This is a genomic window from Rhodoligotrophos defluvii, from assembly GCF_005281615.1.
In the GTDB taxonomy this organism is placed as follows: domain Bacteria; phylum Pseudomonadota; class Alphaproteobacteria; order Rhizobiales; family Im1; genus Rhodoligotrophos; species Rhodoligotrophos defluvii.
Map to the genome: position 1 here is coordinate 338812 of NZ_SZZM01000004.1, position 85222 is coordinate 424033.

Here is an 85222-nt window from a genome sequence, read left to right on the forward strand (position 1 = left end):
CTGTAGATGCGGATGCGGCTGGTGGCCGGATCGATGCTGGTGCGCAGCAGCACCGTGTCATCTGCGCCGAGCGACAGCGCCTCCAGGAAGCGGATGTCGCGGATTTCCACCGGCCCCGGCCCGTGCAGCTCGCGCAGGGCCGCCACCATCATCTCCACATAGGCCACCGCCGGCACCAGGCAGTCGCCGCTGACGCGGTGATCGCCGAAATATTTGTGGCTCTTGAGGCTGATCTCGTTGGACCAGGCGGGCTCGGGTCCGGCTTCCCGCTGCCCGAGCAGCGGATGGGCACTGCCGGCAAACAGAATCTGACGCGCCTCGAGCGGCAGATAGTCGAAGCGCTCCTTGGCCCAAGGGTAGGCCGGGAAGGGCTTGCCCTCCTCGCCCTGCTGCGGGGCAAGCACCGACCAGTTCATGGGCACGCCCACCACATGCAAATTGGCCGCGGCCTTGCTCATGGTCATGAAATCATCGTCGCCGCGCATGAGCGAGCCGACGGCCGCAACGCTCTTGCCCCGCTCCTGGGAAATGCCGCGGATGAGCGGCGTCAGGGTGTGGTGCGGCCCGATTTCGAGGAAGGTGTCAATGCCGAGGTCGAGGCAGAAGTCGATGGCCTTCTTGAAGGCGACCGGCTCGCGAAGATTGCGCCACCAATAATCCAGGTCGAACTTGCTGTGCAGCCGGCCGGTCACCGTCGAGACCACCGGATGGGAGGGCGCCTGCCACTCGATGCTGCCCACAGCCGCGCGGAACGCTGCCTCGCAATCGTCGAGGTGCTCGCTGTGCCAGCCGAAATCCATGGTCAGCCTGCGCGCCAGCGCGTCGGGATAGAGGCGGTTAACCTCCTTCAGCACCGCGATGACGCTTGGCTCCATGCCGGAGATGGTCTGCGCGGTTGGTCCGTTGAAGGCGGCGATCACAGCCGATCCATCCGCCGGCAGCAGCGGTTCGAGCTGCTCCAGGGTGAGGCCGATGACGGCCATCGCGCCGCGCCGCTCGCTATTGTGGGGAATCTGGCCGCGCGCATGGATGATGCGCGCCGCCGTCTCCATGGAGATGGCCCCGGTGATATAGGAGGTCGCCACCTCGCCGAAGCTGTGGCCAATGAACAGCTCCGGCACCAGCCCACGGGCCATCCACAAGTCGGCCAGGGCGATCTGATTGGCAAAGATCGAGGCCTGCGTCACATCCGCATCATTGATGCGCGTCTTGTCCTCGTCGCGCAGCATCTCCTCGATCACCGACCAGCCGGCAATCGGACGCAGCACCGCGTCAAAGGCCTCGACCGTCTGCCGATAGCGCGGCTCCTTCTCTAGGAGGTCGCGGCTCATGGCCCACCATTGTCCGCCCTGGCCGGAGAAGGCGAAGGCCAGGCGCCGGGTGGTCTTGGCTTGTCCGGTGATGATCGCCGTGCTGGCGGAAGAGGCGGTGCTGATGGCATCGCCTCCGCGTGACAAGGCCAGCAAGCCGTCCCTCATCTGGCTCTTGTCGTCCTGGTTGATGAGCACGGCGCGCTCGGCCAGATGATCCCGATGGCGCGCCAGGTGGCCGGCCATCGCGCCAACCGGCCACTCGGCCAGCACCCCGTTGTCGACCGACCGGGCAAGCTCGTTGGCCCATGCGGAGAGCATTGGTTTCGATGCCGCGGACACCGGCACCATCAGCGGCCAGGGACTTGCCGGCTTTGCCGCCGCCGTCACGTGCAGCATGGCCTGCCGGGCCGCATCGCCCCAGCTTTCGATCATGACCGAGGCGTTGGTGCCGCCGAACCCGAAGGAGTTGATGGCGGCCAGTCGCTTCCCGTGTGCCTCCGGGAAGGGCAGCGCCTCCTGCGGCACGCGAATGCCCAGCGCATCGAAGGGGATCTGCGGGTTGGGCTTTTCGAAATTGCGGTTGGGGAGGACGATGCCGTTGCGGACCGACAGAAGCACCTTGATCAGGCTGGCAATGCCTGAGGCGGATTCCAGATGGCCGAGATTGGGCTTCACCGACCCCACGAAAATCGGATCATCGATCCGCTCCCGGCCGAAAACCTTGCCGATCGAATGGGCTTCGATCGGATCGCCTACCGGCGTGCCCGTGCCATGGGCCTCGATATAGCCCACGTCTCGTGGATCCGTCCCGGACCGTTCGACCAGGTCAAAGAGCATGGCGGTCTGGGCGGCCTGGCTTGGCGCCGTCAGGGTGGGCGTGCGGCCGTCCTGGTTCACGCTTGACCCGCGGATGACGCCATAGATACGGTCCTGGTCGGCCAGAGCGCGCGCCAGCGGCTTCAGCAGCACCATGCCGCAGCCTTCGCCGCGCACGAAGCCATTGGCCCGCGCATCGAAGGTGTAGATCTCGCCGGTCAGCGACAGCATGTTCGCCTTGGTGAAGGCAATGAACACACCGGGATCGAGCATGCAGTTCACGCCGCCGGCGAGCGCCAGGTCGCAGGTGCCCATGCTCAGGTGCCGGACGGCCTGGTCGACCGCCACGAGCGCGGAGGAGCAGGCCGTGTCGACGGCCATGCTCGGCCCGGTCAGGTCGAAGCGGTGGGAGATGCGGTTGGCGGCGATGGACATGGCCGCGCCGGTGCCGGCAAAAATGTCGGAGTGGTTGCGCCGGTATTTCTGGCTGTAGCCGAAGTCGGTCGTCGAGATGCCGACGAACACGCCGGTGCGTAGCCGCTGCGCATCGCGTATGGTGGTCCCGCCATCCTGCAGAGCCTCATAGGCAACCTGCAGCAGCAACCGCTGCTGGGGATCCATGGCCGCGGTCTCGCGTGGCGACAGGTCGAAAAATGTCGGGTCGAAACTGAAGACGTCGTCGAGAAAACCGCCCCAACGGGAACGGGTTTTTCCGATCGCATCAGGATTTTCATCGTAAAACGCATCGATGTTCCAGCGATCGCGCGGGATTTCGACAACACCAGTTCTTTTTTCAAGTAAAAAGGGCCAGTAGTTGTCCGCGTTGTTCACTGATCCAGGAAACCGGCAGCCAACGCCAATTACAGCAACTGGAACAGTCCTCCCCTCGATTTCAGAACGCGAAATCTGATGATCGAGCTGGTCGATCTTGTTCATCGGAGCCACCCCGCTCTTTTACTTACCCCTCTTACTCGACCATATCGCACTCCTACGGTACGCGCGAATCGATTCCTCTGTACCGGCATCATCTGAATACGAAAGGAAAATAAGAACGGCCAAGGCCGTCGCTCAAGCTAAGCAGTACCGGTCTGCCGAGGTGCCGGTTCGTGCACTGAGCGAGGCGGCTCCGATCTTCCGCGAGAATGATTGCAGCGCGACGACGCCGCGGGATTGCGCACCGCGCCCGCGGCTTGCTTCGGCCACCGTGCTCCTAATCGGGCCGACAGTTTCGCTTTGCGCGATCGATCTCCTCGGCCATGCTGTAGTATTCACACGGACGGGCGGCGGGGAGCCGACGCGGCCTGCGCTCCACCCATGCCAAAGGGGAAGCTGCTATGCGCATAACGGTAGATCGCCTGCGCGGCATTTATGAAAGCTTTGCGCGCGGCCATGGCGCCGGTGCCGAGGAAGCGGCCATTTTTGCGGAGGGCCTGTTGCGGGCGGACCTTCGCGGCCACCACACCCAGGGTATTGGGCTGCTTCCCTATTTCGACCAGCTGTTCAGCGCCGAGGTCATGCGCTTCGGCCAGCCCCTGACGGTCGAGCGTGAATCGCCGGCCACCGTATTGCTCGATGGACATGGGGGCGTCGGCCATGTCATCGGCGTGCGCGCCATGGACATGGCGATCGACAAGGCCGCAAGCTCGGGCATCGGCTTGGCAACCGTCCGTCGCTCCGGCGATTGCGGCATGGCCTCGAACTACGCCATTCGCGCGATGGAGCGCGGAATGATCGGCATTTCCATGAGCACCGGTCCGCTGCTTGTCGCGCCGTGGGGCGGCCGCGATGCCTATTTCTGCACCAATCCCCTGGCAATCGCGGTGCCGGCCGGCAAGCATGATCCGATCGTGATCGACATGGCGACCAGCGCCTATTCCATGGGCAAGGTCGTGCTGACCGCCCGCGACGGCCAGCACCTCGGCGAGAAGGGGGTCGTCGACCAGAATGGGATCTACACGGACGACCCCGCCCGGGTGATCCTCGACGTCATGGACCGGGAATCCCGCATGTCCGGCGCTCTCATTCCGGCCGGACCGAAGGGCTTCGGCATGCTGCTGCTGGTCGACATTCTGTCCGCGCTTCTGAGTGGCGAGCGTGACTGGCAGGAGGAGCGCCCGGCGGATCCGAGCGGCCGTGCGGCCTATTACGCCCAGACCTTCATCGCCATTTCCATCGAGCATTTCCAGGACCCTGACGCCTTTGCCGCGGCCGCCGACCGGATGATCGAGACCCTCATTCGGTCGCGGCCGGCGCAGGGGTTCAGCGCCGTTCGCCTGCCCGGCGGTGGCGCCGCCGACACCGAACGGGAATACCGCGCCAACGGGATCAATCTGCGCGACGAGGAATGGGCGATGGTCGAGCAGCTCGCAAGCCGGCGCGGGATCGCTCTCGATGTCTAGAGCGCTTTCGCTTTTCCCTGAACCCGCGAAACCGCTCTAACTCTTCGCTTGGTTCCCCAAAATTCCAGCCAAAGGCCGCCCCTATGCCCAACAATCCCAGCCTTGATGCTCTTTTCGGATCGAAGGATGCGAACACGTTCCTCGGCATCGAGGCCTGCGCCGATCTGAACGCCCTGAGCGCGCCCATCGCGATCATCGGCGCGCCCTGCGCGAGCCCATATGCGGCGGTCGGAGCCTATTGCCGAAATGGGCCCGACGCGCTTCGGGCTGCGGCAGCGCCCCTTGCGGCAAACCGGTCGCATTACGACTTCGACAGCGGCGGGCCGTTGTTTCCAAGCGGTGCGGTTGCGGCGGTCGATTGCGGAAACCTGCCGTTCGATGAGAAGGATGCCGCGGGGAATCGCGAGATCATCCGCAATGCGATCTCCACCATCCGTCGACGCGGCGCGGTGCCGATCGTGCTGGGTGGGGACGACTCCATCCCCATTCCCGTTTTGGAGGCGCTGGGCGACGGCAAGACCTACACCATCCTCCAGATCGATGCCCATATCGACTGGCGCGACGAACATATGGGCGAGCGGCACGGGCTGTCGTCGACCATGCGGCGGGCGTCGGAGATGCCGCACATCGAAAGGATCATACAGGTCGGCGCGCGGGGCATCGGCTCGGCGCGGGCCCAGGACGTACAAGACGCGCTGGACTGGGGCGTGCACTTCGTCACCGCCTATCAGCTTCACCAGCAAGGTCCTGAAGCAGCGCTTGCGCAGATCCCGGCGGGTGCCGACATCGTCATCTCGATTGATGCCGACGCCATGGATCCCGCCATCGTGCCCAGCGTCATCGGCCGTTCCCCGGGCGGGCTCAGCTATTACCAGATGGTCGAGCTCATCAAAGGGGCCGGCGAGCGCGGCCGCATCGCAGCGGTGAACTTCGTCGAGTTCATGCCGGAGCGCGACATAGATGGCCTCGGTGCGCTCAATTGCGCGCGGGTGATCATGACCATCATGGGCGTTCTCGCCCGGCAGATCTCGCGATAGCGCGAAGCCTGGATCGCCCGGGCGCCCGCAAACGTCACGCCCACTCGCCCTGCCGGAACACGGGCACGCGGCTGCCGTCGGCACGAATACCGTCGATATCGATGGCGTTCGAGCCGATCATCCAGTCGATATGGATGAGGCTCTTGTTGCCGCCCTGCGCGGTAATCTCCCCCGGCTGCAGCTTGTCGCCGCCGACGAAACACTTGGAATAGCACTGGCCGAGCGCCACGTGGCACGAGGCGTTCTCGTCGAACAGCGTGTTGAAGAAGAGGATGCCGCTCTTCGAGATCGGCGAGGAATGCGGCACCAGGGCCACCTCGCCGAGACGGCGTGCGCCTTCGTCCGTGTCCAGCACCTTGTTCAGCACCTCCTCGCCGCGTGCCGCCCTGGCCTCGACAATGCGGCCCGCTTCGAACCGCACCGCGATCTGGTCGATCAGCGTGCCCTGGTAGGAGAGGGGCTTTGTACTCGCCACATACCCGTCCACCCTCAACGCGTGTGGGGTCGTGAACACCTCCTCGGTCGGAATATTCGGATTGCAGACGATGCCGTTGTTCGCGGTGGAGGCGCCGCCCTGCCACTGATGCCCGTCGGCCAGGCCGACGGTCAGGTCTGTACCCGGCCCGGTGAAGTGAAGCGCCTGGAAGCGCTCCCCGTTGAGCCATTCCGTGCGGCGGTGCAGCGCCGCGTTGTGGGCGGCCCATGCCGAGATCGGGTCTTCCCCATCCACCCGCGACGCCGAGAAGATCGCGTCCGCCAGCTTGGCCACCGCCACGCTCTCCTCATCGTCCGGAAAAACTTGCCTTGCCCAGGACGCACCGGGATAAGCCACGATGTTCCAGTTGATGTCGAACCCGGCAATTTTTTCGAGGGCCGGCTGGTAGGCGACCGAGTTGGCCTTGTTGGCGCGCGAGACCTTCGCCGGGTCCTCGCCGGAGAGAAGCATCGGGTTGTCGCCGACAACGGCCAGCCGAGCTGTGTTTGCCGAAAACGCCTTGGCCATGCCCTCATAGAGCCAAGCCGGCGCGCGGTCGAAGCTTACGTCCCCGGCTAAGCGGAACCGGCTGAGGGTAATCTCCTCGTCCGACAGAATCGGGGTGACGAGCCCCGCGCCCGCCTCATAGGCGTGCCTGGCGATGCGGCGCACCAAAGGCAGTGCCACAACCGGTGCCGTAAGCAGCAGGTCCTGGCCCGGCTGCAACCTCAGTCCGACCTTGATGGCCACCTCGGCGAGCCGGTCGAGCTTCACCGGATCGATGATAGCTGCGGTGTTCTGGGGATAGCTGGTCATTGCGTGCAAACCCGCGAATGCTGTTTCCTCGACCTGGTGTTTGCGCGGCCGAGGACAAAGCGGCAAGTCACAAATTGCGCGGCGCCTGTTCAGGCCTCAGCGGATGACCGGCATTTCGCGCGGCGCCCGCTTGGTCAGCAGCCGCGCGCCATCCTTGGTTATGGCAACGTTCTCCTCGTGCACGATCATCTTGCCGGGCGCATATTCCATTCCCGGCTCGATGGTCAGCACCATGTTCTCCACGATCACGGTGCCGTCGCCGGGGCGGTGCGAGGGTGGCTCGGTGAGCTGAAGCCCGAGCCCATGGCCGAGGCGGCCCACATTGTTGCCGATGGGGCCAGCCTCCTCGATGATCTTGCCCATGGCGCGCCAGACATCGTCCGTGGTTGCGCCCGGAACGGCCGCGCCGATACCCGCCTCGGTCGCCAGCCACATGGCCTCGTGAGCGCGTGCCGCCTCGCTCGAAATCCTGCCGATCGCGTAGTTGCGGTCGAAATCGCAGAAATAGCCGTCGAAGGTCGAGCCGGTATCGATGAACAGGATGTCGCCTTCTTCCGGTATGCGGTCATGGGGGCCGCAGACGATCTGCGGAACGCCACCGGGCCCCGATATGGCCGGCATGAACGGGGTCGAATCCGCCCCCCGGCGCGCGATGTCGATGCGCAGCTTCCTCGTGGCCTCCCGCTCGCTCTCGCCGATGGAGAGCTGGCTGGGCAGCGCCTCGTAGGCCTCGCTGGCGATGGTGCAGATGAAATGGATGTGCTCGATCTCGGCCGCGGTCTTGACCATGCGGATTTCCCAGAGCGCCGGGGAGCCGTCAGCGATCTCCAGGCGCATGCTGTCGCGCAGGCGGAGGAAGTCGACAACCGGCATTCTGAGCGACATTTCGCGACCCAGCTCGGCGCCGACCCGGCCGAACCGTCTGGGCAGCCCTTCGAGTGCCGATCGCAAGAGCGAAAGGCCGTCATCCTCAGGCACCGGGGCTGGCCAGGTGCGAATGTCGTCCACCCAGGTCAATGCCATCTCCGGCGCGCCGATTTCCGGAATGACCGCAATAGGCTTGCCCTCGCGCGGAACCACCACGAACCACGGCCGGGTCGGGCTTTCCCAGAATTGTGAGTCGAAACCGGTGAAATAGCGGATGTTGGGAGGGGCCGTCACAAAGAGCGCATCGAGCTCATGCCGGTGCATGATCTGTTGGGCACGGGCGAGGCGCTGCTCGAACTCCGCAGGTGTGAATCCGCGCTTCGGCATCCGGCTGGCTGCAATCATGACTGCTCCTCTGCCCGTTCGATGATTCCTTGTCACGAGGCCGCGAAGCGGCGGCGCGCGGCGATCTCCTCCGGCGGCCGGCCAACGATGCGAGCATAAGACGCTGGATCGCTTGCCGTCTCGGTATTGATCAGCAGCACACGGCTGTCGGGGCCGAGCACGAGGGCAGCGCGCAACGCGGGATCGGCGGCCGCAGCGAGAAACCCAGCGAGGCCGGCCGCTCCGCTCTCGCCGGCAACGATGGGCTCGCCATCGCTGCGAAAGGCCAACCGCCGCACCGCATCCTTCGCATGGTCCTCGCTCACTGTCATGAAGCCGTGGGCAACCTTCTCGAGGATGCGCCAGGCAATCAGCGAAGGGGTATAACATTCGAGCATGGCCATCACCGTTGGCTCGGTGGCCGGAATGCTCGTGAGCCGTCCAAGCCCCGCGCTGCGATAGAGGCAGGCGGCGCGCTCCGGCTCCACGATGACGGCTTTGCAGCGGCCGGGTCCGAGCCGATCCGCGAGATAGCCGGCGACGCCGCTGGCAAAACCTCCGACGCCCGCCTGCAGGAAAACATGCGTCGGCGGGCCAAAGCCCATGTCGGCGCTCTGCTCGAGCACTTCTTCGGCCAGCACCGTATAGCCTTGGCAGACCAGCCCCGGGATCTCCTCATAGCCCGGCCAGGACGTGTCGGAGACCAGGAGCCACCCGCGCTCGCGGCTGACGCGTTCAGCCTCGTTGACCGAGTCATCATACGTCCCGTCGACGCGGACGATCTCGTCGGCGCCGATGGAGTCGGCGCGCGCTTGCGTCACGCCGGCATGAACGAAGATCACCGATCTGCAGCCCACGAGGCGTGCCCCGGCGGCCACCGACTTCCCGTGATTGCCGTCGGTCGCGCAGCACACGGTCACCGTGCGCGCGAAGGCGCGCGCCGCAGGGGAGAGCAGCTCGGCAATACCGACCTCCCGCCCGAGCTGCTGCTGCAGCATCTGCCTGACCAGGGTCATCACCGCATAGGCGCCACCCAGAGCCTTGAAGCTTCCGAGTCCAAGCCGCCGCCCTTCGTCCTTGATGAGGACGCTGTCCACACCGGCCTCTGCCGCGATGTCTGGCAGCGGAACGAGCGGCGTGGGGGTCACCTCACCCCATAACGCCAGAAAGGGGCGCACTCTCTGGGGCGCCGCCTCGCCGACCCACGCTCTCTCCGCATCGGACAGAGTCTGCTTGAACCGCGGCAGTGCGTTCGAAACGAAAGCCATGCATTCCCTCGCTGTTGGGCGAGAGACTATTTCGGTTATGGCTTTATTTGTATGCTCTTTCTGCCCCTTGGCCGCACTAAACTTGCAACACTGGACAGCCGAAGGAGAAAACCGTTCGCCATGCCGCGGCAGCCTGACGTCCCGCCCGATGAATTCGATCTGAAAATCCTGCGATTGATGCAGCTGGACAATCTCACGCCGCAGCGGGAAATCGCCGAGCGTGTCGGCCTCTCGGCCCCGGCCGTCGCGAGGCGCCTGCAGCGGCTGCGCAAGACCGGCATCATCAAGAGCGACGTTTCGGTCATAGACCAGGCTGCGGTCGGCCGGCCGCTCACCATCATCGTCCAAATTGCCGCCGAGAGCGAACGGCTCGACCTGATCGACGAGATGAAGGCCAGGTTCGCGCGCTGCCCCCAGGTCCAGCAGTGCTATTATGTCACCGGCGAGACCGACTTCATCCTGATCATGAATGTCAGGGACATGGCGGAATACACCGAGCTCACGCGCGTCCTGTTCTTCGAGGGCGGCAACGTGAAGAGCTTTCGCACATGCGTGGCCATGCAAAGCGTGAAGGCCAACGGACCGGTGCCGCTGCCGCCGGTCGGGAGCTGAACGGCTATATTGCGACGCCCGGCTGCGTCGCTAAAGCATTTTCGAGCGAAGTGGATACCGGTTCGCGTGAAGAAAATGCGACCAGGCAAAAAACTAGAGCATTTTCGAGCGAAGTGGATACCGGTTCGCGTGAAGAAAATGCGACCAGGCAAAAAACTAGAATGCTTCCGCGATTCGAAGAAGAGCGGAAGCGTTCTAGACGCCTTATTGGCGGTGGATGTCGACGGCGCCGCAGGATCGGAATGTCTGCTCGACCGGCCCCACAAGCTTCTCCTGATCGAGCTCGGTCGCGATCCGGATCAAGCCTCTGAGCGCCGTGGCGCGATCCTTGTCCGGGTCGGGGCCGCCCCGCTCGGCTTCGATGATGTTGAAATCCTCCCCGGCGGTGTTCTCTCGGTCGGCCGCGGTCACGGCGACATCGCGCCGGTTGATCCCGTGCTCTTGCACCAGGTGCTCGACCGCCAGCTCCGCGTCCTCGCGCGTCCGAAATGTTCCGATGATCGTTCTGCCCATGGCCAACTCCGTCGCTACGGAGAGGTAATGACCGTGCGCGGCTCAGGTTCCGGAGCTTGGCGGTTATCGTCAGCGGGCGTGCGCCTGGCCCTGGGCGGCATGAAACAGGAACTCGCGCATGCACGACGCCGCCAGGAAGGCGGTCATGCCGGTCGGGTCGTGCGGCGGGCTCACCGTATTGACGTCATAGGCGACGATCTTGAGGCCCTTCAGCGCACGGATGAGTGACAGGCCCTCGTAAGCCGTGAGGCCGCCCCAGGTCGGCGTGCACACGCCGGGCGCGCAGCTCGGGTCGAAAATGTCCATGTCGAAGCAGAGATAGACCGGCCGTCCGGCGAGGGTATCGTGGATTTCGGCCAGCACGTCCTCCATGCCACGCTTGCGCATGAGGTGGTCGGGAATGACCCGGTAGCCCAGCGCGCTGGCATGGGACCAGGCATTCTGCAGATAGGTCGGCCCGCGCGTGCCCACGTGGAAGGAATGGGCTGTCTGCACCAAGCCTTCCTCGGCGGCGCGGGCGAACGTGGTGGCCGTGCTGTAGCGAATGCGGTCGATGCCGTCCTCCGGATAGGTGTCCGTGTGCGCATCGATATGCAGCACCACCAGATCCGGATAGCGCCGGTGCAGAGCCCGCAGCTGCGGCAGGGTCACGGCGCCGTCGCCGCCCATGGTCACGGGGATGACGCCGTGGCCGACGATCTCCCCCACCATCTGCTCGATCGCCTCGAACGACTCCCGCACTGACGACGGAAACACCTGCACATTGCCGTAATCCACCGCGCCGAGCGTGGCGATCGGGTCGAAGTCCTGATCCGGCAGCTCGTAGGCGCGCACCAGCGCCGACTGCTCGCGAATGGCAGAAGGCCCGAAGCGCGAGCCGATCCGGGCCGGATGCGTGCCGCTGTCATAGGGGATGCCGAGAATGGCCACCTTGGCACGGCTCAGGTCGCGCGACAGGGGCGCGCCCATGAAGCTCTGCAGGCCGAACCGCGTCGCACTGTCCTGGCTTACGCTCATGGCATTTTCCTCCCCTTCGGCCGGTCAGGCGAGCCGGAGCACCTTGGCCTTCTGCCTGATCAGACCCAGAATGACATCGATCGACGGCGTCGCCATCCCGACATCGCGGGCGAGCGCCGCCACCGCACCGATAATGGCATCGATCTCCAGCCGCCGGCCAGCCTCTAGATCCTGCAGCATGGAGGTGCGGAACGCGCCCGCCAGCGCCGCCTTGGCCAGCCGCTCTTCGACGGTCATATCGAAGCGCACGCCGGTCTGCTCCGCCACCGCCCGCGCCTCGGACATCATGGCGATGACCAGCGGCCGCGTTTCGGGGCTGAGAATGATCTCGTCCATCGCCGCACCGGTCAGGGCGCTGATCGGGTTGAACGCCAGGTTGCCCCACAGCTTGGTCCAGACCTCCTTGCGGATGTCGGCCGTGACGCGTGCATCAATACCCGCATCGGCCATGGCGGCAGCAAGCCGCTTGAGCGCAGCGTCCTGCCGGCCGTCGGGCCGGCCCAGGATGAAGGTGCTGTCGCTCACGTGATGGGCTTCACCAAGGCCGGTATTGCGCACATTGGCATAGGTCACGCAGCCGATGGTGTTATCCCGCGGCACCGCGACGGCCAGCCGCCCGCCCGGATCGAGCATTTCGCCGACCGACGAACCCTCTCCGGCGAAATACCACCAGGGCAGCCCGTTCTGCACGAACACCACCTGGGTGCCGGCTCGTACCAAAAGCTCGAGTATTTCGGCCGTTTCCGGCACCGAATAGCCCTTCACCGTCACCAGCACATAGTCCTGTAGCCCAAGCGCCTCCGTGCGCTCGGCCACACCGGGCCGCTGATGGATCGGGTGGCCATCGGCGCTGGAGAGCACGATGCCCTTGTCGCGAATGGCGGCTGCCCGTTCGCCGCGCGCCACCACCGCGATCTCGTGCCCGAGCCGCCCAAGCCGGGCGGCCAGGAACACGCCGATCGCGCCCGCGCCGATGATGCAGATCTTCATGCTGACAACGCTTCAGCCGGCCTATTGCTGCGGCAGGTAGTCATTGGTGAAGATCGCCTCTGGCTTCACCTTCGGGTCAAGGGCGCCACCCTTCTGCATCACATCCTGCATGCCCGCCCAATCCTCCGCCACCATCACGCCCATGGGCTTGTCCTTGGTGTTCTTGGTGGTGAGGCCGGGCAAGGAAGCCTGCCACTGCACCAGCAGCACATCGCGGTTGCGGTCCTGCTGCGGCATGCGCTTGATGATCGCGTCGACCGCTTCCTCCGGGTTGGCCTTGGCCATTTCCAGCGCCTTGATGGTCGCCCGCAGGAAGCCGCGCACCGCCTCCGGCTTCTCCTTCAGGAAGACATTGTTGGCCACGATTCCCTGCGCCATGAGGCTCACGCCAAAATCCGAATACAGAAAATGGGTGGTCTTCATGCCGAGCTTTTCGATCTGCGCCGGCTGCACGTTGATATTGCCGGGAATCGCGTCAGCCCGCCGCTGCAGCAGCAGCGTGTTCTTCGCGCCGGTCGCCGGGCTCAGGATGTTCACCTTCTTGATGTCGCCGCCATCGGCCGCCATGAGCGATGGGAAGGCGATGCCGCTCGACTCCGATGGCGCATAGGCGATGATCTTGCCTTCCAGCTCCCTCGGCCGGTTGATCGGCGCATCCGCCGGCGAGATCACGCCCAGCATGTCGCTGACGATGCGCATGACCGCCGTGACCGGCAGTCCCTGCTCGACGCTGAACAGCAAGGTGGAAAAGTCGATGAGCGCCAGCTGGTCCTGGCCTTGCGCCAGCTGCTGCACCACCGTGGCAGAGCCCTGGCCCTCGCTGATGGTGACGTCCAGCCCCTCGTCCTTGTAGAGGCCCTTCTCCAGCGCCAGAAAGAACGGGGCGTGTACGCCGTAAATGGTCCAGTCAAGCCTGAAGCTGATTTTCTCGTCTGCCCGGGCCGCGCCCGAAGCCACCATGGCCAACAGACAGGCCAGGGATGTGAGACGCATCAGTCTGCGTAACATGGTCACCGCTCCCCAATTGCTCACCCTCGAGATTTTCATCACCTTCGGGGCTAGCCCCGTCCCGCAGCTGCCCTGTGCCGCTTCTGTCTGCCTGGCACGCGATGCGATTTCTTGTTCTGCACGCAACTGTTCTATGGCGGCTGCGAAACGATTATTGAATCTGGGTACTGTGACGTCCAATGACTTTGATTACCGAATCCATGAGTTCCAGGTTATGGCTTCACGATGAGATCTCATCATGATCGAGCTGCAGCTGGGCTGCGAAGCCGTTCATGGTGAGCCGGAACTCCTCCAGGAAGCGATGCGCCAGCTGCGACGCCGGCCGGTAGATCGACTGTATACAGAAGATGCGCAGCGGAATCCGTGGACGGAACGTCCGCATGACCAGTCCCTGCTCCGGATCGCCCAGCATGATGGTGGGATCGATCAGCGCCACGCCGATGCCCCTGGCGGCCATGGCCTTGGCCACCGACGAGGTATTGGTCTCGAACCGGTCCCTCGGCACCAGTCCCTCCCGCAGGAAGGCCTCGCGCACGAGCTGGCTCGGCGGCGTATTCTGCTCCCAGAGGATGACGGGATGGCTTTCGAGAAGCTGGGGCGTCAGCACCGCATTCTCCGCCAGCGGATGGTCTTTATGCAGCACGCCCACCACTTCGAGCTCGGCCACCAGCTCCGCGGTGAGTGATTTGTCCGGGCCGGGATGGTTGTACATGAAGCCGAGATCCACCTGGTGCAGCCCCACCTGGTTGATCATGTTGGCCGAGTTCTCCGACATCAGCAGCGTGCGGATATGAGGCCTTTCCCGCGCGAAATCGGCCAGGCAGCTGGCCACCACCGAGCTTGCCAGCGATGGAATGGCCGAGATGGCCACCGTCCCGGCCTGGCTCGAGCGCAGGCCGTCCATCCCGTCATTCAGCGCTTCCAGCTGCACGAACAGGCGCTCGACCTCGATCAGCAGCCGCGAGGCGTCTCCGCTTGGATAGAGCCGGCCGCGCACTCGCCGGAACAGGCGCACGCCCAAGCTGCTCTCCAGGCTCGCGATCATCTTGCTCACCGCCGGCTGCGTCACGTTCAGCTGGCGGGCCGCCTCCGTCACGTTCTGCGTCTGCATCAGAATGCGGAACATGTGCAGCTGGCGAAGGTTGGGAAGGCGCATGGGCTGGGTGCTCCTGCCGGAAACCGTGCCGCGCCAGAGTGTCATGGCCGCAAGTTTAGTCAAACGGCCTTGATCACGCCCCGGCGCGCCGGGCCGGCATCAGCACCAGAGCCGCGCCGAGCAGATAAACCGCGCCGATGCTCAGGAAGATGGCCGCGAACTGCCCATGGTCGTAGAGCAGGCCGAACACCAGCGGGGCGATGATGCCGCCGATGCTGAGCCCGGTGCTGACGATGGCGAAGGCGCGTCCATAGGTGCCCGGCGCGGTCACCGACCGCACGATGAGATCGCGCGAGGGCAGCACCACGCCGTTGAGCAGGCCGGCCGCTGCGGCCAAACCCAGCACCATGATCGGCCCAAGCGGAACCACGCCGCCGGCCAGCAGCAACACCCCGGCACCGATCAGTCCGAGCGCCGCGACCAGGTTATGGCGAGGGGTGCGCCCCGCGATCATGCCGCCGAGGAGAATGCCCACCGCCATAGCCAGGAGGTAGGCGGAGAGGGCGAGATTGACAAAATCCAGGCTCAGATCGTGCAGCGCGTGCCATGTCAGCGCGCCATAGGTTTGCACGCCCGTTCCGGCCAGCGCCAGCAGCACCCAGATCAGGGTATTGCGCAGGATCTCCGGCGAGGCCAGCAGGGCAAGGGACGATTTCTGCTCCCCCTTGTCCCGCCCGCCGGCCGGCTGGCTCGCCACGCCGGGATGGGAAGCAGGCGACTTCAGCCAGCGCTGCTGCACCAGCAGGAGCAGGGCGACCGCATAGCCAAGCGCTGCGGACACCCACATGGCCGCCTGCCAGCCATAGCCATAGGCGATGAAGGCCAGGCTGGCCGGCGCCGCGGCCGAGCCGATGAAGCCTGAAAAGGTGTGTATGGAAAAGGCCGTGCTGACCCGCCGCGGCGAGACCCTTTCCGAAAGAATGGCATAATCCGCCGGGTGGTAGATGGCATTCGCGGCGCCGGCTGCCGCAAAAGCCAGGACGAACACCCCGTAGACCGGCACCAGGGCCGTCAGCGCGAATCCGGTCGCGCCCAAGATAAGGGCGCCGATCAGCAGCTTCACCCGGTCCATCCGGTCGGCCAGCACGCCCGCCGGCGTCTGCAGAACGGTGGTGACCAGGTTGAGCACCGAAACCAGCAGCGCGAGCTCCGTATAGCCGATGCCCAGGTCTCTGTTGATGAAGGGCATCAGCGGCGGCAGCACCAGCAGGTAGAAATGGCTGATGAAATGGGCGGCGCTGACATTCGCGGTGACGCGCCAGTCAGCGGCGCTTCGGCCGGGCAGGCGGCTGGTGGCTTGGTCCATATTGGTCCTTCGGCTTACACCGCCACGGCATAGCACTCCCGGCGCGGATCGGCACCCCCCATGAGCAGCCCGTCAGCCATGCGCCTTATGGCATTGACACCGCCCATCAGCCGCGACCAGCCATCCACCCGCTGCACGGTCCAGCCCGCATTCTCCAGCAGCGGGGTCCACGCCTCGGGGCAGCGGGCCTCCAGCAGCACCACCTTGCCCTGGTCGTGGCGGATGCGCGGCCATTCGACTGCGGACTGAATGTCGAGCCCCTGCTCGAAGTGCCGCCGCATCACCTGCAACAGCGACTGCGGCTGGCCGTGGTCGCCCGGCGTCGCGATCGCCAGCTCCAGCCCGTAGGGGCCGGTGACCAGCGCCGGGCTCAATGTATGGAACGGCCGATAGCCACCCTTCAGGCCGCGCACCGGATCATCGTCCAGCCGCTCCAATATGGCGCGGTTGTGCAGCACCATGCCGTGCTGCACGCAGGCAATGCACGATCCGAACGCCTCGAACAGCGACTGCACCCAGGAGACGGCATTCCCCGCGCTGTCCACCGCCACCAGGGTGGAGGTGTCGCCGCCGCCCGAGATCGCCACCGGCTCCAGCGCGCTCTTGCGCAGCGCGGTCAGGAATCGCGGCTTCAGCACGTCCGGCGGCAGGGTCACGCGCCGCGGGTCGGCGCAATAGGCATCGCGGATGCGGAAGGCGGTGCATTTGCGCGCAAGGTGGGCCGCGGGATCAAGCAGCGGATCCTCGTCCCCGCTCGGCTGGTCGTCCTCCAGCTCCGCAAGGCCGAGCATGGCCAAGAGCGCGATACCTTGCGAATTGGGCGGCGCCACATGCACCCGGCGGCCGCGCCAGTCGATCGCAAGCGGCGCATCGAACAGGGTCTCGTGCTCTGCAAGGTCCGATGCATCGAGAAGCACGCCTTGTGCCCGCGCTTCCGCCAGCCAGGCATTGGCGAGCGGGCCTTCATAGAAGGCGCGCCAGCCGTGCTGGGCGATGCACCGCAGCATTTCCGCCACCGCGGGCTGCTTCAGCCGGGCGCCGAGCTCGGCCGTTCCCGGCCGGCCATAGAGGGTCACCAGGTTGGGAAAGGCGGCCGCCAGCTCCGCGTAATCCGGACCGTTGAAGAAGCCGGCACCTGTCCTGTCCAGCGGCACGCCGTCTTCGGCAAGCGCAATCGCCGGCGCCAGCACCTCGGCCAGCGACCTGGTGCCGAACCGTTCGAGCGATTCCGCCCAGGCGGCCACCACGCCCGGCACCGACACGCCCAAGGGTCCGCGCCGCGGCAGGGCGGAAAGCCCGCGCGCCCGCATGGCCTCGGCCGTGGCCGCCTTGGCGGTCTTGCCCGAGCCGTTGATGGCGGTCACCCCCGCCTTGGCATCGAACCACAGGGCGATCGCGTCGCCGCCGAGCCCGTTCATGAACGGGATGGCCACCGCCAGAGTTGCCGCCGCTGCGACAGCGGCATCCATGGCATTCCCGCCGGCCCGCAACATGGCCGCGCCGGCCTCCGCCGCCCGCGGGTGGCCCGCCACCACCATGCCGCGCTCGCTCATCACGATCGGCCGGTGGGCCTGAAGCGATGCCTTGGGCTCATTTGCATGCATGACCTACTCCACGAAGCTCGCCGCGTTCATCAGGCTGCGCACCCGTTCGGACGCACGGTAGAACACCGGATCGCGCATCACCGAAAAGTCGCGCGGCCGCGGCAGGGGAACCGGCACGATCTCCTGTATCCGCCCCGGTCGTGGCGTCATCACCACCACCCGGTCGGCCAGCAGCACCGCCTCGGTGATGCTGTGGGTGATCAGCAGCACCGTCTTGGGCGATTGCATCCAGATGCGCTGCAGCTCGAGGTTCATCTGCTCGCGGGTGAGCGCATCCAGCGCGCCGAACGGCTCGTCCATCAGCAAGAGCGAGGGCGAGGTCACCAGGGCCCGGCAAAGCGCTACCCGCTGCTGCATGCCACCTGAAAGCTCGTAGGGCTTCTTGTCCTCGAACCCGCTGAGGCCCACCAGGGTGAGCAGCTCGTCCACATGGGCGCGCTGCTCGGCCGATCCGGTCTGGATGTCCAGCGGCAGCTCCACGTTCCGCCGCACGCTGCGCCACGGCAGCAGCACCGGCGTCTGGAACGCGATTCCGGTGCCGGGCCCGGGTCCCTTCACCGGTTCGCCGCCCACCAGGATCTCGCCGGACGTGGCGGGCAGCAGCCCCGCCACCAGCCGCAGCAAGGTGGACTTGCCGCAGCCGGATGCGCCGACCACCGCCACGAACTCGCCGGGCGCGATGTCGAGGCTGATGCCGGACAGGGCCTCGATAGTGCCGGTCCGCGTTTCGAAGCGCTTGCCCACGTCACGCAGGCTGATGGATTGCGACGGATCGAAGCTCGCGTCTCGGCTCGGCTGCGGGCTCAGCATCTCAGGATGCCCCCGCGCCGCTATGCAGCCGCACCACGCTGTGCCAGGGGATGACCGCCTTCTCCAACAGCTCGATCGCGTAATAGACCACCACGCCGATCACCATCAGAGCCGCCAGCACCGCGAACAGCAGCGTCGTGTCCAGGCTGGCATTCGCCTGGAGCAGCAGATAGCCGAGCCCCGCGGATGCCCCCACCCATTCGGCGATGACTGCGCCGACCACGGCGAAGGCCACCGAGACCTTCATGCCGGCAAAGATGTTGGGCAGCGACAGCGGCAGCCGGAAATACCAGAAGGTCTGCAGCCGGCTCGCCCGCAGCGCCTGGGCCAGCTCCAGCACCTCCCGCTCCACCGAGCGCAGTCCCACCGTGGTGGAAATCACGATGGGAAAGAACGCCACCAGGAAGGTCACCACCAGCTTGGGGAACAGCCCCAGCCCGAACCACACCACGATGAGCGGCGCCAGCGCCACCTTCGGGAAGGTCTGGCTCAGGATCAGCCACGGCATCACCGCTTGCTCCAGCGTGCGCCAGGCCACCAGCATGATCGACAGGGGAATGCCGATCGCCACCGAAAGCAGGAAGCCGCCGAGGGTGACATAGGTCGTGATCCAGCTGTGATGCAGCAGGAAGGAGAAATCCTCGACGATCCGTTGCAGGACCGCGCCGGGCAGGGGCAGGAGATAGGGCGGAATGTCGAAGATCTCGACCGCCGCATACCAGGCGGCGATCATGATCACGAGCGCGAGGCCGGGGTAGAGCCCTGGAATCTGCCGCTTCATCTCAGGTCAGCCCGGAAAAGGGGCGTCGGGCGCAGGCGTCGTGCACCATCGTCACCAGATGGGTGAAATCGAACACGGGGAGGCCGGTCGCGTCCTGCACCGCCGCCGCGTAGGGCGGCAGCAGCGAGCATTCCAGCAGGATGGCGCCCACCTCGGGATTGCGCTCCACCATGTGCCGCGCCACTACGACCACCTCCGCCTCGGCCAGCTCGAAATCCAGCCACGGCCGGTCGTCCCAGGCGGTGGCCGCGAATTCCGGACAGTTCTCGACCCCCACGATCACCACCGGGTCGGTAATGCCCGCCGCACGCAGGTGATTGTCGGTGAGGCTTGCCGCTTCCGCCGTGACGATGCCCAGGCGCTGCGAACGCTTCAGCATGCGGGAGATCATCGGCGCCAGCATCAGCGACGACGCGAACACCGGCACATCCACCGCCTCGCAGAGATGTTTCTGGAACAGCGCGGCAAACCCGCAGGAGGTGGTGATCGCCCGGCAGCCTTGCGCCACCAGGCTGCGCGCCCCATCGAGCCAGGGGCCGATCGCCTCGCGGAATTCCGCGCTGTCCGGGTCCATGGCCCCGAGCTCGCGAACCGTGCGGCTGCCGGAGAAGCCTTTCACCACGTGGTGAAGCACGGGGAACGGGAAGCTGGCGGCATTGCCGATAGCCCCCGGCGGCCGCGGAAAGTGGCCTTCGATCAGCAATATGCCGATCCTGTGTCCGTAGATGTTATGGCCGCCGCGCAGCACGCGGCGGAGCGCCGGTGCGGTCATGGCTCATCACGCCTTGTATGTCAGCACTCTGGGATAGTCCGCAAAGCACTCGGCTCCGTTCTCGGTGACGGCGAAACTCTCCGAGATCACCAGTCCATAGTTTTCCATCCATATGGCCGGGATGCAATGGAAGGTCATGTTTTGCTCCAGCACCGTGCGGTCGCCGGCCCGCAGGCTTGCGGTGAGTTCGCCCCAGGTCGGCGGGTAGCCGATGCCCACGGGATAGCCGATGCGGCTGTCCTTCTCGATGCCATGGCGCGCGGTCACCGCCTTCCACGCGGCCGCAAGCTCCTCGCACGCGACGCCGGGCTTCACCTTGTCCAGCACCGCCTGCAGGCCCTCGGCGATCACCTTGGCCACCTCCTGCATCTCCTGGGTGGGCGTGCCGAGATAGATGCAGCGCGACAGGGGCGAGTGATAGCGGTGCCTGATGCCGCCCAGCTCGATATAGAAGATCTCGCCCTTGGCCAGCGGCGCGTCCGTCCAGGAAAGGTGGGGCGCCGCGCAGTACTCGCCCACCATGGCGTTTGGCGGCTTGCAGGGAAACGTGCCGCCGAACTCCGGCAGGCCGGCGGTGGTGACCCGGTAGACCTCGGCCATCACGTCGCACTGGCGCACACCCGGCTCGGCCTTGTCATAGGCGGCCTGCTGGGCGGCAGCGGCGATCTTGCCGGCCTGGCGCATGAACTCGAGCTCGCGCTCCGACTTCACCATCCGGCACCAATTGACCAGCAGGAACGCATCCACGAAGCGCGCATTGGGCAGGTCGCGCTTCAGGATCGCGTCCCACTTGGCCGTATAGTAGTAGTCGTCGGTCTCCACCCCGATCGTGCCCTTGTCCCAGCCGCGCCGCTTGAGCTCTTCGGCCACGAACTCGATCGGGTGCCGCTCGGTCGAGGCGACATAGTAATCGGGATAGGGAACGACGTTCTCTTCCGCGAGGAAGGCGGTGAACTTCGCGCCCACCGCGTCCATCTTGCGGCCGATCCACACCGGCTCTTCCTGTTTGAGGCTCACCGCCACCATTTGCGGCGTATAGAACGACCACCCGTCATAGCCGGTGAGCCAGAATTGGTTGGCGGGCGATGCCACCAGCAGCAGGTCGATACCGCGCTTGGTCATCTCCGCTTTTGCGCGCGCAATGCGCGCCAGGAACTCGCTGCGCTCGAACAGAATCATGCAGGACCTCTTCCCCAGCCTTGTCGGCTTTTGCACAGCAGCATCGCCCGGGCCGGGCCAGAAGTCTAATGACATGTAGACCGCAAACCCATAACGCAAAGGTTATGGCAGTGAGCGGGCCATCCCGCATTCTCGCCATGGACGCGGGCCTCTGGGTGAGGCATCGTGACGGCCTGATTGAGAGCGCGACAACGGAATGGGCAATATCCGCTACGACTATACAGGCGATGGCCGGCTGCTCGAGGGCGCAGACTGGATCGGTCTCCGCCCCCATGGCCTCGAGCCGCATTATCACGCGGAGGTGCAGGCCTCCATCGTCTGGCGTGGCGAACGTGAGTACCGCATCGGCGATCGGAGGCTGCGGCTGCGCCCGGGCCAGGTGCTGGTCGTACCGCCCTGGCGAGCGCACCACGCCCTGCCATCCATGCGCGGCGATATACGGTCGACCGAATTCTACATAGCGGGTTCCACGCTGTCGGCCGAGACCGCCGGGTGGCTCAACCAATTCGGCTATGTGGTCCTGGAGCGGCCCGATCTCGTTGACCTGTCGCCGGTCGAGGCCGCCGGTCTCCTCACCGAGCACCTGGCTGCGGCGCCTGATGCCGTGATCTTCGATGCCGCGCCGGCTCAGCTGCCGAACGGCACCGGCCGGCTGTCCCAAGCAGTGGCCCGGCACGACCAGATTGCCGATGCCGCGCAGGCGCTGGGGTTCAGCCGCGAAGGCTTCATCCGTGCTTTCGCCAGGAGCTTCGGCCTGACCCCCCATGCCTACAAGGTCAATCTCAGGCTGAACGAAGCCCGCCAGCTGCTCAGGCAGGGCGAGGCGATCGCGGACGTCGCCTACGCCACCGGCTTCAGTGATCAGAGCCATTTCGGCCGCATGTTCCTGCGCTTCTTCGGGGCCACGCCTGGCCAATTCCGCGCCGCTCATGCGGCCGCCTGCTGACAAGTCACTTTCCTTCTAGAGCGGGGCGCCCCGTCCGTGGTTGAAGGCCACGGGAGGTGCCCATGACGCTCTTGGAAATGGCTCTGCTGGCTGTCGCTGGCTTCGCTGCCGGCATACTGAACGCGGTGGCCGGCGGTGGAACCATCTTCACCTTCTCCGCTCTCCTCGCCGTCGGGATGCCGCCGGTTGCGGCCAATGCGACCAGCGCCACCGCGGTCGTGCTCGGCTCGGTGGCGTCGGCTGTGGCTTACCGCCGCGAGATCATCCTGGCCCTGCGGCGGCTGCTTCCGCTCTGTGCCGTCTCGATCCTCGGCGGCGGCACCGGCGCTGCGCTCCTGCTCTGGTCCGGTGACCAGGTGTTTCGCGCGCTGGTGCCGTGGCTGCTGCTGTTCGCGACCCTGCTGTTCGCGGCGGCACCCTATATCCAGCGCGCGTTGAAGCCTGCAGCCCCTTCGCGGCATCGCCGGGGCGACCTGCCGCTCGCCATGCTCGTGCAAGGGCTGGTGGCGATCTATGGCGGCTATTTCGGGGCCGGCATGGGCGTCATGATGCTGGCCTCCCTGGCCCTGACCGAAACCGGTGGCTATCACGCCGCCAACGCCGCGAAGAACCTGCTGGCCATCGTGCTGCAGGTCATGGCCGTGGTGGTGTTCCTGTTCTCCGGCGTGGTCGATCTGGAGCTCAGCCTGATCATTGCCATTTCCAGCATCATCGGCGGCTGGGTGGGTGTTGTCGCGGCGCGACGCATACCCCAGGCCGTGATGCGCCACCTGGTCATCGTCTGCGGTCTTGCTCTCGCCCTGTGGTATTTTGTGCGTTGATGCCGGGTTGCGGGCCGGCTCGCGCATCAGCGGATCACCACGAACATCGGGAGAAACACATGCGGCCAAGTGTCAAAGTCATCACGCTGGCGGTCGATGACCTCGAGCGCTCGCTGCGCTTCTACAGGGACGGACTGGGCCTGCCCACCCAAGGAATCATCGGCCAGGAATATGACCATGGCTCCGTCGTGTTCTTCAACCTGCAGGGCGGCCTCATCCTGGCCCTCTATCCCGCGGCGTTTCTGGCCGAGGATGCCAAGGTGACACCCACCAGGTCTCGCGTGGGCGCCGTATCGATCGGCCATATCGTCCGCTCCAAAGCCGAGGTCGGCGCGATCATCGAGGCCGCCAGCCGCGCGGGCGCCATCATCACCGATTTGCCGAAGGACCGGTTCTGGGGCGGCTATTCCGGCTATTTCCAGGACCCGGACGGGCACCTCTGGGAGATCACGTGGCACCCGGAGCTGAGCGCGCAGGAATAGCGCCGCCCGGCCGTCAAAGCCTATTGCTCTGACAGGTCGGCCGTGTTACGCGTTAAAGAACAAATCATGAACCAAGGGGCTCGCCATGACGGAAAATCCCAGCATCATGTCGCACGTTTCCATCGGCACCAATGACTTCGAGAAGGCAGTGGCCTTTTATGACGCGGTGCTGGCAACAGTGGGCGCGCGCCGGGTTATGGAGCATGACGGCGCGGTGGCATACGGGAAGCATTTCCCGGAATTCTGGGTGCAGCGGCCAATCGACGGCCGGCCGGCCGTCGTCGGCAATGGCACCCATTTCGGCTTCTTCGCCAAGTCGAAAGCAGAGGTGGACGCCTTCTATGCAGCGGCAATCGGCGCCGGAGCGGCCCCCGACGGCGCGCCGGGCCCCCGGCCTGATTACGGCGAGCCCTATTACGGCTGCTTCGTGCGGGACCTTGATGGCCACAAGATCGAGGCGGCGTTCTGGGACCAGGAGCTGGCGGCGGCGCGGTGAAGACCGGCCGCTAGCGGCTTGCTCGATGCTGGGAGCAAGAGCCGGCGGCGCTTAGCGCAGGTTGAGCTGCCATGACACGCCGTAGCGATCGTTGACCCACGTGAACTGGCGGCTGAACCCGTAATCGGCCAGGGGCATGAGCACCGCTCCCCCTTCGCCGAGGCTCGATGACAGCCGGCTGATCTCGTCCTCGGAGTCACACTCGATGAACAGTGAAAAGGCCGGGGTGAAGCTGAAAGCGTGCTTAACGGGGCTGTCGATGCACATGATGCTCTGGTCCGCTATCGAGAATACGGCAGTCATGATCGAGCCCTCGGGACCGGCCTCGCCAGGTCCATAACGCACGATATCGACAATGTGAGCGTTCGGGAAAAGCGAGACATAGAAATTCATCGCGGCTTCGGCATCGCCTTGAAACATCAGAAAGGGTCGAACGCTCGCAACCATAACGAAGGTCTCCATTCGTGAAGAAAGATGCCAGGCACGGTCCGTGCGGGCAAATGCGCGGCCGGTGAAAGTCATTGTTCCGAGCTGCCGCCGGCCCAGGTGCCGACATTGCGCAGCACGCAACCTCTCACCACCCTATCCACCGCTTAAATTTGCCGGTCAAGTATCCCCTGGTATTGCCTTGTGAGTTCATCACGGTCATCTTATGGTACTTCCGCTTGGAAGCAGCGAAAGCATAGCTCCAATGAGCAACAATACTGCCGTGCGCAAAGCGGCCGTGGACCTCGACCGCGACCTTTTTCTTCGCGCCTTGTTGCGGGAACTCTCGGGAACCCTGCAAGACGTGGTCGGCCTCGATGAGGCCTCGGGCTATGTCAGCGTGGTTGGCGGCGCCATCGGCGAGCAAATTGACACGTCCTATCGCCACGCATTGCAGGTCGAAAAGCTGAGCCGCAAGCAGGTTGCCGAGGTGCTGGTCGATCTCAAGCGGCGCATTGAAGGCGATTTCTACATCATCGAGGAGCGCGAGGACCGCATTGTCCTCGGCAACAGGGCCTGTCCGTTCGGCAAGTTCGTCGAGGGCCGCCCCTCTCTCTGCATGATGACCTCGAACGTGTTCGGCTCCATCGCCGCCCGCAATCTCGGCTATGCCCGGGTCGAGATCGAGGAGTCGATCGCCCAGGGTCATCCCGGGTGCCGCATCGTCGTCCACCTCAAGCCTGTGCAGGATCCCGAACCGGATGCTCGCGAGTATTTCGGGCCGACAGCTTGATGGTCTCGGACGACGCTCTCGCGATCCTGAATGCCTTGAGCGAGCCGGCTCTGCTCCTTGATCCGCAGGGGGTGATCCTGGGGGCGAACCGGGCGGCCAGGCGTCTGCTCGGCAATCAGCTCATGGGATTGCCACTCGCGGATCTCATCACCAGCCCTCCGGATGCGTTCGAGCAGTATCTGCGAAGATGCTCCGCGACGAGCGGCGCGCTGCCTGGCGCCCTGTCGGCCCGCCGGAGCGACGGAACCGACCTTCGGCTGCGTGCCTATGGCGCCCGGCTCGCGGCTTTCCCGAGCGCCCGCCCGGTCGTCATGCTGCGCCTGCTGCCCGCCGATACCGATGCGTTCTCCGTATTGGCCCGCAAGATCCGCGACCTCAATCTCGAGATCAGCCGGCACCGCCAAACCCAGGCAGCCCTCGAAGAAGCCCTGCACCAGAACGAGACGCTGCTGCGGGAGCTTCAGCATCGGGTGAAGAACAACATGCAGATGCTGCTGGGCCTGTTCGCCGCAGCCCAGCGCGAGACGGATTACGAGGAGGTGAGGGACTTTCTCGAAGACGTGGCCCATCGGCTGATGGCGGTGGTCACCGCGCAGCAGCTCATGTACCGGTCTCACCATCTGCATGCGATCGAGGCGGCGGCCTTCGTGCGCGATCTGTGCGGGGCGATCGGCAAGACGCTCCCGCGGCAGGTGCGCATGGAGGTCACCGCGTTCGACGGCCTGCTGCCCAACGATGTCGTCTTTCCGTTGGCGCTCATCCTGAATGAGCTCTTGACCAACGCGCACAAGCATGGTTGGCAGAATGCCGACAGCCGAATTCAAGTCGATCTGCAGCGGAACGGGGCCGATTGCACGCTCATTGTACAGGACGACGGACCGGGGATCCCTCCACAAGCCAAGGAGCGGCGCTCGTCAGGCCTGGGCCTGGTGCGGGGACTCTGCAGGCAGATCGGTGGCTCGTTCACGATTGAGAACGCGGGAGGTACGCGCTGCCTCGTGCGCTTTTCAGCAGCAGGAGGCGTGAACCCAGAGAAAGGCTGATCGACAATGCAGATCGTGTCATCAGACGAGGGCAAGCGAAGTCCCCCGGGGCCGGCGGCTCAGGTTCCGTTCAGCCAGCTGAACGTCCCTCACGACGTCCGGGTGCTGATCGTCGAGGACGAGTGGCTCGTGTCGCTCGACCTGGAAGCGGCGTTCCAGCAGGCAGGCTACCAGGTGGTCGGCATCGCCACCAGCTGTGACGAGGCGATCGAGATCGCGGCCAGGGTGCGGCCGCATGTGGCCACCATGGACATTCGCTTGCGTGGCGCGCGCGACGGCGTCGACGCCGCCAACGAGCTCTACCGGCGCTTCGGCATAAGATGCCTGTTCGCTTCGGCCTATTCTGAAGCGGCCACGATGCAGCGCGTGGCGGCGCGACCGCTTGGCTGGCTGCAGAAGCCGTTCATGGCGGCCCAGGTTGTCTCCACCCTGACCGCGGCTTTGCGCCGGCTCCAGGGTCATTGATCCGCGGATGCTCGTCGTGCGCCCCTGCCGATGCAGTCATGAGCGGATCACGGCGAGGGCCACGCCCGCGAGGGTGAGGATCAGCGCGATTATCTCGCGCGCGCCCAGAGGTTCGCCGATCAGCAACGCGGCCGAGATGATCCCGATGATGGGCACCAGCAGCGTGCCGGTGGCGGCGGCGCCCGGCGGCAAGGCCCGCAAGGTGGCGAACCAGCTCAGGTAGCAAAGCCCCATCGGAACCAGCGCCATGTAGCCGACCGCCAGCCACGTCGAGAGGCTGGCCCCGGTGAGATCGGGCTGCTCGATGAGCAAGCCCAGCAGGGTCATCGGCACGCAGGCGAGCCCCACCTGCCAAGCCGTGAGCGCGATAGGCGGCAGACGAATGGGCCGCTTGGCCGTGACCGCCCCCAGGGCGAAGGAAATTGCGGCCGCCAGCGCCCACGAGATGCCGCCCACCTTGCCGGCACCCAAGGAGATGCCCTTGTCCGAGAAGAGCACGACAATGCCGGCCATGGCCATCGCCAGCGCAACGAACCCGCGCATGCTCGGCAAGGTGCCGAGCAGTGGCCAGGCGAGCAGCGTCGCCCAGATGGGCACGGTATAGACGATCAGCGCAGATTCGGCGACGGTCAGCGACATCATCGAGAGTGTGGCAAAGCCCATCCAGCCGAACACGTTGAGCGCGGAGGCTATGCCCAAGCGCCGCCAGTCGCCAGGCGGAACCTTGAGGCTTTCGCCGCGGCCAACCGCGATGAGCGCGAGGAGAACGGCCGCCGCGAGGCCGCTGCTGCCGCGCGCGAACAGCGGTGGCAGCTCCCGCAGGATCACCTTGATCAGCGGCCAGTTGAGTCCCCACCCCACCGCGGTGACAAGCAGATAGGCGAGGCCGAGACGGGAACGGGGCGAGTGGGGCATGCGCCTGCATGGATTGACAGCCTGGCCGGGTCAATCCCGTGCGGCCGCGGAGGGCCTATGCGAAAACCGCAGAGCTTGTGATCTAGCTTCTGACCTGCGCCGGCAGCCACAGCGCGATCTCGGGAAACGCCAGCAGCAGCCCGATCAGCGCGAACATGCTGAGAACGAACACGAGGGAGCCGGCCATGACGTCTTGAATGCTGCCCTGCTTGCGGATCGCCTGCACCACATAGAGGTTGATGCCGACCGGCGGTGTGATCAGCGCCACCTCCAGGAGCAGGATCATCACGATGCCGAACCATAGCGGGTCATAGCCGAGGCTCACCACGATCGGCACCACCAGCGGGGTCATGGTCACCAGCATTGAGAGCGTCTCGAGGAAGCAGCCGAGCAGCACGAAGAACCCGATGATCACCAGCATGGTCGCGGCCGGCGACAAGCCCAACCCCGTAACGAACCCCGTCAGCTGCTGCGAGAGCCCGATCGCCGAGAGCACGAAATTGAGGAAATAGGAGGCGAGCACGATCAGCATGATCATGGCCGTGGCCTTCATCGCCCCGAGAAAGGCGTCATGCAGCAGCGCCATGCTCAGCCTGCCGTTCCACCAGGCAAGGACAACGGCGAAGACCAGCCCCAGGGAAGCCGCCTCGGTCGGCGTGGCGATGCCGGCGTAAATGGAGCCGACCACCACCAGGAACAGCAATAGCACCGGCACCAGGTCGATCAGGCTGGCAAATCTCTGTCGCCACGTGGCGGTGACGGGCTTGCCGTCATAGCCGGGCCTGATCGCGCAGACGATTACCACGATCAGCGAGAACAGCAGCGCCAGCACCAGCCCCGGCACCATCCCCGCGAGATAGAGCTTGGGGATCGAGGTGTTGGTGATCATCCCATAGATGATGAGATGGATCGATGGGGGAATGAGAATGCCCAGCGTGCCGCCGGCCGCGAGGCTGCCCAGGAACAGCCGCTCGTTATAGCCGCGCTTGAGGATTTCCGGCAGCGCCACGGTGCCGATGGTCGCCGCGGTCGCCACGCTGGAGCCGGATGTCGCCGAGAACAAGGCGCTCGCGCCGATATTGGCATGCAGCAGCCCGCCCGGCAGGCGGTTGAGCCACAGGGCAACCGCGCCATACATTCGTTCCGCGACGCCGGCACGCAGCAGGATCTCGCCCAGCAGCACGAAGAGCGGCACGCTGGTCAGGGTGAATTCGTTCGAGACCTTCCACAGGATTTCCGAGGCCGCATAATAGAGGGGCAGCGGCGAGTAGGCATAGCCGAGCGTGAGCGCCGCCATCATCAGCGCCGCCGCGATGGGAATGCTCAAGCCGATGAGCACGGCCAGCAGCAGCGAGGCATTGCCCAGCATGTCAGGTCGCCCCGCTGGACGGCTTCACCGCATCTTCCGCTTCCTCGGTGGGGGTGAGCACGCCCAGCTGCCGGTTCACCTGCCCGAAGTCCGCGCGTCCGAGCTCGAGCAGCGCGCGCAGGCCGGACAGCGCCAGCGCGATCAGGAACACCAGGAAGCCGGCCAGCCAGGCAAGTTGCGGGATGATCAGCGGCACGTGCAGTGACGACGCCGAGCGCGAGGCGCGCGCCCATGAGCCCGACACCACGATCCACCCGCTGAAGATCAGGAAGGCCGCCAGCAAGAGAAGCGCCACAAGCGCTACGACATCGAGAATGGCGCGCAGCGGCAGGGGAAAGCGATGGTAGAGGAAGTCGATACGCACATGGCTGCGGGCGTAGAATGCCTCCGCCAGCGACCAGGAAATGCCGATGGCGAAGAGATAGCCGGCAATCTCGTCCACCCCGCCCAGATTGCGCCCGACGAGATAGCGGGACAGCACGTCGACCGCCACCATGACGCCGATCAGCATCACCCCCCAGCCACCCGCGATCAGCATCAGTCGGGCGATCCGGCGCCAAAAGCCATCGGCCCTGTCGATCAGGGCCGCGAATGCGCCGCTTCTTCGCGTATTCGGCTCCATTCGCGGTCCAGGCGGCACTATTTGCTCGCAGTCATGCCGGTAACCTTGCCGACGGTCTCGTTCCAGCGCTGCACGCAGGCTTCATCGCATCGGGCCGCCCATTTCTTGAGCACCACCTCCTGCAGGATCCGCCGCCGCTCCTGGTCATCGACCTCCGATGGCGCCACGTAGGTCATGGAGGCCGCGGGCCCATAAGGGCATTCGGCGCGTCCCGTATTGCAGTCGATGCCCGCCTTGTCGTCCGTGGCGGTCAGCGCCCAGAGGTCGTTCTCCAGGGTGGTCACCGCCTTGCCGATGGCCGCGCGCTGGCCTTCCGGCAACGCTTCCCACTTCGCCTTGTTGGCGGCGATCAGGGTGAGGCCCCAGCCGAACCGCATGCCATAGAGGTGCTTGGTCACCTCCGGCCACTTGAAGGAATAGCCGGTGAGGGTGCCGGTAATCCCGCAATCCACCACCCCGCGCTGCAGGGCCGGCACCACCTCCGCCAACGGAATGCTCACGCCCACCGCGCCGGCCGCCTCGACGAACTCGTTCATGCTGGCGCCATAGAAGCGGATCTTGCGGCCCTTGATGTCAGCCAGGCTGTTCACCGGCTCCCGGCAATAGAGGATCTGGCTCGGATTGGGGTAGACGCCGAGCAGGATCAGCCCGTGCTTCTTCTCCAGGCTCTCCGCCATGACCGGGCGATACGCCTCCAGCGCCTTGCGGCCCGTATCCACGTCCTGGATCAGGGTGGCGAGCTCGAGGCCCTCGATCACCGGGTCGTCCGCCACCGAATAGCCCACCACGATATGGCCGATGTCGAACACGCCCAGCGTGGCAAGCCGCAACAGCTCCACCCCGGAAAGGCCGAGCTCGGAATAGGAGGTCACCGTGGCCGTCACCTCGCCATTGGTCATCTCTTTCAGCTTTTCCGACCAGAACGGCTTCTCCAGCCGCTCATAGGCGTTCAGATTGGACCAGGGCGCCACCACCTTGAGCTCCGTCTGCGCATCGGCCGCGGTGCTGAACAGGGCCGCCAGACCGAAAGCGGCCGCGCCCACCAAGTTACGGATCGTCATGTCCTCACCCCATCTGTGATCCGGCCACGATGGAAGCCCTTAGGCCCGCCCGTCAATTATCCTCTTCATATTCCATTATATCTCTCGGCTATGGTTCTGATCCCTTGCGGGCGCGCAAGGTGATGTCGAGCCAGCCGAACCCGTTCACGTCGGCCTTGTCGTCGGTGCTGAGCACCACCGTCGTGGTCTCCGCCTCGATGATGGCGGGGCCGGTGATGGTGTGGCCCGGCGCGAGCGTGTCGAGATCATAGACCGGAACCTCGCGCCAGCTGCCGAAGAAAGCCTGGCGCGAGCGCGCAGGCTTGGCCGGCCCGGTTGCCGGCGCCGCCCTCTGCACCCCGAGGCTGGCAGGCACTTCGCCCACCGCTGCCACGCGGGCATTGACCAGCACCACCTCCTGGCCGGGCGATGAATAGGTGTAGAGCTCCTCGTGGCGCTTGTGGAACCGCTCGATCACCGCGTCCATCAGCCCGGGATCGGAGAGGTCCAGCCCGTCGAGGCTCACATCCACCTCGAAGATCTGCTCGCCATAGCGCATCTCGGCCGAGCGCTCGATATGGATCGGCCCCTTGAACCACGAGCCCAGCCGCCGCATGGCCTCCTGCTCCAGCTCGCCGAAGATCTCGCGGAGCTTGCCGCTGTCCAGCACGGCCGTATCGCCGATATGGCTGCGGGTCACCTCATAGCGCAGGTCGCTCGCCAGCATGCCCCAGGCCGACAGCACCGAGGCGACCGTCGGCACCACCACCCGCGTCATCTCCATCTCGCGGGCCACTTCCACCGCGTGCAGGCCGGCCGCGCCGCCGAAGCTCAGGAGGGTGAAGCGGCGCGGGTCCACACCGCGGCGCAGGGTCATCAGGCGGATGCCGTCGGCCATCTTGAGGTTGATCAGCCGGAAGATGCCGGCCGCGGTCTCGTCCCGGCTCAGGCCCAGCTTGGCCGCCAGCCGGTCCACTGCGGCCTCCGCAGCGGCACGGTCGAGCTTGCGCCGGCCGCCCAGGAAATTGTCGGGATCGAGATAGCCGAGCAGCAGATTGGCGTCCGTCACCGCTGGTTCCGTTCCGCCATTGCTGTAGCAGGCCGGCCCGGGCACTGCCCCCGCGCTTTCCGGCCCCACATGGAACGTGCCGCCATCGTCGACCCGGGCGAGCGAGCCGCCGCCCGCGCCGATGCTGATGATGTCCAAGCTGCGCAGGGCGATGCGCTGGCCGGCAAGACCCCGCTCCGAGGACAGGGCGATCTGCCCGTCCGCGATCAGCGAGATGTCGGTGCTGGTGCCGCCCATGTCGAACGGGATGAGATTGCCTTGCCCGATGAGCTCGGCGCAGCGGCGCGCGCCGGCAATGCCGCCCGCAGGACCCGAGAGAACCGTGCCGGCCGCGAGGCGCGCGGCCTCCTCCACCGGCGCGATCCCGCCATGAGACAGGATGATGAACAGCGAGCCCTCGAAGCCGTGCTCGGCGAGCCGTCGCTCCAGATTGCCCAGATATTTGCGCACCGCCGGCCCCACATAGGCATTCACCACCGTGGTGCACACCCGCTCGTATTCCTTGATCTGCGGCAGCACGTCGCTCGACAGCGAGACATAGGCGTCCGGCATCTCGCGCGCGAGCACCTGCAGCGTGCGCTGCTCGTGCGCCGGGTTGCGATAGGCATGGAAATAGCACACCGCGACCGAGGTCACCTTCTCCTGCTTCAGCCGCGCGATCTCGCGGTCAAGGGATGCTTCGTCCAGCGGGATGAGCACCCGGCCGTCGAAGGCCATGCGCTCGCGCACCCCCCGCCGCAGGTTGCGCGGCACCAGCGGCTCCGGCGCCGGCAGCAGCAGGTTGTAGCGCTCATCCTTAAGCCCCTCGCGCATTTCGATGACGTCCCGATGGCCCTCGGTGGTGAGCAGGCCCACTTTGGCGCCTTTGCGCTCGAGCAAGGCGTTGGTGGCCACCGTCGTGCCGTGCACGATCCGGTCGGTGGCGCCGAGCAGGGCGGCGAGATCCATGCCCAGCCGGGCGGCGAGGTCGGTCAGCCCCGCAATGACGCCGATCGATTGGTCCTCCGGCGTGGAGGGCGACTTGGTGAAGGTTGTGACGCCTTGGTCATCGATGGCCACCAGGTCCGTGAAGGTGCCGCCGACATCGATGCCGACGCGAAACGTCTGGGTCATGGGTCGCCTGTCCAGGGTAGGAGCTCGTGAGAAGGGTGCCGAAAAGGTGTAAGGGCTGGGTTCAGGGTCTAGACGGGGGGTCTAGACCATTTCCCGCTCGCGGTCGCGCTTGCGCGCGTCCGGGCTGCGCCTGGCCGGATCGCCCCAGCCGCCGCCACCGCCCGAGTTGATGTCCAAGAGGTCGCCCGCATTGATCTCGATGCCGTATTCCTTGGTCTTCAGATCCCGCACCGAGCCGTTCGAGATGAGCCGATAATGATGCGGCAGCCCGTCCTTGCCGCCCAGCATGCCGGCCGCGCCATGCCGGATGCCTTCGCCCGCGGTATGAGCATAGGCGGGCACCTCCACCCTCAGTCGCATGCTGGCGCCCAGCCCGCCGCGATACTGGCCATCGCCGCCCGACCCTGGTCGGAACTCATGCGACTCGAACAAGAGCGGGAAGCGCGCTTCCGCCCCCTCGATGCTGCCGAACTTGATGCCGCCGGCCGAATGCCACTCGCCGGCGGTCGACCAGCCGTCGCCCTTGGGCGAGGCGCCGCCGCCCGGGCGCGCATGGAACATGTGCCAGATGAACCGCTTGCCGTTGCGCGGATTGTCGCCGGTGATCGAGATGCGGAACCGCCGTCCCCAGCCGCCCATGGCCCGGTCCGGACAGGCCGGTGCCAGCGCCTTCACGATCGCCTCGACGATCTCGTTGGACGGGTGGGTGGTGGACAGGGTGACCGGAGCGTTGTTCTCCGCCCACACGACCGTGCCCGGCTTGGCCTTTACCTTCAGAATCCTGAAAACGCCGTCATTCTTCGGGATGTCCGGATCGATGAGATAGGCAAACGCCATGGCCACCGCCGCTTGCGTGTTGGCATGGGACGAATTGGCGAAGCTGTTCGACTGCGGATCGCTGTCGGTCAAGTCGATCTCGAGATCGCTGCCCGTCTTGGTCACCTTCGCCGCAATGCGGATATTCTCGCGGCCCCGGCCGTCGTCGTCCAGGAAGGCCTCGCCGTAATAGACGCCGTCCTTCCAGCTCTCGACAATGGCGCGGGCGCGGCGCTCGGCCCCATCGAGAATGGCTTCCACCGCGTCCACCGTCACCTCGGCGCCCACCTCGTCGAACAGCTTCTTCAGCCGCCGCTCGCCTAAGTGGGCGGCCCCGATCATGGCGTCGAGGTCGCCACGGAAGTCGCGGGGAAAACGGACATTGAGGATGATGGTGTCCATCACGTCGTCCCGGAGCTTGCCCGCCTCGTAGAGCTTGAGCGGCGGGATGCGGATGCCCTCCTGCCAGATCTCCGTGGCGGCGGGGTTGTAGGCGCCGTGGGTCGCCCCGCCGATATCGCCCATATGCGCCCGCGCGATGGTCCAGAACAGGCGCTTGTCACCCGCATAGACCGGCACGAACACGGTCACGTCCGGCAGGTGGTTGCCGCCACCCGCATAGGGGTCGTTGACGATGATCACGTCGCCGGGCTGGATGCGGCCGGCGAATTTCTCCTCGATGGCCCGTGCCGCCCAGGGCAGGGCGCCCACATGCACCGGTATGTGGTCGGCCTGCGCGATCAGCCGGCACTGCGCATCGCAGATCGCCATGGAGAAGTCGCGGCTCGCATTCAGGATCTGCGAATAGGACGTGCGCAGCATCGCCTCGCCCATCTCCTCGACGATGGAGCTCAAGCGATGCTGGATCACCGACCTGGTGATGGGATCAATCGAATTGGCCACAGGTGAACTCCCCAAGACAAGGCGCGGCGCGCAGGGTGCCCGGTCTGCGCCATGACTGCAACGTGACGCTAGAGCATGATCCCGAAAAGTGGATACCGGTTTTCTGAAAAGATCATGCTCAAGCAAAGGTTAGAGCGGGATGACGACTCGAAGATAAGTCATCCTGCGATGGGCCGGCGCTGCCGTCCAATATTGGTTCCGTATCGGAATATATGCGGCGCCTGCGGCAGGCAAGCCGCGCGAAAGCCCACCGCCTCACACCGGCTCACGGCGGCCGGCGCCGTGCGGGGCCTCATCCTCGGCACGGCCTTCGATCAAAGGCGCAAGGCGCACGTCGTCCACCGCTGCGAGCAGCTCCTCGATCAGCGGCTCGGCTTTGTCCCGCGGCCACACCGCATAGAGCTCGACCAGCGGGCTGTCATCCAGCAGCGGCTTGAACACCACGTCCTCATAGGCGAGCCGGCGGGCCGAGCGCGGCACCAGCGCCATGCCGAGCCCGCTCGCCACCAGGCATAGCATGGTGGTCATCTGGTGCGCCTCCTGGATCTTCCCCGGCGAATATCCGCCCGATTGGCAGAGGTGCATGATCAACTCGCGGAAGCCCGGTGCTTCTTCCGTATCGAAGATCACCAGCGGCGTCCCGTTCAGGGCCGCAAGCTGCAGGGCAGCCTCTTGGGCGAGCGGGTGCGATGCCGGCAGCGCCACCACGAACGGCTCCTGGTGGACCAGGCGGATGCTCAGGTGCTCGTCGATCACCGGCGGCCGCACGAAGCCGATATGGATCTCGCCCTTTTCGAGACCGATCAGCTGCGCGGGGGAAGACATTTCGCGCAAGGAGAGGTTCACGTCCGGCAGGCGCTCGCTGAACGCCGCCAGCACCGGCGGGGCGAATTCGAGGGCGGCCGAGCCGGTGATCCCGACGATCAGCCGGCCCGCTTGGCCGCTCGCTGCGCGGCGTGTCATGGAACGGGCGCGATCCACCTGGCTCAGCACCTGCCGCGCCTCCCGCAGCAAGGTGCGGCCGGCAGGCGTCAGGTCGATCGGCCTGCGGCTGCGGTCGAACAGGGTGACTTGCAGCTCCTCCTCGAGCGCGCGGATCTGCTGCGACAGGGGCGGCTGGGCGATGTTGAGGCTTTCGGCCGCGCGTCCGAAATGACGCTGCTCTGCCAGGGCGACGAAATAGCGAAGGTGCCTCAGCTCCATGGCATGGTGGTATAAAGCATTTTCGAGCGAAGTGGGTAGGTCTGTCGAGCTAGGTCAGCCCGCCCGCAGGTTCTCGCGCAAGGTGCGGCCTTCGTAACGGGTGCGGAAGATGCCGCGCCGCTGCAGCTCGGGCACCACGCTCCGGCAGAACGCCTCGATCGACCCGGGGAAATAGGTGGGCGAGATCACGAACCCGTCGCAGGCGCCGGACTCGAACAGATGCTGCATGCGGTCGGCGATCGACTGCGGCGTGCCAACCAGCTCGTTGGTCACCCGCGCCGCCGCCTCTTTGAGGCTGATATTCTCCGCGGCCATGATCGCGCGCAGCTTGTCGGCCGTACCTTGGATGCCCTGGTTGCCCTGCATCGCGGCAAGCGCCGCCTCGTCGCCATCCTGGGCGAGATCGATACCGAGATAGCTGGAATTGTTGGCCAGCGCCAGGTCGGGATCGATGAGCGACTGCAGATACTCGGCCTTCTCCTGCGCAATGGCCTCCGTCTCGCCCACCACCACCCGCATTTGCGGCATGATCACGCAATCCTCGGGTCGGCGCCCGTTCGCGACGAGCCTGCGGTGCATGTCCGCGGTAAACGCCTTGAGGTCGGGCTCCCGGCTGCTGGGCGCGAAGATCATCTCGGCCCAGCGCGCAGCGAAATCGCGCCCGCGCGGTGATGCGCCGGCCTGCATGATCACCGGCCGACCCTGGGGCGAGCGCGGGATCGAGAGGGGGCCACGGGTGCTCACATATTTGCCGCGGTAATTGGCATAGCGCATCTTCGCTGGATCGCCGAACACTCCGTTCTTCTTGTCGTGAACGAAGACGTCCTCCCCCCAGCAGTCCCACAGGGCGAAGCAGGCCTCCACCACTTCGTCGGCGCGGGCATAGCGCTCGTCCCGCGGCGGGATCTCGTCCATGCCGAAATTGCGCGCCTCGAGATTGGTCGCCGACGTGACCACATTCCAGGCGACCCGGCCCTTGCTGATAATGTCGAGGGAGGCGAGCTGCCGTGCGATCGTGTAGGGGTGGTTGAAGGTGGTCGAGATGGTGGCGCCCAGGCCCAGATGCCGCGTCACCCGCGCCATCAGCGGCAGCACCATCAGCGGGTCGAGAAAGCTGATCTGCCCGCCCTTGCCGATATAGGTGGCAAAGCTGCCCCGGTGAATGTCGTAGAGCCCGAGCAGGTCGGCGAAGAAGCAGCCGTCGAAGCAGGCGCCCTCCAGAACCTGCGCGATCTGCTCGTAGCGGCTCGGCTCCAGGATGTCGTGCAGCGTGGATTCCGGGTGGCGCCAGCCGCCGGCGTGGTTGGCGGTCGGCCCGGTCTTGAGATAGGCGAGAAGATGCAGCTTGCGCTTGGCCAACCCAAAGCCTCCACCAACGCCGTCCGTGAATCATCCACTTTTGCTTTGGAAAAGCTAAGCCAGGGCTTCAGAATTTCCAAAGCACATCCGATGCGGCAGTTTGTATCGCTATGGGGCTAACGAAGCAGGCCCTCGCTGGTTCTCGGTTCCCGTTCGGCGCCTCGCAGTTAGGTAAACGTCCCGCCGGCGCGGGCCAGCTCGGCGAGCAGGGGCGCAGGTTTCCAGAACTGGCCTTGGTAGCCCTGCGCGAACCGGTCCATGGCAGCCACGATGGCGTCGAGCCCCACCTCGTTCGCATAGTGCATAGGCCCGCCCCGATAGCGCGGGAAGCCGTAGCCGGCGAGATACACCACGTCGATGTCGCTGGCTCTCAGCGCAATGCCGTCGGCCAGCACCGCGGTACCCTCGTTGATCAGGGCATAGATGCAGCGCTCGACGATCTCCTCCGGGCTGATCTCGCGCTGCCCGAGGCCGAGCGAGGCCGAATGCTCCCGGATCAGCTGCTCCACCTCCGGATCGGGGATCGCCTTGCGTCCCTCATAGCGATAGAAGCCTGCACCCGTCTTCTGGCCATAGCGGCCGCGCTCGCAGATCAGGTCGGGTATGGCGGAATAGGGCCGGTCCGGCTGCTCGACCTTGCGGCGCTTGCGGATGGCCCAGCCCACGTCGTTGCCGGCCAGGTCCATCATCCGCAACGGCCCCATGGCCATGCCCCAGCGCTCCAGCGCGCCGTCTATCTCTTGCGGCAGGGCGCCCTCATCCATCAGGAAATAGGCCTGCCGCAGATATTCCTCCAGCATGCGGTTGCCGATGAAGCCGTCGCATACGCCAGCCACCACGCCCACCTTGCGCAGGCGCGTCACCACCTTCAGCGCGGTGGCCAGCGTCGAGTCGGCTGTGGCCTTGCCGCGCACCACCTCCACCAGCCGCATGATATTGGCCGGGCTGAAGAAATGCATGCCCACCACTTGGCCCGGGCGCGCGGTGGCGTCGGCCAGGGTGTCTACGTTCAGGGTCGACGTATTGGTGGCCAGGATGGTTTCGGGCCGGGCGAGCTCGTCCAGCTTGCGCAGCACCTCCTGCTTCACCGTCATGTCCTCGAACACCGCTTCGATCACCAGGTCGGCCGCTTGCGCAGCAGCGTCGAGATCGGCAGTCGGGCTCAGACGCGCACCGCGCACCCGCGCTTCCGTCTCGCCGAGCCGTCCGCGCTCCACCATGGTGCGATAGTGGCGCTCGATGGCCTCGGCCGCCCGCTCCAGCGCCGTCGCGTTTGCATCCACCAGCTTCACCTGGAAACCTGCATCGAGGGCCGCGATGCTGATGCCGCGCCCCATGGTGCCCGCGCCGATCACCGCGACCGTCTCGACGGGAAGGGTAGGCGTTTCCGCCGTGAGGCCGGGCACTTTCCCCACTTCGCGCTCGGCAAAGAAGGCGTGCCGCAGCGCCCGGGCCGCCGGCGTGGCGACCACCTGGTCGAACCGTGCACGCTCGTGCGCCAATCCTGTGCGGATATCCGCATGGATCGCATCGTCCAGGCAGTCGAGAATGGCCGCCATGGCCGGCACCGGGCTGGGCAGCAGCGTTTCCCGGGCCTGCGCCAGCGCAGCCTCGGCTGGGCCAGGTTCGATCGTCACCGCGCTCAACCGCCGCGGACCCGCGCCATCGCTGATCAGCCGGGCCGCCAGGTCCAGAGCCGCAGCGCGCGCATCCCCCTCGGTCACCTCGTCGAACAGGCCTGCAAGGCGCGGATCGCTTGCGGCCACCATCTGGCCGCTGGTGATGAGCTCGATCGCCCGGGCGAAGTCGATGGCGCGCGGCAAGCGCTGGGTGCCGCCCGCGCCCGGCAGCAGGCCAAGAGTGATCTCCGTCAGGCCGATGCGCGCATTGGCGGCCGCCACCCGGTAATGGCAGCCGAGCGCCAGCTCCAGGCCGCCGCCCAACGCCACGCCGTCCACCGCCGCCACCACCGGCTTGTCCAGCGCCTCGATACGGTCGATCACATCGCTCAAATGCAGCTCGGCAATCGCACCGGGATCATTGAACTCGCGGATATCCGCGCCGGCCGAGAACCGCCCGCCGGCGCCGGCCAGCACCACCGCCCTGACGTTCGGATCGTTCGCCGCCGCGGCGAATTCCGCCGCCAGCATCCGGCGCACCGCCAGCCCCAAGCTGTTCACGGGCGGATTGTCGATCACGATCAGCTTGATGCCGGTATCGGCGGCAGGCGGCGTATCGGTCATGGGCAGTCTTCCTCGATTGTCGATCTTGTGTGATGGGCGAACGGCAGCCTTGCATTCAGGCCAGCTGTAAAAGCAAGCTGCCAATTGATAAAGCGGAAAGCCGGCGCGGAGAGGGAAGGGGATGAGGCCATGCTGTCACTCAGAACCATGGGCAGCTTTCACGTGGGCGGGCGCGGGCTGGTTGTCACCGGCCAGCCGAAGCGCCGCATAACCTATTCCAAAGCCTTCGCGGATGTCGAATACGACCCGAACGGCCATTACTGGATCGAGCAGGCCTATGTCCAATATTTCATCCCCTCCCGATTGCGCGTCCCGACCCCGCTGCTGCTCGTGCATGGCGGCGGGCTGACCGGCTCGGTCTGGGAGACCACGCCCGACGGCCGCGATGGCTGGCTACCCTATTTTCTCCGCGCCGGCATAGCCACTTATGTCATCGACATGCCGGAACGTGGGCGGGCCGGCTTCTGCGCTCACGAGGGCATTTGGCCGGAGGCGCCCATTGTCCGCAGCGAGGAGGAGGCCTGGCGGCTCTACCGCTTTGGCGCGCCCGAGGGTTTCGCGACCCGCACCGGCTTTCCCGGATTGCAGTTCCCCTTGGAGGCGGCAACAGCCTTCGCCCGGACGGCCGTGCCCCGCTGGCCGGGCAACGGGCCTATGATGCTGGCCGGGCTCGAGGCTGCGGTGCAGCGCATCGGGCCCTGCATCCTTCTCGGCCACAGCCAGGGCGGCGGCTTCGCCATGGCCGCGACGATCGCTTTCCCGGATCTGGTGCGTGGCTGCGTCCTCGTCGAGCCGCATGGCGTGCCCGCGCCGGAAGAGATCGCGCGCCCGGAACCACGCGGCTGCCTGTTGGTGATGGGGGACTATATAGAGCGCGCCGCGGAATGGCCGCCGCTCGATGCCAAGGCCCGCGCCGCGCTGGCCGGGTGGGCGGAGGCAGGAGGGCAGGCGGAGATCATCGAGCTGCCGAAGCAAGGCATCTTCGGCAATTCCCACATGCCGATGATGGATCGCAATAGCGATCAGGTGGCAGAGCTGATCCTCCGCTGGCTTGATCGCGAGCACGCGGCCGGGCGGTTGTGATCACGCGCCGGGTCCGCGGCTGCCCTGATGGATGGCCATGGGATGACGGGGCTGGTAGATCCCGATTCTGCCGCCGCCGGGAAGTGTCAGGTGGGTCAGCCGGCCCCAAGGCTCGTCCGCGATGGCGCTGCACGGCACCGCCTTTGCCGCAAGCTCGCGAACCAAGGCCTCCACGTCTTCGCACATCAGATAGAGTTCCGCCTGGCCACTCGCATCGTGCGGATGCATGGCAACTTCGGCCGGAGGCAGCGCGAAAATCAGCCACCCGCCGCCGGCATCGACCGAGGGAAAGCCCAAAACGTCGCGAAAGAAGGCGCGGTCGGCCTCGGCGTCTCGGCTATAGATGACGACATGCGCGCCAATGATCATCATGCGCCCCCTGGTAGAGCGGTGGGTCCGTCATGCATGAATCCTTAGCCGCTTTGGCTTCGGCCGCCAAGGCGCCGCATCAGTCCTTCCGCGCGGCGGCAGGCCATTCGATATGCGCGCGGATGGCGCCGGTCTCTTCGTCCACCCAGCCCGCTCGCTTGGCGTAGGCGATCATGCCCGTGGCCGAATCCTGCCAGCCCGGACCGCCCGCCTGGGCGCCAAGCTTCCGCAGGGCGGCCTCGTTCACCCAGGCATGCCCGGTCTCGTCGACCCGCGCCAGCCCGTTCAGGGCCTTGGCCACGCTGCCATTCGACGCATTCGGGTCGTCCACCCGCACCTTGAAACCCTTGAAGTCGTCCGGATCGACCAGTTTCACTCGGCCTGCTGCCGTCACGCAGATGATCATCGTTTCACTCGACCAGAAATGTGCCATTCACAAAGACCAGGGGATCAATCGCCTGGTCGACGATCGTATCGACCACCTCGCCCACGATCATGGTGTGGGTTCCGAAGGCCATCGCCGGACCTTGGCGGCAGAGGATGACGGCCTGTGCGCCGACCAGGCACGGGCAGCCGATCTCCGACAGGAACCATTCGCCCACGGTGAACCGCTCGGCGCTCGGCAGGGTGGCGAAGGCGTGTCCGATCTCCGCCTGCTCGCGCCGCAGCAGGTTCAGGCTGAAGAAGCCTTTCTCCGTAAGCGGATCGTGAATGGACGCGGTGCGGTTCACGCAGATCACCAGCGAAGGCGGATCCATGGAAAGGGAAGTGATGGCGGTCGCCGTCATGCCGAACCAGCGTTGGCCATTCGCCGTCGCTACCACGCCGACGCCGCTGGCCAGCCGCCGCATGGCGCTGCGGAAGCGCTGGCGCAGCTCCTCGATCGAATTCGCGCTTTCGGCACTGGTGCCCGGCGCGCGTCGCGTTTGCATCATATGGCTAGACTCGATGTTGGTTCTGCAATCTGCTCGGCCTGCGCAGGCCGCAGCGCGAAGGCCAGCAGCTCCGCCAATTCGCCGGTGAAGGCTTTGGCGGCGGGGATGAACTTCTCCATGGGCAGGAAGCCGTGGATCTGTCCCTGGGCCCGCTTCAGCGTCACCGTGACGCCTGCCTCGACCAGGCGCCGGGCAAACGCCTCGCCCTCGTCGCGCAGCGGATCATGGCTCGCGGTGAGCAGGATCGTATAGGGCAGCCCCGAGAGATCGTCAGCCCGCATCGGCGAGGCGCGCCAGTCTGCCCGGTCTGTATCGCTCCTCAGATAGTGGCTGTGGAACCATTCCTGATTGGCCCGGGTGAGCAGGTGCCCCTCGGCGAATTCCGACTGCGAGGCCGTATCGAAGCTGAAGTCCGTTGCCGGATAGATCAGCATCAGGGCTCTGATGCGCGATCGTCTGGCCAAGGCGTCGTTGAGGGCGGTGACGATGGCCAGATTGCCGCCTGCGCTGTCGCCCCCCAAGGCGATCCGCCCCGCATCGGCGTTCAGCCGCGCCGCATTGTCGAAGATCCAGTTCGTCGCGGCGAAGGCGTCATCCACCGCCGCCGGAAACTTGTGCTCAGGCGCGAGCCGGTAATCGACCGAGATCACCGCGCATCCGGCCCGATGCGCGAGCTGCCGGCACAGCCCGTCATGGCTGTCGAGATTGCCCAAGACCCAGCCGCCGCCATGGAAATAGACAAGCAGGGGAAGAACCTGCCGCCCACTGCCCAGCGGTCGATAGTGGCGCATGGCAACCGGTCCGCGCGGCCCGGGCGCCTCCAGCGGCTCCACCAGCGCAACCTCCTGCGGCGGCTCCGTCGAGGCAAGACGCGCCGCCATATAGGCCTCGCGCGCCTCTTCCGGCGACATGCTCTCATAGCCAGGCCGCCCAGACGTTCTGATCAGATCCAGCACGAATGCGGCACCCGGATCGAGGCTCATCATCGGTACTCCCACACGCCTATATCAGTTTTCGACCTTTTCTTTCTTCGCGTGCGGATCGGCGCGCGGCACGGAAATCGAGCCGCCGCGATCGTTGAACGTGGAAGCTTGCGCCACGCCCACGGTTGCGCCCTTCTTGCGGCCGAACGCCTCGACGACCGGGATCTCGTCGTCCTTGAGGTCCGGCATGCGGCGCTTCCGGGCCAGGGCCGCCTCGATGTAAGGCGCCAGCTCCTTCCGCTTCTGCTCCTCGCGGATCGCCTCGCGCGCCTTGAAGTCGGGCATCACCGTCTCGGCGAAGAGCTGCAGGGATTGCATGATGTGCTCGTGCTGGTTCTTGCCGCTCTGCAGCACGAAGATGATCTGATCGACCCCCACCTTCTCGTACCGCTCCAGATGGGCGCGCACCTGCTCGGGCGTGCCGATGCCGCCATTGCCCGCATTGTCCTTCAGATCCTCCTTGACCTCGAGGAAGCGGTCCCAGACCTGCGAGCGGCCAGGCCGATGCTGCCCATAAAGACCGTAATAGCCGAGTGAATAGCCGAAGAAGCGGAAGCCGTCGAGCCCGCGCCGGATCGCCTCCTGCTCGTCCTCGTGGATCGACATGCCGCTCACGAGCGCGATGTTCGGATTGACCGTGTGGGCGATCGGCACGCATTCGTCTGATTTGATGATGTCGTAATATTCCTGCACCCAGTGCGCGGCCTGTTCCGGCTCGACGAAGGCGAAAGCCAGCGCCCCCAGCCCGTGCCGTGCCGCGCGGTGAATGGTTTCGCGCCTGGAGCAGGCGACCCACATGGGCGGATGCGGCCGCTGCACCGGCTTGGGCACGATGTTGCGCACCGGCATCTCGAAGAACTCGCCTTTGAAGCCGGGATAAGGCGTCATGGCCAGCATGTTGGCGGCCTGCTCGGTGGCTTCCTGCCACTTCGCCGTCTTGTCGTCAGGCGACATGAGGAAGCCGCCCATCTCCATCGCGGTGGCGGACTCGCCCGTGCCCCATTCGACGCGGCCGTTGGACACGAGGTCCAGCGTCGCGATACGCTCGGCCGCTCGCGCCGGATGATTATAGTCCGGAGACATCAGCATCACGCCGTGACCCAGACGGATATTCTTCGTGCGCTGAGAACACGCTGCCAGGAAAACCTCGGGTGCGGAGGAATGGGAATATTCCTCGAGGAAATGGTGCTCGACCTCCCACACGTAGTCGTAGCCGAGCTTGTCCGCCAGTTCCACTTGATCGAGCGCGTCCTGATAAAGTCTCAGCTCGGAGTCTTCTGACCACGGCTGAGGAAGTTGATGCTCGTAGAACATGCCAAACTTCATGGGGTAATTCCCTCATCTGGAACGGATCTTGTCCGTGATGATTGATGCGCCCTTCGATAGGCGGGTAAGTCTTACCGACGGCGGCAAAGATACTGCCCAGCGCTGCTCTGTTCCGGGGTAAGCAGCGATTGGTGCTTGGAAAAACGCTAGCTTTGCGGTGGCCGGGTGAAAAGACCCTCACGACAAAGAGGATCTTTTCATATTTCGCAATGATCGGTGCCGAGGCGCGCTACCACGCGCTCTCCAGGATCTCGAGCACGTCGCTGGGTTCACGCACCGGCCGCGGATTGAAGCGCGCCTGCCCGGTGGCGATCACGGTCTTGGCGATCGGCTCGAGCTGCTCGCGCTTGACACCGACGTCGCGCAGGCGGCGCGGCAGGCCCAGCTCCTCCAGCAGCTCCAGCAGCGCATCCGCGGCCGGCTGCCCCGGCCGGTCGAGCGCCTCGCTGACGATGGCTTGACGTTCGGCATTCACCTTCGCGTTGAACCGCATGGTGGCCGGCAGCAACACGCATGAGCAATGTCCGTGCGGCACATCCGCGATGGCCGCCAGGGAATAGCTGATGCCGTGACTGGCCCCGTGCTGCCCGCGGCCCATCCCGCTGGTCGAGAGCCAGGTGCCCATCTGCGACTGCAGGCGGGCATCGAGGTCATCGGGAGCCTTGCGGGTGCGCCGCATCGATCTTTGCAGCAAGCGCAAGCCATGAATGCAGGTCGCATCGGTGAACGGATTGGCCGTCGGCGAGCAGATGGATTCCACCGCGTGATCCACGGCCCTGAACCCGGTCGAAAGCCACAGCCATTCCGTGGTCAGACGGGAAATGCTCGGATCAAGGATGACAGCCACCGGCACGAGCTGCCGCGCGATGTAGAGATCCTTCTTGTGCGCCACGTCATCCACCGATCCGCCGGTGGTCGTATATTCCGCCCCCGAGAGGGTGGTCGGTATGGCGATCTGGCGAAGCCCGGTATCGCGGATCTGCGGCACGAAGATCTGCCCGTCGGGTCCGCGCTGCGCGTGGAAGGCGTCGAAGTCCCTATGCGAGGCAATGTTTTCCGCAAGTCCCACCTGCAAGAGCTTGGCCCCGTCGATGGACGAGCCGCCGCCCAGGGACACGAGCAGGTCGGGCTTGGCCTCGCGCGCCATCTCCAGCGCCTTGAGCAGGGCGCTGCGCGGGGAGTGCGCCGGCATCTCGTCGAACACCCCCGCGAAACGGTTCCCCAACACGTCTTTCACCCGCGCCAGCGCGTCGGTCTGCCGACTGAGCGTATTGGAGGCCAGCACGAACACCCGGTTCGCCGCAAGCTGATCGAGCTCGCGGCGCAGCGCGGTTTCAATCCGCTCGCCAAAGATCACCCTCTCCAACGGGAAATACTCGTAGACCCCCTGCATTCCCGGTTCCTCCCTGCTCATGTCTGGTTCGTGCGCCGCGCCCGGGCAAACCATCATGACCGTCGCGGCGTCTTACGGTCCCATCTTATGGCCAACGCCGTGCTTGCCTATGCTCGTTATGCAACTACCATTGTTGCGCCTCATGCAAAGAAAGGCGCAGCTGATGGAGACGCTCAAGAACATCCGCCTCTTCCTCAAGGTGGTGCAGACCGGCAGTTTCTCGGCCGCGGGTCGCATGGTGGGCCTCTCGCCCGCATCGGTTTCGCGCCAGATCTCGACGCTCGAGCATGCGCTCGGCGTGCGCTTGATCTATCGCACCAGCCGCAAGCTCACCCTGACCGAGGTGGGCCAGATCTATTACGAGCGCGCGGCGGATATCATCCAGGAGTTCGACACCCTCGAGAGCATCGTCTCCGAACACCACGCCAAGCCACGCGGGTTGCTGCATGTTCACACGCGGGTGGCGGTGGGAACGCGTTTGCTCGCCTCCGCCCTGCCGGCCTTCCACGAGAACTACCCGGAGATCAAGGTCAAGCTCTGGCTCACCGAGGAGCCGCGCGATCTGATCGAGCACAAGATCGACGTGGCCATCCGGCTGGGCAACCTCGATGAGCCTTCGCTCGCGGTCCGCAAGCTGTGGGACGCCAGCCGCCGCATCATCTTTGCAAGTCCCGAATACCTTGCCAACAGTCCCAAGCTTGAGCACCCCGACGACATCATCCGTCATCGATGCCTCACCTATCTCGACGGCCGTTTCGATGACGGGTCGGCCTTGTGGCGCTTTCGCGAGCGCGGTGGCACCCGCGACATCCGCGTGACGGGGCCGATCCAGGTGAACAATGCGGAGATCGTGCGCGAATGCGCGCTCGCCGGCATGGGCCTCGGCCTCTTGCCGAAATGGTGCATCTGGGACGAGCTGCAGTCCGGCCGCCTCGTGCATGTCCTGCCGGAATGGCCGGTGACCCCCGGCATCTTTGACCACAACATCTACGCGGTCTACGAGCGGTCCCGCTATGTGCCGCTCAAGGTGCGCACATTCGTCAATTTTCTCGTCGGCTTCTTCGCCAACCGCAAGGACGGCGCCACCGCCATCACCGATTTCGCGCCGCTGTTCAGCGGGCAGGATCTCGAGGATCGGCTGCATTTCGAGAACGAGTGGTCGACCATGTGAGCGCCGGCGCCGCCCCAGGGCACGCCGGGCCGGCCCTCTCCACACCTTTGCGGAAAATGAAAAGAAGGTTGTTGAGCATTGGTATTTTCTTCCGCGCCTTTGTCCCTACCATGGCACGCAAGGCGCCGGCACTTGCCGCCGCGCAAGCGCAAAGAACCGGCTGCTCTCCACAAGGCCGACAGTAAACCGAGGAAGAGGACAGGATGGGAACGCTCGATGCGCGCCGCCAAGCGCTCAAGGACGAATTCACGTCAGCCCGCGGCTACTGGAGTGATCTATGGTCGGATCTTCTTGAGATCGATCCGGATTTCTTTGAAGCCTACAAGAATTTTTCGTCTGCGCCCTGGAAGCGCAAGGGCGGTCTGGATCCGAAGATCAAAGAGCTGATCTACATCGCGATCGACACCTCGACGACGCATCTCTACGACCCCGGCACGCGCATCCACATGCGCAACGCGATCCGCTACGGCGCCACCCGCGACGAGATCATGGAGGTGTTGGAGCTCACCTCCGTGCTCGGCATCCACGCCTGCTCGCTGGGTGTGCCGATCCTGCTCGAGGAAATGCGCGCCACGGGCAAGGGCGGTCCCTTGCCGGAGGGCGAGCTCACGCCGCATCAGGAGAAGCTCAAGGCGCAGTTCATGGACGTGCGCGGCTATTGGAGCCCGCTCTGGGACGGTGTGCTCAGGATGTCGCCGGATTTCTTCGAGGCCTATCTCGAATTCTCGGGCGTGCCCTGGAAGAAGGGGCCGCTCGAGCCGAAGGTGAAGGAGTTCATCTACATCGCCATCGACGCCGCGACGACCCACCTCTACGAGCCCGGCTTGCGGATCCACATCCGCAATGCGTTGAACTACGGCGCGACTGCAGCGGAGATCATGGAAATCTTCGAGCTGATCAGCGTGCTCGGCATCCACACCATCACGTCCAGCGTGCCGATCCTGACCGACGAGCTCGCGCAGGCCGGCAAGCGCTGAGCTTCCGTGCCGAACTCGCGCCGCGCAGGCGCAGCCGGAAGATCGGCTGTCTTCACAAAGAGCAATAACGTGGGAGGACTGAATGAACTACTCCGTAGCAAAAGCGGGATCGCGCGGCTTGGCAGTGCTGGCCGGGGCGGCCCTTGCGGCCATGCTGGGCGCGGGCGTTGCCTCGGCCCAGGAAACCATAAAGCTGGGTTTCACCGCCGCCTTGACCGGTCCGTTCAACGAGTTCGGCGAGGGCATTCGCCGTGGCGCCGAGATCGCCGTCGAGGAATGGAACAAGAAGGGTGGCGTCAACGGCAAGAAGGTCGAGCTCGCCGAAGTGCTCGATGACCAGCTGGTGCCCGACCGCGCCGTTCAGAACATGCGCCGCATTCTCGACAACGACGAGATCGTCGCGGTGATCGCGCCTTCGGGCAGCGGTCCGACCCTGGCGGTGGTCGACATGCTGGAGGCCGATGGCCGCCCGGTGTGCAACACCCAGGCGCAGACCCCCGCCATCGTCTATCCGAAGGGCGACGACGGGCCGCCGCGGCCGAACGTCTTCTCGGTCTCGATCAGCAACAGCGTCGAGTCGGCGAAGCTTGCCCAGGTGCTGTCCACCTACAAGAATATCGGCCTGCTCCACGAGAGCACCGGATATGGCGTCACCGGCGCCAAGCTGGTGGCGGAAAAGCTGAAGGCCGCCAATCCCGATATCAAGATCACCATGGAATCCTACAATCAGCGGGCTCAGGACATGACCGCCCAGCTCACCAGCGTGCAGCGCGGCGGTGCGGAGGTCATCCTGGTGATCGGCCTCGGCGCGGACCTCGCCGTCATCCGCAAGAACATGGCTCGGCTCAACATCAACGTGCCCTTCTACGCCTCGGCTGGCGGCATCACGCCGCCCTATATGGAAGGTGCGGGCGACCTGGTGGTCGGCACCCGGGCGGCGACCACCAAGACCCTGGGGCTCGATCCGCTGCCGCCCGGTACTCAGAAGTTTGTTGATCTGTACAAGGCGAAATACGGCACCGACCGTTGGTGGGGACCCAATCCCGAGCGGGCGCAGATCTCCATCGCCACCACGGTCGGCGCGGCCTATGATTGCGTGAACCTGCTGGTTTCGGCCATCGAGCGGGCCGGCTCCACCGAGCCGGAGGCGATCATCAAGGCCCTTGAGGAGACCAAGGACGTTCCCGGCGTCGGCATCAGATCAATATCCTTCAGCCCGGAGAAGCATACGGCGCTGGGGGTGGATGACCTTGCCGTCTACGAGATCGGCAAGGAGGGCGATCGCATCAGCCTCAAGATCGTCCAGGAATAGGGGCTGCAACGGGAGGCCGCTCTCCCCCTGCGCGTCGATCATCAGGGGGAGCGGCCCGCAATTTCGGGCGTTTGGCTCGCCCCTGGAGCATGGGTCCCGAACCGAAGCGCCGCCTTCGCGAGAAGCGGATCACGCTCAAGCAAAGGATCAGGGCGGGATGGCAATTCCGGACGAGTCGTCCCGCCCCGGAGCATTTTCGAGCGAAGTGGGTACCGGTTCGCGTGAAGAAAATGCGACCAGGCAAAGACTCAGCGGAGCATTTTCGAGCGAAGTGGGTAGCGGTTCGCGTGAAGAAAATGCGACCAGGCAAAGACTCAGAGGAGCATTTTCGAGCGAAGTGGGTAGCGGTTCGCGTGAAGAAAATGCGACCGGGCAAAGACTTAAGAGCGGTTCCGCGATGTGGAGAAAAGCGGAAACGCTCTAGACCGGCCACGAGAAGCCGGATTTCAATGTGAAAGGCCGCGCGCTGCAGCGGGTTGACGCAAGCTTTTGGGGAGGTGCGGATTGAACATCTTTCTCTCGCTGGTCCTGGCGGGCGTGAGCGTGGGGTCCGTCTACGCCCTCGTGGCGCTGGGGTTGAACGTCACCTTCTGGACCACCAAGACGCTCAATTTCGGCCACGGCTCGCTGATGATGTTCTGCGCCATGCTGCTGGTCTATTTCGCCAGCCAGGGCATCGCCATGGCCGCCGCCGCCATCCTGTCGCTGCTGGTTGTGGCGGGCTTCGGCATGTTCATCGAGCGCTTTACGGTGCGGCCGGCGCTGAAGAGCAATAACAGCATGGGCTGGGTGGTCTCGACCCTCGGCTTCGGCATCCTTTTGCAGGGTGTGGCCGCCAAGCTGTTCGGCTCCCAGGCGGTGGCGTTCCCGTCGCTCCTCTTCGGCTCGCAGGATTTCATCACCGTCTTCGGCTTGCACATCGCGCTGCAATATCTGCTCGTGTTCGGCCTGTCGGTCTTCCTGGTGGTGGTGCTCGAGGCCTTCCTGCGGCTGACACGCTGGGGCCAGGCGGTGCGCGCCGTCTCCCACGATCCGGAGCTCGGCCGCGTCAACGGCATGCCGGTGAACCTGATCATCATCGGCTCCTTCGTGCTCTCGGCCCTGCTCGCCGGCGCCGCGGGCCTGCTGGTTTCGCAGATCGGCGGCACGGTCGATCCGGCCTTCGGCTTCAACCTGGTCCTCTTCGGTTTCGTGGCGGCGGTGGTCGGCGGCATGGGCAGCTCGGTCGGCGCCCTGGTCGGCGGCATCGCCCTCGGCGTCCTGTCGAAGCTGATCGGCGGCTACATCTCCTCCGCTGCGGAACAGCCGGTGGCCTTCGCCATCCTCATGCTGATGCTCGCGCTCAGGCCCAATGGTCTGTTCGCCCAAGCCGAGGCCACGAAGGCATGACGAAGCTCAAGAGCACCCTCACGGCCATCATCACCAACACCTATCTGCTGGCGGCGGTTGTCGCAGCGCTTGCCATAGGCGCCAGCTGGATGAGCTCGGGCACCGTGCACATCCTGAGCTTCGTGATGATCACCGTCATCTTCGCCCTCAGCATCAATCTGCTGACCGGCCTTGCCGGGCAGATCTCCCTTGGCCATGCCGGCCTGTTCGGCATGGGCGCCTATGTGACCGGCATCCTGGCCAAGACCTACGGCCTGAGCGTGCTGTTGGCCATTCCCCTGGGCACGCTTTCGGCGGCACTGGTCGGCTATCTCCTCTCCTTTCCGGCGGGCCGCGTGCGTGATGTCTATCTCGCCATGATGACCCTCGGCTTCGGCATGATCTTCTTCGAGATCGTGCGCGAGTGGAACGATGTGACCGGCGGCATGATGGGACTGAGCGGCGTGCCGTCGCCCACCCTCCGTTCGCTGAAGGTTTTTGGTCTGCGCATAGACGAGGTGTGGTTCTTCCGCGTCATATTGCTGATCACGGTTCTGACCATCTGGGTCGTGCACAACATCACCCGCAGCCGCACCGGCCGCGCCTTCTATGCGATCCATCACAGCGAGATCGCCGCCGGCAGCCTCGGCATCTCCCGCAGCGGCACCAAGCAGCTGGCTTATGTGCTGAGCGGCCTCCTGGCCGGCCTGGCGGGCGCCCTTTACGCCCATCTGGTCGGCTATCTCGGGCCGGACAGCTTCGGCCTGAACCGCTCCATCGAAGTGCTGGTCATCGCCATTGTCGGCGGTCTCGGCTCCATCGCCGGCCAGGTGCTCAGCGCCACCCTGTTCACCTTCCTGCCGGAAACCCTGCAGGTCTTCGCGGAATACCAGTTCATCGTCTATGGGCTGATCCTCACGTTCTCCCTCATCGTGCTGCCCCGCGGCATCGCCGGATTGCTGCTTTCACCGCCGCGCTTCATCCAGCAGCGATCGCTCGAGCAGATGCAGGCGATCGCGCCCACCGCGCCGCCAATGGCGGCGGGCGCCGAGGCAGGCGCTGGCAGCGGCGGCGTTCTCACCGTCAAGGGCATCACCAAGAATTTCGGCGGCCTCACCGCGCTCGACAATGTGTCGCTCGAGCTGAAGCCCGGTCGCATCACCGCCCTGGTCGGCCCGAACGGCTCGGGCAAGAGCACCCTGGTCAATGTGATCAGCGGCATTTACTTGCCGAGCGACGGGCGCATCGAGTTCAAGGGCCAGGATATCACCGGCCTGCCGGATCACCGCATCGCCCAAGCCGGCATCGTGCGCACCTTCCAGGACCCGCGCCTGGTGCCGAACTTCACCGTGCGTGAAAACCTGCTCCTCGGTGCCCATCGGCTGATGTCCCACAGCGGCCTCGCGTCCGCCTTGGCCCTGCCGTCCGCGATCGAGGAGGAGGCAGCCTTCCTCGCGCGCATCGACCGGGTCATGGAGCTGACGGAACTCAAAGCCACCGCCGATCAGGTCATCGAGTCCCTGCCTTACGGCTATCGCCGGCTCGCCGAGGTGGCGCGGGCGCTGGTGGCTGAGCCCAGCGCCATTCTGCTGGACGAGCCCGCGGCGGGCCTGTCGGAAGTGGAGATGGAGCACCTTGCCCGCATCGTCAGACGCATGAAGGACATGGGCCTGACCATCATGCTCATCGACCATCACATGGATTTCCTGGCCGAACTCGTTGACGACGTGGTGGTGCTCGACAGCGGCCGGGTCATCTATCGCGGCACGATCGAGGGCATGCGCTGCGACCGCACTGTCATCAACGCCTATCTCGGCGACGAGCAGGAGGCGGTGAATGCTTGAACTGCGCGACGTCAAGGTCAGCTATGGCGCGGTGGAAGCGGTGCGCGGCGTCTCCATCACGGCCAGGCCCGGCACCACCACCGCCATCCTCGGCGCGAACGGCGCCGGCAAGTCCTCGCTGCTGCGGGTCATTTCCGGCATCGCCCCTCTGCGCGGCGGCAGCATCATCATCGACAGCCGGGACGTCTCGAAAATCCCGGCCGAGCGCAGGGCCAAGCTGGGCCTTGCCCACGCCATGGAGGGGCGCCGGCTGTTCCGCCAGCTCACGGTCGAGGAAAACCTGCGGCTCGCCTGGTCCTTCGGCAGCCGCAAGGCACCCGTCGCGGAAGCGGTCGATGACATCTACCAGCGTTTCCCCATCCTCGAAGAAAAGGCCAAGGTGCAGGCCGGCTATTTGAGCGGGGGCCAGCAGCAGATGGTCATCCTGTCCTGCGCCACCATCCGGCAGCCGTCCTACCTCCTGCTGGACGAGCCCTCCCTCGGCCTTGCGCCCATCATCGTAACCCAGATCTACGAATTCATCACCGGCTATGCCCGCCGCTCCGGTGCAACCGTCATCATCGCCGAGCAGATGGCAAGTCTGGCCCTCAGGGTTTCCGACCATGGCTACGTCCTCCGTCGCGGCCGCATCGTGCTCGAGGGCGAAAGCCGCAAGCTCCTGGCCGATGGTATCGCCAACGCGCTTTCGGCAAGCTACCTTTAGGCCCATCGTCGGCGCGGGCTTTCGTGAAATGCCGTCGCGCCGCTTCATCGCCACTGCCTTCGGAACATCAGCCATGCCATTCATCACGCACGACGCAGTCCGGACCATCGCTGTCATCGGCGCCGGCACCATCGGCGCATCCTGGAGCGCCTGGTTCCTGGCCCGCGGCCTCACCGTCCGCGTGAGCGATCCGGCCCCGGCCGCCCCCGACATGGTGCGCGCCTATGTGAGGGAGGCCTGGCCGGCCCTGCGTCAGCTCCGCATCACGGAAGAAGCGGTGGACCAGGCCCTGGCGCGTCTCTCCTTTCACGCCTCCGCCGGTGAAGCCGCTCAAGGTGCCGACTTTGTCCAGGAAAATGCGCCGGAGCGGGTTGCGGTGAAGCAAGCGGTGCTGAAGGAGATCGACGCCGTTGTCCCCGCCGACCGGGTGATCGCCTCCTCCACCTCGGGCTTCGGGGTCACCGAAATGCAGGCCGAGATGCGCCATCCGGAACGGCTGGTCGTCGGCCATCCCTTCAATCCGCCGCACCTCATCCCGCTGGTGGAGGTGGTCGGCGGCGGCCGCAGCTCGGAAGAGGCCGTGCAATGGGCGATCGGCTTCTACAACCACGTGGGCAAGCGCGCCATCCATGTGCGCAAGGAGGTGCCTGGCCACATTGCCAATCGCCTGCAGGCGGCGCTCTGGCGCGAGGCCCTGCACCTTGTGCAGGAAGGGGTCGGCAGCGTCGATGACATAGATGCGGCCATCGCCTATGGCCCCGGGCTGCGCTGGGCCATCATGGGCCCGCATCTCACCTTCCATCTGGCTGGCGGCCGCGGCGGCATCGCCCACTTCTTCGACCATCTCGGGCCAAACGTGGAGAAGTGGTGGGCCGACCTGGGCACGCCGCACATCACGCCGGAGCTGCGCGACATGATCGCCCGCGGGGTCGAGGAGGAGATCGCCGGCCGCTCCTATGAAAGCCTTGTCGAGCACCGCGACAAGGCCCTGCTCGGCGTGCTGGCCGCCACCAGACAGCCGTTGCCTGCAGAGGAATAAGGTCGCAAGATGCCACATGGCGGCAGCGCGCGCTACCGCCACCGCTGCGGAGGGATTGGCAATGGAGACGGTCAAGTTCACCCAGATGAAGGATGGCGATCGGGAAGACTACGCCTTCCTCACGAAACACGAGCACGAATTCGTTGCCGGTACCGCAGATCGCCTCCTCGCCGCTCTCGTCGCGTTGGATGAATCGCTCTCAGGCTACAAGATCACCCGGCTTGGCCATTCCCTGCAAAGCGCCACACGCGCCTGGCGGGCAGGCGCCGACACCGACTGGATGGTCGCTGCCCTGCTGCACGATATCGGTGATATCTACGCGCCGCATAACCACGACGAATATGCGGCCACCATCCTTCGCCCTTTCATACGCGAGCAGTGCACCTGGGTGGTCGAAAAGCACGCCGATTTCCAGCTGCTCTATTACGGCGAGCACGTCGGCGCCAATCCGAACAAGCGCGAGATGCACAAGGGCAGCCCGTATTACGACGATTGCGCCCTGTTCTGCGAGCTGTGGGACCAGTCCAGCTTCGATCCGGACTATCCCACCTTCGAGCTGGATCTCTTCCGGCCCATGGTGCGCGAGGTGTTCGCGCGCAAGCCCTACGACCCCGCCGTCATCCAGCCGGGCGTGCGCATGCCGCTCGAAAATGCTGCCATTGCGGCGCAGCGGGCGGGCACGGCCTGATCAGTTGTAGCTGACCTCAATCAGGAAGCAGCGGCTTCGGCCGCCTGGTTGTCCAGCGCCTTGCGCGTCTTGGCCCGCAGGCGCTCGGAAGCGGATTTGAGCTGCCCGCAGGCCGCCATGATGTCGCGGCCGCGCGGCGTGCGGATCGGGCTCGCATAGCCTGCGCGGTTTACGATCTCGGCGAATGTCTCGATCCGCTCCCAGTCCGAGCATTCATAGGGGCTGCCTGGCCAGGGATTGAACGGAATGAGGTTGATCTTGGCGGGTATGCCTTCCAGCAGCTTCACCAGCCGCTTGGCATCGGCATCGCTGTCATTGATGCCTTTCAGCATCACATATTCGAAGGTGATGCGCCGGGCATTCGACAGGCCGGGATAGTTGCGGCAGGCGTCCATCAGCTCGGCAATCGGGTATTTCTTGTTCAGCGGCACCAGCTTGTTGCGGATCTCGTCCGTCGTGCCATGCAGCGAGATCGCCAGCATGACCCCGATCTCCTCGCCGGCGCGCGCGATCATCGGCACCACGCCGGCGGTCGACAGGGTGATGCGCCGTCGGGACAGCGACAGGCCCTCGTTGTCCGACACGATTTCCATCGCGGCCTTCACATTGTCGAAATTGTACAGAGGCTCGCCCATGCCCATCAGCACGATATTGGTGATGTAGCGGCCGCCCACTGGCGGCGTCGGGTTGGCGGCAAGCTGCTCCGGCCATTCCCCCAGCCGGTCGCGGGCGACCAGCAGCTGCCCGACGATCTCGCCCGCCGTGAGGTTGCGCACCAGCGTTTGCGTGCCGGTGTGGCAGAAGGTGCAGGAGAGGGTGCAGCCCACCTGGCTCGAAACGCACAGCGTCCCGCGGTCCTCTTCCGGGATGTAGACCGCTTCCACCTCGTGCCGTTGGCCGAGCGGGCCGGCCGCCGGCAGCCGCAGCAGCCATTTGCGCGTGCCATCGGCCGAGATCTGCTCCTCGATGATGTCGAGCCGGTCGAGTGTGAAGCGCTCGCTCATCAGGTCGCGCAGCGTCTTGCTCACATCCGTCATGGCCTCGAACGAGGTGACGCCGCGGTTGTACAGCCAGCGGAAGATCTGCCCGACCCGCATGCGCAGCTGCCGCTCGGGAACGCCCAGCTCGCTCAAGACCTGCGCCAGCTCCGGCCGGGTGAGCCCGATCAGTGAACGCCGGCCGCCATCCGGCTCGGGCTGCGGCCCATGGCCTGGCCGCGACCTGTGCGAGATGTCGAGTATCGTGCGGGGGCCGGTTGTGGGCTCTAGGGTCATGCTGTCGGACAAGGTTTGCGAAACCCGCGGGCACGGCGCCGCGCGGGCTTCGACAACAGGTCGCGTGCGGCGAGGGCGATGTCAAGCCCCGCGACGCGCGGCCGGCCGGCGAACTGGCCGGATGCCTATTCGCAGGCCTGGTCGATCGCCTTCATGGCAGCGGTCACGCCGGCAAGCGAATAGGTGTCGGTGGTTTCGGTGCCGCGCCAGGACGTGCCTTTGATGGTCAGCTTGTGCCCGGCCTTCATGGCGCTCACCACCTGGCTGTCCTTGGTGCTGGAATCGAACCAGCCGCCGTCGCCATTGGTGAACATCTCGTAATTCGTCCCATCGATGGTGACCAGTGCGGGCGCGTCCTTCTTGAAGGGATAGCCGATGATCGTGCTCACCTCGTTGCGAACCTTATCGGCGGTGCGGTGGGTGACCAGCAGGAAGATCGGGTCGCGCTTCACATTGTTCGGTTCCGAGGACGAAGGCTTGGCCACGATGTAGCACACCTTGCCCTTTTGCGTATTGTAGGTGTAGGCCGCCCAGTCGTTGAAGTCGCCGAGCAGCTGCGGCTCGTTCTGTGTCTGGGCCGCAACGTCCCGAGGCAACGCCGAGGCGGCAAGAGCGGCCATGAGGCAGAAGGCGACGAGCGTCCCACGTGAAGTCATCGTTGAAGAGCTCCTTTCATCGGGTCCGACAAAGTTTCGAGGCGAGGGGTAGACGCAACGCCATGTGAAATCAACCCAGGCACGACGGAGCGCGCGAAGGCTGAACCCTAACCGAGTGGCCCCCGGCGAGGCAAGCGACGCCCGGCAAGCCGGCGAAAATGGCCATTGCACGCCAGATGGTTATGAGACTATCAGCATGGCCAGGACCAGATATGAATCCATGCCTCGCTGAAAGTTGATTCGAAACGCACGCGAGAACACATGGCGGCAGGCCCGCGCCCCCGGCACAGCCTCTAGGGAGAAATAATGATGAGAGCAGTATTGTGTAGGAATTATGGACCGCCGGAAAGCCTGGTGCTCGAAGAGCTTCCCAGTCCTGCGCCGGGTGCTGGCGAGGTGCTGATCCGGGTGCGCGCCGCCGGGCTCAATTTCTTCGACACGCTGATCATCGAGAACAAGTATCAGTTCAAGCCGCAGCTGCCCTTTTCGCCGGCGGGCGAAGTGGCGGGGGACATCACCGCCATAGGCGAAGATGTGCAGGGCTTCCGCGTCGGCGACCGCGTCATGGCCTATCTCGGCTGGAACGGCGCGCGCGAGGAGGTGGTGGCGCCCGTCTCGAAGCTGATCCCCCTGCCGGACGCCATAGACTATGCCACCGCCGCCGGCCTTTCCGTCACCTACGGCACCACCTTGCACGCCTTGAAGGACCGGGCGCGCATCCAACCCGGCGAAACGCTCGCAGTGCTTGGCGCCGCTGGTGGCACCGGCCAGGCCGCCATCGAGCTTGGCAAGCAGTTCGGCGCCCGTGTCATCGCCGCCGCGTCCTCGGACGACAAGCTGGCCTTCTGTCGTGAGCTCGGTGCCGATGAGGTCATCAACTACGAGCGGGAATCCCTCAAGGACCGGCTGAAGGAGCTGACCGACGGCAAGGGCGTCGATGTGGTCTATGATCCCGTGGGCGGCCCCTTGGCCGAGCAGGCGCTGCGCTCAACCGGCTGGTATGGGCGCTTCCTGGTCATCGGTTTTGCCGGCGGGGAGATCCCCAAGATCCCGCTTAACCTGGTCCTGCTGAAAAGCTGCGACATCGTCGGCGTGTTCTGGGGCGCCTATATCGAGCGCGAGCCGCAGCGCAATCGCGAGAACATGGAAATGCTGCTCGGCTGGTGCGCCTCCGGCCGCGTGCGGCCGCGAATCGACCGCACATTTCCGCTGGACCGCACGGCCGACGCGCTCAACGTTCTCGCCAAGCGCCAGGCCAAGGGAAAGATCATCCTGGAAGTATGAGGGCTCAGGGGTCAAGCCGGTGACGACGATTTGTTTTGCCAGCCAACAGCTTACGTCATGCCGGCCTTGAGCCGGCATCCAGGGCCACACGGTACGAACGCCCTTGCGGCCCTGGATTGCCGCGTCAAGCGCGGCAATAACGAACTTTGAACAAAGCCGTCATGCCCGGCCGCGCCTAGGCGCCGAGCCGCGGCCGTGAGGGGCCGGTCTTCCCTCAAGCGCCCGGACTGTCGGGCGTCCCGCCGTGCCGCAGCTTGTCCAGCGCTTCTCGGGCCATCTCCTGGTGCTTGGGCTTCATATAGATGCCGATGATGTTGAGCGCCGCAAACAGCACCGCCGCGTCATCGGTGAAGCCGATCGCCGTGAGAATGTCGGGGAGGAAGTCGAACGGCACGACGAAATAGGCCAGCGCCGCGAACAGCACCGCCTTGGCCCTGAGCGGCGTGTCGGGATCGGTTGCGCAATAATAGGCGGCGATCAGCGACTGCGCGAACGGAATGCGGCTGGCCACCCGCCCGAGCTTGCGCCAGAACCCGCGCCGGACCCGCTTCTCGTTGGCTTGCATCACGGCCGGCAGCTGAATCTCCGGCGATGTGAGGTCCGGCATGTGCTTCTCGTCTTTCCGCTCTGCCATGCGCATCTCCTAGAGCGTCATCCCGAACCGGAAGTCCGCGCGACAAGGGGTGATCACGCTCGACCAAGGATGAGGCACCGCGCCTTCATATGGAAAGGCGGTGCCAGGGAACAAGCCTTGCTCGGCATCGATCATCGAGCGGAAAAATGAATTTTGCTCCAAGCAGCGCTGGCCCGCTGCAAGCGGCGCCATGTCGGCTTAGCGGCTCATGAAGTAGATGCTGGCCATGATCACGATGATGGCCAGGAATTGCAGCAGCACGCGCAGCCGCATCAGCCGTTGCGAGGTATTGGCGCTGCCGCCGCGCATCATGTTGACCAGCCCCAGCACCAGGACGATGAACACGGCCGCAAGGGCCACGGGTACGGCATAGTTTGCAAAAGACATGACAGACGAACTTTCTCTGCGGCCCCGAATGATCTGACGGCCGAGTTCGGCCAGCGCGTGTTCCGTTTCGAGCCGCCGTTCAGTTGGAGCCGTCGAGCAGCCGGCGCGCGATCACCTGCGCCTGGATCTCGGCGGCGCCCTCAAAGATGTTGAGAATGCGGGCGTCGCACAGCACCCGGCTGATGGGATATTCGAGCGCGAAGCCGTTGCCGCCATGGATCTGCAGGGCGTTGTCCGCCGCGGACCAGGCCACCCGCGCCGCCAGCAGCTTGGCCATGCCCGCCTCCAGGTCGCAGCGCCGGCCCGCATCCTTGTTGCGCGCCGCAAAATAGGTGAGCTGCCGGGTGGCCATGATCTCGGCCGCCATCATCACCAGCTTGTCGGAAACCCGCGGGAACGCCACGATCGGCTTGCCGAATTGCAGGCGCTCGCAGGCGTAGCGCAGCCCCAGGTCGAGTGCGCTCTGCGCAACGCCGATCGCCCGGGCGGCGGTCTGGATGCGCGCGCTCTCGAAGGTTTGCATCAGCTGCTTGAAGCCTTGCCCCTCGACCCCGCCCAGCAGATTCTCCGCTTTGACCGCGAAGCCGTCGAAGCCGATCTCGAATTCCTTCATGCCCCGATAGCCGAGCACCTCGATCTCGCTGCCGCTCATGCCCGGCGCGGGGAAGGGATCCTCGTCCGTGCCACGCGGCTTCTCCGCCAGCAGCATGGAAAGGCCCTTGTAGCCCGGCTCTTCGGGGTTGGTGCGCACCAGCAGGGTCATCAGGTCCGCCCGCACCGGATGGGTGATCCAGGTCTTGTTGCCATAGACCTTGTAGACGTCGCCCTCGCGCACGGCCCGGGTGCGCAGGCTGGCAAGATCCGAGCCGGTATTGGGCTCCGTGAAAACCGCCGTGGGCAAAATCTCGCCCGAGGCAAGCTTGGGCAGGAAGCGCTGCTTCTGCTGCTCGGTGCCGCCATGCAGGATGAGCTCCGCGGCAATCTCGGTGCGCGTGCCCAGCGAGCCCACGCCGATATAGCCCCGCGACAGCTCCTCCGAGACCACGCACATGGACTCCTTGCCGAGCCCGAGGCCCCCATAGGCTTCCGGCAGTGTGAGCGAGAACACGCCCAGCGCGCTCAGCTCCTGCAGAATGTCCAGGGGAATATAAGCGTTCTCCAGGTGCCACTCGTGCGCATGCGGTGCCACCTTGTCCTCGACGAAGCGGCGCATCTCGCCGCGCATCTGCTCGATCGTCTCGTCCAGCCCGGTGGCGCCGAAGGTGAGCGCGCCATCCTGCGCCATGATGAGGGCGATGAGGCGCGCCCGTGCATCCGGGCTGTTGCCCTCTCGCCGCAGCCGGGCGGCGCTGCCCGCGGCCAGCGGCTTCAGCGAGGCATCGTCCAGCCCGAGATCATGCGGCCGCACGAACTCGCCCAGGTTCATCGGGATGCCGCCCACGATCTGGTTGAGATATTCCCCGGCGAGGACCTGCACGAGCAGCGTTTCGGTCTCGCCGAGCCGCTCGTCCTCCTCTAGCCGCGCCGCATAGAGCGCCAGCTGCCGCAAGGTCTCCACATAAGTCGCGAGCCACGCCAAGCCGTGCGTCGCCGCCTGATGCTGCTCGATCAGCTCGGCCGACACGCGCCCGTTGCGGCTGACCAGGGCAGCGACGCGCGACCGTGCCTCCCCATAGACCTGCTCGGCGGCATTCACCGCATCGGCTACGAGCTGGGGCACCGATCCGAGAATGGCCCTGCTCTGGGCGACAGGCGCGGCGATGGACATGGGGCGGCCTCCTGCGATGTCATTTTCAATGACGGTTACCGCAGGCCGTGATGCACTGCAACATGCAACACGCCCATCTCAGCCATGACGTCGCTCGAACACGAAGTAAAGGCCCTCTGCCGGAGCATCCGCAAACAGCGGCGCCTCGTGCCGGTGGCGGATAGCCATCACGCCGGCCTCCGACAAGGCGGCGATCTTGTCGCGAAACCCGGACGGTTCGAACACATGGGCATGAATGGTGCAAACAAGCAGGCCGCCCGGCCGCAGCACCCGGAAGATCTCGTCGAATGCGACCGCGCCCACATGCGCGTGAGTGAACGTGCCCGACGAGATCGCCGCGCCATAGGCGCTGCTCGGCAAGTCCAGCGGCCGGGTCAGGTCCGCCTCGAACAAGGCGCGGTAGATGCCCTTCATCCGCGCCAGCGCAAGCATCTCCGGTGAGATGTCGACGCCGTCGATGGTGGTGAAGCCATGCGCGCGGGCGGCCGCCGCGGTCAGCCCCGTCCCGCAGCCGATGTCCAGCATGGGCACGGTGCGGTCCGGCAGCCATGCCGCCGCCAGCGCCGCCACCCCTGCCGGCGAGAGGTAATGCAGTTCGGTTTCGAGCTGCTGGTCGTAGCTCGCGGCCCAGTCGCGGTAGAGCGTCACCGCATCCTCAGGTCCCGCCATGCTGTAGGAGCGGGCCAGGAACTCGTCCGACCGGGATGCCGTCGCCGAGGTGCCGCTGCTGTCCGCCTCCGGCTGTGACGGTGCGCCGCGCGCATTCTCCCCCGATCGGGTATCTGTCCTGTTGCGCTGCATCGGCAACCACTATAGCCGATGTTTCGACCGACGTAAGCGGATTGGCGGAGAGCAACACCCGTGGTGCAGGCCCTGGACACGATCGTGCCTGTCTTCGGCCTCATCGTCATCGGCTTCCTGCTCTCCAAGGCCGGCGTGTTCGGCAAGATGGCGGCGGAAGGCCTGTCCACCGTGGTCTTCACCCTGTGCATGCCCGCCTTGCTGTTCAAGACCATGATCGGCATCACCCTGCCGCAGGTCTCGCCTTGGGGCCTGTGGGGCAGCTATTTCGGCGCTGTCGCCATCGCCTGGATCATGGGCTGGGCCGCCGTCGCCTTGCTGTTCCGGCGCGATGCGCGCACCGCCGCCGTGGCCGGTGTGGGCGCCGCCTATGCGAACACCATGCTGATGGGCCTGCCCATCATCTTCGCCGTCATGGGCAATGCGGGCGCCTTGCCTCTGTTTCTCATCATCGCCGTGCATCTGCCGATCATGAGCCTGTTCGCCACCATCCAGCTGGAATGGGCGCAACGCTCGCAGCCGGGCGTCCGCCTTGCCCTGCTCGGCTCCATCGCCAAGGGCGTGGCGAGCAACCCGATCACCATCGGGCTCGGCGCCGGCCTGCTGTGGCGGTTCACCGGTCTGGCCTTGCCATCCGCTCCGGCCAAGGTCCTGGACATGCTGTCGGAGGCCAGCGTGCCCTGCGCGTTGCTCGCCATGGGCACCGCGCTCAGCCATTACAGCATCCGTGGCTCTGGTGGCCCGGCGGTTGCCATCACCTTGATCAAGCTCGTCGTCCATCCCCTGGCGGTATGGCTGCTCGCCCGATACGTCTTCCACATCCCGAGCGACTGGATGCGTGTGGCCGTGCTGTTTGCAGCCGCGCCCACCGGCATCAACACCTTCATCTTCGCCGTGCGCTACCAGGCGGCCATCGGCATGATTTCCGGCGCCATTGCCCTCGGCACCATACTGTCGGTGCTGTCCTTCTCCCTCGCCCTCTGGGCGACGGGTCCTTAGGCCATATCGCCGAAGCCGAGCAGCGCGCGGATCTCGCTCGCCGTAACCCCGGCCTCCCTCAGCGAGCGCAAGCTCCGGTCGCCGGCGCTTTTCGAGAGCTTGCGGCCGGTCTCGTCGCTGATCAGGCGGTGATGGCAATAGCGCGGCTCGGGCAGCCCCAGCAGCACCTGCAACAGGCGGTGGACCGCGGTCGCATGGAACAAGTCCTGGCCGCGGGTCACGTGCGTAACGCCCTGCAATGCATCATCCACCACCACGGCGATGTGGTAGCTCACGCCGATATCCTTGCGGCCGAGGATCACGTCACCCCAGATCCGCGGGTCAGCCTGAACTACGCCTGTCTCGCCGAGAGGGCCGCTGCCGTCCTCCGCGAAGGTGAGTGGGCCGCCGGCCATCGCGAGAGCCCGTTCCATATCCAGCCGCAGCGAGAATGGTACGCCGCGCGCACGAAGCTCTGCTCTGTCGGCTTCGCTCAAATGACGGTGCAAGCCGGGATAGAGCGGCTGCCCGTCCGGATCCGCCGGCCAGTCCTTGCGCCCTTCGACCGCGGCGCGGATCTCCTGGCGCGAAGCGAAGCAGGGATAGAGCAGGCCCCTGGCTGCCAGGCGGTCCAGTGCCGCCCGATAGGTTGCCATGTGTTGTGACTGGCGCCGCGGCTCGCCCTCCCAGCTGAAGCCCAGCCAGGCGAGGTCCTCGATCGCTTGGTGCACATAGGAATCCTGGCAGCGGATGAAATCGATATCCTCGATGCGCAGCAGCACGCGTCCACCCAACGCGCGGGCGCAGCGGGCCGTGAACAGGGCGGAATAGGCGTGGCCCAGATGCAACGCCCCATTGGGGCTTGGTGCGAAGCGGAAGATCGGTGCAGCAGTCATCTCGTCATTGGCATATTGTTGAACGCCGCCGACAGGCGCATGATCGCTGCCTGCTTCGCATGTCTCAATTGCATCCTCCAGCCAAATCGATGACCGACACCATTGAAACGCTGGATCACATCCGCGACGGCATCGCCGCCCTGGCCGCCAGGGAGCGGCGGTTCGGCGACATGTTCGCCGTCACCGGCATGCCGCCGCTGCGCCGTCTGCCCGGCGGATTTCCCGGGCTGCTCAGGATCGTGACGGAGCAGCAGCTGTCGCTGGCCAGTGCCGCGGCCATCTGGGCGCGCATGCAGGCGCGGCACGACCCGCTCACGCCGGAACGGATGCTCGCCCTGGCGGACGAGGACTTCCGCGCCGTTGGCCAGTCGGCGGCCAAGATCAAGACGATTCGCGCCTTGAGCCTGGCGGTCGTCGAGCGCCGGCTCGATCTCGCCAGTCTGGACCAAGCGCCTGATGACGAGATCCGCCGGTCCTTGACCGCGGTCCCGGGGATCGGTCCCTGGAGCGCGGAGGTCTATTTGCTCGCCTGCCTCGGCCGGCCGGATGCCTGGCCTTCCGGCGACCTTGCCCTGCAGGTCGCGGCGCAGGCAGCCTTTGGCCTCCCCGAGCGGCCGGACGCCCGCGCTATGGCGCGGCTGGCCGAATCATGGCGGCCCTGGCGTGCCGTGGCAGCCAGGCTGATCTGGGCCTACTACGCCACGCTGAAGCGCCCGCTTGCTGCCCGTGCGGGAGCTCCCGCATGATCGATGGGCCACGGCTGCTTCCGCTGGCCGGTGGCCGTCCGGAGCATTTGATTGTGATGCTGCACGGCTACGCGGCTGATGGCCGGCAAATGCTCAATTTCGCCAGGCAATGGCAGAACGGATTGCCGCATGCGGTTTTCGTCTGCCCAAACGCGCCCGAGCCGTGCGAGCAGTCGGATTTCGGCCGTCAATGGTTCCCGCTCACCCCTCCCAAGGCGCAGCAATACTGGCCGGGCGTAGAGCGTGCAGGACCCCTGCTCGACGCGTTCATCACAGATGCACTTGCTCGTTATGACTTGCTGGACGCGAGCCTCGCGCTTGTCGGCTTCAGCCAGGGCACCATGATGGCGCTGCATGTGGGCTTGCGGCGCAATCCGCCACGCGGCGGGCCGCCTGCAGGCATCCTCGGCTATTGCGGCGCCATGGCCGGTCCCGAGTTCCTCGGCGAGCAGATCACGTCCCGCCCGCCGGTCATGCTCATCCACGGTGATCTCGATGAAGTGGTGCCGGTGCAGGCCATGACGATCGCCGCGGCAGCGCTGACGAGGGTTGGCGTTGAGGTGGAAACCCACCTCTCACGGGGAATTGGTCACGAGATCACCGCGGACGGTCTTGCATTGGGGCTGCAATTCCTGCAGGAGAGACTGGCCGCGGCGCCTTGATGCTGCCGCGGCAAAGAGCTACGAACGACTTGCGATCTAGACAGAGTCGCTTTCACAATACTGTCATACCAGATATAGTAAGTCGTGACGGTATGCTGCTGCTTCGAGCGGAATTATTCGCGGGGCCGGCGCCTGCTGGCCGGAAGCAAAGCAAGGCAAGGAGCGGATTTGGGTGGACGGCTTCGTCACATCACCGCAGAGTTACCCGGCGCTTGTGCTCAACGCCGATTTCCGCCCGCTGAGCTATTATCCTCTGTCGCTCTGGGCCTGGCAGGACGCGCTCAAATCGGTCTTCCTCGACCGCGTCAACATCGTCTCCTATTACGACCGTGTGGTCCGTAGTCCGAGCTTCGAGTTCCGGCTGCCCAGCGTTGTCGCGCTCAAGAGCTATGTCAAGCCGGCGCGCTATCCTGCCTTCACCCGGTTCAATCTGTTCCTGCGCGACCGCTTCACCTGCCAGTATTGCGGCGCGCGCGATGACCTCACCTTCGATCACGTGATCCCCCGATCCAAGGGCGGCCAGACCACTTGGGACAACGTGGTCGCGGCCTGCGCGCCGTGCAACTTGGCCAAGGGCGGCATGCTGCCGGCGCAGGCGCGCATGTGGCCGGCCCGCAAGCCGGTGCAGCCCACCGTGCACGAGCTGCACGCCAATGGCCGGCTGTTCCCGCCGAACTACCTGCATGAGAGCTGGCTCGACTATCTCTATTGGGATAGCGAGCTGGAGCCGTAGGTTTTTCTCGCGAAGGCGCCCCAAAGGGCGAGGCCGGCGATCACGAGCGAGATCAGGGCATTGTAGCCGGCGAAGGACAGGCCCAGGAAGCGCCACTGCGCATCGCTGCAGCTCGCGATCTGGGCGCGGCTCAGATCGGGCAGGACACTCCCGGATTGGCCGAAGCTGGTGTTGCCGGCGCAGGAGGCGGGCCCTGCCCACCAGCCCCACTCCACGCCCGCATGGTGCAGTCCCAGCCCGAAGCTCACCAGCATGATCAGGCCGAGCAGCACGAGACCCCCGCGCAACATCCGCTCCCGTGCCGGATGGCCTGCCATGGGCAACAGGGCAAGGCCGAGCGGAATCGCTGCGTAATACGGCCAGCGCTGCTGGTAGCAGAGCGGGCAGGGGACATAGCCGCCGATCAGCTGGAAGCCCCACGCGGCGGCAATGGTGAGGACGGCGAGCCCGAGGGCGCCGAGCAGGGCCATGCGGGGAGGGGACGAAGTCATGCGAGCGATCCGGCCTGCGCGAACCATACAGGTTGAGGTGCGCGCACCATATCGCGAGCGCGCCGAAGGGCAAGCCGGAACGAGCCTGCCGCCCGCGCGCCGCACCGGATCGTGATCGCGCGGCCTAAACCGCCAGCGTGCCCCGGATCACCGGCACCACCGCGCCCCGCAGATATACGGACGTGGCGCGGCCATTCTCGATCATGGCGCTGAGATGGATCTGGCTCGGTCGGCCCATATCCTCGCCTTGGTGGATCAGCCACTCGTGCCGGCCATTATCCAGGCTCTGGAATTCGCACAGGGCGCCGACAAGCGCGGCTGCGGCCGAGCCCGTGGCCGGATCCTCCGGGATGCCGACACCCGGCGCGAACAGCCGCGCATGGATCTCGCGACCATTGGTCCAGTCCGCCATGGTGAAAGGATAGACCGGTGGTCCCCAAGCCCGGCGGAACGCCGTTTCCCAGCACGCCGTGTCCACCCGGGCCCGGCTCAACGCCTCCCGGCTGGCCACGCGCACGAAGGTGAACGGCACGCCCGCCTCGAATCCCACCGGCGCGGCGATCACCTCCTCGGCGCTGAGGCTGAGCGCCGCGGCCGCATCGTTGACGCCCGGTGCCGTGCCCTTGGATGGTAATTTCGGCGCGGCGATGGAAGCCTCCATCAGGCCGTCCGGCCGCCGCCGCACCTCCGCGTGAACCGGACCGGCGGCGGTGTGCATGAGGAACGCGCCCTTGTCCGTATGCCCGTCCCGCGCGGCAATCACCGTGGCGGTGCCCACCGTCGGGTGTCCGGCAAACGGCAGCTCCGCCTTGGGTGTGAAGATGCGCAGGCGGGGCGCGCCGCTGCCATCGTCCAGGACGAACACCGTCTCGCTGAGGTTCATCTCGCCGGCAATCGCCTGCATGGTGGCCTGGGGCAGCCCCGAGCCATCCGAGAATACGGCAAGCGGATTGCCGCCGAACCGCTGCGTCGTGAACACGTCCAAGGTCACGAAGTCATACTCACGGGCCATGTGCGTCAGCGTCCTTTGCTTTAGTCTAGGAGGTCCGTCCGGCCGGGCTCAGGCCGGCGCCGCAGATGTCTGAAGGATGGGCCGCACCAGTCTCGGCGCCGAATGGGCGGCCTGGCCAGGGATTGACCGCATCCCGCAGCCACAGCAGCGTGTCGAGCCAGAAGCCCGCCTGGTGCCGGGAGTGGAAGAGACCGAAATGGCCGATCTGCTCGAGTCCATAGTCGGCAGGCCGCAGCAGGACGTCGGTTTTCCGGGCATTGCGGTAATAGGCGAGGCCGCGGGCGATCGCGCGCGGCGTGCCATATTCGTCGTCGCTGACCGCAACGGCCAGGATCTGCGCCTTCACCGCGGCGAAGCGCCCGAGAATGATGTCGCGTCGTTCCGGTGCGTGGCTGAGCTCCATGCGTGCGCGCCGGAAGCTCCATTCATTGGCGACGCCCGCCGGCAGGTCTTCGAGCCAGCCGAGCCGCTTTCCGGGGAAATAACCGCACAAAGCGGTGACGGCCGGCATGAACAGATGCCATTTGAGGAACATGCGCGTCCGCGCCTTGCGCGCGTAGTCGGGCCAGTAGGCATATTGTGCCCCGACCGACAGCATCCGCTCGATCATGCCGGCCGATGGGGCAAGGCCGGGCAGGAAGCCGCCGATGCTGTGGCCGACCACCAGCAGCGGCCCGTCCGCATCCAGATCGCGCATGAACCCCAAGGCCGCCTCGAAATCGAGCTCGCCCCAGTCGCTCCAGCGGTATCCGCAGCCGCGGAGCCGCTGTGGACGGGAGGCGCCGATGCCGCGATAGTCGTAGGTCAGCACCGAAAAGCCGTGCGCCGCCAGGAACTGCGCATAGCGGTGGTAATACCGGGCGAGCACGCCGGTCGCCGGATTGATGATGACGCGGCCGAGCCGGCGGTTGCCCGGTGGCGCCCAGAGCTCCCCGCCCAACGACACGCCGTCCGCGCAGGAAAGCCGGACCGAACGAGGCTCGCTCATCACCGGAACGCGGCCTCCGCCGCCTGCCGATAGGCGAAGCTCCCGCGATCCTTGATCCAGCTGGCGGCATTGACGAAGGCGGCTTCCGCGGTCCGCGCCAGGGCGCTGCCGAGGCTGATCCGCGCCACGCCGGCCTTGGTCAGATCATCCACCGTGAGGCTGGGCGCGCCGATCCCCATCAGCACGTTCACCGGCTTGTCGACCGCCTGGCACACCTCCTGAATGGCCTTGTAGCTCGGCAAACCGGGCGCGAACAGCACGTCGGCACCGGCCGCCTCATAGGCCTTCAGCCGCCTGATCGTATCCTCCAGGTCGGGCCGGCCGCGCAGAAAATTCTCGGCGCGGGCGGTCAGCACGAAGTCTCCTCCGCTGGCGCGCACCGCCGCCACAGCCGCCCGCACCCGCTCGACCGCAAGCTCGAACGGATAGATCTTGTCCTCCGCCGGGCCGCTGTAATCCTCGATCGAGGCGCCGGCGAGACCGGTGGCGATCGCCATGCGGATCGTCTCGGCGCAGGTCTCCGGATCATCGCCGAACAGATTCTCGAGATCCGCCGAAACCGGGAGATCCGTTGCCGCGACGATCGCCTGCGCCACGGCGAGGCTGCGGTCGCGCCCCACCTCGCCGTCGGCAACCCCCAGCTCCATGGCGATGCCGGCGCTGGTGGTGCCGAGCGCTTCGAAGCCGAGGCGCGCCAGCTGCTTTGCCGAGCCGATATTCCAGGCATTCGCCATCACGAAAGCCTGCTTCTGGGCGTGCAGTGCCCGGAATTGTGCAACCTTTGCCGCCTGAGTGGCCATGACCAAAGCTCCGAGAAGTCAGTAGGGTGTGCCGTCCTTGTGGTGAAAGCGCCAGGCGCCTTGCTCGCGCACCGCAACGATGTCGTCCGCGGGATACGCCACCTCGTCGCCCTCCGTCCTGTCGCCGATTTCCAGATAGCGCACCGGCGCCGCCGAGCGGTTCTCCAGGTGGTGGCTGACGCCCCCGGCCTTGAAGCCGGCGCACATACCCGGGCGCAGAACGGTCTCGACCGGGCCGGTCACCAGCACCGCCTCCCCCTCCAGGATATAGACGAACTCGTCCTGGCGGCTGTGCCGGTGCTGCAGCGCCGAGACAGCCCCGGGTGCCAGCTCCGTCAGGTTCACGCCGAAATTGCTGAGGCCGAACAGGTCGCCCAGCGGCCGCTTCACCCGGCCCTTCATGCGGGAGGCGAACGGCTCCGGGTAATTGGAGGGCTTGCTCCGCGGCGCCGCCTCTGCGGCCTCTATGGCAATGGGACAATCCATCCGACCCTCCCCGACATCGCATGCCAGCAGGGTAAGCCGGATTGCATTCCCTGTCGAGAGGTATTGTATCAATTGAACCGCAGAAGGTGATACAAATCTGGCATATGTATCACTGCGCGCCCAAGGCGTCTTCCGCCCGGGTTAGATGATCGCCTCGTCCGGGTTGTCGCGCAGCTCGGCCACCGTGCGCAGCGCCCGCTCGAGATCGGCGCGGCGCGGCGGCGCCATCACGCAAAGCCGCACCCCGCCTTGACCCTGCCCGCCGATCGCCGTCGCATCCGGCGGTGTCAGCCGCACGCCGCGCTCGCTGGCGCGCCGGGCGAGCTTCTCCGCATCCAGCAGCGGCATGGGCAGCCAGATATGCGGGGCGCCTTGCGGCATGGGCAGATGGTCGAGATGGAGGATCGTCCGCGTGAGCTGCGCCCGCTGCCTAGCTTCGCTCAGCAGGATCTTCGCCACGCTCTCGTGAATGCCGAGCTCCAGCATGGCGCAGCCGATCTCCAGCGCCAGGGGGGCTGCACCCCAGATCTGCGCGCGCAACCGCCGGGCAAGGGAAGACCGGCGCTCGGCGGGCGGCGCCAGCACGCCGACCCGCGTCAGCGGGCTCAAGGATTTCGACAGGCTGGTGACGTAGTAGACGCTGTCCGGCGCCATCGCCTTGTAGGTCATCTCGCCCTTGGCCGCATAGAGGCTGTAGATGTCGTCTTCGACGATGAACGCTCCGTGCTTGCGGCACACCGCCATGATTGCGCGCCGGCGCTCGTCGCCCGTCTCGAAGCCGAGCGGGTTTTGGCAAACGGGCGTCGTATAGACGATCCGGCCGCCCGTCTCCGTCAGCACCCGGTCCAGGGCATCGGGCAGCATTCCTTCCCCGTCATGGGCGACTGGGGCCAGGGTCATCCCCAGATCGGCCGCCGCCGCAATGGCGCCCGGAAAGGTCGAGCCTTCCGTCGCGATCACCTCCGAGCAGGACTTGAGATCCGCGAAGGCCAGGTAGATCGCGTGCTGCGCCCCGACACACAGCAGAATCTCGTCGGGGCCGACCTCGAGGCGCGTCCGCGACAGCCACCCGGCCATCACGGTCCGCTGGTCGGCCGTGCCGCGCAGATCCGCATAGCCGCCATTCGGCAGGCTGGCGGCCTTGCGCACGGCGCGCTCGGTCGCGGCGAGAAATGCGCTCTCCTCGATGATCGGCGGCGGGCCGTTGATGGTCAGGTCCACCACGCCGCCTGGCACCGCGGTGGCCTCGCTGGCATTGATGAAGGTGCCGCGGCCGACCTCCCCGCGAATGATGCCGCGGCTGCTCAGGAGGTCGATCGCGCGGGTAACGGTTCCGATCGCCACCCCCGCCTGCCGTGCCAGCTCGCGGTGGCTGGGCAGCCGATCCCCGGGCCGGTAGATGCCTGATGCGATCAGCCCTTCGACGGCCTCGGCCACCCGTTCGTGTAGTGGCGCCATGCTCTCCGGCAGCAGGAGCGGCCTCGTCATTGTATCGTTCACTGAGCTCTCCGAGAGATTGGCATCGGAAATTGTATCACGCGGAGGTCGTAATGGCCAAGACAGGCCTGTTTCAGACCCGCCGGCCCTTTGCGTGCCGGTCCGGAACGGCTACAGGTGAGCATCAACATCGCGGCCCAGGTCTTGGTCGAGGGGGTAATGCATGAAGCTGATATATGCACCGCAATCGCCGTTCGCGCGCAAGGTGCGCGCCGCTGCCATCGAGCTCGGTCTCGCAGACCGGTTCGAGCTGGAATTTGTGCAGCTCACGCCCGGGCAGAAGAACCGGGATTATGCAAGCAGCGTCAACCCCCTCCGCAAGCTGCCCGCGCTTGTCTTGGACGACGGGCAGACGATCGTCGATTCCACCGTCATCTGCGAATATCTCGACGCGCTGGCCGGCGGCGGCAAGCTGGTGCCGGTGTCCGGACCCGAGCGGTGGCGCATCCTCACCCAGCATGCGGTCGCCCAGGGCATGATGGACGCCATGATCCTGGTGCGCTACGAGACCTGGCTTCGTCCGGAACCGCATCGGTGGGCGGAATGGATCGATGATCAATGGGACAAGGCCTTGTCCGGCCTCGCCTGGTTCGAGAGCCGTGCCGAAATCGCTCTGCGCCAAGGCGGCGGCAGGATCGATCTGTCGCAGCTGGCCCTGGCCTGCGGCCTCGGCTATCTCGATTTCCGCTTTCCCGAGACTGGCTGGCGCGAGCGCTTCCCCAAGCTGGCGGCGTGGTACGGCGTCGTTTTGAACCGGCCATCCCTCGCCCAGACCAAGCCGGAGACGCCGCCGGCGCGCTGATCCGGAGGCAAGGGCGCCGTCAGGCGACACTCGCCATCTGCTGCGGGTCGATGCCGATCCACACCTCGGCGCCGACGTCGATCACCTGCCCCGGCGGCGCGCTCAGCTTGAGCTGCAACTGGCCATCGCCGATGGCCACCACATAGTCCCAGGTCTCGCCGAGATAGGTGCGCTGGGCGATGCGGCCGGCAACCAGCACATCTCGGTCGCCTGCTGGCTTGGCCATATGGAGCGCAATGCTTTGCGGTCGCAGCGAGAACAGCGCCGTCGCCTCCAGCCGTCCGCCGTCTCTCAAGCGCTCACGCGGGATCGAGAACCCGGGAAACACCACCGCGTCCGTCGCGCACCGGCCTTCGATCAGGTTGGTGCGGCCGATGAAGCCGGCCACGAACCGTGTCCGCGGGCTGTTGTAGATCTCGTATGGCGCGTCCACCTGCTCGATCCGGCCCTTGTTCATGACCGCGATGCGGTCCGAGGCCACCATGGCCTCGCCCTGGTCATGGGTCACATAGACGGTGGTGAAGCGGAACGTGTCATGCAGCCGCCGGATTTCGAACCGCATCTCCTCGCGCAAGGTGGCGTCCAGGTTCGACAGCGGCTCGTCCAGCAGGAGCACGCGCGGCTGCACCACCATGGCCCGGGCCAGCGCCACCCGTTGCTGTTGGCCGCCGGACAGCTCCGCCGGATAGCGGTCCGCGAGATCAGCCATTTTCACGATGGTCAGCATCTCCTTGACCTTGGCCGCGATGGTCGGCCGGTCCAGCTTGCGCAGCTTGAGCCCGAAGGCCACGTTTTCTGCCACCGTCATGTTCGGCCAGATCGCATAGCTCTGGAAGATCATCGACATCTGCCGATGCTCGGGCGGCACCACCGCCTTCGCCGAGGAGATCACCTGGCCGCCCATTTCGATCTGCCCGGCCGATGGCGTGAGGAAGCCGGCAATGGTGCGCAGCATGGTGGTCTTGCCGCAGCCGGATGGCCCGAGCAGCGAGACCAGCTCGCCCGGCGCGATGTCCAGGGAAACATCGTCGACTGCCCGCAGCGTGCCGAACACGCAGCTCAAGCCCCGCAGGCGGAGCATGGGCGATGCCGCCGCCTCCGCCTCCGCCGGTCGTTTGCCCATCGGTGCGTTCACGGAAAAATTCTCAACCGCGCTCATGACGAACGCCTCAACAGGAGATCACGGCCCAGCATCCTATAGCTCACCAGAACCACTAGGATGGTGGCAAGCAGCAGGAACAGGCCCAGGGCCGACAATGCTTCGAAATTGCCATCCTCGCTCAGGTCGAGCAGCATCACCGACAGCACGCGCGTATTGGGCGCGATGAGGAAGATGGCGGTGCTCAGCTCGCGCATGGCCGGAATGAACACCAGGATCCAGCAGCCCGCCAGGTTCTTCTTGAGCAATGGCACGATGACGCTGCCGAGCGCCTTCAGCCGGCTGCCGCCGAGAATGCGCACTGCCTCCTCCATTTCCGGATTGATGCTGCGCATGGAGGCGCCGCAATTGGCATAGGCGATGGGCAGGAAACGGGTGGTGAAGGCCAGCACCAGGATGAGCCCGGTGCCATAGAGCGACAAGGGCGGTGCGGTATAGGCGCTGTAGAAGCTGATGGCCAGCACGATTCCCGGAATGACGAAAGGGGTCATGCAGAGCAGCGCCAGCAATCCGCCGAACGGCACCAGCCGCCGGTTGACCATGTAGGCCACGCCGAGGCCGATCGCCACGGCAAGGGTCGCCGCGCCCGCCGAGTAAAGGAAGGTGTTGCTGATGCTCTCCCGCACGTTCTGGTGCTGGAAGAAAATGTAGTAGAAATTGCCGAGCGTGAGGTTCTCCCAGGACAGGCCGCGGCCCCAGGCTTTGCTGAACGCGGCCTGGCCCAGGGCGAGATAGGGCAGCAGCACCGCCAGCGCGCAAACCAGCATGGCATAGGCGAAGAACACCCAGCGCAGCGGTCCGGCCGCGATCAGCCGGCGCGAGGCCGTCTTGCCGGTCAGCGCCACATAGCCCTTGCGCCCCAGCAGGAAGCGCTGCAGGCCCAGCAGCAGGCAGGTGAGGCCCACCAGCGGGATCGAGTATGCGGCCGCCGCCTCCACCCGCACCGGGAATTCGAAGAACTGCCAGAGCTGCAGGGTCATCACGTTGATGCGCGCCGGCAGGGCGATGATCGCCGGCGTGCCGAACAGCGCGATCGTATCCAGAAAGGTGATGATCGAGCCGGCAAGGATCGCCGGCACCACCAGCGGCAGCGTCACCTTGAAGGTGGTGCGCCACATGCCGGCGCCCAGAATATTCGCCGCATCCTCCATCTCCGAGGAGAGGAGGTCGAGCGCGTCCGACACGAACACGAAGACATAGGGGAAGGCATAGATGGCGGTCACGAATACGAGGCCGCCGAGGCTGTAGATGTCGAGAATGCCCTGGTCGCTGCCGGTCAGGTTCATCCACAGCTGGTTCAGCCAGCCGGCATTGGGTCCCGCCAGCAGGATCCAGCCGATCGCGCCGAGATAGGAGGGCGTGATGAAGGCGCCCAGGATCAGCGCCCGGATCAAGCCCTTGCCCGGCATGTCCGTGCGGGAAATCGCCCAGGCGATCGGCACCGCGAGCACGATCGCCACCAAGGTCACGCAAACCCCATAGATCAGCGAGTTCAGCAGCGCCTGCAAGGAGCGCATGCTGCCATAGGCGATTGCGTAGTTCTCCAGGGTGAAGGTGCCGAGCTCGGTGGACTGGACGCTCGACACCACCAGCCGGATGACGGGATTGGCAACCAGCACGAACAGAACGGCAATCAGCACGAGGCCGACGAGGCCGGTGGGCGACAGCAGGCGGCGCAGCAGAGAGGGAACGCCGCCGCGGGCAGCGCTGACGATGGGGCCGCCATTTCCCCCGCTGCGCGCCTCTTCCGGGTTGACCGCAACCATACCGGCACTCCGGGCCGAAAGCCTACATGCCGAACGTGTCGCGCCACTTCTCCTTGTTCTCGGGCAGCGACTTGCCGATCTGCTCCGGTGTGGGCGCGATCACCGCCACCTCGGCCAGCGACTTCGCGCCCGGCGGCGGCGGCACGTCCGGACGCAGCGACTGCTGATATCCGGCGGTGGCGATCTCCATCGCCTCCTTGCTCAGGAGGAAGTTCATGAACAGCTTCGCCGCATTGGGGCTCTTCGATCCCTTGATGACGGCAGAAGGCATGCGCACCACCACGGCACCGTCCGTGGGATAGACGACCGCGACCGGATTGCCCTTGGCCGCGCTTTGCAGCGCCGTGCCGGGATCACCCATGGCCACCACGCGCTCGCCCGAATTCAGCAGCGTTACCGCGTCGTCGATCGATCGGCCGATCTGCGGGTCCAGCGGCTTCAGGTCCTCGAAGAAGCTCCAGCCATATGTGTTGGCCATCGCCACGGTCCAGACGCCGACCATCCCGCTGTAGTTCGGATCGCCGAAGGTCACCTTGCCCTTCCATTTCGGGTCCTTGAGGTCGGGCCAGTTCTTCGGCGCTTCCGCCTCCGTCACCTTGTCCGTGTTGTAGAGGAGCGTGATCAGGCCCACCAGGGTCGTGTGGTAATAGCCATCCGGATCGATGTTCCTGAACGCCTCGACAATGTGCTTCTCGTTTTCCGGCGTGTACTGAACGAGCGCGTCCATCTGCTTCAGATGGGGAAAGTGGCTCACGTCCGTGGAGCTGAACACGTCCGCCTGGCTCTGGCCCGCCTTCAAATCGAGCAGCAGTCGCTGGAACGAGACCTGTGCGGTCGCCTTGATGCCGTTCACCGTGATGCCTGGATATTTCTTGGTGAACGCCGCGCCGATCTGCGCGGTCATGTTCTGGTCGTAATGCGCGGTGTACCAGGTGACGCTGCCCTCTTTCTTCGCCGCCTCGTAGAGCTGCGCCTCCTCGTTGCCTTGCGCGAAAGTCGCGGCGCTCGAGGCGCCGAGCGCCAAGATCACGGCGCCCACCAGCCAAGCCTTTTTCATTGTCCTCCCTCCTTCGTAGCGCCGGTCTCAAACCGGCTGCAGATCTTGAGCGCGCCCGCCAGGACGGGACTGGTCCGGTGGCAGCCGATGGCGCGTGAGGGCCGGGCGATCGAGGCCGCCAGTCAGCCCGTCAGATTCTTCATTACATAATTAAAGTCACACTCTGCGACGGATCACAAGGGGGAAAGGCGGCCCGGTGCATGCCCTCTGCCGGCCCTCTCGCCCAATCGGCCGTCTTGGGCGTTCGCAACGCAGATGGAAATCCCCGAACGGAACCGCGGGCCGGGAAGGCCGTTGTCGCAAATAGCCTTTGCAGGCCGTCTCCGGGGCGCAGATCCGATTCCCGGAAACGGCCGAGCTGTCGTGCCCGCGGGTCAAGCTGGGCACCAGAGCGCGATCCCGAACGGAAGGTCCGTGGATGCAGAGAACAAGCCGCTGGCCCTTCGGAAGAGATCAGGTTCACGCAGAGGATTAGAGCGGGATGGGGATTTGAGCCCAAGTCTTCCCGCCTAACCGTTCGGGTGCCGACCAGATCGGACCCAAGCACGCCGGGAGCTCCGCAAATGGCTCGACTGACCCTGCAGATCACAGTCGAAGGAGGAGCGAGATGAAACACCGGACCGTGGAGGAAATCAGGCCCGTCGGTATGGTGGTGGGCGAATTTGACTACCGGCGAGCAGTGCGTCGAACGCGGCTCGAGCGGCTCGCGGCGCTGCTTGAAGAGAAGAGCGGAGTGATAAAGCTGCTGTCCGGCATCGAATTCATGAGCAGACAGGAACGCCTTGCCTTGCGGGCAGACAATTCGCCGCTCGCGCTGGCATACGCGGATCCGGTCTTTCGCGCGCAGGGACTGAAGAGTGACAAGCTGGGCGACGCGATCGCCTTTTTCGAGCTCTCGCAGAGGGAGGCGCACGATCTGTTCTGCGACTGTCACTACCATTCCGTGGGTGGGATTACCGCCCAGGCGGTCGCGGACCGGGCACGCTCGATAGCGCGCCGGACCAGCCTTCGCGACGTCTGGAGCAAGCTGCGCAACGTGTTCGCCGTCCATCGCCTGGCCGCTGGACGCTGAGCGCGTGCGGCCGGTGCGCGCTGTGCCGTTCACCGGCCGATATGCCGCGACCTGACGAGTTTCGCACGAGGGCCGATGGAGCAGATTTTCGAGGCTCTCTACACCGGAGCGGGAATGCTCTGGAAGGCGCTCTGGGCCCTCGCCTTCGGCTACACGATTTCGGCCGGGATACAGGTGCTCGTCAGCCGTGAGCAGATGGGGAGGGTTCTCGGCGCACGGGGCCTGAAGCAGGCCGGGCTCGCGGGCTTCTTCGGCTTCGTCTCCTCCTCGTGTTCCTTCGCTGCCCTGGCGGCGTCCCGCTCGGTGCTGGTCAAAGGCGCGCATCCTGCCAATGCGCTCGCCTTCCTCATCGCATCGACCAACCTCGTGATCGAGCTTGGCATCGTGCTCTGGGTGCTGGTGGGCTGGCGATTCACACTGGGCAATATCCTGCTCGGCATTCTCATGCTCGCCTACGCCTACGGCATCACCAGGCTATGGTTTCCCCGACGATTGGCCGAACAAGCTCGCGCGCATGCCGAACACGCTCAGCAGCGGGAAGGCATGGAGATGGAGCACGGCATGCAGGGCAGCTTCCGGGACAAGCTGCTCTCGCTCGCCGGCTGGACGCGCATCGCGCACGCCTTCTTCATGGAATGGAAGATGGTCTGGAAGGAGATCCTGTTCGGCTTCACCGTTGCGGGCTTCATCAGCGTTTTCGTGCCGCAGGCCTTCTGGGACGCGATCTTTATCGGCGGCGAGGGCGAGCCATCCTTCTTCGCCGTCCTGGAGAACGCGCTTGTCGCCCCGGTCGTCGCCTTCTTCACCTTCATCGGCTCCATGGGCAATGTCCCGCTCGCTGCCATGCTGTGGGCCAAGGGCAATTCCTTTGGCGGCGTCATGGCCTTCCTCGGCGCGGACCTCCTTGCCGCCACGGTTGTCTGGATTCACGTCAAGTACTATGGCTGGCGCTATGCGCTCTATCTGTCGGCGGTGCTCTATATCTGCATGGTCGCCGCCGGGGTTACCGTGCACTACCTGTTTGCGCTTTTCGGCGCCCTTCCCGTGACGCGGCCCGCCGTGACCGAGATGATCCGCTTCAGCATCGACCACACCTTCTTCCTGAACCTCGCTTTCGGCACGCTCGCCGCGGTGCTCCTGTGGCTCCATATGCGCGGCCCCGCGCAGCGGCATGAGCATTCCCGCGAGGTGCATAGGCATGCGGGCGGACGGCATCATTGAAACGGGCTACCCGCCAGCGGACGACCCGCCAGCGGGTAGTCCGCCCCGGACGCGTGCATTATCTCTCATCGCAAGGAGGCCTGAAGCGGGATCGCGGGTCAAAAGATACGCCATCCCGCTTCAGGTGGCACCTACTGGACAGTGGTTGGCTGAGGTGCGTCGGCGGTCGCGCCAGACGGGGGTAGTTGCATCTCGGCAAGGCGCTCGGCGCAGAGATCCGCTGAGGCCTCCACGGGCTCATCCATGCCTGGGAGCGTAGCCCAGCCGCCTTCTTCGATGAAGCTATCCCTTTCCCAGCTGCTCGTCTCCTTGAGTGCGGCAAGCTGCGTCCGGGCGTCGGCGGCGTCCATGAAGCGGTCGACACAGACAGTAGCGGCGAGCTGAGCGCGCGCCTCTTCCGCCGCAGTATCGGCCATATCGCGTGCCGTCCCACCGGTCACCCAGCCACCCCAGCTGAAGCCGATGATCATCGTAAGCACGACGGCCGCGACACACGACCAGAACCATGCTGCCTTCGAAGGCCGATAGTTGCGCCAACGTTCTGCATAGGGGTTCGCCATTCGGAGTCCTCCCGTTCTTATTGTGAGTAGAAGGCATTTGGGAGCACGACATGCTCCATCGCCCGCCGCTCTGGCAGACCAATGCCCTGGTTAATACAGAATATTATCATAGTTTCGCCATAGTTGAACCCCGAGACCGAAAAAAATATGAAAATAGGCCGCCAAGCTCAAAAACGTAAAATTGGATGAGCAAAACGGAACTATATAGATGATGAATATTGACGTGCAAAGAAATACAGTCGGCAGAAGATCAAACATGAGTGTGTTGTGAATGATATCGGCGGATGCGCGCCGTACAAATCTCTTGTAGAGCGGGCGTCCTGCGGTTCAAGCGAATCTTTGACGGTTTTGGGAACAGATACCCGGCGGACGATTTTCTTGACCATGTCCGGCGCCAATGGCGCGACAGGTGTTTTCAGCGACGAACCGATCCACACAGGGCCTACGGTGTGACCGAAACGGTCTGACCGAACCCGCAAGGCCAGGTGCAAGGCACTGTGCGAGCAACCACAGGCAAAGGAGGCAATTGTGAAGCACTTGACGATCTCTCTGGCCCTTCTCTTCGGGCTCGCGGCACCAAGCTTCGCGCAATCGCCCGAAACGGCCGAAGGAACATTTCTCAACGGCAAGGGCGAGCGCATCGGCACCGCGACCCTCGAGCAAACGCCGAACGGCGTCCTCATTGCCGTAGACATCGAGGGCCTGCCGGCCGGAGAGCATGGCTTCCACATCCACGAGACGGGCCGCTGTGAGCCGTCGACCGGCTTCGAATCCGCGGGCGGTCACTACGCCCCACGCGGTCACCAGCACGGCTTCCAGGATGCGGAAGGCCCCCATGCAGGCGACATGCCGAACCAGTTCGTGCAGGACGACGGCGTGTTGCGCGCCGAAGTCGTGAACCGGAATGTGACGCTGCGCTCCGATACAGGAACGCTCTTCGATGAAGACGGCTCGGCGCTCGTCGTCCATGCCAAGTCCGACGATTACACCAGCCAGCCCTCCGGCAAGGCCGGCGATCGGCTCGCCTGTGCGGTCATCGAACAGTCGTGAGGCCTGACGGCCGCACGCGGGAGGGCCAGCGCCGCCCCTGTGCGGGGCCCGCCTTCCACCGACGAAGCTCGAGAGATGAAGCACTGGAAAGGAGACAGCGATGCAGACCAAGCATGTTCTTTGCGCGACAGTAGCCACCTTGAGCCTCGCGATGGCCGCTCACGGCGCGGCGGCGCAGCAGTCCAATCAGCAGACGCAGCAGCAGCAGCCGCAGGCGCAGCAACAGCAAGCCGTGGACACCGGGCAGCGCCAGGTTGCGCAACAGTGCCTGAACGATCTGCAGGCATTCAATCAGCGCATGGACCAGGACGGATACTGGCTTGTGGGCTGGGGAGCACCGGGCTACGGCGTAGCGCCGCCCGCGGCGGCCCCCGCTAACCCGCCTACGGCGGCCCAGCCCCCGGCCACGACCGGCGCCACCGGCACGACCGGCCTGACCGGGACCGCGGACACCGCAATGACCGGCGTGGGCCAGCCTTGGGTGGGCGCCGGCTGGGGCATCACCTCGGCACCCTACCAGATCAGGACCCTGCACGCGGCCACGAACGTGCTGGCCCACCGCGGCGATCAGCAGGCCTGCGCGGCGGTCCTTGCCGAGCTCCGGCAAGTCTATGACAACTATGTCAACGAGCTGAGGCAGGCCGGCGTCGAGCCAGGCGAGGTCACGTCGTGGCGTCAGCAGCGCATCATCGCCGCGCGTCCGGTGACGGAGCTGCAGACGGGCCTCATCAATTTGGCCGACATTACCGGAACCGAGGTCCGCAGTCCTCAGGACGAGCAGCTCGGGACCGTGGAGGATGTGGTGCTCGATCCTCAGTCCGGGAACATCGGCTACGTCATCCTGTCGAGCGGTGGCGTGCTGGGCATCGGCGAGGACATGGTGGCGGTGCCCTGGCGGGCGCTCAAGGCAACGCCGGGCCTGAATACGTTCGTGCTGAACGTATCCGAGCAGACCATTGAGCAGGCGCCCACGGTCGATCCCGACAGCTTTGCCGATCCGACCCTGTCCGCGCAGGATCGTCAGCGGGTCGACGAGTTCTGGCAGCAGCACATGGCCGGCTGACGCGGTCTCGATCCATGAGGTCGACCGGACCTGATGGCCGCTCGGGACGAGTCCAGAGGAGAGGCTCATGAGATTTGCGGCTGCGATTCTCTGTGCAACCATGGCCGTCGCGACCTGCCCGGCGGCGGCCCAGAACCCGCCGCCGGCCCGCGTCGACGGCGAGGTCGCCGCCCCGGTCGAGATCCTGATGGATTTCATCAACGGCGATGTGCGGTGCCTTCCGCCCCGGGCGCTGCTTCCGGCAACCGACGAGCTCGACTTGCGCGTGATCAACCGGGCGGAACGGCCGCTCATGTTCATTGCGCCGGAATTCCTGCGCGCGGCGAAGATCCTCCGCGCCAACCAGCTGGTCGAGGTGGAAGGGGGCAGCTTCCTCGTAGGAGCAAAGGGCCAGCTGCGCTTTGTCCTGCGCACGCCGAAGCCGGGCGAATATTACTATTCCTGCTATCTGCCCGGTCACAGGCCAAATCCGCAGTCGAGCGGATTTCTGGTTGTGGCAGGGACCGGCCAGTAGCCAGGCGAGCGAGCGGCCGTCTGCTCGAAGAAGGCGGGCATTCGCAGTTTTCCCGTCGCGGCGAGCCCGTTCTCCCGGTGGGCCGCGACGCCGATGCTGTTGGGAGGGTCGGGGCGACGCATTCAACAACACAGCCAGAAAGGAGGACCTACCCATGAAAGCCGATAGCGTCAGCCAAACGATCGCTGCAGCCTTCGCGATTGGGCTGCTCGGCTCTATCCCGGCCGAAGCGCAGGATCAGCAGCAAGCCCAGACGCAGCAGAATTCGGATCAGCAGCAGACGTCCCAGGGCCGGCAGACAGGCCAGGCCGGACAGGAGGCGGGCCAGAACCAGCGCCAGGCCCAGCAAGGCGATCGCCCACCGGTGCTCGTGCTCGAGGACTGGAGTTACAACCCGCTATATTCCAGCGGCTGGAGCGCCGAGCGCTTGATGGAGGCCGACGTCATCGGGACGACTGGCGACGAGATCGGCGATGTCGAGAATCTGATCGTCAGCGACAAGGGCAAGGTGCTGGGGATCATCGCCGAGGTGGGTGGCTTTCTCGACATCGGCGATACGCATCTCTTCATTCCTTGGGGTGAGGTGAGCGTCAGTCCAGATCTCGATCGCGTCACTGTGCCGGTCACCGAGGAGAATGCGGAGGACTATTCGCTCTTCAAGTGGTCGCAGTTGGAGAAGGGCCAGACCGGCCAGACCAGAGTTGTCGAGGACGACCTGCAAACCGGGCCGCGGATCTGGAAGGCCACCGAGCTCCTGAACGATGACGCCTATCTCAACGACGATATCGGATATGGCTACGTGTCGGATCTGATCTTCACGACCGATGGCAACCTGCACGCCGTCGTGGTGAGTGCCGATGCGGCGTATGGTGGCGGCTACTACGCCTATCCCTACTACGGTTACGGCTACGGCTGGGCTCCGGGTTCACCCTACTACGATCTCGGATATGACCGCGAGGAGATCGCCACGCTGGAACGGTTCGACTACGACAAGCTGAAGCCAACGGTCGACATGGAGGATGATGCGATCACCACCGGCTCCACGAGCCAATCGGGTCAGGGGGCCTCAGGGCAGGCGAACCAGAAGCAGTAAGGCGTCTGGCCCCATCACGATCCTAGGAAGCCCGCGCTTCCTGCGCGGGCTGCCCCGACGAAGGCAATCCAGCTCGATCAGCGTTTCTGCCCCATGAGGGCAACGGCCGTCTTCTTGCCTGTACCGTCGGCCGCGATCGCGAAGCCCAGATGCGTCATGTCCGGCGACAGCAGCGCGCTCTCGCGTCCCCCGTCGTTCAGCCACTGGTCAACGAAAAAGCGCACGTCGCTTGCCGTCGGCTGTGTGCCGCAGCCCCCACACGTGGCGGAAAGCGCCGACAAGGATCGCCAACCGGCCCGGCTGTCGCGGGGCAGCGCTTCGAACAGGGCGTTCCCTTGCGCGCTCTCGAGGCCGCCGGGCGCGATGGACCGGGCGGCATCGTTGAGCGGATCGCTGGACATGATCGGGGCGAGGCCGGCGTTCCGGCGCGCCCGATTGATCCGCTCGACCGCGAGGCGCGTTTGCTCTTCCGGCGCGATGGCCGTCGGCGTCTCGCCAGCCTGGAGGTTGCGGGGCATACCCGGCCCGGCGAAGGTCTGGACGGCATAGAGCCCCTGGTCCTCGTTCACGGCAATGCCGTAGCCGAATTCCGTGAGCCCGCGCCTCAAGATGTTGTGGCGGTGCTCCGGGCTTTGCATCCATCCCCGATGCAGGCGCTCGATCCTGTCCATGCTGACCGGCGGCGCGCAGTCGGCACAGCGTGCGATATTTTCCGCCGTCAGCCGCCATTTGCTGCCCCCTGCCGCCACATAGCGGTCCTGGACGGTCTCGCCCTCGGGCGAGGTATGGGCGTAATAGTTGCGCCTCAGCATGTCGTTTGCGTGGTTCTGGGCGGCTTGGTTGGCTTCGCTGCCGAGGCTGAGCGGCGGCAGCCCGTTCTCCGTCCGCGACTGGTTGACCAGCTCGAGCGCCCGCTGGCGCATTTCGTCGAGATTGCTGGGCTGGGCGGCCGCAGGTGCCGTTATGAATAGCATTGCCGCGACCAGGGTTGCGATCACCCAGCCGCCTCTCCGGCTCTCGCTCGCGCGCCGCTCGTCTCGACCCCTATGCCTTGCTGTCGACATTGCTGCTGGCCAATGCTGGTGTTCGGGCGGCCTCCACCTTGCGAGCAACGGATGTAGACGCTCGTTGTTCCCGGCGGCGTTTGTCGTCAGCCGGATGTTTTCCGATCGGGCGGGAGCGGCAAGGCCTTGCCGGCGTTCAGTTCCGAGGGGAGGGCGAAGCGATGTGGCAGAAGGTTCGAAAGCTCGCCAGGGAGACGATAGCCGGCTGGTGGTCCGATCGCGCCATGAGTCTGGGCGCAGCCATAGCGTTCTATGCTGTCTTCTCCCTCGCGCCCACGCTGCTGATGGTGATCGCGATTGCTGGCCTCGCTTTCGGGCGCGAAGCTGCCCGCGAGGCCATCGCGGATGAGCTCGGTGGCTTGATCGGCGAGGATGGCGCATCGCTCGTCCTGACCATGATGGCCGATGCGGGCGAGTTTGAAGCCGGCCTGATCGGCACGGCCGTCGGGCTCGTCACGTTCCTGCTCGTGGCCACAGGCGTCTTCGTCGAGATCCAGGACGCGCTGAACATCGTCTGGAAGGCGAAGCCGATTGCCGCAACCGGCGGCGTCTGGGCCTTTGTCCGCGGCCGTTTGCTGAGCTTTGCGTTGATCGCAAGCATCGGGTTCCTGCTGCTGGTCTCGCTGCTGGTGGATGCTGCGCTGTCCGCCGCCTCGGGCTACGTCCTCGGCGCTTTCCCAGGCGCGACAACCCTGCTGTTCGCCGTCAACTTCGTTCTCGGCTTTCTGTTTGCCGTTCTGCTGTTCGGCCTGATCTTCGCTATTCTGCCGAATACCGAGCCGACCGCCGCGGAAGTGATCCCGGGCGCCATTCTGAGCGGCGTGCTCTTCACGTTCGGCAAGTTCGCGATCGGCATCATCGTCGGCCAAAGCGGCGTGACGTCCGCCTATGGCGCCTCCGCCAGCATAATGACCATCATGCTGTGGGTATACTATTCCTCACAGATCCTGCTGCTCGGAGCGGAGTTCGGCAGAGCCTATGGCCGGAATGCCGGGTCGTCCAAATAGGGCGTGGGTGGGGAACCAACCCTTTTCCTGGGCTGTTGCAGGCCAAGTAGACACTTCCGCGCGTTCAAGCGAGCGCGGAAACATGGCTGGTGCCGCCGGCCGTCCGCACGAGGAGGTAGGGTGCCCAAAGCGGGAACCACTATGCTCGATCGCCCCTGGGCACTGATCCGCGCCGCGTTCATCGTGGGCGGAGTCGTCGTCCTTGCCGTGGTCATCTGGCAGCTCCTCGGCGTGATCCTGCTCTTCTTCGGCGCCATCGTGATCGCGACGGTGCTGAGGAGCCTCGCGCGGCTGATCGAACGGATCTTGCCGCTGTCGAGCCAGTGGTCGCTCGCGCTGGCCTGCATCCTCATACTGGCCCTCGTCGCCGGGTTCTCGGTTGTGCTCGGCGCCCAGCTGTCTGGCCAGATCTCGAACCTGCTGCAGCAGCTCCCGCAACAGATCTCGGCCCTGGGCGATCGGCTGGGGATCAGCAGCCTGCAGGACATGCTCGCTGAACAGGCCCAGAGCTTCGCGGGCCGTGGCAATGTGGTTCAGAACATCGCGGGCTACACCTCGGGCGTGCTCGGGGCTGCTGCCAACCTCATCCTGGTGGTCGTCGGCGGGGTCTACTTGGCGGCGCGTCCGAATTTCTATTTCAATGGCTGCCTTCGGATCTTTCCCGCCTCGATCAGAGGCACGGTCTCCAGGACGGCCGAGAATGCCGGGCAGGCCCTGCGGCTTTGGCTTCTCGGCCAGCTCCTGTCCATGCTGCTGGTCGGCATTCTCATCACGGCTGGCCTTTCCTTCATCGGCATCCCCTCGGCGCTCGCCCTCGGTGTTCTCGCCGGCCTCGCCGAATTCGTCCCCATCGTCGGTCCGATCCTCGGCGCCGTGCCCGCCTTGCTTCTGGCGCTGGCACAAGGCGGGAATGCGTTTCTATGGACGCTCGGGCTCTATCTCCTCGTCCAGCAGGTCGAGAGCAACCTCATCATGCCGCTCGTCCAGCGCTGGACGGTGGATCTCCCGCCGGTGCTCACCCTGTTCGCCTTGCTGGCGCTCGGGGTGCTCCTTGGGCCTGTCGGCGTCCTCCTGGCGACGCCGCTGACCGTCGTTTTGTATGTCGCCGTCAAGCAGCTCTATATTCGCAACCTGCTGCATGAGCCCGTGGACGTTCCCGGCGAGAACAGCGGGGCCTGATCTGGCCGGCGCGGCGCGGCGGAAGGGCCCCGGCGGCGCCCGCGGGCGCTCAGCTGGCGCCGCGCGCCGCTATGCGCCAGGCAG

82 protein-coding genes (1 of these 82 cut by a window edge) are annotated in these 85222 nt (G+C 65.6%); 33 read left to right on the forward strand and 49 right to left on the reverse strand.

Annotation, left to right across the window (positions count from 1 at the left end):
- Window positions 1–3065: the 5' end (the start) of a type I polyketide synthase gene (locus E4P09_RS18680; RefSeq protein ID WP_137391135.1), read on the reverse strand. Its footprint begins 6175 nt before the window's first position; only the first 3065 of its 9240 coding nucleotides appear in the window; it begins with the start codon at window positions 3063–3065; its stop codon lies off the left edge, out of view.
- 398 nt (window positions 3066–3463) lie between these two features.
- On the opposite strand from E4P09_RS18680, the gene E4P09_RS18685 reads away from it, so the two are divergent.
- Both E4P09_RS18685 and E4P09_RS18690 read left to right on the forward strand, forming a co-directional pair.
- On the forward strand, window positions 3464–4528 hold the full coding sequence (locus tag E4P09_RS18685; RefSeq protein WP_137391136.1) for an Ldh family oxidoreductase: 1065 nt from the start codon (window positions 3464–3466) through the stop codon (window positions 4526–4528).
- 83 nt (window positions 4529–4611) lie between these two features.
- Window positions 4612–5565 carry an arginase family protein gene (locus E4P09_RS18690; RefSeq protein WP_137391137.1) on the forward strand — a complete coding sequence of 318 codons (954 nt, stop codon included), beginning with the start codon at window positions 4612–4614 and terminating at the stop codon, window positions 5563–5565.
- Window positions 5566–5599: 34 nt separating this feature from the next.
- Here E4P09_RS18690 and E4P09_RS18695 read toward each other — a convergent pair whose 3' ends face one another.
- The 3 genes from E4P09_RS18695 to E4P09_RS18705 form a co-directional block, all read right to left on the reverse strand.
- Window positions 5600–6856: an aminopeptidase gene (locus E4P09_RS18695; protein ID WP_137391138.1), complete on the reverse strand. Its 1257-nt coding sequence runs from the start codon at window positions 6854–6856 to the stop codon at window positions 5600–5602.
- 96 nt (window positions 6857–6952) lie between these two features.
- Window positions 6953–8128, reverse strand: coding sequence for a M24 family metallopeptidase (locus E4P09_RS18700; protein WP_137391139.1), 1176 nt, complete (start codon window positions 8126–8128; stop codon window positions 6953–6955).
- Window positions 8129–8160: 32 nt separating this feature from the next.
- Window positions 8161–9375 (reverse strand): diaminopropionate ammonia-lyase, encoded by a 1215-nt coding sequence (locus E4P09_RS18705; RefSeq protein WP_137391140.1) that lies wholly within the window; start codon window positions 9373–9375, stop codon window positions 8161–8163.
- A 120-nt stretch (window positions 9376–9495) separates the two neighbouring features.
- Between E4P09_RS18705 and E4P09_RS18710 the strand changes: the two genes are divergently transcribed.
- On the forward strand, window positions 9496–9987 hold the full coding sequence (locus tag E4P09_RS18710; RefSeq protein WP_137391141.1) for an Lrp/AsnC family transcriptional regulator: 492 nt from the start codon (window positions 9496–9498) through the stop codon (window positions 9985–9987).
- 204 nt (window positions 9988–10191) lie between these two features.
- On the opposite strand, the gene E4P09_RS18715 is transcribed toward E4P09_RS18710, so the two are convergent.
- From E4P09_RS18715 to E4P09_RS18765, 11 genes are all read right to left on the reverse strand, one after another.
- Entirely contained in the window at window positions 10192–10500 is a 309-nt protein-coding gene (locus tag E4P09_RS18715; RefSeq protein ID WP_137391142.1) for a hypothetical protein, read from the reverse strand.
- A 69-nt stretch (window positions 10501–10569) separates the two neighbouring features.
- Window positions 10570–11517 carry an arginase family protein gene (locus E4P09_RS18720; protein ID WP_205042180.1) on the reverse strand — a complete coding sequence of 316 codons (948 nt, stop codon included), beginning with the start codon at window positions 11515–11517 and terminating at the stop codon, window positions 10570–10572.
- Window positions 11518–11541: 24 nt separating this feature from the next.
- Window positions 11542–12507 (reverse strand): ketopantoate reductase family protein, encoded by a 966-nt coding sequence (locus E4P09_RS18725; protein WP_137391143.1) that lies wholly within the window; start codon window positions 12505–12507, stop codon window positions 11542–11544.
- 21 nt (window positions 12508–12528) lie between these two features.
- Window positions 12529–13515: an ABC transporter substrate-binding protein gene (locus tag E4P09_RS18730; RefSeq protein WP_170984501.1), complete on the reverse strand. Its 987-nt coding sequence runs from the start codon at window positions 13513–13515 to the stop codon at window positions 12529–12531.
- Between the two features lie 220 nt (window positions 13516–13735).
- Window positions 13736–14671, reverse strand: a complete 936-nt coding sequence (locus E4P09_RS18735; RefSeq protein WP_170984502.1) for a LysR substrate-binding domain-containing protein — start codon at window positions 14669–14671, stop codon at window positions 13736–13738.
- A 73-nt stretch (window positions 14672–14744) separates the two neighbouring features.
- Window positions 14745–15977, reverse strand: a complete 1233-nt coding sequence (locus E4P09_RS18740; RefSeq protein WP_137391146.1) for an MFS transporter — start codon at window positions 15975–15977, stop codon at window positions 14745–14747.
- A 14-nt stretch (window positions 15978–15991) separates the two neighbouring features.
- Entirely contained in the window at window positions 15992–17581 is a 1590-nt protein-coding gene (locus E4P09_RS18745; RefSeq protein ID WP_137391147.1) for a gamma-glutamyltransferase family protein, read from the reverse strand.
- 3 nt (window positions 17582–17584) lie between these two features.
- Complete coding sequence (locus E4P09_RS18750) at window positions 17585–18391, reverse strand: ABC transporter ATP-binding protein (protein WP_137391148.1); 807 nt, start codon at window positions 18389–18391, stop codon at window positions 17585–17587.
- 1 nt (window position 18392) lies between these two features.
- Window positions 18393–19172: an ABC transporter permease gene (locus E4P09_RS18755; RefSeq protein WP_137391149.1), complete on the reverse strand. Its 780-nt coding sequence runs from the start codon at window positions 19170–19172 to the stop codon at window positions 18393–18395.
- Window position 19173: 1 nt separating this feature from the next.
- Window positions 19174–19944 carry an aspartate/glutamate racemase family protein gene (locus E4P09_RS18760; protein ID WP_137391150.1) on the reverse strand — a complete coding sequence of 257 codons (771 nt, stop codon included), beginning with the start codon at window positions 19942–19944 and terminating at the stop codon, window positions 19174–19176.
- 6 nt (window positions 19945–19950) lie between these two features.
- Window positions 19951–21123 (reverse strand): M24 family metallopeptidase, encoded by a 1173-nt coding sequence (locus E4P09_RS18765; RefSeq protein ID WP_137391151.1) that lies wholly within the window; start codon window positions 21121–21123, stop codon window positions 19951–19953.
- Window positions 21124–21319: 196 nt separating this feature from the next.
- Between E4P09_RS18765 and E4P09_RS18770 the strand changes: the two genes are divergently transcribed.
- The 4 genes from E4P09_RS18770 (at window position 21320) to E4P09_RS18785 (ending at window position 23868) form a co-directional block, all read left to right on the forward strand.
- Complete coding sequence (locus tag E4P09_RS18770; RefSeq protein WP_137391152.1) at window positions 21320–22069, forward strand: helix-turn-helix domain-containing protein; 750 nt, start codon at window positions 21320–21322, stop codon at window positions 22067–22069.
- 62 nt (window positions 22070–22131) lie between these two features.
- A complete protein-coding gene (locus tag E4P09_RS18775; RefSeq protein WP_137391153.1) occupies window positions 22132–22890 on the forward strand; it encodes a sulfite exporter TauE/SafE family protein in 759 nt (252 codons plus the stop codon).
- A 59-nt stretch (window positions 22891–22949) separates the two neighbouring features.
- Window positions 22950–23372 (forward strand): VOC family protein, encoded by a 423-nt coding sequence (locus E4P09_RS18780; RefSeq protein ID WP_137391154.1) that lies wholly within the window; start codon window positions 22950–22952, stop codon window positions 23370–23372.
- Window positions 23373–23457: 85 nt separating this feature from the next.
- Window positions 23458–23868 (forward strand): VOC family protein, encoded by a 411-nt coding sequence (locus tag E4P09_RS18785; RefSeq protein ID WP_137391155.1) that lies wholly within the window; start codon window positions 23458–23460, stop codon window positions 23866–23868.
- A 51-nt stretch (window positions 23869–23919) separates the two neighbouring features.
- Here the strand turns inward: E4P09_RS18785 and E4P09_RS18790 are convergent, their stop codons facing one another.
- On the reverse strand, window positions 23920–24390 hold the full coding sequence (locus E4P09_RS18790) for a VOC family protein (RefSeq protein WP_338049011.1): 471 nt from the start codon (window positions 24388–24390) through the stop codon (window positions 23920–23922).
- Window positions 24391–24559: 169 nt separating this feature from the next.
- On the opposite strand from E4P09_RS18790, the gene E4P09_RS18795 reads away from it, so the two are divergent.
- The 3 genes from E4P09_RS18795 to E4P09_RS18805 are packed head-to-tail and all read left to right on the forward strand — an operon-like array spanning window position 24560 to window position 26595.
- Window positions 24560–25087: a methanogen output domain 1-containing protein gene (locus E4P09_RS18795; protein ID WP_137391156.1), complete on the forward strand. Its 528-nt coding sequence runs from the start codon at window positions 24560–24562 to the stop codon at window positions 25085–25087.
- A complete protein-coding gene (locus tag E4P09_RS18800; RefSeq protein WP_137391157.1) occupies window positions 25087–26130 on the forward strand; it encodes a sensor histidine kinase in 1044 nt (347 codons plus the stop codon). The genes E4P09_RS18795 and E4P09_RS18800 overlap by 1 nt, the downstream gene beginning before the upstream one ends.
- Before the next feature lie 6 nt (window positions 26131–26136).
- Window positions 26137–26595 (forward strand): response regulator, encoded by a 459-nt coding sequence (locus E4P09_RS18805; RefSeq protein ID WP_137391158.1) that lies wholly within the window; start codon window positions 26137–26139, stop codon window positions 26593–26595.
- A gap of 36 nt (window positions 26596–26631) precedes the next feature.
- On the opposite strand, the gene E4P09_RS18810 is transcribed toward E4P09_RS18805, so the two are convergent.
- The 9 genes from E4P09_RS18810 to E4P09_RS18850 all read right to left on the reverse strand — a co-directional run bounded on the left by E4P09_RS18810 (window position 26632) and on the right by E4P09_RS18850 (window position 39247).
- Window positions 26632–27510, reverse strand: coding sequence for a DMT family transporter (locus E4P09_RS18810; protein WP_137391159.1), 879 nt, complete (start codon window positions 27508–27510; stop codon window positions 26632–26634).
- A gap of 82 nt (window positions 27511–27592) precedes the next feature.
- Window positions 27593–28879 carry a TRAP transporter large permease gene (locus tag E4P09_RS18815; RefSeq protein ID WP_137391160.1) on the reverse strand — a complete coding sequence of 429 codons (1287 nt, stop codon included), beginning with the start codon at window positions 28877–28879 and terminating at the stop codon, window positions 27593–27595.
- A gap of 1 nt (window position 28880) precedes the next feature.
- Window positions 28881–29501, reverse strand: a complete 621-nt coding sequence (locus E4P09_RS18820; protein WP_137391161.1) for a TRAP transporter small permease subunit — start codon at window positions 29499–29501, stop codon at window positions 28881–28883.
- Window positions 29502–29518: 17 nt separating this feature from the next.
- The gene (locus tag E4P09_RS18825; protein WP_137391162.1) at window positions 29519–30562 is read right to left on the reverse strand and encodes a TRAP transporter substrate-binding protein; all 1044 of its coding nucleotides are present in this window, start codon (window positions 30560–30562) and stop codon (window positions 29519–29521) included.
- A gap of 88 nt (window positions 30563–30650) precedes the next feature.
- Window positions 30651–32723 carry a hydantoinase/oxoprolinase family protein gene (locus E4P09_RS18830; RefSeq protein WP_137391163.1) on the reverse strand — a complete coding sequence of 691 codons (2073 nt, stop codon included), beginning with the start codon at window positions 32721–32723 and terminating at the stop codon, window positions 30651–30653.
- Between the two features lie 81 nt (window positions 32724–32804).
- Window positions 32805–34442, reverse strand: coding sequence for a hydantoinase B/oxoprolinase family protein (locus E4P09_RS18835; RefSeq protein ID WP_137391164.1), 1638 nt, complete (start codon window positions 34440–34442; stop codon window positions 32805–32807).
- 255 nt (window positions 34443–34697) lie between these two features.
- Window positions 34698–35645 carry a LysR family transcriptional regulator gene (locus tag E4P09_RS18840; protein ID WP_137391165.1) on the reverse strand — a complete coding sequence of 316 codons (948 nt, stop codon included), beginning with the start codon at window positions 35643–35645 and terminating at the stop codon, window positions 34698–34700.
- A 54-nt stretch (window positions 35646–35699) separates the two neighbouring features.
- Window positions 35700–37004 carry an LLM class flavin-dependent oxidoreductase gene (locus E4P09_RS18845; protein ID WP_137391166.1) on the reverse strand — a complete coding sequence of 435 codons (1305 nt, stop codon included), beginning with the start codon at window positions 37002–37004 and terminating at the stop codon, window positions 35700–35702.
- Between the two features lie 167 nt (window positions 37005–37171).
- A complete protein-coding gene (locus tag E4P09_RS18850) occupies window positions 37172–39247 on the reverse strand; it encodes a 3-hydroxyacyl-CoA dehydrogenase NAD-binding domain-containing protein (RefSeq protein ID WP_137391167.1) in 2076 nt (691 codons plus the stop codon).
- 129 nt (window positions 39248–39376) lie between these two features.
- On the opposite strand from E4P09_RS18850, the gene E4P09_RS18855 reads away from it, so the two are divergent.
- The gene (locus E4P09_RS18855; protein ID WP_137391168.1) at window positions 39377–40330 is read left to right on the forward strand and encodes an alpha/beta hydrolase; all 954 of its coding nucleotides are present in this window, start codon (window positions 39377–39379) and stop codon (window positions 40328–40330) included.
- Here E4P09_RS18855 and E4P09_RS18860 read toward each other — a convergent pair whose 3' ends face one another.
- From E4P09_RS18860 to E4P09_RS18885, 6 genes are all read right to left on the reverse strand, one after another.
- Entirely contained in the window at window positions 40331–40702 is a 372-nt protein-coding gene (locus E4P09_RS18860; protein WP_239025268.1) for a VOC family protein, read from the reverse strand.
- A 76-nt stretch (window positions 40703–40778) separates the two neighbouring features.
- Window positions 40779–41075, reverse strand: a complete 297-nt coding sequence (locus tag E4P09_RS18865) for a hypothetical protein (RefSeq protein ID WP_137391169.1) — start codon at window positions 41073–41075, stop codon at window positions 40779–40781.
- Between the two features lie 34 nt (window positions 41076–41109).
- Window positions 41110–41634: a flavin reductase family protein gene (locus E4P09_RS18870; protein WP_137391170.1), complete on the reverse strand. Its 525-nt coding sequence runs from the start codon at window positions 41632–41634 to the stop codon at window positions 41110–41112.
- Entirely contained in the window at window positions 41631–42620 is a 990-nt protein-coding gene (locus E4P09_RS18875; protein WP_137391171.1) for an alpha/beta hydrolase, read from the reverse strand. Before E4P09_RS18875 ends, E4P09_RS18870 begins: the two co-directional genes overlap by 4 nt.
- 21 nt (window positions 42621–42641) lie before the next feature.
- Complete coding sequence (locus E4P09_RS18880) at window positions 42642–43943, reverse strand: LLM class flavin-dependent oxidoreductase (protein WP_137391172.1); 1302 nt, start codon at window positions 43941–43943, stop codon at window positions 42642–42644.
- A 229-nt stretch (window positions 43944–44172) separates the two neighbouring features.
- Entirely contained in the window at window positions 44173–45357 is a 1185-nt protein-coding gene (locus tag E4P09_RS18885) for an iron-containing alcohol dehydrogenase (protein WP_205042182.1), read from the reverse strand.
- 142 nt (window positions 45358–45499) lie between these two features.
- On the opposite strand from E4P09_RS18885, the gene E4P09_RS18890 reads away from it, so the two are divergent.
- From E4P09_RS18890 to E4P09_RS18930, 8 genes are all read left to right on the forward strand, one after another.
- Window positions 45500–46507 carry a LysR family transcriptional regulator gene (locus E4P09_RS18890; protein ID WP_170984503.1) on the forward strand — a complete coding sequence of 336 codons (1008 nt, stop codon included), beginning with the start codon at window positions 45500–45502 and terminating at the stop codon, window positions 46505–46507.
- A gap of 203 nt (window positions 46508–46710) precedes the next feature.
- Window positions 46711–47484 (forward strand): carboxymuconolactone decarboxylase family protein, encoded by a 774-nt coding sequence (locus E4P09_RS18895; RefSeq protein WP_137391174.1) that lies wholly within the window; start codon window positions 46711–46713, stop codon window positions 47482–47484.
- Between the two features lie 82 nt (window positions 47485–47566).
- Window positions 47567–48796: an ABC transporter substrate-binding protein gene (locus tag E4P09_RS18900; RefSeq protein WP_205042184.1), complete on the forward strand. Its 1230-nt coding sequence runs from the start codon at window positions 47567–47569 to the stop codon at window positions 48794–48796.
- Window positions 48797–49300: 504 nt separating this feature from the next.
- The gene (locus E4P09_RS18910) at window positions 49301–50185 is read left to right on the forward strand and encodes a branched-chain amino acid ABC transporter permease (protein ID WP_137391175.1); all 885 of its coding nucleotides are present in this window, start codon (window positions 49301–49303) and stop codon (window positions 50183–50185) included.
- The gene (locus E4P09_RS18915; protein WP_137391176.1) at window positions 50182–52008 is read left to right on the forward strand and encodes a branched-chain amino acid ABC transporter ATP-binding protein/permease; all 1827 of its coding nucleotides are present in this window, start codon (window positions 50182–50184) and stop codon (window positions 52006–52008) included. The genes E4P09_RS18910 and E4P09_RS18915 overlap by 4 nt, the downstream gene beginning before the upstream one ends.
- Window positions 52001–52711 (forward strand): ABC transporter ATP-binding protein, encoded by a 711-nt coding sequence (locus tag E4P09_RS18920; RefSeq protein WP_137391177.1) that lies wholly within the window; start codon window positions 52001–52003, stop codon window positions 52709–52711. Before E4P09_RS18915 ends, E4P09_RS18920 begins: the two co-directional genes overlap by 8 nt.
- Before the next feature lie 73 nt (window positions 52712–52784).
- Window positions 52785–53750, forward strand: a complete 966-nt coding sequence (locus E4P09_RS18925; RefSeq protein ID WP_137391178.1) for a 3-hydroxyacyl-CoA dehydrogenase NAD-binding domain-containing protein — start codon at window positions 52785–52787, stop codon at window positions 53748–53750.
- A 61-nt stretch (window positions 53751–53811) separates the two neighbouring features.
- On the forward strand, window positions 53812–54438 hold the full coding sequence (locus E4P09_RS18930; RefSeq protein WP_137391179.1) for an HD domain-containing protein: 627 nt from the start codon (window positions 53812–53814) through the stop codon (window positions 54436–54438).
- A 20-nt stretch (window positions 54439–54458) separates the two neighbouring features.
- Here the strand turns inward: E4P09_RS18930 and rlmN are convergent, their stop codons facing one another.
- Both rlmN and E4P09_RS18940 read right to left on the reverse strand, forming a co-directional pair.
- Window positions 54459–55712: a dual-specificity RNA methyltransferase RlmN gene (gene rlmN / locus E4P09_RS18935; protein ID WP_137391180.1), complete on the reverse strand. Its 1254-nt coding sequence runs from the start codon at window positions 55710–55712 to the stop codon at window positions 54459–54461.
- Between the two features lie 125 nt (window positions 55713–55837).
- Window positions 55838–56368: an invasion associated locus B family protein gene (locus tag E4P09_RS18940; RefSeq protein WP_137391181.1), complete on the reverse strand. Its 531-nt coding sequence runs from the start codon at window positions 56366–56368 to the stop codon at window positions 55838–55840.
- Window positions 56369–56677: 309 nt separating this feature from the next.
- Here E4P09_RS18940 and E4P09_RS18945 point away from each other — a divergent pair, with 309 nt between their 5' ends.
- Window positions 56678–57652 carry an NADPH:quinone oxidoreductase family protein gene (locus E4P09_RS18945; RefSeq protein ID WP_137391236.1) on the forward strand — a complete coding sequence of 325 codons (975 nt, stop codon included), beginning with the start codon at window positions 56678–56680 and terminating at the stop codon, window positions 57650–57652.
- A 214-nt stretch (window positions 57653–57866) separates the two neighbouring features.
- Here the strand turns inward: E4P09_RS18945 and E4P09_RS18950 are convergent, their stop codons facing one another.
- The 4 genes from E4P09_RS18950 to E4P09_RS18965 form a co-directional block, all read right to left on the reverse strand.
- A complete protein-coding gene (locus E4P09_RS18950) occupies window positions 57867–58286 on the reverse strand; it encodes a YkvA family protein (protein WP_137391182.1) in 420 nt (139 codons plus the stop codon).
- A 198-nt stretch (window positions 58287–58484) separates the two neighbouring features.
- The gene (locus E4P09_RS18955) at window positions 58485–58673 is read right to left on the reverse strand and encodes a twin transmembrane helix small protein (protein ID WP_137391183.1); all 189 of its coding nucleotides are present in this window, start codon (window positions 58671–58673) and stop codon (window positions 58485–58487) included.
- Window positions 58674–58752: 79 nt separating this feature from the next.
- Window positions 58753–60441, reverse strand: coding sequence for an acyl-CoA dehydrogenase family protein (locus tag E4P09_RS18960; RefSeq protein ID WP_137391184.1), 1689 nt, complete (start codon window positions 60439–60441; stop codon window positions 58753–58755).
- A gap of 78 nt (window positions 60442–60519) precedes the next feature.
- On the reverse strand, window positions 60520–61242 hold the full coding sequence (locus tag E4P09_RS18965; RefSeq protein WP_137391185.1) for a class I SAM-dependent DNA methyltransferase: 723 nt from the start codon (window positions 61240–61242) through the stop codon (window positions 60520–60522).
- 60 nt (window positions 61243–61302) lie between these two features.
- On the opposite strand from E4P09_RS18965, the gene E4P09_RS18970 reads away from it, so the two are divergent.
- The gene (locus tag E4P09_RS18970) at window positions 61303–62241 is read left to right on the forward strand and encodes an AEC family transporter (RefSeq protein WP_137391186.1); all 939 of its coding nucleotides are present in this window, start codon (window positions 61303–61305) and stop codon (window positions 62239–62241) included.
- Here the strand turns inward: E4P09_RS18970 and gluQRS are convergent.
- A complete protein-coding gene (gene gluQRS / locus E4P09_RS18975) occupies window positions 62238–63116 on the reverse strand; it encodes a tRNA glutamyl-Q(34) synthetase GluQRS (protein ID WP_137391187.1) in 879 nt (292 codons plus the stop codon). The two genes, E4P09_RS18970 and gluQRS, sit on opposite strands and share 4 nt — an antisense overlap.
- 89 nt (window positions 63117–63205) lie before the next feature.
- On the opposite strand from gluQRS, the gene E4P09_RS18980 reads away from it, so the two are divergent.
- The 3 genes from E4P09_RS18980 (at window position 63206) to E4P09_RS18990 (ending at window position 65257) form a co-directional block, all read left to right on the forward strand.
- Window positions 63206–63862 (forward strand): DNA-3-methyladenine glycosylase family protein, encoded by a 657-nt coding sequence (locus E4P09_RS18980; RefSeq protein ID WP_137391188.1) that lies wholly within the window; start codon window positions 63206–63208, stop codon window positions 63860–63862.
- The gene (locus tag E4P09_RS18985) at window positions 63859–64524 is read left to right on the forward strand and encodes an alpha/beta hydrolase (RefSeq protein ID WP_137391189.1); all 666 of its coding nucleotides are present in this window, start codon (window positions 63859–63861) and stop codon (window positions 64522–64524) included. The genes E4P09_RS18980 and E4P09_RS18985 overlap by 4 nt, the downstream gene beginning before the upstream one ends.
- A 172-nt stretch (window positions 64525–64696) precedes the next feature.
- Complete coding sequence (locus E4P09_RS18990; protein WP_137391190.1) at window positions 64697–65257, forward strand: HNH endonuclease; 561 nt, start codon at window positions 64697–64699, stop codon at window positions 65255–65257.
- Here the strand turns inward: E4P09_RS18990 and E4P09_RS18995 are convergent.
- From E4P09_RS18995 to E4P09_RS19020, 6 genes are all read right to left on the reverse strand, one after another.
- A complete protein-coding gene (locus E4P09_RS18995; RefSeq protein WP_170984504.1) occupies window positions 65230–65748 on the reverse strand; it encodes a disulfide bond formation protein B in 519 nt (172 codons plus the stop codon). The two genes, E4P09_RS18990 and E4P09_RS18995, sit on opposite strands and share 28 nt — an antisense overlap.
- Window positions 65749–65872: 124 nt before the next feature.
- Window positions 65873–66760, reverse strand: coding sequence for a PhzF family phenazine biosynthesis protein (locus E4P09_RS19000; protein ID WP_137391192.1), 888 nt, complete (start codon window positions 66758–66760; stop codon window positions 65873–65875).
- 25 nt (window positions 66761–66785) lie between these two features.
- Window positions 66786–67748: an alpha/beta hydrolase family protein gene (locus E4P09_RS19005; RefSeq protein ID WP_137391193.1), complete on the reverse strand. Its 963-nt coding sequence runs from the start codon at window positions 67746–67748 to the stop codon at window positions 66786–66788.
- On the reverse strand, window positions 67748–68548 hold the full coding sequence (locus E4P09_RS19010) for an isocitrate lyase/PEP mutase family protein (RefSeq protein WP_137391194.1): 801 nt from the start codon (window positions 68546–68548) through the stop codon (window positions 67748–67750). The genes E4P09_RS19005 and E4P09_RS19010 overlap by 1 nt, the downstream gene beginning before the upstream one ends.
- A gap of 18 nt (window positions 68549–68566) precedes the next feature.
- Window positions 68567–69034: a cupin domain-containing protein gene (locus E4P09_RS19015; protein ID WP_137391195.1), complete on the reverse strand. Its 468-nt coding sequence runs from the start codon at window positions 69032–69034 to the stop codon at window positions 68567–68569.
- A 141-nt stretch (window positions 69035–69175) separates the two neighbouring features.
- Window positions 69176–70534, reverse strand: coding sequence for an aminotransferase-like domain-containing protein (locus E4P09_RS19020; protein WP_137391196.1), 1359 nt, complete (start codon window positions 70532–70534; stop codon window positions 69176–69178).
- Between the two features lie 160 nt (window positions 70535–70694).
- On the opposite strand from E4P09_RS19020, the gene E4P09_RS19025 reads away from it, so the two are divergent.
- The gene (locus E4P09_RS19025) at window positions 70695–71333 is read left to right on the forward strand and encodes a glutathione S-transferase family protein (RefSeq protein ID WP_137391197.1); all 639 of its coding nucleotides are present in this window, start codon (window positions 70695–70697) and stop codon (window positions 71331–71333) included.
- A gap of 19 nt (window positions 71334–71352) precedes the next feature.
- On the opposite strand, the gene E4P09_RS19030 is transcribed toward E4P09_RS19025, so the two are convergent.
- The 3 genes from E4P09_RS19030 to E4P09_RS19040 are packed head-to-tail and all read right to left on the reverse strand — an operon-like array spanning window position 71353 to window position 75315.
- Window positions 71353–72492, reverse strand: a complete 1140-nt coding sequence (locus E4P09_RS19030) for an ABC transporter ATP-binding protein (protein WP_239025269.1) — start codon at window positions 72490–72492, stop codon at window positions 71353–71355.
- Window positions 72489–74258 carry an ABC transporter permease gene (locus E4P09_RS19035; protein WP_137391198.1) on the reverse strand — a complete coding sequence of 590 codons (1770 nt, stop codon included), beginning with the start codon at window positions 74256–74258 and terminating at the stop codon, window positions 72489–72491. The genes E4P09_RS19030 and E4P09_RS19035 overlap by 4 nt, the downstream gene beginning before the upstream one ends.
- Before the next feature lie 22 nt (window positions 74259–74280).
- Window positions 74281–75315 carry an ABC transporter substrate-binding protein gene (locus E4P09_RS19040; protein ID WP_137391199.1) on the reverse strand — a complete coding sequence of 345 codons (1035 nt, stop codon included), beginning with the start codon at window positions 75313–75315 and terminating at the stop codon, window positions 74281–74283.
- Between the two features lie 607 nt (window positions 75316–75922).
- Between E4P09_RS19040 and E4P09_RS19045 the strand changes: the two genes are divergently transcribed.
- Together E4P09_RS19045 and E4P09_RS19050 are read left to right on the forward strand one after the other, a co-directional pair.
- Window positions 75923–76387, forward strand: a complete 465-nt coding sequence (locus E4P09_RS19045; protein WP_137391200.1) for a hypothetical protein — start codon at window positions 75923–75925, stop codon at window positions 76385–76387.
- Window positions 76388–76462: 75 nt separating this feature from the next.
- Window positions 76463–77608 (forward strand): permease, encoded by a 1146-nt coding sequence (locus E4P09_RS19050; protein ID WP_137391201.1) that lies wholly within the window; start codon window positions 76463–76465, stop codon window positions 77606–77608.
- 131 nt (window positions 77609–77739) lie between these two features.
- Here the strand turns inward: E4P09_RS19050 and E4P09_RS19055 are convergent, their stop codons facing one another.
- A complete protein-coding gene (locus E4P09_RS19055) occupies window positions 77740–78168 on the reverse strand; it encodes a hypothetical protein (RefSeq protein ID WP_137391202.1) in 429 nt (142 codons plus the stop codon).
- 528 nt (window positions 78169–78696) lie between these two features.
- On the opposite strand from E4P09_RS19055, the gene E4P09_RS19060 reads away from it, so the two are divergent.
- The 4 genes from E4P09_RS19060 to E4P09_RS19075 all read left to right on the forward strand — a co-directional run bounded on the left by E4P09_RS19060 (window position 78697) and on the right by E4P09_RS19075 (window position 81888).
- Window positions 78697–79218, forward strand: a complete 522-nt coding sequence (locus E4P09_RS19060; protein WP_137391203.1) for a superoxide dismutase family protein — start codon at window positions 78697–78699, stop codon at window positions 79216–79218.
- 100 nt (window positions 79219–79318) lie between these two features.
- The gene (locus E4P09_RS19065; protein WP_239025270.1) at window positions 79319–80281 is read left to right on the forward strand and encodes a PRC-barrel domain-containing protein; all 963 of its coding nucleotides are present in this window, start codon (window positions 79319–79321) and stop codon (window positions 80279–80281) included.
- Window positions 80282–80348: 67 nt separating this feature from the next.
- The gene (locus E4P09_RS19070) at window positions 80349–80795 is read left to right on the forward strand and encodes a cupredoxin domain-containing protein (RefSeq protein ID WP_137391204.1); all 447 of its coding nucleotides are present in this window, start codon (window positions 80349–80351) and stop codon (window positions 80793–80795) included.
- 154 nt (window positions 80796–80949) lie between these two features.
- Entirely contained in the window at window positions 80950–81888 is a 939-nt protein-coding gene (locus E4P09_RS19075; protein ID WP_137391205.1) for a PRC-barrel domain-containing protein, read from the forward strand.
- A 77-nt stretch (window positions 81889–81965) separates the two neighbouring features.
- On the opposite strand, the gene E4P09_RS19080 is transcribed toward E4P09_RS19075, so the two are convergent.
- The gene (locus tag E4P09_RS19080) at window positions 81966–82886 is read right to left on the reverse strand and encodes a CAP domain-containing protein (protein WP_170984505.1); all 921 of its coding nucleotides are present in this window, start codon (window positions 82884–82886) and stop codon (window positions 81966–81968) included.
- Window positions 82887–83113: 227 nt separating this feature from the next.
- Between E4P09_RS19080 and E4P09_RS19085 the strand changes: the two genes are divergently transcribed.
- Complete coding sequence (locus tag E4P09_RS19085) at window positions 83114–83959, forward strand: YihY/virulence factor BrkB family protein (RefSeq protein WP_137391207.1); 846 nt, start codon at window positions 83114–83116, stop codon at window positions 83957–83959.
- Window positions 83960–84079: 120 nt separating this feature from the next.
- Window positions 84080–85138, forward strand: a complete 1059-nt coding sequence (locus E4P09_RS19090; RefSeq protein WP_239025271.1) for an AI-2E family transporter — start codon at window positions 84080–84082, stop codon at window positions 85136–85138.
- Window positions 85139–85222: the final 84 nt, after the last annotated feature.

Coding starts and splice junctions, on each gene's coding strand:
- E4P09_RS18685 (WP_137391136.1), top strand. CDS start 3,464: ATGCGCATAACGGTAGATCGCCTGCGCGGCATTTATGAAAGCTTTGCG.
- E4P09_RS18690 (WP_137391137.1), top strand. CDS start 4,612: ATGCCCAACAATCCCAGCCTTGATGCTCTTTTCGGATCGAAGGATGCG.
- E4P09_RS18695 (WP_137391138.1), bottom strand. CDS start 6,856: ATGACCAGCTATCCCCAGAACACCGCAGCTATCATCGATCCGGTGAAG.
- E4P09_RS18700 (WP_137391139.1), bottom strand. CDS start 8,128: ATGATTGCAGCCAGCCGGATGCCGAAGCGCGGATTCACACCTGCGGAG.
- E4P09_RS18705 (WP_137391140.1), bottom strand. CDS start 9,375: ATGGCTTTCGTTTCGAACGCACTGCCGCGGTTCAAGCAGACTCTGTCC.
- E4P09_RS18710 (WP_137391141.1), top strand. CDS start 9,496: ATGCCGCGGCAGCCTGACGTCCCGCCCGATGAATTCGATCTGAAAATC.
- E4P09_RS18715 (WP_137391142.1), bottom strand. CDS start 10,500: ATGGGCAGAACGATCATCGGAACATTTCGGACGCGCGAGGACGCGGAG.
- E4P09_RS18720 (WP_205042180.1), bottom strand. CDS start 11,517: ATGAGCGTAAGCCAGGACAGTGCGACGCGGTTCGGCCTGCAGAGCTTC.
- E4P09_RS18725 (WP_137391143.1), bottom strand. CDS start 12,507: ATGAAGATCTGCATCATCGGCGCGGGCGCGATCGGCGTGTTCCTGGCC.
- E4P09_RS18730 (WP_170984501.1), bottom strand. CDS start 13,515: ATGTTACGCAGACTGATGCGTCTCACATCCCTGGCCTGTCTGTTGGCC.
- E4P09_RS18735 (WP_170984502.1), bottom strand. CDS start 14,671: ATGCGCCTTCCCAACCTTCGCCAGCTGCACATGTTCCGCATTCTGATG.
- E4P09_RS18740 (WP_137391146.1), bottom strand. CDS start 15,977: ATGGACCAAGCCACCAGCCGCCTGCCCGGCCGAAGCGCCGCTGACTGG.
- E4P09_RS18745 (WP_137391147.1), bottom strand. CDS start 17,581: ATGCATGCAAATGAGCCCAAGGCATCGCTTCAGGCCCACCGGCCGATC.
- E4P09_RS18750 (WP_137391148.1), bottom strand. CDS start 18,391: ATGCTGAGCCCGCAGCCGAGCCGAGACGCGAGCTTCGATCCGTCGCAA.
- E4P09_RS18755 (WP_137391149.1), bottom strand. CDS start 19,172: ATGAAGCGGCAGATTCCAGGGCTCTACCCCGGCCTCGCGCTCGTGATC.
- E4P09_RS18760 (WP_137391150.1), bottom strand. CDS start 19,944: ATGACCGCACCGGCGCTCCGCCGCGTGCTGCGCGGCGGCCATAACATC.
- E4P09_RS18765 (WP_137391151.1), bottom strand. CDS start 21,123: ATGATTCTGTTCGAGCGCAGCGAGTTCCTGGCGCGCATTGCGCGCGCA.
- E4P09_RS18770 (WP_137391152.1), top strand. CDS start 21,320: ATGGGCAATATCCGCTACGACTATACAGGCGATGGCCGGCTGCTCGAG.
- E4P09_RS18775 (WP_137391153.1), top strand. CDS start 22,132: ATGACGCTCTTGGAAATGGCTCTGCTGGCTGTCGCTGGCTTCGCTGCC.
- E4P09_RS18780 (WP_137391154.1), top strand. CDS start 22,950: ATGCGGCCAAGTGTCAAAGTCATCACGCTGGCGGTCGATGACCTCGAG.
- E4P09_RS18785 (WP_137391155.1), top strand. CDS start 23,458: ATGACGGAAAATCCCAGCATCATGTCGCACGTTTCCATCGGCACCAAT.
- E4P09_RS18790 (WP_338049011.1), bottom strand. CDS start 24,390: ATGACTTTCACCGGCCGCGCATTTGCCCGCACGGACCGTGCCTGGCAT.
- E4P09_RS18795 (WP_137391156.1), top strand. CDS start 24,560: ATGAGCAACAATACTGCCGTGCGCAAAGCGGCCGTGGACCTCGACCGC.
- E4P09_RS18800 (WP_137391157.1), top strand. CDS start 25,087: ATGGTCTCGGACGACGCTCTCGCGATCCTGAATGCCTTGAGCGAGCCG.
- E4P09_RS18805 (WP_137391158.1), top strand. CDS start 26,137: ATGCAGATCGTGTCATCAGACGAGGGCAAGCGAAGTCCCCCGGGGCCG.
- E4P09_RS18810 (WP_137391159.1), bottom strand. CDS start 27,510: ATGCCCCACTCGCCCCGTTCCCGTCTCGGCCTCGCCTATCTGCTTGTC.
- E4P09_RS18815 (WP_137391160.1), bottom strand. CDS start 28,879: ATGCTGGGCAATGCCTCGCTGCTGCTGGCCGTGCTCATCGGCTTGAGC.
- E4P09_RS18820 (WP_137391161.1), bottom strand. CDS start 29,501: ATGGAGCCGAATACGCGAAGAAGCGGCGCATTCGCGGCCCTGATCGAC.
- E4P09_RS18825 (WP_137391162.1), bottom strand. CDS start 30,562: ATGACGATCCGTAACTTGGTGGGCGCGGCCGCTTTCGGTCTGGCGGCC.
- E4P09_RS18830 (WP_137391163.1), bottom strand. CDS start 32,723: ATGACCCAGACGTTTCGCGTCGGCATCGATGTCGGCGGCACCTTCACG.
- E4P09_RS18840 (WP_137391165.1), bottom strand. CDS start 35,645: ATGGAGCTGAGGCACCTTCGCTATTTCGTCGCCCTGGCAGAGCAGCGT.
- E4P09_RS18850 (WP_137391167.1), bottom strand. CDS start 39,247: ATGACCGATACGCCGCCTGCCGCCGATACCGGCATCAAGCTGATCGTG.
- E4P09_RS18855 (WP_137391168.1), top strand. CDS start 39,377: ATGCTGTCACTCAGAACCATGGGCAGCTTTCACGTGGGCGGGCGCGGG.
- E4P09_RS18860 (WP_239025268.1), bottom strand. CDS start 40,702: ATGATGATCATTGGCGCGCATGTCGTCATCTATAGCCGAGACGCCGAG.
- E4P09_RS18870 (WP_137391170.1), bottom strand. CDS start 41,634: ATGATGCAAACGCGACGCGCGCCGGGCACCAGTGCCGAAAGCGCGAAT.
- E4P09_RS18875 (WP_137391171.1), bottom strand. CDS start 42,620: ATGATGAGCCTCGATCCGGGTGCCGCATTCGTGCTGGATCTGATCAGA.
- E4P09_RS18880 (WP_137391172.1), bottom strand. CDS start 43,943: ATGAAGTTTGGCATGTTCTACGAGCATCAACTTCCTCAGCCGTGGTCA.
- E4P09_RS18885 (WP_205042182.1), bottom strand. CDS start 45,357: ATGAGCAGGGAGGAACCGGGAATGCAGGGGGTCTACGAGTATTTCCCG.
- E4P09_RS18890 (WP_170984503.1), top strand. CDS start 45,500: ATGGAGACGCTCAAGAACATCCGCCTCTTCCTCAAGGTGGTGCAGACC.
- E4P09_RS18895 (WP_137391174.1), top strand. CDS start 46,711: ATGGGAACGCTCGATGCGCGCCGCCAAGCGCTCAAGGACGAATTCACG.
- E4P09_RS18900 (WP_205042184.1), top strand. CDS start 47,567: ATGAACTACTCCGTAGCAAAAGCGGGATCGCGCGGCTTGGCAGTGCTG.
- E4P09_RS18915 (WP_137391176.1), top strand. CDS start 50,182: ATGACGAAGCTCAAGAGCACCCTCACGGCCATCATCACCAACACCTAT.
- E4P09_RS18920 (WP_137391177.1), top strand. CDS start 52,001: ATGCTTGAACTGCGCGACGTCAAGGTCAGCTATGGCGCGGTGGAAGCG.
- E4P09_RS18925 (WP_137391178.1), top strand. CDS start 52,785: ATGCCATTCATCACGCACGACGCAGTCCGGACCATCGCTGTCATCGGC.
- E4P09_RS18930 (WP_137391179.1), top strand. CDS start 53,812: ATGGAGACGGTCAAGTTCACCCAGATGAAGGATGGCGATCGGGAAGAC.
- rlmN (WP_137391180.1), bottom strand. CDS start 55,712: ATGACCCTAGAGCCCACAACCGGCCCCCGCACGATACTCGACATCTCG.
- E4P09_RS18940 (WP_137391181.1), bottom strand. CDS start 56,368: ATGACTTCACGTGGGACGCTCGTCGCCTTCTGCCTCATGGCCGCTCTT.
- E4P09_RS18945 (WP_137391236.1), top strand. CDS start 56,678: ATGAGAGCAGTATTGTGTAGGAATTATGGACCGCCGGAAAGCCTGGTG.
- E4P09_RS18950 (WP_137391182.1), bottom strand. CDS start 58,286: ATGGCAGAGCGGAAAGACGAGAAGCACATGCCGGACCTCACATCGCCG.
- E4P09_RS18955 (WP_137391183.1), bottom strand. CDS start 58,673: ATGTCTTTTGCAAACTATGCCGTACCCGTGGCCCTTGCGGCCGTGTTC.
- E4P09_RS18960 (WP_137391184.1), bottom strand. CDS start 60,441: ATGTCCATCGCCGCGCCTGTCGCCCAGAGCAGGGCCATTCTCGGATCG.
- E4P09_RS18965 (WP_137391185.1), bottom strand. CDS start 61,242: ATGCAGCGCAACAGGACAGATACCCGATCGGGGGAGAATGCGCGCGGC.
- gluQRS (WP_137391187.1), bottom strand. CDS start 63,116: ATGACTGCTGCACCGATCTTCCGCTTCGCACCAAGCCCCAATGGGGCG.
- E4P09_RS18980 (WP_137391188.1), top strand. CDS start 63,206: ATGACCGACACCATTGAAACGCTGGATCACATCCGCGACGGCATCGCC.
- E4P09_RS18985 (WP_137391189.1), top strand. CDS start 63,859: ATGATCGATGGGCCACGGCTGCTTCCGCTGGCCGGTGGCCGTCCGGAG.
- E4P09_RS18995 (WP_170984504.1), bottom strand. CDS start 65,748: ATGACTTCGTCCCCTCCCCGCATGGCCCTGCTCGGCGCCCTCGGGCTC.
- E4P09_RS19000 (WP_137391192.1), bottom strand. CDS start 66,760: ATGGCCCGTGAGTATGACTTCGTGACCTTGGACGTGTTCACGACGCAG.
- E4P09_RS19005 (WP_137391193.1), bottom strand. CDS start 67,748: ATGAGCGAGCCTCGTTCGGTCCGGCTTTCCTGCGCGGACGGCGTGTCG.
- E4P09_RS19010 (WP_137391194.1), bottom strand. CDS start 68,548: ATGGCCACTCAGGCGGCAAAGGTTGCACAATTCCGGGCACTGCACGCC.
- E4P09_RS19015 (WP_137391195.1), bottom strand. CDS start 69,034: ATGGATTGTCCCATTGCCATAGAGGCCGCAGAGGCGGCGCCGCGGAGC.
- E4P09_RS19025 (WP_137391197.1), top strand. CDS start 70,695: ATGAAGCTGATATATGCACCGCAATCGCCGTTCGCGCGCAAGGTGCGC.
- E4P09_RS19030 (WP_239025269.1), bottom strand. CDS start 72,492: ATGAGCGCGGTTGAGAATTTTTCCGTGAACGCACCGATGGGCAAACGA.
- E4P09_RS19035 (WP_137391198.1), bottom strand. CDS start 74,258: ATGGTTGCGGTCAACCCGGAAGAGGCGCGCAGCGGGGGAAATGGCGGC.
- E4P09_RS19040 (WP_137391199.1), bottom strand. CDS start 75,315: ATGAAAAAGGCTTGGCTGGTGGGCGCCGTGATCTTGGCGCTCGGCGCC.
- E4P09_RS19045 (WP_137391200.1), top strand. CDS start 75,923: ATGAAACACCGGACCGTGGAGGAAATCAGGCCCGTCGGTATGGTGGTG.
- E4P09_RS19050 (WP_137391201.1), top strand. CDS start 76,463: ATGGAGCAGATTTTCGAGGCTCTCTACACCGGAGCGGGAATGCTCTGG.
- E4P09_RS19055 (WP_137391202.1), bottom strand. CDS start 78,168: ATGGCGAACCCCTATGCAGAACGTTGGCGCAACTATCGGCCTTCGAAG.
- E4P09_RS19065 (WP_239025270.1), top strand. CDS start 79,319: ATGCAGACCAAGCATGTTCTTTGCGCGACAGTAGCCACCTTGAGCCTC.
- E4P09_RS19070 (WP_137391204.1), top strand. CDS start 80,349: ATGAGATTTGCGGCTGCGATTCTCTGTGCAACCATGGCCGTCGCGACC.
- E4P09_RS19075 (WP_137391205.1), top strand. CDS start 80,950: ATGAAAGCCGATAGCGTCAGCCAAACGATCGCTGCAGCCTTCGCGATT.
- E4P09_RS19085 (WP_137391207.1), top strand. CDS start 83,114: ATGTGGCAGAAGGTTCGAAAGCTCGCCAGGGAGACGATAGCCGGCTGG.